Annotated in this window: 101 protein-coding genes, 2 tRNA genes and 3 rRNA genes (1 of these 106 only partly in view); 51 read left to right on the plus strand and 55 right to left on the minus strand. The window is 49.9% G+C overall.

The features are described 5' to 3' along the window. Positions 1-353: 353 nt before the first annotated feature. The 5 genes from AWQ22_RS07170 to rrf all read left to right on the plus strand — a co-directional run bounded on the left by AWQ22_RS07170 (position 354) and on the right by rrf (position 5,368). A 16S ribosomal RNA gene (locus tag AWQ22_RS07170) occupies positions 354-1,842 on the plus strand. 121 nt (positions 1,843-1,963) lie between these two features. After that, a tRNA-Ile gene (locus AWQ22_RS07175) sits at positions 1,964-2,037 on the plus strand. Between the two features lie 39 nt (positions 2,038-2,076). Then, positions 2,077-2,152: transfer RNA gene (locus AWQ22_RS07180), tRNA-Ala, on the plus strand. A 207-nt stretch (positions 2,153-2,359) separates the two neighbouring features. Then, a 23S ribosomal RNA gene (locus AWQ22_RS07185) occupies positions 2,360-5,171 on the plus strand. Positions 5,172-5,250: 79 nt separating this feature from the next. Continuing rightward, positions 5,251-5,368, plus strand: a 5S ribosomal RNA gene (rrf, locus tag AWQ22_RS07190). Together the 16S, 23S and 5S rRNA genes with 2 tRNA genes alongside form the textbook arrangement of a ribosomal RNA operon. Before the next feature lie 160 nt (positions 5,369-5,528). Here rrf and AWQ22_RS07195 read toward each other — a convergent pair. Continuing rightward, entirely contained in the window at positions 5,529-6,410 is an 882-nt protein-coding gene (locus AWQ22_RS07195; RefSeq protein ID WP_065710628.1) for a 4-hydroxybenzoate solanesyltransferase, read from the minus strand. Between the two features lie 92 nt (positions 6,411-6,502). Between AWQ22_RS07195 and AWQ22_RS07200 the strand changes: the two genes are divergently transcribed. The 4 genes from AWQ22_RS07200 to AWQ22_RS07215 all read left to right on the plus strand — a co-directional run bounded on the left by AWQ22_RS07200 (position 6,503) and on the right by AWQ22_RS07215 (position 10,569). Continuing rightward, a complete protein-coding gene (locus tag AWQ22_RS07200) occupies positions 6,503-8,143 on the plus strand; it encodes a Ppx/GppA phosphatase family protein (protein WP_065710629.1) in 1,641 nt (546 codons plus the stop codon). Between the two features lie 165 nt (positions 8,144-8,308). Continuing rightward, complete coding sequence (gene thrC / locus AWQ22_RS07205; RefSeq protein ID WP_065711667.1) at positions 8,309-9,418, plus strand: threonine synthase; 1,110 nt, start codon at positions 8,309-8,311, stop codon at positions 9,416-9,418. A gap of 87 nt (positions 9,419-9,505) precedes the next feature. Beyond that, positions 9,506-9,985, plus strand: coding sequence for a Mov34/MPN/PAD-1 family protein (locus tag AWQ22_RS07210; RefSeq protein WP_065710630.1), 480 nt, complete (start codon positions 9,506-9,508; stop codon positions 9,983-9,985). Between the two features lie 26 nt (positions 9,986-10,011). Further along, positions 10,012-10,569 (plus strand): CAP domain-containing protein, encoded by a 558-nt coding sequence (locus AWQ22_RS07215; protein ID WP_065710631.1) that lies wholly within the window; start codon positions 10,012-10,014, stop codon positions 10,567-10,569. Positions 10,570-10,587: 18 nt separating this feature from the next. Here the strand turns inward: AWQ22_RS07215 and nblS are convergent, their stop codons facing one another. Beyond that, positions 10,588-12,606, minus strand: a complete 2,019-nt coding sequence (gene nblS / locus AWQ22_RS07220; protein WP_012307019.1) for a two-component system sensor histidine kinase NblS — start codon at positions 12,604-12,606, stop codon at positions 10,588-10,590. Positions 12,607-12,676: 70 nt separating this feature from the next. After that, positions 12,677-13,942, minus strand: coding sequence for a phosphoribosylamine--glycine ligase (purD, locus tag AWQ22_RS07225; protein WP_065710632.1), 1,266 nt, complete (start codon positions 13,940-13,942; stop codon positions 12,677-12,679). Between the two features lie 218 nt (positions 13,943-14,160). On the opposite strand from purD, the gene AWQ22_RS07230 reads away from it, so the two are divergent. Further along, positions 14,161-15,045: a UPF0104 family protein gene (locus tag AWQ22_RS07230; RefSeq protein WP_232321529.1), complete on the plus strand. Its 885-nt coding sequence runs from the start codon at positions 14,161-14,163 to the stop codon at positions 15,043-15,045. On the opposite strand, the gene AWQ22_RS07235 is transcribed toward AWQ22_RS07230, so the two are convergent. The 5 genes from AWQ22_RS07235 to AWQ22_RS07255 all read right to left on the minus strand — a co-directional run bounded on the left by AWQ22_RS07235 (position 15,032) and on the right by AWQ22_RS07255 (position 21,083). Beyond that, positions 15,032-17,680, minus strand: coding sequence for a trans-splicing intein-formed DNA polymerase III subunit alpha N-terminal partner DnaE-N (locus AWQ22_RS07235; protein ID WP_065710634.1), 2,649 nt, complete (start codon positions 17,678-17,680; stop codon positions 15,032-15,034). The genes AWQ22_RS07230 and AWQ22_RS07235 overlap by 14 nt on opposite strands. Before the next feature lie 80 nt (positions 17,681-17,760). Further along, entirely contained in the window at positions 17,761-18,330 is a 570-nt protein-coding gene (locus AWQ22_RS07240; RefSeq protein WP_030007211.1) for a Uma2 family endonuclease, read from the minus strand. A gap of 53 nt (positions 18,331-18,383) precedes the next feature. Beyond that, the gene (locus tag AWQ22_RS07245; RefSeq protein ID WP_065710635.1) at positions 18,384-19,637 is read right to left on the minus strand and encodes a PQQ-dependent sugar dehydrogenase; all 1,254 of its coding nucleotides are present in this window, start codon (positions 19,635-19,637) and stop codon (positions 18,384-18,386) included. A gap of 42 nt (positions 19,638-19,679) precedes the next feature. After that, positions 19,680-20,309 carry a flavin prenyltransferase UbiX gene (locus tag AWQ22_RS07250; protein WP_012307025.1) on the minus strand — a complete coding sequence of 210 codons (630 nt, stop codon included), beginning with the start codon at positions 20,307-20,309 and terminating at the stop codon, positions 19,680-19,682. Positions 20,310-20,342: 33 nt separating this feature from the next. Continuing rightward, positions 20,343-21,083 carry a HEAT repeat domain-containing protein gene (locus AWQ22_RS07255; RefSeq protein ID WP_065710636.1) on the minus strand — a complete coding sequence of 247 codons (741 nt, stop codon included), beginning with the start codon at positions 21,081-21,083 and terminating at the stop codon, positions 20,343-20,345. Positions 21,084-21,258: 175 nt separating this feature from the next. Between AWQ22_RS07255 and AWQ22_RS07260 the strand changes: the two genes are divergently transcribed. Continuing rightward, complete coding sequence (locus AWQ22_RS07260) at positions 21,259-21,495, plus strand: NifU family protein (protein WP_012307027.1); 237 nt, start codon at positions 21,259-21,261, stop codon at positions 21,493-21,495. 78 nt (positions 21,496-21,573) lie between these two features. On the opposite strand, the gene ppc is transcribed toward AWQ22_RS07260, so the two are convergent. Together ppc and AWQ22_RS07270 are read right to left on the minus strand one after the other, a co-directional pair. Then, positions 21,574-24,561 (minus strand): phosphoenolpyruvate carboxylase, encoded by a 2,988-nt coding sequence (gene ppc / locus AWQ22_RS07265; RefSeq protein ID WP_062433898.1) that lies wholly within the window; start codon positions 24,559-24,561, stop codon positions 21,574-21,576. A gap of 146 nt (positions 24,562-24,707) precedes the next feature. Continuing rightward, positions 24,708-24,896, minus strand: coding sequence for a hypothetical protein (locus AWQ22_RS07270; protein ID WP_232321530.1), 189 nt, complete (start codon positions 24,894-24,896; stop codon positions 24,708-24,710). Positions 24,897-25,026: 130 nt separating this feature from the next. Here AWQ22_RS07270 and AWQ22_RS07275 point away from each other — a divergent pair, with 130 nt between their 5' ends. Beyond that, positions 25,027-27,798 (plus strand): hypothetical protein, encoded by a 2,772-nt coding sequence (locus AWQ22_RS07275; RefSeq protein WP_065710638.1) that lies wholly within the window; start codon positions 25,027-25,029, stop codon positions 27,796-27,798. A 16-nt stretch (positions 27,799-27,814) separates the two neighbouring features. Here AWQ22_RS07275 and cofG read toward each other — a convergent pair whose 3' ends face one another. Then, entirely contained in the window at positions 27,815-28,831 is a 1,017-nt protein-coding gene (cofG, locus tag AWQ22_RS07280; protein WP_065710639.1) for a 7,8-didemethyl-8-hydroxy-5-deazariboflavin synthase subunit CofG, read from the minus strand. Positions 28,832-28,944: 113 nt separating this feature from the next. Here cofG and psbA point away from each other — a divergent pair, with 113 nt between their 5' ends. Continuing rightward, on the plus strand, positions 28,945-30,027 hold the full coding sequence (psbA, locus tag AWQ22_RS07285; RefSeq protein WP_012307032.1) for a photosystem II q(b) protein: 1,083 nt from the start codon (positions 28,945-28,947) through the stop codon (positions 30,025-30,027). 175 nt (positions 30,028-30,202) lie between these two features. Here the strand turns inward: psbA and AWQ22_RS07290 are convergent, their stop codons facing one another. Continuing rightward, positions 30,203-30,508 carry a hypothetical protein gene (locus AWQ22_RS07290; RefSeq protein ID WP_065710640.1) on the minus strand — a complete coding sequence of 102 codons (306 nt, stop codon included), beginning with the start codon at positions 30,506-30,508 and terminating at the stop codon, positions 30,203-30,205. 102 nt (positions 30,509-30,610) lie between these two features. Here AWQ22_RS07290 and AWQ22_RS07295 point away from each other — a divergent pair, with 102 nt between their 5' ends. The 4 genes from AWQ22_RS07295 (at position 30,611) to murQ (ending at position 34,408) form a co-directional block, all read left to right on the plus strand. Beyond that, positions 30,611-31,207, plus strand: a complete 597-nt coding sequence (locus tag AWQ22_RS07295; RefSeq protein ID WP_065710641.1) for a hypothetical protein — start codon at positions 30,611-30,613, stop codon at positions 31,205-31,207. A gap of 228 nt (positions 31,208-31,435) precedes the next feature. Next, on the plus strand, positions 31,436-33,094 hold the full coding sequence (locus AWQ22_RS07300) for a CTP synthase (RefSeq protein ID WP_065710642.1): 1,659 nt from the start codon (positions 31,436-31,438) through the stop codon (positions 33,092-33,094). Between the two features lie 46 nt (positions 33,095-33,140). Next, on the plus strand, positions 33,141-33,455 hold the full coding sequence (locus AWQ22_RS07305; RefSeq protein WP_030007202.1) for a Dabb family protein: 315 nt from the start codon (positions 33,141-33,143) through the stop codon (positions 33,453-33,455). A gap of 47 nt (positions 33,456-33,502) precedes the next feature. Further along, the gene (murQ, locus tag AWQ22_RS07310; RefSeq protein WP_065710643.1) at positions 33,503-34,408 is read left to right on the plus strand and encodes an N-acetylmuramic acid 6-phosphate etherase; all 906 of its coding nucleotides are present in this window, start codon (positions 33,503-33,505) and stop codon (positions 34,406-34,408) included. Positions 34,409-34,415: 7 nt separating this feature from the next. Here murQ and AWQ22_RS07315 read toward each other — a convergent pair whose 3' ends face one another. Then, positions 34,416-35,309 (minus strand): glycosyltransferase family 2 protein, encoded by an 894-nt coding sequence (locus tag AWQ22_RS07315; RefSeq protein WP_232321531.1) that lies wholly within the window; start codon positions 35,307-35,309, stop codon positions 34,416-34,418. A gap of 44 nt (positions 35,310-35,353) precedes the next feature. On the opposite strand from AWQ22_RS07315, the gene AWQ22_RS07320 reads away from it, so the two are divergent. Both AWQ22_RS07320 and AWQ22_RS07325 read left to right on the plus strand, forming a co-directional pair. After that, complete coding sequence (locus AWQ22_RS07320) at positions 35,354-37,108, plus strand: hypothetical protein (protein WP_065710645.1); 1,755 nt, start codon at positions 35,354-35,356, stop codon at positions 37,106-37,108. 74 nt (positions 37,109-37,182) lie between these two features. After that, complete coding sequence (locus AWQ22_RS07325; RefSeq protein WP_065710646.1) at positions 37,183-38,661, plus strand: carotenoid oxygenase family protein; 1,479 nt, start codon at positions 37,183-37,185, stop codon at positions 38,659-38,661. Here AWQ22_RS07325 and AWQ22_RS07330 read toward each other — a convergent pair. Genes AWQ22_RS07330 through AWQ22_RS07340 form a run of 3 tightly spaced genes read right to left on the minus strand, consistent with a single transcriptional unit; the run spans position 38,658 to position 40,415 of the window. Then, positions 38,658-38,969, minus strand: a complete 312-nt coding sequence (locus AWQ22_RS07330; protein ID WP_065710647.1) for a DUF2499 domain-containing protein — start codon at positions 38,967-38,969, stop codon at positions 38,658-38,660. The two genes, AWQ22_RS07325 and AWQ22_RS07330, sit on opposite strands and share 4 nt — an antisense overlap. A 21-nt stretch (positions 38,970-38,990) precedes the next feature. Next, on the minus strand, positions 38,991-40,202 hold the full coding sequence (gene coaBC / locus AWQ22_RS07335) for a bifunctional phosphopantothenoylcysteine decarboxylase/phosphopantothenate--cysteine ligase CoaBC (protein ID WP_065710648.1): 1,212 nt from the start codon (positions 40,200-40,202) through the stop codon (positions 38,991-38,993). Continuing rightward, on the minus strand, positions 40,203-40,415 hold the full coding sequence (locus AWQ22_RS07340) for a DUF2555 domain-containing protein (protein WP_012307042.1): 213 nt from the start codon (positions 40,413-40,415) through the stop codon (positions 40,203-40,205). 171 nt (positions 40,416-40,586) lie between these two features. Between AWQ22_RS07340 and AWQ22_RS07345 the strand changes: the two genes are divergently transcribed. Next, positions 40,587-40,793 carry a hypothetical protein gene (locus tag AWQ22_RS07345; protein ID WP_012307043.1) on the plus strand — a complete coding sequence of 69 codons (207 nt, stop codon included), beginning with the start codon at positions 40,587-40,589 and terminating at the stop codon, positions 40,791-40,793. Between the two features lie 49 nt (positions 40,794-40,842). On the opposite strand, the gene AWQ22_RS07350 is transcribed toward AWQ22_RS07345, so the two are convergent. From AWQ22_RS07350 to AWQ22_RS07360, 3 genes are all read right to left on the minus strand, one after another. Beyond that, complete coding sequence (locus tag AWQ22_RS07350; RefSeq protein WP_065710649.1) at positions 40,843-41,304, minus strand: thiol-disulfide oxidoreductase DCC family protein; 462 nt, start codon at positions 41,302-41,304, stop codon at positions 40,843-40,845. A gap of 128 nt (positions 41,305-41,432) precedes the next feature. Then, complete coding sequence (locus AWQ22_RS07355; protein ID WP_065710650.1) at positions 41,433-42,773, minus strand: DUF2330 domain-containing protein; 1,341 nt, start codon at positions 42,771-42,773, stop codon at positions 41,433-41,435. Positions 42,774-42,781: 8 nt separating this feature from the next. Then, positions 42,782-43,666, minus strand: coding sequence for an RnfABCDGE type electron transport complex subunit D (locus AWQ22_RS07360; protein ID WP_065710651.1), 885 nt, complete (start codon positions 43,664-43,666; stop codon positions 42,782-42,784). Positions 43,667-43,919: 253 nt separating this feature from the next. Between AWQ22_RS07360 and AWQ22_RS07365 the strand changes: the two genes are divergently transcribed. The 5 genes from AWQ22_RS07365 to surE all read left to right on the plus strand — a co-directional run bounded on the left by AWQ22_RS07365 (position 43,920) and on the right by surE (position 48,256). Next, entirely contained in the window at positions 43,920-44,624 is a 705-nt protein-coding gene (locus AWQ22_RS07365) for an SIMPL domain-containing protein (RefSeq protein ID WP_065710652.1), read from the plus strand. A gap of 76 nt (positions 44,625-44,700) precedes the next feature. Next, entirely contained in the window at positions 44,701-45,924 is a 1,224-nt protein-coding gene (locus tag AWQ22_RS07370) for a DNA double-strand break repair nuclease NurA (protein ID WP_065710653.1), read from the plus strand. 204 nt (positions 45,925-46,128) lie between these two features. After that, positions 46,129-46,755, plus strand: a complete 627-nt coding sequence (gene lepB / locus AWQ22_RS07375) for a signal peptidase I (RefSeq protein WP_198166548.1) — start codon at positions 46,129-46,131, stop codon at positions 46,753-46,755. Between the two features lie 53 nt (positions 46,756-46,808). Next, positions 46,809-47,573 (plus strand): ABC transporter ATP-binding protein, encoded by a 765-nt coding sequence (locus AWQ22_RS07380; RefSeq protein WP_065710655.1) that lies wholly within the window; start codon positions 46,809-46,811, stop codon positions 47,571-47,573. Further along, positions 47,573-48,256 (plus strand): 5'/3'-nucleotidase SurE, encoded by a 684-nt coding sequence (gene surE / locus AWQ22_RS07385; RefSeq protein ID WP_065710656.1) that lies wholly within the window; start codon positions 47,573-47,575, stop codon positions 48,254-48,256. Before AWQ22_RS07380 ends, surE begins: the two co-directional genes overlap by 1 nt. Here the strand turns inward: surE and AWQ22_RS07390 are convergent. Genes AWQ22_RS07390 through AWQ22_RS07400 form a run of 3 tightly spaced genes read right to left on the minus strand, consistent with a single transcriptional unit; the run spans position 48,253 to position 49,940 of the window. Beyond that, positions 48,253-48,735, minus strand: a complete 483-nt coding sequence (locus tag AWQ22_RS07390; protein ID WP_065710657.1) for a DUF4112 domain-containing protein — start codon at positions 48,733-48,735, stop codon at positions 48,253-48,255. The two genes, surE and AWQ22_RS07390, sit on opposite strands and share 4 nt — an antisense overlap. Next, positions 48,732-49,268 carry a peptidase C15 gene (locus AWQ22_RS07395; RefSeq protein ID WP_065710658.1) on the minus strand — a complete coding sequence of 179 codons (537 nt, stop codon included), beginning with the start codon at positions 49,266-49,268 and terminating at the stop codon, positions 48,732-48,734. Before AWQ22_RS07395 ends, AWQ22_RS07390 begins: the two co-directional genes overlap by 4 nt. A 3-nt stretch (positions 49,269-49,271) precedes the next feature. Then, positions 49,272-49,940: a HEAT repeat domain-containing protein gene (locus AWQ22_RS07400; protein ID WP_065710659.1), complete on the minus strand. Its 669-nt coding sequence runs from the start codon at positions 49,938-49,940 to the stop codon at positions 49,272-49,274. A 65-nt stretch (positions 49,941-50,005) separates the two neighbouring features. On the opposite strand from AWQ22_RS07400, the gene AWQ22_RS07405 reads away from it, so the two are divergent. Beyond that, positions 50,006-50,596: a triacylglycerol lipase gene (locus AWQ22_RS07405; RefSeq protein ID WP_065710660.1), complete on the plus strand. Its 591-nt coding sequence runs from the start codon at positions 50,006-50,008 to the stop codon at positions 50,594-50,596. A 6-nt stretch (positions 50,597-50,602) separates the two neighbouring features. Here the strand turns inward: AWQ22_RS07405 and AWQ22_RS07410 are convergent, their stop codons facing one another. The 4 genes from AWQ22_RS07410 to AWQ22_RS07425 form a co-directional block, all read right to left on the minus strand. Continuing rightward, positions 50,603-51,619: a dihydroorotate dehydrogenase-like protein gene (locus AWQ22_RS07410; RefSeq protein ID WP_065710661.1), complete on the minus strand. Its 1,017-nt coding sequence runs from the start codon at positions 51,617-51,619 to the stop codon at positions 50,603-50,605. Positions 51,620-51,755: 136 nt separating this feature from the next. Next, a complete protein-coding gene (gene nifJ, locus AWQ22_RS07415; protein WP_065710662.1) occupies positions 51,756-55,292 on the minus strand; it encodes a pyruvate:ferredoxin (flavodoxin) oxidoreductase in 3,537 nt (1,178 codons plus the stop codon). 615 nt (positions 55,293-55,907) lie between these two features. Then, the gene (locus tag AWQ22_RS07420; RefSeq protein ID WP_065710663.1) at positions 55,908-56,150 is read right to left on the minus strand and encodes a hypothetical protein; all 243 of its coding nucleotides are present in this window, start codon (positions 56,148-56,150) and stop codon (positions 55,908-55,910) included. Positions 56,151-56,281: 131 nt separating this feature from the next. Then, a complete protein-coding gene (locus AWQ22_RS07425; RefSeq protein WP_065710664.1) occupies positions 56,282-56,671 on the minus strand; it encodes a hypothetical protein in 390 nt (129 codons plus the stop codon). A gap of 380 nt (positions 56,672-57,051) precedes the next feature. Between AWQ22_RS07425 and AWQ22_RS07430 the strand changes: the two genes are divergently transcribed. From AWQ22_RS07430 to AWQ22_RS07480, 11 genes are all read left to right on the plus strand, one after another. Further along, the gene (locus tag AWQ22_RS07430; protein ID WP_065710665.1) at positions 57,052-58,353 is read left to right on the plus strand and encodes a glycosyltransferase family protein; all 1,302 of its coding nucleotides are present in this window, start codon (positions 57,052-57,054) and stop codon (positions 58,351-58,353) included. A 36-nt stretch (positions 58,354-58,389) separates the two neighbouring features. Further along, entirely contained in the window at positions 58,390-59,631 is a 1,242-nt protein-coding gene (locus AWQ22_RS07435; protein WP_065710666.1) for a glycosyltransferase family 4 protein, read from the plus strand. After that, positions 59,628-60,794 carry a glycosyltransferase family 4 protein gene (locus AWQ22_RS07440; protein WP_065710667.1) on the plus strand — a complete coding sequence of 389 codons (1,167 nt, stop codon included), beginning with the start codon at positions 59,628-59,630 and terminating at the stop codon, positions 60,792-60,794. Before AWQ22_RS07435 ends, AWQ22_RS07440 begins: the two co-directional genes overlap by 4 nt. A gap of 6 nt (positions 60,795-60,800) precedes the next feature. Then, positions 60,801-62,633, plus strand: a complete 1,833-nt coding sequence (locus tag AWQ22_RS07445) for an ABC transporter ATP-binding protein (protein ID WP_065710668.1) — start codon at positions 60,801-60,803, stop codon at positions 62,631-62,633. 2 nt (positions 62,634-62,635) lie between these two features. After that, positions 62,636-63,628, plus strand: a complete 993-nt coding sequence (locus tag AWQ22_RS07450) for a phosphotransferase family protein (RefSeq protein WP_065710669.1) — start codon at positions 62,636-62,638, stop codon at positions 63,626-63,628. A 107-nt stretch (positions 63,629-63,735) separates the two neighbouring features. Further along, the gene (locus AWQ22_RS07455) at positions 63,736-64,098 is read left to right on the plus strand and encodes a hypothetical protein (protein ID WP_012307064.1); all 363 of its coding nucleotides are present in this window, start codon (positions 63,736-63,738) and stop codon (positions 64,096-64,098) included. After that, positions 64,098-65,609: a cell wall metabolism sensor histidine kinase WalK gene (locus tag AWQ22_RS07460; protein WP_065710670.1), complete on the plus strand. Its 1,512-nt coding sequence runs from the start codon at positions 64,098-64,100 to the stop codon at positions 65,607-65,609. The genes AWQ22_RS07455 and AWQ22_RS07460 overlap by 1 nt, the downstream gene beginning before the upstream one ends. Beyond that, positions 65,575-66,243: a response regulator transcription factor gene (locus AWQ22_RS07465; protein ID WP_065710671.1), complete on the plus strand. Its 669-nt coding sequence runs from the start codon at positions 65,575-65,577 to the stop codon at positions 66,241-66,243. The genes AWQ22_RS07460 and AWQ22_RS07465 overlap by 35 nt, the downstream gene beginning before the upstream one ends. 51 nt (positions 66,244-66,294) lie before the next feature. Next, positions 66,295-66,882 carry a leucyl/phenylalanyl-tRNA--protein transferase gene (aat, locus tag AWQ22_RS07470; protein WP_012307067.1) on the plus strand — a complete coding sequence of 196 codons (588 nt, stop codon included), beginning with the start codon at positions 66,295-66,297 and terminating at the stop codon, positions 66,880-66,882. 58 nt (positions 66,883-66,940) lie between these two features. Further along, positions 66,941-67,435 carry a salt stress protein, Slr1339 family gene (locus AWQ22_RS07475; protein ID WP_065710672.1) on the plus strand — a complete coding sequence of 165 codons (495 nt, stop codon included), beginning with the start codon at positions 66,941-66,943 and terminating at the stop codon, positions 67,433-67,435. 37 nt (positions 67,436-67,472) lie between these two features. Next, complete coding sequence (locus tag AWQ22_RS07480) at positions 67,473-68,582, plus strand: ABC transporter permease (protein ID WP_030007174.1); 1,110 nt, start codon at positions 67,473-67,475, stop codon at positions 68,580-68,582. A gap of 305 nt (positions 68,583-68,887) precedes the next feature. Here the strand turns inward: AWQ22_RS07480 and AWQ22_RS07485 are convergent, their stop codons facing one another. Beyond that, positions 68,888-69,631, minus strand: a complete 744-nt coding sequence (locus tag AWQ22_RS07485) for a hypothetical protein (RefSeq protein WP_065710673.1) — start codon at positions 69,629-69,631, stop codon at positions 68,888-68,890. Between the two features lie 145 nt (positions 69,632-69,776). Between AWQ22_RS07485 and AWQ22_RS07490 the strand changes: the two genes are divergently transcribed. Further along, the gene (locus tag AWQ22_RS07490; RefSeq protein ID WP_065710674.1) at positions 69,777-70,439 is read left to right on the plus strand and encodes a Crp/Fnr family transcriptional regulator; all 663 of its coding nucleotides are present in this window, start codon (positions 69,777-69,779) and stop codon (positions 70,437-70,439) included. 17 nt (positions 70,440-70,456) lie between these two features. Here the strand turns inward: AWQ22_RS07490 and opcA are convergent, their stop codons facing one another. From opcA to AWQ22_RS07510, 4 genes are all read right to left on the minus strand, one after another. Next, positions 70,457-71,794 carry a glucose-6-phosphate dehydrogenase assembly protein OpcA gene (gene opcA, locus AWQ22_RS07495; protein ID WP_065710675.1) on the minus strand — a complete coding sequence of 446 codons (1,338 nt, stop codon included), beginning with the start codon at positions 71,792-71,794 and terminating at the stop codon, positions 70,457-70,459. 118 nt (positions 71,795-71,912) lie between these two features. Beyond that, positions 71,913-73,442 (minus strand): glucose-6-phosphate dehydrogenase, encoded by a 1,530-nt coding sequence (gene zwf, locus AWQ22_RS07500; protein WP_065710676.1) that lies wholly within the window; start codon positions 73,440-73,442, stop codon positions 71,913-71,915. A 94-nt stretch (positions 73,443-73,536) separates the two neighbouring features. Beyond that, a complete protein-coding gene (gene tal, locus AWQ22_RS07505) occupies positions 73,537-74,682 on the minus strand; it encodes a transaldolase (protein ID WP_065710677.1) in 1,146 nt (381 codons plus the stop codon). Between the two features lie 437 nt (positions 74,683-75,119). Beyond that, positions 75,120-76,502 (minus strand): efflux RND transporter periplasmic adaptor subunit, encoded by a 1,383-nt coding sequence (locus AWQ22_RS07510; protein ID WP_065711668.1) that lies wholly within the window; start codon positions 76,500-76,502, stop codon positions 75,120-75,122. 176 nt (positions 76,503-76,678) lie between these two features. Here AWQ22_RS07510 and AWQ22_RS07515 point away from each other — a divergent pair, with 176 nt between their 5' ends. Further along, complete coding sequence (locus tag AWQ22_RS07515; protein ID WP_065710678.1) at positions 76,679-77,305, plus strand: DedA family protein; 627 nt, start codon at positions 76,679-76,681, stop codon at positions 77,303-77,305. Between the two features lie 109 nt (positions 77,306-77,414). On the opposite strand, the gene arsS is transcribed toward AWQ22_RS07515, so the two are convergent. Continuing rightward, on the minus strand, positions 77,415-78,413 hold the full coding sequence (arsS, locus tag AWQ22_RS07520; RefSeq protein ID WP_065711669.1) for an arsenosugar biosynthesis radical SAM (seleno)protein ArsS: 999 nt from the start codon (positions 78,411-78,413) through the stop codon (positions 77,415-77,417). Between the two features lie 40 nt (positions 78,414-78,453). Continuing rightward, a complete protein-coding gene (locus tag AWQ22_RS07525; protein ID WP_065711670.1) occupies positions 78,454-79,641 on the minus strand; it encodes a methyltransferase domain-containing protein in 1,188 nt (395 codons plus the stop codon). A 200-nt stretch (positions 79,642-79,841) separates the two neighbouring features. Between AWQ22_RS07525 and ribD the strand changes: the two genes are divergently transcribed. After that, the gene (gene ribD, locus AWQ22_RS07530; RefSeq protein ID WP_065710679.1) at positions 79,842-80,957 is read left to right on the plus strand and encodes a bifunctional diaminohydroxyphosphoribosylaminopyrimidine deaminase/5-amino-6-(5-phosphoribosylamino)uracil reductase RibD; all 1,116 of its coding nucleotides are present in this window, start codon (positions 79,842-79,844) and stop codon (positions 80,955-80,957) included. A gap of 16 nt (positions 80,958-80,973) precedes the next feature. On the opposite strand, the gene AWQ22_RS07535 is transcribed toward ribD, so the two are convergent. The 8 genes from AWQ22_RS07535 to AWQ22_RS07570 all read right to left on the minus strand — a co-directional run bounded on the left by AWQ22_RS07535 (position 80,974) and on the right by AWQ22_RS07570 (position 89,493). Then, complete coding sequence (locus AWQ22_RS07535; RefSeq protein ID WP_065710680.1) at positions 80,974-81,543, minus strand: Uma2 family endonuclease; 570 nt, start codon at positions 81,541-81,543, stop codon at positions 80,974-80,976. 93 nt (positions 81,544-81,636) lie between these two features. Next, positions 81,637-84,462, minus strand: coding sequence for an excinuclease ABC subunit UvrA (gene uvrA, locus AWQ22_RS07540; RefSeq protein WP_065710681.1), 2,826 nt, complete (start codon positions 84,460-84,462; stop codon positions 81,637-81,639). 205 nt (positions 84,463-84,667) lie between these two features. Continuing rightward, the gene (locus AWQ22_RS07545; RefSeq protein WP_012307083.1) at positions 84,668-85,273 is read right to left on the minus strand and encodes a fasciclin domain-containing protein; all 606 of its coding nucleotides are present in this window, start codon (positions 85,271-85,273) and stop codon (positions 84,668-84,670) included. Positions 85,274-85,513: 240 nt separating this feature from the next. Further along, the gene (locus AWQ22_RS07550; RefSeq protein WP_065710682.1) at positions 85,514-85,864 is read right to left on the minus strand and encodes a hypothetical protein; all 351 of its coding nucleotides are present in this window, start codon (positions 85,862-85,864) and stop codon (positions 85,514-85,516) included. 196 nt (positions 85,865-86,060) lie between these two features. Continuing rightward, a complete protein-coding gene (locus AWQ22_RS07555; protein ID WP_030007159.1) occupies positions 86,061-86,540 on the minus strand; it encodes a hypothetical protein in 480 nt (159 codons plus the stop codon). 112 nt (positions 86,541-86,652) lie between these two features. Next, positions 86,653-87,840 (minus strand): CapA family protein, encoded by a 1,188-nt coding sequence (locus AWQ22_RS07560; protein ID WP_232321314.1) that lies wholly within the window; start codon positions 87,838-87,840, stop codon positions 86,653-86,655. A gap of 157 nt (positions 87,841-87,997) precedes the next feature. Further along, positions 87,998-88,465 carry a hypothetical protein gene (locus AWQ22_RS07565; protein WP_062434026.1) on the minus strand — a complete coding sequence of 156 codons (468 nt, stop codon included), beginning with the start codon at positions 88,463-88,465 and terminating at the stop codon, positions 87,998-88,000. Positions 88,466-88,530: 65 nt separating this feature from the next. After that, positions 88,531-89,493 carry an aldo/keto reductase gene (locus tag AWQ22_RS07570; protein WP_065711672.1) on the minus strand — a complete coding sequence of 321 codons (963 nt, stop codon included), beginning with the start codon at positions 89,491-89,493 and terminating at the stop codon, positions 88,531-88,533. Between the two features lie 113 nt (positions 89,494-89,606). Between AWQ22_RS07570 and AWQ22_RS07575 the strand changes: the two genes are divergently transcribed. From AWQ22_RS07575 to AWQ22_RS07590, 4 genes are all read left to right on the plus strand, one after another. Continuing rightward, positions 89,607-92,129: a sigma 54-interacting transcriptional regulator gene (locus AWQ22_RS07575; protein ID WP_065710683.1), complete on the plus strand. Its 2,523-nt coding sequence runs from the start codon at positions 89,607-89,609 to the stop codon at positions 92,127-92,129. 214 nt (positions 92,130-92,343) lie between these two features. Next, the gene (locus AWQ22_RS07580) at positions 92,344-92,553 is read left to right on the plus strand and encodes a chlorophyll a/b-binding protein (RefSeq protein WP_012307090.1); all 210 of its coding nucleotides are present in this window, start codon (positions 92,344-92,346) and stop codon (positions 92,551-92,553) included. Positions 92,554-92,601: 48 nt separating this feature from the next. Beyond that, on the plus strand, positions 92,602-92,799 hold the full coding sequence (locus AWQ22_RS07585) for a hypothetical protein (protein WP_012307091.1): 198 nt from the start codon (positions 92,602-92,604) through the stop codon (positions 92,797-92,799). Positions 92,800-92,826: 27 nt separating this feature from the next. Next, positions 92,827-93,039, plus strand: coding sequence for a hypothetical protein (locus AWQ22_RS07590; protein WP_030007154.1), 213 nt, complete (start codon positions 92,827-92,829; stop codon positions 93,037-93,039). A 149-nt stretch (positions 93,040-93,188) separates the two neighbouring features. Here the strand turns inward: AWQ22_RS07590 and AWQ22_RS07595 are convergent, their stop codons facing one another. Continuing rightward, on the minus strand, positions 93,189-93,488 hold the full coding sequence (locus AWQ22_RS07595; RefSeq protein WP_030007153.1) for a hypothetical protein: 300 nt from the start codon (positions 93,486-93,488) through the stop codon (positions 93,189-93,191). 559 nt (positions 93,489-94,047) lie between these two features. Here AWQ22_RS07595 and AWQ22_RS07600 point away from each other — a divergent pair. Together AWQ22_RS07600 and AWQ22_RS07605 are read left to right on the plus strand one after the other, a co-directional pair. Next, positions 94,048-94,950, plus strand: coding sequence for a hypothetical protein (locus AWQ22_RS07600; protein ID WP_157094592.1), 903 nt, complete (start codon positions 94,048-94,050; stop codon positions 94,948-94,950). A gap of 63 nt (positions 94,951-95,013) precedes the next feature. Continuing rightward, positions 95,014-96,195: a DUF1176 domain-containing protein gene (locus AWQ22_RS07605; RefSeq protein WP_065710685.1), complete on the plus strand. Its 1,182-nt coding sequence runs from the start codon at positions 95,014-95,016 to the stop codon at positions 96,193-96,195. 8 nt (positions 96,196-96,203) lie between these two features. On the opposite strand, the gene AWQ22_RS07610 is transcribed toward AWQ22_RS07605, so the two are convergent. From AWQ22_RS07610 to AWQ22_RS07620, 3 genes are read right to left on the minus strand one after another with little or no spacing between them, the layout of a single operon-like run. Continuing rightward, positions 96,204-98,573, minus strand: a complete 2,370-nt coding sequence (locus tag AWQ22_RS07610) for an ABC transporter permease (RefSeq protein WP_065710686.1) — start codon at positions 98,571-98,573, stop codon at positions 96,204-96,206. Between the two features lie 2 nt (positions 98,574-98,575). Next, on the minus strand, positions 98,576-99,292 hold the full coding sequence (locus AWQ22_RS07615) for an ABC transporter ATP-binding protein (RefSeq protein WP_065710687.1): 717 nt from the start codon (positions 99,290-99,292) through the stop codon (positions 98,576-98,578). A gap of 13 nt (positions 99,293-99,305) precedes the next feature. Beyond that, positions 99,306-100,688: an efflux RND transporter periplasmic adaptor subunit gene (locus AWQ22_RS07620; RefSeq protein WP_065710688.1), complete on the minus strand. Its 1,383-nt coding sequence runs from the start codon at positions 100,686-100,688 to the stop codon at positions 99,306-99,308. Positions 100,689-101,155: 467 nt separating this feature from the next. Between AWQ22_RS07620 and AWQ22_RS07625 the strand changes: the two genes are divergently transcribed. Continuing rightward, positions 101,156-102,613 (plus strand): PPC domain-containing protein, encoded by a 1,458-nt coding sequence (locus AWQ22_RS07625; RefSeq protein WP_157094593.1) that lies wholly within the window; start codon positions 101,156-101,158, stop codon positions 102,611-102,613. A gap of 9 nt (positions 102,614-102,622) precedes the next feature. Here the strand turns inward: AWQ22_RS07625 and AWQ22_RS07630 are convergent, their stop codons facing one another. From AWQ22_RS07630 to AWQ22_RS07640, 3 genes are read right to left on the minus strand one after another with little or no spacing between them, the layout of a single operon-like run. Beyond that, complete coding sequence (locus AWQ22_RS07630; protein ID WP_065710690.1) at positions 102,623-103,540, minus strand: oxidoreductase; 918 nt, start codon at positions 103,538-103,540, stop codon at positions 102,623-102,625. Further along, positions 103,530-104,702, minus strand: a complete 1,173-nt coding sequence (locus tag AWQ22_RS07635; protein ID WP_065710691.1) for a hypothetical protein — start codon at positions 104,700-104,702, stop codon at positions 103,530-103,532. The genes AWQ22_RS07630 and AWQ22_RS07635 overlap by 11 nt, the downstream gene beginning before the upstream one ends. 34 nt (positions 104,703-104,736) lie before the next feature. Beyond that, a complete protein-coding gene (locus tag AWQ22_RS07640) occupies positions 104,737-105,210 on the minus strand; it encodes a cupin domain-containing protein (protein ID WP_084449040.1) in 474 nt (157 codons plus the stop codon). Positions 105,211-105,516: 306 nt separating this feature from the next. Between AWQ22_RS07640 and AWQ22_RS07645 the strand changes: the two genes are divergently transcribed. Continuing rightward, positions 105,517-105,867, plus strand: a complete 351-nt coding sequence (locus tag AWQ22_RS07645; RefSeq protein WP_065710693.1) for a hypothetical protein — start codon at positions 105,517-105,519, stop codon at positions 105,865-105,867. 162 nt (positions 105,868-106,029) lie between these two features. Here the strand turns inward: AWQ22_RS07645 and AWQ22_RS07650 are convergent, their stop codons facing one another. The 5 genes from AWQ22_RS07650 to AWQ22_RS16710 form a co-directional block, all read right to left on the minus strand. Beyond that, positions 106,030-106,392 (minus strand): hypothetical protein, encoded by a 363-nt coding sequence (locus tag AWQ22_RS07650; RefSeq protein WP_065710694.1) that lies wholly within the window; start codon positions 106,390-106,392, stop codon positions 106,030-106,032. 494 nt (positions 106,393-106,886) lie between these two features. Beyond that, positions 106,887-107,420 (minus strand): hypothetical protein, encoded by a 534-nt coding sequence (locus tag AWQ22_RS07655; protein WP_065710695.1) that lies wholly within the window; start codon positions 107,418-107,420, stop codon positions 106,887-106,889. Positions 107,421-107,504: 84 nt separating this feature from the next. Further along, a complete protein-coding gene (locus AWQ22_RS07660; protein ID WP_065711673.1) occupies positions 107,505-108,968 on the minus strand; it encodes a phosphoglucomutase/phosphomannomutase family protein in 1,464 nt (487 codons plus the stop codon). Positions 108,969-109,010: 42 nt separating this feature from the next. After that, the gene (locus AWQ22_RS07665) at positions 109,011-109,997 is read right to left on the minus strand and encodes a hypothetical protein (protein ID WP_065710696.1); all 987 of its coding nucleotides are present in this window, start codon (positions 109,995-109,997) and stop codon (positions 109,011-109,013) included. 30 nt (positions 109,998-110,027) lie between these two features. Then, positions 110,028-110,264 (minus strand): hypothetical protein, encoded by a 237-nt coding sequence (locus AWQ22_RS16710; RefSeq protein WP_157094594.1) that lies wholly within the window; start codon positions 110,262-110,264, stop codon positions 110,028-110,030. 76 nt (positions 110,265-110,340) lie between these two features. Here AWQ22_RS16710 and cysC point away from each other — a divergent pair, with 76 nt between their 5' ends. Beyond that, on the plus strand, positions 110,341-110,874 hold the full coding sequence (cysC, locus tag AWQ22_RS07670; RefSeq protein ID WP_065710697.1) for an adenylyl-sulfate kinase: 534 nt from the start codon (positions 110,341-110,343) through the stop codon (positions 110,872-110,874). A gap of 81 nt (positions 110,875-110,955) precedes the next feature. Here cysC and AWQ22_RS07675 read toward each other — a convergent pair whose 3' ends face one another. Both AWQ22_RS07675 and AWQ22_RS07680 read right to left on the minus strand, forming a co-directional pair. After that, a complete protein-coding gene (locus AWQ22_RS07675; protein WP_065710698.1) occupies positions 110,956-112,185 on the minus strand; it encodes a CCA tRNA nucleotidyltransferase in 1,230 nt (409 codons plus the stop codon). An 88-nt stretch (positions 112,186-112,273) separates the two neighbouring features. After that, entirely contained in the window at positions 112,274-113,527 is a 1,254-nt protein-coding gene (locus AWQ22_RS07680) for a transposase (RefSeq protein ID WP_232321315.1), read from the minus strand. Between the two features lie 288 nt (positions 113,528-113,815). Here AWQ22_RS07680 and AWQ22_RS07685 point away from each other — a divergent pair, with 288 nt between their 5' ends. Then, complete coding sequence (locus AWQ22_RS07685; RefSeq protein ID WP_065710699.1) at positions 113,816-114,712, plus strand: rhodanese-related sulfurtransferase; 897 nt, start codon at positions 113,816-113,818, stop codon at positions 114,710-114,712. 275 nt (positions 114,713-114,987) lie between these two features. Then, positions 114,988-115,343: the start of a phosphoadenosine phosphosulfate reductase gene (gene cysH / locus AWQ22_RS07690; protein ID WP_198166549.1), read on the plus strand. The gene runs 394 nt beyond the window's last position; the window shows 356 of its 750 coding nt (coding positions 1-356); the start codon lies at positions 114,988-114,990; the stop codon falls past the right edge of the window.

Consider the following 115,343-nt stretch of genomic DNA (forward strand, 5'->3'; position numbering starts at 1 on the left):
TAAAATTCTAAATTTTTCCAGCCGTCAAAACCCTTGCTCTGAGGGCATTCCAGGGATTTTTCATTCGAATACCGAAAAAAGATTAGAAAAAGGTGTTGACATCTCCGGGTTGTGTGGTTAATATAGTTAAGCGCGGTTGAGAGAGACGCACTGGACCGCCGCCCCGAACCGAGACAAAAGAATAGAATTTGAAAGTGACTATCCGCCCCCTTGTTTTAAACAAGATTATAACAAGTGAGCTGGTTGAGATTGAAACAATCGATACCAAGGAACTTAGTTAAGGATAAAGAGAGCCTTAAAAAACATCTCTTGCTAAAGACGAATGAAAATTCTAACGAATGAGTAAGGAATCTAATATGGAGAGTTTGATCCTGGCTCAGGATGAACGCTGGCGGTATGCCTAACACATGCAAGTCGAACGAAGCCTTCGGGCTTAGTGGCGGACGGGTGAGTAACGCGTGAGAATCTGCCTTCAGGACGGGGACAACAGTTGGAAACGACTGCTAATACCCGATATGCCGAGAGGTGAAATCTTTTTTGGCCTGAAGATGAGCTCGCGTCTGATTAGCTAGTTGGTGGTGTAAGGGACCACCAAGGCGACGATCAGTAGCTGGTCTGAGAGGATGAGCAGCCACACTGGGACTGAGACACGGCCCAGACTCCTACGGGAGGCAGCAGTGGGGAATTTTCCGCAATGGGCGAAAGCCTGACGGAGCAATACCGCGTGAGGGAGGAAGGTCTTTGGATTGTAAACCTCTTTTCTCAGGGAAGAATATTGACGGTACCTGAGGAATAAGCACCGGCTAACTCCGTGCCAGCAGCCGCGGTAATACGGAGGGTGCAAGCGTTATCCGGAATTATTGGGCGTAAAGAGTCCGTAGGTGGTCATGCAAGTCTGCTGTCAAAGCCCACAGCTTAACTGTGGATCGGCGGTGGAAACTGTGTGACTTGAGTACGGTAGGGGTAGAGGGAATTCCCAGTGTAGCGGTGAAATGCGTAGATATTGGGAAGAACACCGGTGGCGAAAGCGCTCTACTGGACCGTAACTGACACTGAGGGACGAAAGCTAAGGTAGCGAAAGGGATTAGATACCCCTGTAGTCTTAGCCGTAAACGATGGATACTAGGCGTTGTCTGTATCGACCCGGACAGTGCCGAAGCTAACGCGTTAAGTATCCCGCCTGGGGAGTACGCACGCAAGTGTGAAACTCAAAGGAATTGACGGGGGCCCGCACAAGCGGTGGAGTATGTGGTTTAATTCGATGCAACGCGAAGAACCTTACCAAGATTTGACATCCCGTGAATCTTGCAGAGATGCGAGAGTGCCTTCGGGAGCACGGAGACAGGTGGTGCATGGCTGTCGTCAGCTCGTGTCGTGAGATGTTGGGTTAAGTCCCGCAACGAGCGCAACCCTCGTCCTTAGTTGCCAGCATTAAGTTGGGCACTCTAGGGAGACTGCCGGGGACAACTCGGAGGAAGGTGGGGATGACGTCAAGTCATCATGCCCCTTACATTTTGGGCTACACACGTACTACAATGGTCGGGACAAAGGGCAGCAACCCCGCGAGGGCAAGCGAATCTCATCAAACCCGGCCTCAGTTCAGATTGCAGGCTGCAACTCGCCTGCATGAAGGAGGAATCGCTAGTAATCGCAGGTCAGCATACTGCGGTGAATCCGTTCCCGGGCCTTGTACACACCGCCCGTCACACCATGGAAGCTGGCAACGCCCGAAGTCGTTACTCTAACCGTTCGCGGAGGAGGGCGCCGAAGGCAGTGCTAGTGACTGGGGTGAAGTCGTAACAAGGTAGCCGTACCGGAAGGTGTGGCTGGATCACCTCCTTTTAGGGAGACCTAACCTACTGAAGTTTGAAAGCAATCAGCAAATAGAACGCAGTAAGGTCATCTCGAAGGTCGTGCGAGGGGGAGGAACGGGAGTCACTTTCAAATTTAGGTTCGTGGACATGGGCTATTAGCTCAGGTGGTTAGAGCGCACCCCTGATAAGGGTGAGGTCCCTGGTTCAAGTCCAGGATGGCCCACTTATCAACCGTTGATAATCATCAATTGTTGATACCAATGGGGGTATAGCTCAGTTGGTAGAGCGCCTGCTTTGCAAGCAGGATGTCAGCGGTTCGAGTCCGCTTACCTCCACCAAAACCACGAAATAATGAAACAATCTCAGCATCAACACCACAGTCTAAGAAAAAAGACGAAAGATGTTGTTGAATGCTGAAAGAGATTTCAGCAAAGCACCTTGAAAACTGCACAAAAAAATATTAGATAGTCGAAATAATAGCTAGGTAGGAAAGTACGAAAGTACAAACAATCCAAAAATAGCCAAGAGTCTGACCTCGAAAAAAAGGTCAAGCTACAAAGGGCTAACGGTGGATACCTAGGCACACAGAGGCGATGAAGGACGTGGTTACCGACGATATACTCCGGGGAGCTGGAAGCAAGCATTGAGCCGGAGGTTTCCGAATGGGGCAACCCTAAATACAGCCATCTGAATATATAGGATGGTATGAGCCAACTCAGCGAATTGAAACATCTTAGTAGCTGAAGGAAGAGAAAGAAAAATCGATTCCCTTAGTAGCGGCGAGCGAAGCGGGAAGAGCCTAAACCAACTGCTTAGGCGGTTGGGGTTGTGGGACAGTGATGTGGACTATAGAGGTTAGACGAAGTAGTTGAAAGCTACACCAAAGAAGGTGAAAGTCCTGTAGTCAAAAATCAAAGTAGCCTAACTGTATCCCGAGTAGGCCGGAGCACGTGAAATTCCGGTTGAATCAGCGAGGACCACCTCGTAAGGCTAAATACTACTGTGTGACCGATAGTGTAAAAGTACCGCGAGGGAAAGGTGAAAAGAACCCCGGGAGGGGAGTGAAATAGAACATGAAACCGTTAGCCTACAAGCAATGGGAGGACGATTTAACGTCTGACCGTGTGCCTGTTGAAGAATGAGCCGGCGACTTACAGGCTGTGGCAGGTTAAGGTGAAAAGCCGAAGCCAAAGTGAAAACGAGTCTGAAAAGGGCGTTAGTCACAGTTTGTAGACCCGAACCCGGGTGATCTAACCATGGCCAGGATGAAGCTTGGGTAATACCAAGTGGAGGTCCGAACCGACTTCTGTTGAAAAAGGAGCGGATGAGCTGTGGTTAGGGGTGAAATGCCAATCGAACCCGGAGCTAGCTGGTTCTCCCCGAAATGTGTTTAGGCGCAGCGGTTGGTTTCCTTGCATGGGGGTAAAGCACTGTTTCGCTGCGGGCTGCGAGAGCGGTACCAAAGTGAGACAAACTAAGAATACCATGTAAAATTCAGCCAGTAAGACGGTGGGGGATAAGCTTCATCGTCGAGAGGGAAACAGCCCAGACCGCCAGCTAAGGTCCCAAAATACTTGCTAAGTGATAAAGGAGGTGGGAGTGCATAGACAACCAGGAGGTTTGCCTAGAAGCAGCAATCCTTGAAAGAGTGCGTAATAGCTCACTGGTCAAGCGCTCCTGCGCCGAAAATGAACGGGGCTAAGCAAGTTACCGAAGCTGCGGACTCGAAAGAGTGGTAGGGGAGCGTTCTATATGGTGTGAAGCATTAGCGGTGAGCAGATGTGGACTGTATAGAAGTGAGAATGTCGGCTTAAGTAGCGAAAATATGTGTGAGAATCACATACCCCGAAACCCTAAGGGTTCCTCCGGAAGGCTCGTCCGCGGAGGGTTAGTCGGGACCTAAGGCGAGGCCGAAAGGCGTAGTCGATGGACATGAGGTTAATATTCCTCAACTCCTATGTGGGAGCATAACTATGACGCATGAAAGATAGCTACACCCTGAATGGATTGGGAGGAGACTACGGTCTCCGCGTAGTAAAGGATAGTGCCTAGAAAAGCTAGTTATGTGTTGAAAGCATAAGACCCGTACCCGAAACCGACACAGGTAGGGTGGTAGAGTATACCGAGGGGCGCGAGGTAACTCTCTCTAAGGAACTCGGCAAAATTGCTCCGTAACTTTGGGAGAAGGAGTGCCAGCGAGAGCTGGTCGCAGTGAAGAGGCCCAGGCGACTGTTTACCAAAAACACAGGTCTCTGCAAACTCGTAAGAGGACGTATAGGGGCTGACGCCTGCCCAGTGCCGGAAGGTTAAGGAAGTTGGTTAGCTTAGGCGAAGCTGACGACCGAAGCCCCGGTGAACGGCGGCCGTAACTATAACGGTCCTAAGGTAGCGAAATTCCTTGTCGGGTAAGTTCCGACCCGCACGAAAGGCGTAACGATCTGGGCACTGTCTCGGAGAGAGGCTCGGCGAAATAGGATTGTCTGTGAAGATACGGACTACCTGCACCTGGACAGAAAGACCCTATGAAGCTTTACTGTAGCTTGGTATTGGGTTCGGGCTTTGTTTGCGCAGGATAGGTGGGAGACGTTGAGATTACTCTTGTGGGAGTAATGGAGTCACTGGTGAGATACCACTCTAACAAGGCTAGAATTCTAACTTTAAACCGTGAAGCCGGTGAAAGGACAGTATCAGGTGGGCAGTTTGACTGGGGCGGTCGCCTCCTAAATGATAACGGAGGCGCACAAAGGTTCCCTCAGGCTGGTTGGAAATCAGCCATCGAGTGCAAAAGCAGAAGGGAGCTTGACTGCGAGACCTACAAGTCAAGCAGGGACGAAAGTCGGTTTTAGTGATCCGACGGCGCTGCGTGGAAGGGCCGTCGCTCAACGGATAAAAGTTACTCTAGGGATAACAGGCTGATCTCCCCCAAGAGTTCACATCGACGGGGAGGTTTGGCACCTCGATGTCGGCTCATCGCAACCTGGGGCTGAAGTAGGTCCCAAGGGTTGGGCTGTTCGCCCATTAAAGCGGTACGTGAGCTGGGTTCAGAACGTCGTGAGACAGTTCGGTCCATATCCGGTGCAGGCGTAAGAGCATTGAGAGGAGTCTTCCTTAGTACGAGAGGACCGGGAAGGACGCACCGCTGGTGTACCTGTTATCGTGCCAACGGTAAACGCAGGGTAGCCAAGTGCGGAGCGGATAACCGCTGAAAGCATCTAAGTGGGAAGCCCACCTCAAGATGAGTGCTCTCATGGAGTTAATCCAGTAAGGTCACGGGAAGAACACCCGTTAATAGGCATTAGGTGGAAGTGTGGCAACATATGGAGCCGAGATGTCCTAACAGACCGAGGGCTTGTCCTTAAACAGATGGTTAGACTAAGTATTTCGATGAACTAATAAGTATTTTGTGCAGTCTTGAGGGTGTGAGACCACACCACTGCTTGGTGTTTCTAGCATAGTGGAACCACACTGATTCCATCCCGAACTCAGATGTGAAACGCTATAGCGGCGACGATACCTGTGGGGTAGCCTACCGGGAAAATAGCTCAATGCCAAGCTTCTCTCTTTTATGAAAAACTGAATATCTTATTCTTCAACTTTATATTCTAATCAAAGCTCTCAATCTGAAAATTGAGGGCTTTATTTGTCGCGTAGAACTAGAGTGAAGCTGTCATGGTGGAAAGACAGCTTGTGATATTTTCTGAGTAACTGCGAGGTCTAAAAAATAAAGCTACTAATCATTCCACTGAGGAGAATAAAGCCAATCGTAACGTTCTCTTCGAAGAGTCGATTGTAGGCTTTGCGGGGAAGATTGGGTTTCCGAATTTTTAAGTATTGTTTAAACCAAAGACCGACAGCGATCGCCCAGGCGATACCGTAAATCAAAAGATTAATATTCAATGTTTTGCCTAGAATAGCAAGACAAGTCGCTGTTAAGACAAAGAAAATACCGACGGCTTCGGGGGCAAATTTACCAAAAAAAATAGCGCTAGAATTAATGCCAATTTTCAAATCATCATCCCGGTCGGAGAGAGCGTAGATGGTGTCAAAACCTAAAGTCCAGAAAACTGTTGCACCCCATAACAGCCAGGTTGCAGCAGTTAAATTTTGGGTCACAGCACTCCAACTAATGAGAACGGCAAAGCCCCAGGCGATCGCCAAAACAAGTTGCGGTACCGGGAAAAAACGTTTTGCTAGAGGATAAGCAATAATCACGGGCACTGCGGCGACGCATAACCAAAAACTAAGGGGATTCGTCCAGGGATTGAAATAAAACGCTAACCCAGCGGCACAGAGAAAAAAGGCGATCGCCGTAATAATTCCTACTTTGACCGTGAGAGCTTTAGAAGCGAGGGGGCGAACTTTTGTTCGTTCCACTTGGGGATCAATATCCCGGTCCCATAAATCATTCACAACGCAGCCCGCAGCACTGGTGGTAATTGCCCCAAGGATAATCACCAAGACCAGTTTCCAGTCAGGTCTGGCCTCAGCCGCTAAGAAGACGGCCCATAGGGCAGGAATGATTAGAATTAAGCGACCTGCCGGTTTATCCCAGCGTAATAAATAGATAATTTTTTTCCAGGTAGGCTCAGAAACCATAGATGTTCAACGAAGAGATGTCATAAAAAATCAGTAAATCGGAGGTAATCCTTAATAATAGAGAAGTCAGCAAAGATGACAGACATAAATCTATGGCTACTTCCGTCTATCAGCTTAAAACGAAATCCACTCAATTTGCGAATGTCACCCAAGGGGAAGACTGTACCCTAGCAGCGATTGATATCGGCACCAACTCAATTCATATGGTGATCGTCAAAATTCAACCCAGCCTGCCCGCATTTACAATTGTGGCCCGAGAAAAAGATACGGTGCGCCTCGGTCATCGCGATCGCCTCACGGGGAACCTGACGGAAGCCGCCATGGATCGTTCTTTAAATGCCCTCCGCCGTTGTCAGGATCTAGCGACGAGTTTTCAGGTAGATTCTTTAGTAGCGGTGGCAACCAGCGCCGTGCGAGAAGCCCCCAACGGTCGAGAATTTTTACAACGGATTGAAGCAGAACTAGGCCTAGAAGTTGATCTAATCTCCGGCCAAGAAGAAGCGCGCCGTATCTACCTCGGTGTTTTATCAGCCGTTGACTTTAACCAACAACCCCATGTCTTAATTGATATTGGGGGCGGTTCGACAGAAATTAGCCTGGTAGAAAGCCATGAAGCACGGTTTCTTAGCAGTACGAAAGTAGGAGCGGTGCGGTTAACCCAAGATTTTGTGAATACTGATCCGATTAGTAACCGAGAATTTGCGGCCCTACAAGCTTATATTCGGGGGATGTTAGAGCGTCCCATTGAAGAACTACAAGAACATCTTCTCCCGGAAGAACAGGTACAAATGATCGGTACCTCTGGCACCATTGAAACCTTGGCAGCAATGCACGCGATGGCTGATTTGGGAAGCGTGCCGAGTCCTCTTCATGGCTACACGTTCTCGCGTCAAGACTTGGGCAAATTGATCCAACAGATGCGGGAGCTTAATTGTCGGGAGCGCTCAAATTTACCAGGGATGTCCGATAAGCGCGCAGAAATTATCCTGGCAGGGGCAATCATCCTCCAAGAAGCGATGGATTTGTTGCAGCTGAAGAAAATTACCCTCTGTGAACGGGCGTTGCGGGAAGGGGTGATCGTCGACTGGATGCTTTCTCATGGTTTGATTGAAAGTCGCCTGCAATACCAAAGTTCGATTCGGGAACGGAGTGTGATGGCGATCGCCAAAAAATATCGCGTTGATTTGGTCGCCAGTAAACGCACTGCCGTATTTTCCCTGAGTCTCTTTGATCAGCTCCAGGGGGGGCTGCACCAATGGGACACCGAAGCGAGGGAAATGCTCTGGGCGGCGGCGATTCTCCATAACTGTGGCCTTTACATTAGCCATGCGGCCCACCATAAACATTCCTACTATCTGATTCGTAATGCAGAGCTCCTCGGTTTCAATGAGACCCAATTAGAAATCGTCGCGAACCTCGCCCGCTACCACCGCAAAAGCAAGCCGAAGAAAAAACACGAAAATTATCAAAATCTCATCCACAAAGAACACCGACAGATGGTGAGTGAGTTAAGTGCGATCATGCGGCTCGCAGTAGCCCTTGACCGACGCCAGGTGGGGGCGATCGCCGAAATTCAGTGTGACTTCGATGCGAAACAGCGTTTACTCACCCTCAAGCTGACCCCAACCCATAGGGATGATGCCTGCGAACTAGAGCTCTGGAGTTTAAACTATAACAAGGAGATCTTTGAAGAAGAATTTGCAGTGACCGTGGCCGCCCATCTATGCCCCTAAACTCTTAAAATAGTTAATCCACGTTAATCTTTTCTTAAAATCCCTGTACCAATGCGGCGGCGATCGCCCCTGTGACTAGCCCAGATAGCCCCTTACTGCTACCCTTTAGAGAAGATTTCGTTTGTTTGACTACACTTTCTAAACTTTAAGAGAACAATTGTGGTTCTGAGTACTCCTAAAGCCGATCCGACCTCTGCTCCCTTTCCGACCCACCATGCTGCTAAGTGGCCGGGTCTGATTAATGCGTATCGCCAATATCTCCCCGTAACCGATAGCACCCCCGTGGTGACCCTCTACGAAGGCAATACTCCCCTGATTCCCATTCCCAGTATTGCCGCAGAAATCGGTCGTGGGGTGCAAGTCTATGCTAAATATGACGGCCTAAATCCCACGGGGAGCTTTAAAGACCGGGGCATGACCATGGCAATTACCAAAGCCAAGGAAGCAGGGGCCGAAGCCGTAATTTGTGCGAGTACTGGGAACACATCTGCCGCTGCTGCTGCCTATGCTAGACGGGCAGGTCTACGGGCATTTGTCCTAATTCCCGATGGTTATGTGGCCCTAGGAAAATTAGCCCAGGCTTTGTTATACGGGGCTGAAGTGATCGCCATTGAAGGCAACTTTGATAACGCCCTCAGCATCGTGCGACAAATGTCGGAAAATTACCCTGTAACACTGGTCAATTCTGTGAATCCCTACCGGCTCCAGGGTCAAAAAACCGCAGCATTTGAAGTGGTCGATGCCCTCGGTGAAGCGCCAGATTGGCTTTGTATCCCCGTAGGCAATGCAGGGAATATCACGGCCTATTGGATGGGATTTTGTGAATACCATGAACTAAATAAAGCGACGAAGCTCCCCCGGATGATGGGCTTTCAAGCGTCTGGTGCGGCACCGTTTATCCAGGGAGGGCCTGTCCATAACCCGGAAACCCTGGCAACGGCAATTCGCATTGGTAACCCGGTAAACTGGGACAAAGCCCATGGGGTGCAAGCGGCTAGCCAAGGGTCTTTTAATGCAGTGACCGACGAAGAAATTATCGAGGCTTATCGCAAGCTTGGGGCTAACGAAGGCATTTTCTGTGAACCTGCCAGTGCCGCCTCGGTGGCCGGACTTTTGAAAGTCAAAGATCAAGTGCCAACAGGAGCAACTGTGGTCTGTGTCTTGACGGGTAATGGTTTGAAGGATCCCGATGCGGCGATCGCCCACAGTTTATCAAAAGGGCAAACCGGAATTCCTGCAAATATGGCAGCGGTGGCTAAGGCAATGGGATTCTAGGCTGTAATTCAATCACTTCAACAAAACTGCGCCTGAATCTGCTGAGGATTTGGGCGTTTTTTTCGGCAACGAAGTAACAAGGCCATCATGTTAAGCTTGACTCCTTCTCAAATCGAACAACTCATCACCCACGCCCAGACCTGCTATCCGGAGGAGTGTTGTGGTCTGTTACTGGGGCAAAATAAAATAGTCCGGGAAATCTGGCCGACAGAAAATACTTGGACGCTGGCGTTTAGCCAAGCAATGCCGGAATTGCTCCCCCAAAATCCCCAGTCCCAGTCGCGCCATGACCGCTTTGCGATCGCCCCTGCCACGATTTTGAAGGCACAGAAATACGCCCGCGCCCAAGACCTAGCGATCATCGGCATCTACCATTCTCACCCTGACCATGCCGCAATTCCCTCTGAATATGACCGGGCGATCGCCTGGGATATTTATTCTTACCTCATTCTCTCTGTCCACCAGCGGCGCGTCGCCGACTATCGCAGTTGGCAACTCGATGGCGATCGCCAATTTCAAGAAGAGCCGATCCAGATTCAGCATTTAGATTCTGAATTCTTACAATAGAGCTAACTTTCCCCAGAGGCTTTCCCATGAGACACCAGCGTTGGTCACGTTTTGTGGTTCCCATCTTGTTTTATTTCGGTGCCCGTTTCGTCTTTCAGCAGACAGAACGACCAACCATTTCCTCGACAGCGAATCAGCCGGTCGCCCAACAGGAACGACCCCTCACCCCCCAACCCGTCAAAAATCCCAATACTGAAACCATCGAACAGCAGATTCATACCCAAATCAACGCCTATCGAGTCAGTCTGGGCCTAGAACCTTTAACGTTGGACTACCGGATTACGAATGAGTCCCGCAAATACAGTGCCAAAATGGCCTCCGGCGAAGCTAGCTTTTCCCATGATGGTTTTGACGAACGGGCCGCTAGCCTTGAAAAACAAGCTTTAAAATATGCCACCGTTGCCGAAAATCTCGCGCTTCTCCAAGGCTATGATGACCTTGCCACCGTTGCCGTAGAAGGTTGGATCGACAGCCCTGGCCATCACAAAAATATTATTGGCGACTTCGATCTCACAGGCATTGGTGTCGTTAAAAATGAAGAAGGTGTCTACTATTTCACGCAGCTTTTCCTCAAGCGCCGCTGAACAATCCCGTTGGAGTGGCTAATTACTGCTGACTTCTATCGATTGATCCTGGACATGGTGCGGGTTGTCGAGCAACTGTAATTCCGGCGTCCCTTGGGCAACGTTCAGCTCAAACCAAAACGTGGTACCAATGCCCACTTCACTGATGAGGTGAATCCGACTATTGTGTTTATCAATAATATTTTTCACGATTGATAACCCAAGCCCCGTGCCTTCGAGGGTATGCACACGATTTTCCACCCGGAAGAAACGGTCAAAAATTGCCTCTTGATCCTCTGGGTCAATGCCAATCCCTGTATCTGAAATTTCAATGCGCACCCGCTCTGGATCGTGGGGAACAGGATAGGCTCTCACGCTGACACAACCCCCTGCTTGGGTGAATTTGAGTGCATTCCCCACGAGATTTGTCAGCACCTGTAACAACAAATCATAATGACCCAAAATCATCGGTAGATCAGTTGCTAACTCATGGGTCAGGGTGATTTCTTTATCCCGGGCGTTAAGTTGGTGGGTTCTCAGGGTTTGCTCAATGGGTTGGGAAATATCCACTTCATCAAGGCGATAAACACGGGAAGATTCAAGGCGCGATAAATCTAAAACATCATTCACTAGACGAGTGAGGCGATCTGTTTCATTATTGGCGGTTTCGAGGAAATCTTGCCGCTGCTGTTCTGTCAAATCATCCCCATATTCATGGAGGGTCTCAATAAAAGACTTGATGTTAAAGAGTGGGGTGCGCAATTCATGGGAAACGTTACTGATAAATTGGCTTTTGGCCTTATTGAGCTCCGCTTCTTTGGTGATGTCTTGGACGGTAATCGCAATGCCCCGCACATTGATTTTGCTCTTATCCAGCACTTCAGTCAGCAAAATCCGAATCGTTGTGGCTTCTGCCACATTGTCCACCATATCTTCGAGGGTAATTTTGAATTCATTCCCCCGAATAATTTCTTCGGCATTGCCTTGGACAGCATGGTGCTCAATCAGGAAGTCTGAATCTAGGTTTTCGCCAGCGGCAATCTGATGGAGCGGCCGGGTAATTTGGGTGGTGACAGAGGCGGGTAAGTGGTGCAGGACAGTGGTGCCAATGATTGATTTTTCGTCCCAGTGAAAAATCTTGCGGGCCGTTGGGTTGGCCAAAATAATTTTTAAGTCTGTGTCGAGGAGGATGGCGCCATCGGCAATGGTGGTGACGAGGGTTTCGAGCTTGGCTTTTTCAGAGGTGAGTTCTTCGATATTTTGCTCTTCGTAGCTAGCAAGCCGTTCGGCCATTTCGTTGAAGTTTACGATCAGTTCACCGAGTTCCCCGCCAAAGGGAAGATCGATCCGTTGCTCGAAATTTCCGGCGGCAATATTTTTCACGCCATCGAGGAGTTCTTTGATGGGGCGGGTAATGGTCAAGGCGTTAAAGACACCACCGAGGATGACCATGACCCAAATAAAGACAAACACGGCGAGGGTAACATCCCGCGTCAGATTAGAAGAAGCAACAACGGTGGCATTGGGATTGATGCCCACCACAAGAATGCCTAGGTATTCGTCATTTTGGTGGAGGGGTACGAAGACATCTGTAATTTCGCCGTTGGGGGTTAAATGTTGCTTGGCAACGGGGAAAAATCCGGCGGGATTGTAATCGTCTGGTGGGGTAATGCGCCGTTCGATGGTGAGGCTGTTTTGGACTTCGGCTTCGGAGTAGGGAATACCGTAGACAATTTTGCCGTTGGGGTCGGCATAGATGAGGTAGCGGACGTTTTCGGTGCTGTTGTAAAAGCGATTGGTGAAGAGGGCGAGGTCAGAAAGATTGTGGTCGGCGACAAGGGGCGCGACGTTTGCTGCCAGTAAAAGGCCCAGATCGCTGCCGAAACGGGTGTCATTCAGGCGGGCATCTTGCTGGATTGAGTTCACCGCCCAAAAGGTAAAACCACTCATCAGCAGGGACACGGCGAGGGTGGCTGCAGCCATCAGTTTGGTCTGCAATGTGAATTCTGACCACCAGCGGGAAAGGATATTGCGGAGTTTGGTGATGAGGGTTAGCAAGGTGTTTTCGGGGGTGAACTTACCAGATCAAGTTTGCTTTATTAAATACAATGTAACGTTTTGTTGCAAGTTACGCTTTTTTGAGGCGGTGTCCAATGTCGCGACGATAGTACATTCCTGGGAACTGAACCTTGGGAACGGCCTGGTAGACATTGGCGATCGCCTGCTCAAAACTGTGACCACGGCAAACAATGCCAAGGACACGACCCCCATTGGTGACGAGGGTATCTCCTTCTAATTTAGTCCCTGCATGGAAAACTGTCGCACCTAGAGCTTCAGCTGCTTGGATACCTGTGATAATCTTGCCCTTTTCATAGGCACCGGGATAGCCTGCCGCCGCCGCCACGACGCAAACTGCACTACCGTCATACCACTGCAAAGGAGGCAGTTCAGCCAGGGTTTGATTAATGCAGGCGAGCATAATCTCATCGAGGGGTGTTTCGAGGAGGGGTAAAACCGCCTGGGTTTCTGGATCGCCAAAGCGACAGTTAAATTCCAGCACCTTAACCTCGCCATCTGGTGCAACCATGAGACCTGCGTAGAGAATCCCCCGGTAATCAATGCCGCGATTTTGTAAAGTTTTGAGAGTGGCCTCCAGAACATCGGTTTGGACTTGGGCCATGATTTCGGTGGTGGCGATGGGCGTTGGGGCGTAAACCCCCATGCCCCCGGTATTTTCCCCGGTATCTCCTTCGCCAATTTGTTTGTGGTCTTGGGAGGGCAGCAAGGGGCGGATCGTCTTCCCATCGGTGAGGGCGAGGACAGAGACTTCCTGACCCACGAGAAATTCTTCGACGACCAAGGTTTTGTACCCTTCGGCCCAGAGGCGATCAACGGCGTTTAAGGCTTCTTCTAAGGTTTCCGCGACGATCACCCCTTTTCCAGCAGCGAGACTATCGGCTTTGACAACGATGGGGGCGCCTTGGGTTTTGATGTAGTCCTTTGCGGCTTGGGGATTGTTAAAAGTGCCAGCGGCGGCGGTGGGAACCCCTGCTTCGTTCATTAAGTCCTTGGCCCAAGCTTTACTGGCTTCAATGATTGCGCCATCTTTTTTCGGGCCGAATACGGGAATCTTGCGTTCTGAGAGAAAGTCAGCGAGGCCGAGGGAAAGGGGGACTTCTGGGCCGACGGCAACAAAGACAATGTCGTGGTCAGAGCAGGCTTGGGCAATCCCCGCAAAGTCATCCACAGCAATAGGTAGATTTTGGCAATTTTTTAACAGAGCGGTGCCGCCATTACCGGGAGTACAAACGACTTTCTGGACGTTGGGAGATTGGAGCAGTTTCCAGGCGATCGCATGCTCTCTGCCGCCGTTACCCACCACGAGTACATTCATTGTTACTAATTCAACCTTTGTTAATTGATCAATCTTTTATTCTATCGGAAGAGATTCCCCCATTGGAGGCTATGGTAAAGTTCTGGCAATGGTGAGGGCAGACAAAATGAACTTTGGCAAAATATTTTTGGGTTAGCCCAGTGATAGATCATAAAAGTGACCGTCAAAGATTTTTTAAAAAGCATTTTTTATCGGGCATAAGTCTCGTCATTTGTGCGGTGGCAGTGGGGGTGATTTGGCAGGAATTTCGACGTATTGATTGGCCCCTTGTCTGGGAAAATTTGAATCACCTTTCTGGAGCTCAGTTAGGACTAGCAAGCTTTTTTGTGGTGTGTAGTTATGGGGCGATCGCCAATTATGATCTTTTGGCATTTCGATATCTCCAAAAAACTTTAGATACCTATAAAATCGCCTTTACAGGGTTGATCACCTATGCCATTAGTCCAAACGTGGGTTTTGCGTTTCTGTCGGGGAGTATGTTGCGCTATCGCCTCTATCGTCAGTGGCAAGTGTCCCATTTAGAAATTGCTCAGGTTATTGCCTTTACCAATTTAAGTTTGTGGGTCGGGTTATTGCTCATTAGTGGCATTATTTTTACGATTTTTAAGTTTCCCCTACCAACGGGGATTCAATTGCCTTTTTTTGCAAAATCATTACAGGGATTTGGGATTCTTTGTTTAGGAATTAGTGCTTTATATGTGCTGGGTTCTTGGGTATTTAAAAAGCCATTGCAGTGGCGTAATTATCAGTTTAAATTTCCTTCATTAAAACTTTCTCTTCAGCAGGTTCTTGTATTTAGTTTGGATTGGGGATTTGCCGCTCTAGCACTGCATTCTCTGTTAGCGCCACCCTTCAATTATCCTGTTTTTTTCGGAGTTTATGTACTAGCGATGGTCGCCGGCTTAGTGAGTACAATTCCCGGTGGTTTGGGGATTTTCGAGACGGTGATTCTCTTTTTCTTGCAAGACACCCAGCCAGAGGAGGTCATTTTAGCCACCTTAATTGTTTTTCGGGGTCTGTACTATTTATTGCCCTTTGCGATCGCCGTTGCTGCTTTACTATTGTTTGAATATCGCCAAACCCGTAAACCTAAGCAGTTCTAGGTAGGGAATCTGGTACTGCCCAGGCAGCTAGGTCTAAATTTTGGGTAAAAATCTCGTCAATGGGTAGTAGTTCTCCCGTGGTGGTAAGGAATTTATGGTCTGGGGTCGCCCGAATCATTTGGCCATTTTCCAGTTCATATTCATACAAAAGGCGATCGCCTCTGTTGTGCCACTGTTCAATGGGTTGCGTGTAAATTAATCCTTGAGCGTCCACACTATAAACCTGGCAGAGCAATTCCTGTTCCACAATGGTCTGGATCGGCAGCACCCCATATTCCACCGTAACAACAGGTGTGTCCCCGGCGAGGCAATATTCCGCAAATTTCACCATCTGGTCGAACAAATCCCTGGCGATCGCCTCCGAAACCCCATTGGTCGCCGCCCCCTCCACGAACTTAGCTTCATGTTTTTTCATTTCGTCAATTTTCTTTTTCCCCATCGCCCGCCGCAGCAGATCCGCTTCCCCGAGGGAATAGCCCGCTAAATCCTGGGCCATTTTCATAATCTGTTCCTGGTAAACCAACACCCCATAGGTTTCATTCAAAATCGACTGCAAAAGCTCGTGTTGATATTCGATCTTTTCGACGCCGTGTTTGCGGTTAATAAAAATCGGAATTAAGCCCGCATCCAAGGGGCCAGGTCGATAAAGGGCAAGAACAGAGGAAATGTCCTCAATGCCAGAAGGGCGCAGATCCTGCACAATTTTTTTCATGCCGTCGGATTCCAGTTGGAAGATCCCCTCTAGATCCCCCCGACCAAACAGATCATGGGTTTTATCAATATCACCCGGTAACTTTTTCGCATGGCCTTTACTGATGATTTCTAGGGCCTTGCGTTCATCGAGGGGTAACTGATCGAGATCCAGTTCCACGTGGCGATATTCCTTGATCAAATCCGCCGCTTTTTTGATGGTAGTGAGATTTTTTAGGCCGAGAAAATCCATTTTCAGCAGCCCCATCGCCTCCACATCTTCCATGTAATATTGGGTGATCACCGCCCCTTCATTGTTACGCTGGAGCGGTACCGCTTCATCTAAAGGTGTTGAAGAAATCACCACCCCGGCGGCATGAACCCCAAAGGTTTTGTTCGTGCCCTCGATGCGGATCGCCATATCGACCCAGCGGCGTACTTGGGGATCAGTTTCGTAGCGACGCTTGAATTCTGGTTCTGGCGTATCGTCGGAGATCATCACCTTCAGCTTTGCCGGTTTGCCCCGGGCCACAGGGATCATTTTTGCCATCATGTCCGCTTCTCCGTAGGGAATATCCAGCACCCGCGCCACATCTTTGAGCACGGCCTTGGAGGTCATGCGGTTAAAAGTAATAATTTGTGCGACCCGGTCTTCACCATATTTTTCGGTGACATATTTGATCATTTCGTCCCGCCGCTCGATACAAAAATCCGTATCAACGTCCGGCATGGATTTTCGTTCGGGGTTGAGGAACCGCTCAAACAGCAGACTGTGGTGAATTGGGTCAATATTCGTAATGCCGAGGGAGTAGGCCACGAGGGAACCAGCCGCAGAACCCCGCCCTGGCCCGACGGGAATATCATTGTCCCTGGCATATTTCACGTAATCCCATACCACGAGGAAGTACGTGGAAAATCCCATCTGCTGCATCATTTGCAGTTCGTATTCGAGGCGTTCTTTGTAGGTGGGATCGACTTCGGCCTGGGTTTTGCATTTGAGTCGTTTGAGGAGTCCGTCCCAGGTGACTGCCTCGAGGTAACTGTCAGCGGTGTGTCCCTCGGGGACGGGGTAATCGGGAATGCGGGGTTCCCCTAGGATTTTGTAAGGTTCGACCTTGGCGGCAACTTCGAGGGTATTGGCGATCGCCTGGTCAATAATCCCTGGGTCGAGGTGATCCCGAAAGAGTTTACGCATCTCATCGGCGGATTTGAGATATTCGGTGCCGCTGTAGCGGAGGCGCTTATCTTCGGTGATTAATTTTGCGGTCTGGATACATAGGAGGGCATCGTGGGCTTCCACGTCGTAGCAAGAAATGAAGTGGGAGTCGTTGGTGGCGATGATTTTAATGTCGAGTTCCTGGGCAATTTTGACGATCTCCACATTGACGATGCGGTCTTCCTGGGAGCCATGGTCTTGGATTTCGAGGTAATAGTCATCGCCAAAAATATTTTTGTACCACTTCGCCACTTCCCGCGCCCGTTGATATTCGCCCTTGAGGATACATTGGGGCACTTCCCCACCGAGACAGGCACTGGTCATAATCAGCCCTTCGTGGTGTTGCTCAATGAGTTCTTTGTTAATGCAGGGGCGGGCGAAAATCCCTTTGCCTTGAAAGCCCTTGAGGTGCGAAATGGTGGTCAGTTTCACCAGATTTTTGTAGCCCTGGGTATTTTTCGCCAGAACGACCTGATGGTACTTCTTAAACCGTTGGGTTTTGTCTTCGATGTCGCCGTTGATCACGTACATTTCGTTGCCAATGATCGGCTTGATCCGCTTATTGCGACAGGTTTTGAGCAGTTCAATCGCCCCGTACATCACCCCATGATCCGTTAAGGCGATCGCCGGCATTTTCAGTTCTTCGGCCCGTTTAATGAGGGGTTTAATCTGGGAAGCGCCATCGAGCAAACTGTAATCACTGTGGATGTGGAGACCGACAAAAGACATGGCGAGGGGGCACTCTAGTAGGGGAAGTAGACCCTCATTTTAGGCGATCGCCTTTCACTATGACGGGGGAAATGCCGGGATTATTCTAGGGGAACATCACCATAGATTTCCTGGAGGGGAGCATTCAGATTTAGGGCTTCGATGTGGGCGATCGCCTCTAGACCTTTATAGGTTTGTAGAAGCCAGATATCAGCTTTTTGGCGACGAAAACATTCCACCAGGTATTGATCCACATTGATGAGGAGATACTCTTGCAGACTGGGAATTTCCCGGTAAAACTCGAACTTGCGCCCCCGATCAAAGGATTCTGTTGAGGGGGAAAGCACTTCTACAATCACCGTGGGGAATTGAATATAGCTGAGTTGTGGCTCGTCTCGCTGGTCACAGGTGACAACTAGATCTGGATAGAAAAAACGACGGCGATCGCCCACATTAACTTTCATATCCGAGATGTAAGTCCGACAGCCCGCAGCCCGGAGTCCATTTTTCAAGAGAATTAAGAGATTACTACTGATCAGATTATGATTGCCCGTGCCCCCAGCCATGGCGTAAATTTCACCATCGATATATTCATGCTTAATTTCGCTCGTTTGCTCAAGGGCTAAATATTCTTCTGGAGTGAGGGGTTGGTAGTCAGAAAGGGCAATCATGGCAAATCTCAGTCAGCGCACCATTCCATTGTGGCAAAAGAGTTGAGGGATGGTTATGAACCTTCACTCTGGGGCGCGAGGCGTAACAGTTGACCCGAATTTGCATCTGTCAAAACGTAGAGGTAACCGTCGGGGCCTTGGCGCACATCCCGCACCCGTTGGCCAATGGGAATCCGCGACTCGGCGATCACATTTCCCCGTTCATCAACTTCTAAGCGGCGAATATCCCGGGAAACCAGCCCCCCTGCAAATAAATCCCCTTGCCAATCTAAAAGGCGATCGCCTGTATAAATCGCTAACCCAGAGGGGGCGATCGAAGGTGTCCAAACCCGCTGGGGATCCGTAATTCCTGGGGCTGTCGTTGCGGGGGCCACGGGTCGTCCCGTCGCATATTCCGCACTAAAAGAAACCTTGGGCCAACCGTAATTGGCTTCTGCCTGGATCAGATTCACTTCATCACCGCCCCTAGAGCCATGTTCCGTCGCCCAAACCCGTTGAGTCATTGGGTCAAAGGCCAGTCCCTGAATATTGCGGTGGCCGTAGCTCCAAATTTCCGGTAAAGCGCCCGGCTCATCTACAAAGGGATTGTCATCAGGAATTGAGCCATCATCGTTAATGCGGACTACCTTCCCCAAATGGCTATCGAGGTTTTGGGCCTGGTTCCGGATAAACTCGCCATCCTGCTCTAGGGGCGGATTTCCACCATCACCAATGGAAATGAGTAAGGTTTGATCCGGGAGCCAAGTCAGCCGAGAACCGAAATGCTGTCCCCCTTGTTTGGTACGCGCCACCTGAAAAATCACTTCCCAATCCGTCAATTTTTCTCCGTCAAATTTAGCCCGGGCGACCCTTGTGCGGTTTGCATCCTGGGTGCCAAAGGCATAGGTGAAATAAACCCAATTGTTTTGTTCAAAGTCTGGGTGGAGAGCAACGTCCAATAAGCCCCCCTGCCTGGAAGCAAACAGTTGTTGGGCTTCAGCGGCGGAGACTTCTGCAACTCCGGCGATCGCCTCTGGTTCTAACACCCCATCCCGCACCAGGCGCAACCGTCCCGGCCGCTCTGTGATCAACATATCCCCATTGGGCAACCACGCAACCCCCCAGGGACGTTCCAAACCTTCAACAATTGGCGTCACTGTCACGGCATCCACCGCTAAATCCTCCGCCTGGGGACTCATGAGCATCGGCGTTGCTTCGGCTAGAGGTGAAGTTTCATCGGGCATCGAAGCAGATTGGGACGAACAACCCACCAGAGGCAAGGCACTCCACCATAGGGCCGTCAGTAGCAGCTTAAGTCGAGTGTTCATGGGTAATAGATACTCCGCGAGAAATATCCCTAGGGTAGATCATCACTCTGATTTTTGGCTGGCGGCCTCTTCCTTCCAACGCTTGAGGGGAACACAGTCAATCTCAAACTGATCCAAGGCCCTAGCAACAACAAAATCCACCAGATCATGAATCGTTTGCGGTTGGTGATACCAAGCCGGGATTGCTGGGACAATTTTTACGCCCACCTCAGCCAGTTGAGTCAAATTCCGCAAGTGAATCAAACTAAAAGGTGTTTCCCTGGGGACAACCACAACTTTACGACCTTCTTTAATAGAGACATCTGCCGCCCGTTCAAGGAGATCAGAGCTGAGGCCATTGGCAATTTTTGCAACGGTGCTCATACTACAAGGGATGACCAGCATTCCTTTTGTTCGGTAGGAACCACTGGCAATGCCTGCTCCTACATCACCCCAACGATGACAACGCAAAATGCCTTTTTCTGGAACCCCTGCCTGGTCACGCCAAAACTTAGCTTGGTGATCGGGATCAGCGGGCATAGTAATGCCATTTTCGGCTTGCCACACCATAAAGGATGCTTTTGAGGCGACGACATCCACTGTCAAGTTGGCTTCAAGCAAATATTTGAGCGTCCGCACCGCATAGATAAGCCCCGATGCACCACTGATACCTACCGTGAGGGGTCGATCCATAGAAAATTTTGACCGTAAGGTTTGTAAAGTTTTTTAAATCAAACCTTCAAATTCTAACGCTTCGATCATTTGCAGGCCATTGGGATCACCAATACGCAGCAGGGCAGCCCGGGCATCTTCTTTCACGCCGACATCTTCATCTTCAACGAGAGCTTCAATGAGGGCATCAACGGCGGTGGCATAGATCACATTGGAGGGCATTTCGCGACAAAGTTGCCCCAACGACCAAGCGCAGTTACTGCGGACGGCGGCCATTTTATCGCGGCGCAACCCCCGGATCAGGGGCGGAATTGCCCGGGAAATGTCTTCGTACTGGAGTTTAGCCACCTGGGCGAGGCTGCTGGCAGCCCATAAACGGACAGCCGAAATATCATTTTGGAGGGCATGGACTAATGGATCAACGGAGCGGCGATCGCCACAGTTCCCCAAGGCCCAAACAACCCCTTTGCGTACATAGCCATTCCAGTCTTGTGCAAGCACATCGATGAGAGCCGGTACCGCTGTTTCTGAGGCGTTACGACCAAGGGCATAGGCGGCACTGACACGGGTGAGGGGACAAACATCTCCCTGGAGCAGTCCAATGAGGGGATTTACCGCGCGCGCATCCCGGTGATCACAAAAATAGCGGGCAGCGATCATGCGTTGGTTTTTATCGGCAGCAGTAAGCATCTGGAGCATCGATTCTGCCGCCATTGCTCCGTCTGGGGTGCCTTCCTGAAGCGGCTGTTCACCCAAGGTTTCGTCAATTAGGTTAAGGTCGTTTGGACTTGGCATAATTAATTACCCTACTACCGTTGTTGTTCTAGGGGCAACTGTTGGGTGGGTAGCGGATCTCTCCGAGATCGCCAACATTATCGCCTCAAAGTCTACTGGAGAGCATTTTCTTTGCAAAGGAATAAAACGGAAACTTTATAATAGAAGGCGATCCCTTCGTTCACCAAAAAAAATTATGGCATTAGCACTCACGACCGAAAACGTCGAAGCAACCCTTGATGAATTGCGTCCTTACCTCAAAGCCGACGGCGGCAACGTTGAGTTGGTAGAGATTGATGGCCCCGTGGTTAAACTGCGTCTCCAGGGCGCTTGTGGGTCTTGCCCCAGTTCAACCATGACCCTACGAATGGGCATCGAACGGCGCTTACGGGAAAATATTCCGGAAATTGCAGAAGTAGAACAGGTTTTCTAAATCACTTTTCACTTTCTTTAGGGTTGTAGGGGTTTGCCATAGTGAACCCCTACTTTACGTTTACAGAGCTATTTGAGATCAACCCGTATTCCGCATTCCGGCGGCGATGCCATTGATGGTTAAAAGGGCACCCCGCAGGAGTTCTTCTTTGCTGTAGCGGAAGTGGACGATGCTGGCCTGGGTTTCTCTGGTGTATTGACGTAGCCGTTTGAGCAATGAGACTTGCAGGAAACCGAGGGGGACAATGGTGCCATTTCTCAGTTGGACAGAACGCTGGAGGGGGCGATCGCCATCGAGGAGGGCTTCATTTTCCGTAATTTCGAGGATTAGCCGCTTCGTGAGGTTGTATTCCTGGGAAATCTGCTCTAGAAGCTTTTCAAACCGGGGAATATCTTCTTTTTCTGCCAGTTCGTGGACATAGTGGCTCGCCATTTGTAAGTCCACCTTGGAAAGAGTCATCTCTACCTTCGAGATCACCATCCGGAAAAAGGGCCATTTACTGTAGAAATAGCGCATTAACTTCAGGTTCTCGACGGGGTCCTCCTCAAAAAAGCCCTGGAGCGCCGTACCCACACCATACCAAGCGGGCACGAGGAAACGGCTTTGGGTCCAGCTAAAGACCCAGGGAATCGCCCGGAGACTGCTCAAATCTTTATTGCCTTTTTTGCGGCGGGCCGGACGGGAACTGATTTGCAGTTGACTAATTTCCGGAATCGGCGTCACGGACATGAAAAAGTCGAGGAAGTCGGGTTCTTCGTAAATTAACGCCCGGTAAGCCGCCCGCGATCGCTGGGAGAGGTCTTCCATAATCCGGTTCCAGGGCTGAATATCATCAAAGCCACTGGCCAACAAACTCGATTGAATCACTGCCGTAGAAACGCTTTCGAGGTGATACAGAGCCAAGTCTGGGAGGGAATACTTTGAGGCTAGCACTTCCCCCTGCTCGGTGATTTTAATCCGGCCATTAATGGTATTCGGCGGTTGGGCTAAAATTGCGGCGTAGGCAGGGCCGCCGCCCCGACCAACGGAACCACCGCGACCATGGAAAATACGGAGGTCAATGCCGTAGGGATCGGCCACTTGCTGAAGATTTTTCTGGGCTTTGTGGATTTCCCAATTACTACTCAGGAAGCCGGAATCTTTGTTGCTGTCGGAATAGCCGAGCATAATTTCCTGGAGATTCGGCACCAGGCGATCGCCAAAGGTTTCATCACAGCGGCCATCGGCAGGGGGTTCATAGCCACCAGCCAAACAAGCGCGATAGAGGGGAATTTCAAATAACGCCTGCATAATTTCCGGGGCGTTACGCAGGTCGTCCACCGTCTCAAAGAGGGGGGCAATGCGGATGGTTGTCATCCCTGTGAGGGGGTCATATAAACCCGCTTCCTGGGCCAAGAGCAGCACCTCTAAGACATCACTGACTTCGTTGGTCATACTGATGATGTAGGTCTGACAAATGCCGATGCCAAATTCCTGCTGGAGACGGCGCAGCACCTGGAGCGTTTGGATCGTCTCGACGGTTCTTTCCGAAAAGTGCATTTCCTTCGGAATCAAGGGACGGCGGGTTTTAAGTTCCTGCACTAGCCAAGCGGTTTTTTCTGCGTCGCTTAGGTCATTGTAGGATTTGGGCAACACCCCTAGGTAGTCAACAATTTCGGCGATCGCATCGGAGTGGCGCGTTGATTCTTGGCGAAAATCAAGGCGAGTGAGCACAAAGCTAAAAATTTCTACCTGACAAATGAGTTTATCCAGGGCCGCACAGTTGATTTCTGTCTGTACCAGGCTTTCGCGGATCAGTTTTAGGTCAGCGAGAAACTCCTGGCCACAAATATAAACCTTGTCATCGGCCGCTTCTACTTTATTTTCCCAGGCGGGCATATTCGCTAGACGGCGGTTGCGTTCCAAGGTGTTTTCCAAGCGCCGCTTGATGTAGGCCAACTTGAGGCGGTAGGGTTCTTGGCGGTAACGAATAGCTAGGGTTTCGTAGATGTCGGGGAAAATATTTTGATCCTGCTCCAACGAATCCAGCAGATCCGGCAGCACATTACTCCAGTGCAGCGATAAGCTCAACACATCCGAGAGGGATTCCACCGAGGCGATGTAGCGTTCCAGCACCAAACCCCGTTGATAGCAGGCTGTCTTCCACGTAACGTCAGGAGTGACAGAAGGGTTGCCATCGCGATCGCCCCCAACCCAAGAGCCAAAATTGCAAAAATTGGTGGTCGGTACTTTAAGCGTCGGGAAAGAAGCTTTTAGGGCCTGTTGGAGCCGTACCGACAATTCGGGCAGGGTATCAAACAGAACTTCCTCAAAATAATGCAACGCATAATCCACCTCGTCCAACACCTGGGGTTTAAATTGGTGCAGCTCATCGGTGCGCCACCAGAGCCGAATTTCTTCGGTAAGTTGCTGCTGAATATTTTCAATTTCCCAAGAATCGCTTGTCCCCAAGCTTTTCAGCCCTTCTTCGGTTTGATCCAGTTGCCGTAGGATCCCCGCAATCCGCCGCTGCTTATTGCGAATCGTGTGGCGGACAATCTCCGTGGGGTGGGCCGTAAATACCAGTCGAATATCCAACTGATTGAGAAGACGCTGGATCGTCTGGGGCGGCATATTTTGGTGCTTGAGGTGGGGAAACAACCAATCAAAGGTGCCGGCTTGGGTGGGGGCAATTTCTGTGTGGACGCTGTTACCGTTGGCTTCGTTGGCATTGGCAGAAGCTAGATTACGACGAAATTGTTGTTGTTCGCGCTGTTCGTAATGTTGCTCGACGCTATTGATCAGCTGGAAATAGAGGGCAAAGGCCCGTGCTGCCCGGATCGCATCTTCTAGATCTAGGGTTTCGATCAGCTCCGAAATACTACTGGGGGAAAAATTGAGGCTTTGGCCATCGGCGGTTCGGGTTGCCCGGAGATGATTGAGCCGTTCGACGAGTTTTTGACCACATTCTTTCTGCAACACCGCCTGCCAAATGTCTTCAACCAGCGTGAGGCGTTGCCGGAGGAGAGATTGGGAAGTGGACAAAAGTTCAGCTTCGGCACTGGGGGGATGCATGACTTGGTTCATGGTACTTAGACGTTTGGGGCTAGGAAAATGGGCTGTCTGCTGTGAAAGAAGATCTTGATGATTGTAAGGGTTAAGGTTCGATCGGGGTAGTGCAGTGGAACACGGAACGGGCGATCGCCTTTGGGGGGTGGCGGTGGCGGTGCGGGCTAATCGGACGTCTCAACATCGGGAAAGGGTAAAGATGGTAGGCGATCGCCCCGAAAAATTTCTTCACTCCAAACCCCTGCCTGCGTTAGGGTCTGGGCGAAATCTTCACCCCAACGGTGGGTCAATAAATAGGCTGGGGCTAATAACCCAACCAGGAGATTAGAGGGCACAGGTAACTGAACTTTCATCGGGCTACAGACACGACAGGGCATCCTTATCCTACTAGTCTATTTATGGGAGAACAATTCTGGGGACTTTCGTTTATCTTAGGGGTGAATTGTCCCCACCCGGCCACCCTAAAAACGCTCCATTGTTACTGTGACAACTGCAACCTCCACGGATCTTCACTTTCATTTAGCGCCCTGGCTCCAGGATGCCATTCGCCTGGCGGTGCCCCTGGGGGGGTATCTGCGGTTGCGGGTGCGACTGCGGGGGAATACGCTCCACATCCTCTGCGAAACCAGTTGTCCCACGGAAAAAGAAGAGATTACCCAAGCCATTTTACGGAGAATGCGCCGTCAACCGCCCCCTGTGCAACTCCTAGCGCCGACCCCTGGAATCGCAATTCACCGTCTCATTGTCTATGGTCGCCTCCGCCAAGAGAAAAAAAGCCTCTGGTTAAGCCTAATTCCCCTGGGCCAGTCGTCCCCATCATCGAACCCGGAGACGTTCCAGCTCAATCGAAAAAATCAGGCCCGCCTCGGTTATCCCCAGGCGATCGCCCAATATTTAAGTCAAAATCTCAGTCAGTTGGGCATTAGTATTCGGGTTGAAACCCAGACCCTAGCGAATACAGCCCCCCACCAAGGGCAACAGCGTCTCTGGATTACCTGTGAATGTGACTACAGCCCGGACTATGGCTTACTGACAGAATCTCTGGTGCAGCGACTCCGGGAACTGGAAATCAAAGGTTTTCGCGATGGGGCAATCCGCTGTCAAATTCGTGGGGAAGAAAAGCCCGAATGGTTGCTATGGGTTGATCTGACGCCCCCCGATGTCATGTTGCGGCAGTGGGGCCAATGGGGAGATCCTGAGGCGATCGCCCAGATTTTGACCCAGGCATTCCAAGCTCACCCCCTCACCATTCGGGCGGCTGTAACCGATGCTGTGTTGTCCCTGGAGTGCATCCTGGCCCCCAATATTTCCCTAGCCCAGGCTCACATTCTCAAGACCATCCAAGACATTCTCGACGTCCTCGCACCCCAGGGGTTACAGCGCGCGCTAATCCGGGCGAAATCAGCTCCCCACAATGAAGAACTCTGGCGCAGTGAATGGTCGTTGCCGGGGGATCAGCCAGGGGCACACCATGATTCTCCCGGACAGTTGGCCCAACAGGGGGATTTGGAGGCGTGGCGGTTTTTGCTCCAACGTTGCCTGAATCCTGATCTGACGAGACGTTTAGCCACTGGCGGCATCCACATCACCCTCCGCCAAAAGGATGACACCCTCTACATCATGACGGAGGCGATCTCCTGTCCACCCCAAATGGCAACGCTCAAGGCGATCGCCACTCTTTTTCGGCATTTAGAACCCCATCCCTTTAGTCGTCTAAAGGTCTATGGCCGCCGTTCGGGCCAAAGCAAAGCCCTCTGGCAACAATCATTAAAATTCAACACCATTACCCCAGCCAGGACATCACCACAGACGCCAACGGAAACCGCCCTTCCCCCCGTCGAAACTGACCCCAGTCTTTCTCCCCTAGAACGCTTCAACCAAGGTGCCCGTAATCTCCTCCAGCGTAGTCGCCTCTGGCAGCCAATACCGGATAATTGTGGTCTGGTTTTACACCAGGGTGAATCCGAGCGAAGCATCTTTTCCCCGCAGCGGCGGTGGCGAGTGGCTTGCCTGTGGTTGCTGGGCGGCATTTTAGTCACGGCCCAAACCGATTGGTTGGCTGGCCAATGGCTCCGGCGGGATCTGGTTCAACCTCAATCTGTGTCCATGTCCCAAACCGATCCGGCAACCCGCTCAGAAGTCTTAGATGCCCAGCTTCCAGTCACCAATTGGCAAACCACGGCCCCAAAGGCGATCGCCCCTCCCCTCACTAGCCCCTATCCTTCTTTTGATAATACGCTCTTAGACGAAAAACTCGCCCTCTACCAGGAGCGCATCGCTAAAAATGGTGTACCTGACGTTCTCATTATTGGTAGTTCCCGTGCGCTGCGTGGCCTCGATCCCCTGGCCCTGCAAATGGCTCTCACCGAAAAAGGCCATCCGCCCCTTGATATTTTTAATTTCGGGATTAATGGTGCCACTGTCCAGATCTTTGATCTACTGCTGCGGCAAATTCTCCCTCCGGAGCAACTGCCCCAGTTAATTATCCTTGCCGACGGAGCCCGTGCTTTTAATAGCGGTCGGCAGGATTTGACTTACGAACTGATGACCCGTTCCCCAGGTTTCCAAGCCCTTGAAGCAGGTACATTTTCCCAACTGTTGTCTCAAGATCTCCCCAAACATCAGACAATCACTTCTGTTGTTCCTGATCTAGAACAAATCACCACCCAATGGCTGAGAACAATCTCCCAGGTCTATGATCAGCGACAATTTTTCAAAGAACGCTTTTTTGACGAAACCCTAGCGCCATTCCACACCTGGGTGTCTACAGCAGAGGCAGCATCCCCAATGACTTCTACTGAGTCAGGGCAGCAGTTTAATTTAGATGGTTTTTTGCCCCTCGACCGTCGCTTCATTCCAGAAACTTACTACCAAAATCACACCCAGGTCACGGGAAATTATGACGGGGATTATGCGGCGTTTAATCTCCGGGGAACGCAACATGAAACCTTCCTGGAGTTGTTAGACCATTTCGAGTCTCACCAAATTCACTTGGTCTTCTTGAATCAGCCCCTGACGGATTACTACCTCGATCCGGTACGTCTGGATTATGAACGGCAGTTTCGCCAGTATTTTCGCCAATTGGCTAACCGAGAGAACCTTGATTTTGTTGATTTTGTCCACCAACAAGCCTGGCAAAGCCGTTATGAATGGTTTTCGGATCCGAGCCATCTCAATCAGTTTGGTGCGGCGCAAGTGGCCCAAGGACTAGCTAAAGTTTCGACGATTCCCTGGCCACAACGTACTTCAGACTAATTTTCTTCTGATTTTTTCAGGACAAGGCTTCGGTCTCTGTTAATGCTCGACGATGGCGCTCAACGACCTGTTTCACCTGGGAAGCTAGCCATCCATCATAGGCCGGATAAACGGCGAGCCGGGGTTGTAATTGCCAGCCTTGATTCGCGAGCAGGAGTTGCAATTGATCGAGGTGGAGATGGGAATAGTCGGGGTTGACTTCATCTTTGGGGACAATACCGCCGAGATCCCTCGCCCCAGCCTGGAGACAACCTAAAAGCCATTGGGGATCGGCCACAAGATTAGGGGGAATTTGAATCGTGATCTCCGGTGGCAAAATGTCACGGGCCAATTGAATGACTTCTGGGAGTTGCTCAGGCAAAAAGGCTTCACCTAAATAGTCCTGGGTTTGCCCGGGGCGGTGGGGCTGCAAAATCACCTCTTGGATATGGCCATATTGTTCGTGAACAAAGGCGATCGCCTCTAATGTATCCCGCCAATCCTGGGGCGTTTCACCGATTCCCAACAGCAGCCCTGTTGTAAATGGGATTTTCAATTCTCCGGCTAGAACCAATTGTTGTAGGCGCACCTGGGGATCTTTACTGGGGGCGCGACGATGGACGGGGAGATCCGGACGCATTTGTTCTAACATCAGCCCCATGGAACCATTTACATCCCTTAACAATTCCATTTCAGTACGACTCAGGGGGCCAGCATTGGTGTGGGGAATAAAATCATAATCTAAGGCCAACTGACACAAATCATAGATGAGCTGGATCAAAGGCGATCGCCGCCCTGAAGCCGGATGCACCTCTCCACTCAAAATCAAAATTTCTCGGACACCTTGCCCCCGGAGATTTTCTAGATGAGCTTGGGCCGCCACTAGGGTCAACCAATGATCCTGACCTGGGTCAACGCGAAAATTGCAATATGAACAGCGATTGAAACATTCGTAAGTTGGCACCAAGGTGAAAGCTGGACTGTAGGTAACAACAGCGTTTGCCTGGTTACTGCCGCCGCCTACCGGGCGATCAACCCTTGACAGATCCAGCATGGCCCCTCCGCAAATCAAAACATTTCCTTAAAACACTTTACAAAAAGCAATAGTTTCATTAATATAGCTACTAAGGTTAAGCACCTTGATAATTTCATAGCAATCATAACGATATGACTACTACACTACAACAGCGCGGAAGCGCTTCCTTGTGGGAGAAGTTCTGTCAGTGGATCACCAGCACCGAGAACCGCATCTATGTCGGTTGGTTCGGCGTCCTGATGATTCCTACCCTTCTCACTGCTACTACCTGCTTCATCATTGCGTTCATCGCAGCTCCCCCCGTTGACATCGACGGTATCCGTGAGCCCGTCGCAGGTTCTCTTCTCTACGGTAACAACATCGTCTCTGGCGCAGTTGTACCTTCTTCTAACGCAATTGGTCTCCACTTCTACCCCATCTGGGAAGCTGCTTCTCTAGATGAGTGGTTGTACAACGGTGGCCCTTACCAGTTGGTAATTTTCCACTTCCTCATTGGTGTTTTCTGCTACATGGGCCGTGAGTGGGAACTTTCTTACCGCCTTGGTATGCGTCCCTGGATCTGTGTTGCATTCTCTGCTCCCGTAGCAGCAGCAACTGCAGTATTCCTCATCTACCCCATCGGTCAAGGTTCCTTCTCTGATGGTATGCCTTTGGGTATTTCTGGTACGTTCAACTTCATGATCGTATTCCAGGCAGAGCACAACATCCTGATGCACCCCTTCCACATGCTTGGTGTGGCTGGTGTATTTGGTGGTTCTTTGTTCTCCGCAATGCACGGTTCTCTCGTAACCTCTTCTTTGGTACGTGAGACCACTGAAACCGAATCTCAGAACTACGGTTACAAGTTCGGTCAAGAGGAAGAAACTTACAACATCGTTGCAGCCCACGGCTACTTCGGTCGTTTGATCTTCCAATATGCATCTTTCAACAACAGCCGTTCCTTGCACTTCTTCTTGGGTGCATGGCCTGTAGTCGGTATCTGGTTCACTGCTCTTGGTGTATCTACCATGGCATTCAACCTGAACGGTTTCAACTTCAACCAGTCCATCCTTGACTCTCAAGGTCGTGTGATTAACACCTGGGCGGACATTCTGAACCGTGCGAACCTCGGTTTTGAAGTAATGCACGAGCGTAACGCTCACAACTTCCCCTTAGACTTAGCAGCTGGCGAGCAAGCACCTGTGGCTCTGCAAGCACCTGCAATCAACGGTTAATAACTGTTTGAGTCTTCGGGCTTAGTTGAAAAAAAGATGATTGCTTTGACAGTAAAACTGAATAAGTAATGATTGGCGAAGGCCCCTACCAGAGATGGTAGGGGTTTTTGCTTGCTTGCTTTTTTTTGGGAAAATTACTTTCTGTCGATATCTTCAGCTAAGGAAAATTGGGATTTTAGCTAGATGCTGCTGAGCAAATATTCTCATCATTCACGTTTGTAATGGCTGAGGCATCAAACTCGCCACCACTGAATTCTCCCTCTAGCGTTAGCTCGTCGCCGACTGAGATGTTCTGTCTGGTATTGTCGCCACATACGCTCCAAGAATCGACTCGGATGCTGCGATTGCCTGTGTTGAGACTAAACCCATCTTCCCAGACCCGTTCCACAGTTCCTGTTAGAACACCATTGTCCATCTGAGTAGCGCCCGTACAAGCAACCAAACCCATTAAAACCAGGGGAGTCTTAACCGATAGTTTCATGAAAATTCTTCCACTCGGTAATATAAATGCTTCTATTTTAGGTTTTATAAAATCGAAATTTCGCTATAACTATGGGGGTATGCATGAAAAAACCTAATAATAATGAGCAATATTTATGATCTTTCAGTTTTTTTAGAACCCCAAGAAAAAATTCTCTGGCAAGGCATGCCCCAGGCGGCCGGATCATCGCCCTGGAGTCTGAAAATCATTCAAGCTTTTGGCTATTTTGGTTTATTTGCGTTTGGCTTCTTTTTATTAATTGGGCTGGCAAATTGGGATGAACTAGGGGAAGCACTCGGCATTTGGCTTACTTTTTTGGGATTAAGCTTGGCGATCGCCTTTGCTTTTCTCATTGTCATGCCAAAAGTTGTTCGTTCTTCCCTCAAGGCGACGAATTACATTGTGACCCCAACTCACGCCGTCATTGTGCAGCATCTATGGCAAACCCAAATTAGTCGGATTCCGGTACCAGAAAACGAAGAAATCGTGATTTATCGCGACCAAAATTTCCATACGGTGCGGTTTTATCATTACGATAATCGGGCTGCAAATCCGGAGAATCGCGTTTACCGTGTTTATCAATTTGAGCGACTCACCCCGACCGATGCTGCCACTGCCGCAAAGGTACTAGAAACAATTCGCGGTCAAGCGGGGCCTGATGCTCAACCCGTATTTTCGAGCCGTCCCAAGCCTACCTAAAAACTGCCAGAATAAACTTGTTTTGTTGAGTTAAAAGCCAACTAGGATTGTTCGATTTAGGCGATCGCCCAGATATTTTCTGGGTAAGTTACACCGATTTTCACGAAAGAAAATACAATACAACTCAACATGGGTTCAGCCTTTGCCAGTAAATTTCCTCTGTCTATCGAAAGGAGTATGGCAAAATGAACAGGTTAAAAACATTGTGAACGGAACGGGTATCGGTTAATGGCTAAATTTATCTTTGTCACCGGTGGTGTGGTCTCCAGCATCGGGAAAGGCATTGTGGCGGCAAGTTTGGGGCGTTTACTCAAGTCCCGTGACTATTCGGTGTCGATCCTGAAGCTCGATCCCTACATTAACGTCGATCCTGGTACCATGAGCCCGTTCCAACATGGGGAAGTTTTTGTCACCGAGGATGGTGCAGAAACAGACCTCGACCTCGGCCATTACGAACGATTTACCGATACCTCCATGTCTCGCCTTAATAGCGTGACCACTGGTTCCATTTACCAAGCGGTGATTAATAAAGAGCGACGGGGCGATTATCAAGGGGGGACGGTTCAAGTCATTCCCCACATTACCAACGAGATTAAAGAACGAATTTTTCGCGTGGCGGAGAATACGAATCCTGATTTTGTAATCACAGAAATTGGCGGTACCGTCGGCGATATTGAATCTTTACCGTTCCTAGAAGCGATTCGTCAGTTCCGCAAAGAGGCTGGCCGGGACAATGTTTTGTACATGCACGTAACCTTGATCCCCTGGATTCCGTCGGCGGGGGAAATGAAAACCAAGCCCACCCAACATTCTGTGAAAGAATTGCGCTCTATCGGGATTCAGCCGGATGTGCTGGTGTGCCGTTGCGATCGCCCTTTACCCCAGGGACAACGGGAAAAAATTTCGGAGTTCTGTAATGTCCCCGAAGAACAGGTGATCACCTCCCAGGATGCCAGCAGTATTTACGAGGTACCGTTGATGTTAGAACGGGAAGGCTTGGCAGAACAAACCCTGAAACTGCTACGGATGGAACCCAGGCAACCGAATTTGGCGCAGTGGCAAAATCTCATTGAACGGATGAAGCGCCCCAGCCGCCACATGGATATCGCCATTGTCGGTAAATATGTCCAGCTCAATGATGCTTATTTATCCGTGGTAGAATCCCTCGGCCATGCGGCGATCGCCAATGACATGGACATCAAACTCCATTGGGTTAACGCTGAGGATATCGAAAAACACGGCGCGTCCATGTATCTTGCGGAAATGGCGGGGATCGTCGTTCCCGGAGGATTTGGTTTACGGGGCGTTGATGGAAAAGTAGCGGCCATTGAATACGCCCGGCTCAATCAAATCCCGTTCCTGGGCCTTTGTCTTGGGATGCAATCTTCAGTGATTGAATGGGCCCGTAACGTTGCCAAATTAGAGGATGCCCACAGCGCCGAATTTAACCCCGAAGCGAAAAACCCCGTGATTAATCTTTTGCCAGAACAGCGGGATGTGGTGGATCTTGGTGGCACTATGCGCCTGGGTTTATATCCCTGTCGGCTCACCCCTGACACCCTAACCTATCAACTCTATGGCCAAGAGGTGATCTACGAGCGTCATCGTCACCGCTACGAATTCAACAATGCCTACCGGAGTTTGTTCTTAGAAACGGGCTATCAGGTGAGTGGCACTTCCCCCGATGGTCGCTTGGTAGAAATTATTGAATATGCTGACCATCCGTTCTTTATTGCGACCCAGTTCCACCCCGAATTTCAATCTCGTCCGAACCATCCCCACCCCCTCTTTTTCGGGTTTATTCAAGCGGCGGGAAACCACAAGTCCCAACCGATTTCTGATGAGCTAGATAACCAGAGTACGGAGATGTCCGTTTCTCTGTCCTAGGGTGAAGCACCTGTAATAAATTGACTTGATCACAACGACAAAAACCATGGCAAATTCCGTACATCATATTGTTCTGTTTGAATTGGCAGCAGCAACTGGGACTGCTGAAACCCAAACGATTATTGAAGATGGCCTGACTCTCTTGGGGGCAATCCCTGGGGTTTTGAAAGTTGATCTGGGGTTAAAGGCCAGGGCAGATCGGGATGTCCACATTAAGGATTATCAATTGGCTTTGTATGTGCAGTTAGAAAGCAATGCAGCCCTTGATACCTATGGGCCTCACCCCAACCACCAAGAATTTCTCAAGCGACATAAGAGCAAATGGACGAAAGTTCAGGTGGTTGATTTCTTCGGACAGTAGATGGTTAACTTTGTTTATTTATCATGCGTTAGTGCGAGGGCAATTCCTTGAATTCCTATGAGAGTCGCGGCCATTTACTTACCGAACAGGTCAACCCCCAGAGTCAAAATTTAGATCAAATGTCGGCTTTGGAATTGGTCGATCTCTTTAACCAAGAGGATCAAAAAACCCTGGAGGCGATCGCCAATGCCCGCGAAGCCCTTGCCCAGGCCATCGAGATCACCAGCGACGCTTTGATGCACGGTGGCCGATTATTTTATGTGGGGGCCGGCACCAGTGGTCGCCTTGGTGTTTTAGATGCTGCGGAATGTCCGCCGACCTTTTGTACACCCCCCGAACTCGTCCAAGGCATTATTGCCGGAGGGGCCGGAGCTCTCGTGCGCAGTTCAGAAGACCTCGAAGACCGGGCCGAAGATGGTAAAAAGGCGATCGCCCAACGACAGATCACCGAATTAGATGTCGTTGTCGGTATTACTGCGGGGGGAACCACTCCCTATGTCCAAGGTGCCCTGATTGCCGCCCAACAGCGGGGCGCCAAAACTATTTTCATCAGTTGCGTTCCGGCCGAGCAAGTGCCCTTTGCTGCTGATGTTGATATTCGTCTACTGACTGGCCCCGAAATTCTGGCAGGCTCGACCCGTCTTAAGGCTGGAACTGTCACCAAAATGGCCTTAAATATTCTCTCGACTAGCGTCATGGTTAAGCTCGGTAAAGTTTACGGTAACCGCATGATTGATGTTGCCGTCACGAACCATAAACTCCATGACCGAGCGCTCCGCATCCTTCAAGACCTAACAGATTTAAGCCGTGAGGAAGCGGCCATCCTTCTAGAAAAATCCCAGCGTCGCGTCAAAATAGCATTATTAATGCATTGGAAAAATGTAGATGCCTCAGAAGCAGAGCATTTATTAAAAGTCCATCAAGGCAGTCTCCGAACAGCGTTAAAGTCATAAACTTATTTTATAAGCGCTTATCTAACATATCTGCCAGTAAAGAAAAAACCGCAAGTTGAGTTGCTGCAACAAAGAGAATCAAAGTAGATTCTGTCAAGTCTTTTCTAAGTATATCCTGAGCAAGGGAGATTAAAAAACCCAGAAAAAAAAGACTAGCAATCGGTACAAATATTCTAATTGGCGCAAAATAAATTCCTGTTCTTAGAATTAATTTAAAAAAACGCAGCGTGTCTTGAACGGGCTTTATTTTGCTTTTTCCAACTCGATGAAAGTAGTTTATTGGTTCATAGTGAACAATATAATTATTGGTCAGCATTGCTAATGTAATAGTTGTTGTAAAACTAAAAGTATCAGGTAAAATATGGATGAATTCCTGAGCAATTTCTTTACGAAAGACTCGCATGCCACTATTAAGATCTGGAATCTTTTGTTTGGCGATCCACTCAGCAAAACCAACTAAAAAGAATTTTGGAATCTTGCGGATGTTAGAGTAATTAACATTTTTCCCCGTGCGAGAGCCAACCACCATATCAAACCTATCGCTCATTCCTAAACTGATCAGATCTAGCAATCGCTCATTCGGATAAGTCCCATCAGCATCAGTAATTGCAATCAAATCATATTGAGCATGGATAATGCCTGTTTTAAGGGCTGCACCATAGCCTCGATTTGTCGGATGTTTTAAAAGACGAATTCCCGGTTGCTCTTCTAAAATTTTTGCAGTATTGTCAATGGAACCATCATCAACCACAATAATTTCGTAGACTTGTTCTACTTGGGAAAAAATTGTCTTTAATTGCTCCAATGTTTCGGCGATCGCCCCTTCTTCATTATAGACAGGGATAATAATCGAAACCCCTGGAGACGGAGATTGTGGCATGGGCTCAGGTACTACTGCCATCACAGAATAAGTCTAAAGTTAATTGTTTATTTTGCTAATTATAAATGAGTTTAAACCTGTTAGATCGAGTCAGTCAATTTTTATTGACTTGCTCAAAAAAAGTATGTGATCGTACTACTCTATTCTGGCTTCTATTCGCACTATTTCTTGGCCTTCTATATCCAATTTTAGCCCTGACTAAAATTTCCGGAGAGCTTTACTGGATACAAGATGATGCTCGACAACATATTTTTTGGATGGCGAGATTTTCAGATCCAGAATTATTTTCCGATGATTTAATTGCGGATTATTACAACTCAATTTCTCCAGCCGGCGTATCCTTTTTTTATTATTGTCTTGCTAAATTGGGTGTTGACCCTGATTTCTTATCTAAAATAGTACCTTCATTACTCAGTCCTCTGACAGTATTTTTAAGTTTTATTCTTTGCTTAGAAATATTACCAATTCCCTTTGCTGCTTTTCTGTCTAGTACAGTTCTGATACAAAATCTCTGGCTTCAAGACGGACTAACTTCCGGAACTGCGAAAGCTTTTTTGATTCCTATTTTTTTATTATTTCTTTGGGCAGTAATACGTAAGTCTTTTTTCTGGACAATAGGATCAATAGTTTTTCTAGGATTGTTTTATGGATCTTTTGTGTTAGTTGCAGCAGGAGTCTTAGTCTGTCAATACTTTACTCTAAATCAAGGAAAACTTCGGCTTAACTACAATCGTCGTGATAAAAATTTAGCAATTTCTGGATTGCTAGTTGCCTTTGTCGTGTTATTGCCCCACATCTTTAGTAATTCTGACTTCGAACCTGTGATCTCCCTTACTCAAGCAAAACAATTGCCAGAATTTGAACCAGGAGGAAGAGCAAGTTTTTTTCAAACTAACTGGTGGGATTACCTTTTCAATGGTGGTCGTACAGGGATTCGTCTTACTGCGGCATTACGACCTGATTTAGTCTATATTTCTTTATTATTGCCGATTATTTTTTTATATAAAAAACATTTTCCTTTAACTCAAGACATTCGCCGATTGTTTGTGTTGAACCAACTACTAATTAGCGGATTTGTCCTATACACATTGGCTCATTTATTCCTATTTAAACTTTATTTGCCTAGTCGTTATAGTTTGCATAGTTTGCGTTTTAGTTTAACCATTCTTTGTGGTCTGACTTTGGTGATTTTATTGGATAAGCTAGTTCGTTTATGTCGAGAAAGATCTTTAAGAACTGTGCGGCTAGTCTTTCTGGTATTTGCTTTGTTTTCTATTGCTTTTTCTTTACTTGTTGATCCATTAACTGATAAAGACTTTCCTAGTACTGGATATATCACTGGAAAATATCATAATTTATATCAATTTTTACAACAAACTCCAAAAGATACCCTGGTTGCTTCTTTTGCCGATGAGGCCAGCAACATACCATCTTTCTCGCAACGGAGTGTATTCGTAGCGGCAGAATATGGCATCCCTTACCATGTAGGATATTATGACCAGTTTCGTCAACGTACTCAGGATTTAATTACAGCCCATTACAATATTGATCCCACAGTACTGCAGAGATTTATTCATGATTCAAAAATTGATTTATGGTTGATTGATTCTGATGTTTTTAGCGTCAAATTCTTAGAAGCAAATCGATGGTTTAACCATTTCCAACCTCAAGCCAGCAATGCCATTCATCAAGTTAAGTTAAATAAAGAGGCGATCGCTCTGTGGCAAGTCCAAAAACAATGCACCATCTTTACTGATCAAGATATAAATGTAGTAAGCTCGGACTGCATCCTAGACTGGATTTCTAAAGAGCTAAACTAGCCTTACCTGCATTATTTGATCAGTGTTAGACTTAGAATGAACTTAATAAAAGTTAATAAAACCTGTTCTAGGGTATGACTTCCATCTTTCCAAACAAAACGAAATCTTACAATCAAGCCGCGTGGCAAAAAGGCTATGAATCCCAGCGACAGGAACTTGCCTATGAAGTCACAGATATTGACGGCGAGATCCCTGTCGAATTGATGGGAACCTTGTTTCGTAACGGGCCTGGGCTCTTAGACATTGGTGGCATGCCGATTAAGCATCCTTTCGATGGCGATGGAATGGTCTGCTCAGTCAGCTTTCAGGAAGGGCGGGCCTATTTCCAGAATCGTTTTGTACAGACAGCAGGGTTTGTGGCGGAACAAGAAGCTGGTCGGCCCGTTTATCGAGGCGTATTTGGGACGCAAAAACCGGGGGGCATTTTCAATAATATATTTGACTTGCGGTTGAAAAATATCGCAAACACAAATGTGATCTATTGGGGAAAAAAACTGTTAGCCCTCTGGGAAGCGGCGGAACCCCACAGTTTAAATCCTGAAAATTTGGAAACGCGCGGCCTGGATTATTTAGGGGAAACGCTCAAGCCTGGGGATAGTTTCTCGGCCCATCCACGTATTGATCCGGCGAGTATTTGGGATGGGGGCGAACCTTGCTTAGTCAATTTTGCCGTAAAACCAGGTCTCCCGACGCGCTTGGTGATCTATGAAATTAGTCCGGTAGGCAAATTACTGCGCTATCGAGAACATGAAGCTAAAGGCTTTGCATTTATCCATGATTTCGTGATTACGCCCAATTACGTCATTTTTTTCCAAGCGTCGGTGAAGTTTAATCCTTTGCCCTATGTTTTGGGGTTTAAGGGAGCTGGTGAATGCGTGAAATTCGAGGCGAATAAACCGACACAGATGATTGTGATTCCGAGGGATCCAGCGCGGAATGATGTGCAAACCCTAGAGGCAGAAGCCGGGTTTGTCTTCCACCATGCCAATGCCTTTGAGCGGGACAAGCAAATTATCGTCGATTCGGTTTGTTATCAGTCAATTCCCCAGGTGCAGGCGGATGTGAACTATAAAAATGTTGATTTTGATGCGCTAGATCCAGGGCAGTTATGGCGCTTTACTCTGGATTTAGAGACAAAAAAAGTGACGCGAGAACTATTGGCTACCCGCTGTTGTGAATTCCCGGTGGTGCATCCAGAGCATGTGGGACGGGACTATCGTTATGCCTACATCGGGGCGACCCATGCCAAAACAGGCAATGCACCATTGCAGGCGGTGTGGAAGGTGGATCACCAAGGGGAGGATTCTCAAGTTTATTCCTTTGCACCAGACGAATTTACGGGGGAGCCGATTTTTGTACCCCGTCCAGGAGCTACGGCAGAAGACGAAGGCTGGGTTCTCTTGATGGTCTATGATTCGGCTCAGCATCGCTCGGATGTGGTGATTTTTGATGCGCAAAATTTTGCTCAACCTTTGGCAACCCTACATTTAAAGCAGCATATTCCCTATGGCCTGCATGGCAGTTGGACGCCGGAAGTGTTTGTGAATTTCTAGTCAGCGGATTCTTTGGGGTCAGGCGATCGCCAAATCCACCAGGCCCCTAAACACAGGGTGCAGTTACCCACGAGAGTGAGGGCGGCTTGGATCGTGACGAGCCATTCGAGGCTGGGCGCATTGTCGAAAAAGTGCCAAGTGCAGGCACACATCGCGCTAACGAGGGACGGCAACATTCCCCAGGCGAGGGCTGACCAGCTTTTGTCTTGGGTTAGGTTGCCGTAGGTTTGGATCAGCCAAATAGCCAAAATCCACTCTAAAACGCTAGAGATGTGGACAATCCAAGTGGAAAAGGAAAGGGCATTCATCGCAGGGGCAGAAATTTTTGTTTAAAGTTGCTTGATAAAGTCTAGTAGATGATGGGCGATCGCCCCCTTGCTGGCCTGGGGAATTGTCGCCTTGCGACCCTCTTTATCGAGGAAAATCAGTTGATTGGTTTCACTGGCAAAACCAGAATTGGCTTGATCAATGGCATTGGCGGCGATCGCATCGAGATTTTTCCGTTGCAGTTTAGCGAGGGCTGGGGCAGTAATTTCTCCCGTTTGGGCCGCAAAACCGATCAGTTTTTGGTTGGGGCGCTTGCTTTGACCCAGTTGAGCGGCAATGTCAGGAATTTCTTCGAGGGCAAGGCTTTGGGGCAGTTCGGCTTTAGCGAGCTTGTAGTCGTAATTGACTGTAGGCCGCATATCGCCGACCGCTGCACACAGAATGAGCCAATCGAATTGCTCTGCCTGGGACAACATTGCCCTTTCCATTTCGGCGGCGCTAGTAACGGAAAAACGATTGATGTTTGGTAAATTTTCCAGCAAACGGCTTTCGATTGGCCCGTGGACGAGGGTGACAGTCGCCCCCCGGTAGGCCGCTGCCTCGGCGATCGCCAAACCCATTTTTCCCGTCGAAGGATTACCAATAAAGCGCACGGGGTCAAAATGCTCTCTGGTTCCTCCGGCGCTGACGAGAATTTTTTTGCCTGCGAGATCCGCTCGGCCTCGACTGTGGATCAGTGCTTGAACCACTCTAATAATCTGTACGGGTTCTGCCATGCGTCCTTTGCCTTGGCGATCGCAGGCCAACAACCCACTATTTGGGTCGAGGATGTGATAGCGCTGATCCTGTTGGAGTCGACGCCAATTGGACTGCACCGAGAGCTGTTGCCACATGTCCGTATTCATCGCCGGGGCAACTAAAACTGGGCAAGTGGAGGCCAAAATAATATTCGTCAGCAGCGTATCGGCCAACCCTAAACTCACTTTCGCGAGGGTATTCGCCGTTAGGGGGGCTAGCAAAATTAAATCTGCCCATTCTCCCAGGTCAATATGCACCGGTCGGGGGCGGTGGCTATCCCAAAAATCTTCGTCTGTATAGGCTGGGTGACGGCTGAGGGTGGCGACCGTGAGGGGCGTAATAAAACGTTGGGCCGAATCTGTCAGAACAACTCGCACCTCTGCCCCTGCCTGAAACAGTTGGGAAATGACTTCACAAACTTTGTAAGCCGCAATGCCCCCACTAATGCCGACGACAATCTTTTTTTCGTTGAGCATTTACGATTCGTCGTAGGCTTCGATGTCCAAGAGGTGCCAGTAGGGTTCGACTAATTCTTGTCGTTGAAAGGCGATCGCCCGCAACAAATGCCAATCCTGGAGGGCTTCAAAGGGAGTCCCATAATCGTCCTGTTCTAATCGTGCGGCGAGTTGAGCCACATCCGTTTCGTCCATGTGGGCGATTTCCTGGGGGGTTTTTGTTAAGACTGTCATAATAAGACCTCCCTGACGCTGCACGTTCTTTTAGGTTTTGTTCATTCTTTATTCTACTCTTAGAAATCCCCAAAACAATGGCCTGTCACCGTTCTTATTGTCGGCTTGATTTGTCGAGTAAACTAGACGTATCTTAAGGGGAGATTCTGTTCCCCAAGGAGTCAGCCTCCCATGTTAATTGAACCCAGCGTGTTGCGAGCTGCCCAGCAGATCTATAACCAATATGTTGCTGTTCATCCCGTGCGCTCCCAATATGTCACTGGGGTTTCGGTAAATCCCAAAACACTCCAGGGATTTGTCAGCTTTCGTGAACGGTCTATTCTCTTGCCCAGGGAAGTTTTCGTACCTGTCGAACAGCTGATGAGCTACGATGTCTGACGCTAAAAATTAGGCATTTACTTAGGGAACTGCCTTTAGAGAAAGAGTTTTAAGTGTCCGTTACTGACGTTTCGAGACGACAGCGATCGCCAGCACCACAGGCTTGTCGTTCTTCTCGGTTTTGGATCAAAGTGATTAAATCGGGACGGCCCGTCAGTTGGAGACGATATTTCGCCCAGATGCCATAAACCCAATCGGCCAGTTGTCCAATGCCAGGAAGTTTAGTGATGCCATAGACCCAGCCCATCCCCAGAACTTCGTAAACATACCGAAAAACCGCCACATTTTGAAGCACTGTCCCGTCGGGTAACACCCCATGGATCCGCTCCATCGCTGCCCGGAAAGTCACACCACCATGGCGACTAGGGTCGTAATCGTCGGCTGCCACATCCACGAAGCAAATTAACCCACGGCCATTATCCTTGCGCCGCAGAAAGTTAACCTCCCGCAGACAAAGGGGACATTGACCGTCATAGAGCAATTTAATTTTCCAGGATGGAGCGGAGGACATGGTGCAATTTTCGGGTAAAAGATTCAATCTATATTGTAAAGATTTTTTGCGGGTGCCTGGGGAATCACCAAAAGGGCGTTTTTAAGGCTGTGTTCTGTTGGCGATCGCCCCAGTCTTTCACTCTCCAATTACCAAATAGAATCCCACCAAGCCTCGTCCGTCGGCGTTGGGCCATTGGTTTCGATAAAGTCAACCTTGCGGCGAATGTCTGCTGGCTCCCAACCTGTCAACTTTGCCAGGGTTTGTACCGCCGCTTCCTGGCGTTGGTAGGTTTGACGTCGGTAATCCTGGGCGGCACTACAAGTCATTTCCCCGCGATAGGGATGACGAATCACATAGCGTCCTTGGAAAAATTGACGATTGGCCGTTTCTTGGAAGCGCAGATCTTCTGGGAACTCGTCGCGGCCATAGCGCACATGGAGTCTAGTGATAAATACCCTGGGTAAATATTGATCTTCATCCCAAAAAACTCCGGCCTGTTTAAGCTCTGCCTTCGTTAAATTAGGCGCAGAACAGGGATCACAACTGCTCATATCCCAGGCATATTCCAAGAAAATATCATCCCGGCCCTGACGCTGGTAATCTTGCTCAAACATGGTGGTATAAAAATCCCCAAACTCTGCTTCGACAAATTCAGGAATTTCCACATTCGAGGGAATTTTTACGGTGCGATAGTTGGTCACTTCCGCCTGGCCTTTAGGAGAAAGGATATAGACAATGAGATCCTGGGCTTGTTGGGCGTTCATCATCCCTAGGCGAATCGGCAACATATACTTCGGAGACTCAAAAGCCATCATCAGGGGACGCAATTGATTCACGCCGCTCCGGTCAAATTCTTCGAGGTTCACCTTGGCCACAAAAAACTTCAGCTTGTTGCGGATATAGGGCCGCAGTAACTCACTGGCCCCCTGGGGCAATTGGTAATCGTTTTGGCGTAACCAGGTTTCCAATCCATCGGATTCTTTGGCGCTGAGAATGAGGATGTCGTATTCGCCGACGCTAAATTGTTCCTCAATGGTGACCCCTAGATCGGCTGCTGTTTCGCGCATGGATTCTGCGGCCATGGGCATCGGTGGCGCCGCATTTTGTAGGAACCCAATGCCATCATCAAACATCCGCACAGCACAGGGATTTTCATCGAAATATTCCACCAGCCGGGGGGCGCTAAAGTCATCGAGGCGTTTGATAATACTTGCTTCGCCCACATGAACCTGTTCTTCTTTAAGAACGACGGGGACGGGCACCACCAGGGCAAAATCTGAGACTTCCCCTTCATAGTCGTTGGCCATGGTGAGTACGGTGCGATCGCCATCCCGGGCAATGATCACCTGGGATGCTTGGTTATAGAGATCGGTATCGGCCTTGGCGACATAGAAACCACAGAAGGCCCAGGCGGGTTGGGTCAGTAGTAGTAAACCAATGCAGGCAATGGCGAGGCCGCGCAAATATTGCAGGATCGTTTTAAACATGATTTTCCTTAGATAACGGGGCGAGTTTGTAGGGTCAAAGAAGAATCGTCAATAGGGGCTTTCACCTGAGCTTTTTCTTGCCACTGGAACCGGGGCGATCGCCAAATTTTATCGATCACAATGGTGCTGGGAGCCAGACAGAATAATGCCCAGAAAATTGCCGTCGAAGTATAGAGGCCATGTTGCAAAACAAAGGTGAGCAGGGCGATACTAATGGCCCAAAAAATTCGTCCTTGTTTCCCATTGGGGATCGAGCGCGGATCGGTCAGCATAAAAAATGCAAAGAGCAGCAACGAACCGCTGGTGAGCTGATGGGCAACCACATCCCAACTCCAGCCCAACCAGAAGTTACGGAGAATCTCCAAACCGCCATAACTCCCTAGAAAAGCAATCGACGTATCCCAGCGACCAACTCGGTTGAGCACAAGGCCAGCCGCACTAAAAAATAGCAATAGATACCACCAATCAGTGCCCCATTGACCGGGAGAAACCCAAGCCCCATCTGTCCACAGGAGGGCCATGATAATGCCAAAATTGGCGGGATTGAAAAAATGTTTTTCTTGATAACGGAATAAAAATTTACTGGCGATCGCCCCGACCGCTGCCCCCACTAAAACAAGGGGATGATTTACCCGCAGGAGCAGGGAAAGGCCCAATCCGGTAATCGCCGCACTCCGCGCCCCGGAAATAAGTAGCGGTGGCCATTGTAGAGGAGTTTCTTGTCGGCAACGGTAGGCTTGCCAAGCACTGAGGCTCCATTGGGTCAAAATACAGGTGGCGATCGCCAGCAAAACCCAGGTTAAATTTAACGTCCAGTCTCGCGTGTAAACTCCTAGCAGGAGAAACGTCGTCAGAATTGCAATTTGATAATCACGGGCATCACTGAAGGGCATTGAAAATCCTCCCTGACTAAGCAAGAAATAAGTTGCCTAAAGTATGAAAGACAAGTCCAGGGATGACGAAAAGGTTTCTTTTTTTGTAACAGAAAACCTTGAGACTTGTAGCAGTCGTAAACTAGAGTCAAGGCAGGATTCCAGGGGCTGTTTAATATTAAAAAATGTGAATTTAATTGACTAATAAATTTCTAGAGCGTCAAACACAATTGTCCCTGTGATCTTGCACCTGTGTGTAGGAGTATGAAAAAAAATGCAACTGAAAAAACTGTTTGTGCCACTGTTGGCGGGAATGTTGTTCTTGGGGGGAACCTCCGGGGCGATCGCCGAAGAACTATTGCGCACGATCACTGTCACGGGGCGCGGCGAAGAAGCCATTGCCACGAGTCTTTCTGAAGTACGCCTTGGGGTCGAGGTGCGGGGGGCAACGGCAACCCAAGTCCAGGCAGATATCGCCAAGCGCAGTAACCAAGTGGTGGATTTTCTCAAGTCCAAAAATGTCGCCAAGCTCACCACCACGGGCATTAATCTCCAGCCGGAATATGATTACAACAATGGAGATCGCCGCCTCATCGGTTACTTGGCCACCAATACAGTGAGCTTTGAGGTGCCCACCGCCCAAGCCGGGAGCCTAATGGATGAAGCTGTCAAAGCCGGAGCAACCCGCATTGATGGAATTTCCTTCCGAGCCACCGAAGCCGCCCTCGCTGAAGCAGAAAAAACCGCCCTCGCTGAAGCCGCCCAGGATGCGCGCACCCAGGCCCAAACTGTCCTCAGTGCCTTGGGTTTGAGTCCCCAAGAAATTGTCCAAATCCAGGTCAATGGGGCGACGCCGCCAACCCCCATTTTTAAAACCATGGATACGGCACGAATCGCCTTCGAAAGTGCAGCGCCTTCTCCGGTAGAAGGGGGTGAACAGACGGTGAATGCTTCCGTAACCCTGACGATCCGTTACTAACACCCTACTTTTTGGGCTAAATTACGCTTAAATCTAGGGGCGATCGCCTTGTGGAATAGGGGCGAAACTTGAGGGAATGTTAGATCTAATCAAACTTGCGGGACAACTGCCAGACATGGGGGCGCACCTCCAGGAACAGGCTGCCACGGGACGAGAACGAATCGAGCGGGGAATTTCTCTGCTCCGAGAAGCCCAGGCGGATTTCCAGACCCTCCAGGCCCACCAAAGTACCTGGGGCGATCGCCTCATTTTTAACCATGGCATTCCCCTCGAACCTCTGGAGACTCGCGTTCCCATTTCGCCCCCTTCCCAAGCCCACACGGTTTTTGCCACGGATGGCTCCCAGATTGCCCCGTCCCACCATGAAATTGCCTATTGTTATTTGATTAATATTGGTCGGGTGATGCTCCACTACGGCCAAAGCTTGCACCCATTGCTCGATCATCTGCCGGAGATTTTCTATCGTAGTGAAGATCTGTACACCTCCCGCAAGTGGGGCATCCGCACCGATGAATGGCTCGGTTATCGCCGCACCGCCTCCGAAGCTGAAGTGCTCGCCGAGATGGCCTGTAGGTGGGTATTGCCCCCTGGTGCCCACGGCCATATTCCCAATGTGGCGATGGTGGACGGCTCTCTGGTCTATTGGTTTTTAGAAAATTTGCCCGCCGAAGCCCGCCAACAAATTCTCGAACCCCTCCTGGGAGCCTGGCAACAACTCCGGGAAACCCGCATTCCGCTGATTGGTTACATTAGTTCCACCCGCAGTGTAGAGGCGGTTCATTTCCTGCGACTCCAGGCTTGCCCCCACGACAAACCCGATTGTCAAAGCCATTGCCTCGACGGCGAAACCAAGGAACGTAAAGCAGAATTTCGCGAAACTCTTCCCTGCCAAACCATTGAACCGTTGCGGGATAGCACTCTTTTTGAGCAACTGTTGCAACCGGGCGATCGCAGTGGTCTTTGGCTCAGTCAGGCGCGCATCTTAAATCATTATCCAGAAACCGATCAGGTTTGTTTTTGTTATCTCCATGTGGGAACAGAGGTGGCGCGGATCGAGATGCCCCGCTGGGTCGCGGCAGATCCTCAACTCCTCGATCAAACCCTAGGCATTGTCCTCGGCCAAGTGCAAAAGGGGTTTGGGTATCCCGTGGCGATCGCCGAAGCCCACAATCAAGCTGTGATCCGGGGTGGCGATCGCGCCCGATTTTTTGCGCTCCTCGAACAACAACTCCTCAAAGCAGGGTTAACCAACGTAGGTGTCTCTTACAAAGAAACTCGCAAGCGGGGTTCCGTGGCTTAAAGAGCATGCTCTCCCCCCACAAAGACTTTTCAGGAGAATTCTGAAACTCCCCTAAGCCAGTCCCAATCCCCCATCGGAGAGCATACAATAAACAAGCATCAGCACTTTTTCCGAGGCAGGCACAATTGTCGTCACCATCACGTCGTGCATTCTGCCGCACTATTTTTCTTTTAGTCACTTCTGCGCGAACCGATAATGCCCGAAATGCCCAAAAACTCTCAATTTCCCGTTGAACCGACCCAGAAACCCAGTGGCACGGAGCAACAGCACGAAGAAAACCCCTGGGTAGAGACCATCAAGACCCTTGTGACCGCTGGTATTTTGGCCATTGGGATCCGCACTTTCGTCGCCGAGGCCCGCTACATTCCCTCCGAGTCGATGCTGCCGACCCTAGAAGTGAACGATCGCCTAATCATCGAAAAAATTAGCTATCACTTCAAAAATCCCCAACGGGGCGATGTGGTGGTCTTTAACCCGACAGAAATTCTCCAGCAGCAAAACTATCGAGATGCTTTTATTAAACGGGTGATCGGGATTCCCGGGGATACCGTACAAGTCAGCGGCGGCACCGTTTTTATCAATGGGGAAGCCCTCGAAGAAGACTACATCAACGAAGCCCCAGAATATGACTACGGCCCCGTGACGATTCCAGAAGATCACTACCTCGTCCTTGGCGATAACCGCAACAATAGCTATGACTCCCACTATTGGGGTTTTGTCCCCCGTGAAAAGCTTGTGGGGAAAGCCTTTATTCGTTTTTGGCCCTTTAATCGCGTGGGCATCCTCAACGAAGAGCCGCAATTTGCCGACGAAGAACCGATTACACCCTAGCGTCCCATCCCAGAGACCGCTAGGATATAGGGCGACTCCCTATCCCGGCAACCATGAGTGAACCATCCCCTCTGCTGCAAGCATCAGGTCTCCATAAAAGTTTCGGTGGCATCCGTGCGGTGCAAAATGCTTCGATTACGGTGCCCCGTGGACAGATTACGGGTTTGATTGGCCCCAATGGGGCGGGCAAAACGACGTTGTTTAATTTGCTCTCGAATTTTATTACGCCGGATCGGGGGACAGTTATTTTTAACGGCCAGGAAGTGCAGCATTTACCGTCCCATCAGATTGCGGCACGGGGTTTTGTGCGTACCTTCCAAGTGGCGCGGGTGTTATCACGCTTATCGGTACTAGACAATATGTTGCTGGCAGCCCAACAGCAAGCGGGGGAAAACTTCCTGTGGGTGTGGCAACAGGGGAAAATTCGTCGCCAAGAAAAGGCAAATCGGGAAAAGGCGATCGCCATCTTAGAATCCGTCGGTCTAGGGGAAAAAGCCCAGGATTACGCTGGTGCCCTGTCGGGGGGGCAACGCAAACTCCTGGAAATGGCCAGGGCATTGATGAGCGATCCCCAGTTAATTTTGTTGGATGAGCCTGCGGCGGGCGTGAATCCCACTTTGATCAACCAAATTTGTGAACACATTGTCCGCTGGAACCAACAGGGAATTTCCTTTTTGATCATTGAGCACAATATGGATGTGATCATGTCCTTGTGTAACCACATCTGGGTATTGGCAGAGGGGAGCAATTTGGCGGACGGAACCCCCGAAGATATCCAGTGTAATGAACAAGTTTTAGAGGCTTATTTGGGATCGTAATGCGCGTTTTATTAACGAATGACGACGGGATTGATGCCCCTGGGATTGCAACCTTACAAAAGGCGATCGCTCCCCATGCGAGAGAAGTAGTGACGGTGGCCCCCCAAACACAGATGTCGGAATGTGGCCATCGGTTTACGGTTTATGCGCCGATTCCGGTGGAGCAACGGACGAAAAATGCCTATGCGGTGGCAGGTACGCCAGCGGATTGTACGCGCTTGGGGCTAACGCAGTTTGCGGCAGATGTTGATTGGGTGCTGTCGGGGGTAAATGCAGGGGGAAACCTCGGCGTGGATATTTACACTTCAGGGACGGTGGCGGCAGTGCGGGAAGCGACGATCCTCGGCAAGCGGGCGATCGCTTTTTCCCATTTCATCCAGCGGCCTTTAGAAATCGATTGGGATCTTGTCACCCACTGGACGGGAAAACTTTTAGCGCAATTATTGACCCAGGAACTGCCGGAAAAGCATTTTTGGAATGTGAATTTTCCCCATTTAACGGCAGACTCTGACCCGGAAATTATTTTCTGTGAGCGCAGCACTGACCCGATGCAAGTGCGCTATGAAGCGCGGGATCAACAGTTCCATTATGTCGGCTCCTACCCTGAGCGCCCCCGGGCCGCTGGTACCGATGTGGATGTTTGTTTTTCAGGAAATATTGCCGTAACCCAAATTTCGATCTAGAAAAGGGCATTAAACACGAGCTTCAGCAGCCATAGGGTCAACAAACCGCCCAAAAGGATCACCAAGGCGATCGCCCCTAAAATTAAAATCAGGGGACGCCAATCAATGGAGACATTGTCGAGGTCAGTCTGGTCGGGCAAATCCTGTTCTAAAAGCTTTAAATTCGCCTCGTTGGCTTTCCAGGCCACATCAAAGAGATCGCCGGCCACGGGCACCGTCCCAACAACGCTATCCACAAGAAGATTGAGGGCCATTTTGACGAGGGTATCCTGTTTTGCTCCCAGTTTGGCCGCCTCGAAAATCACATAGCCAGAGAGAATTAAACTCAGGTAATCCCCCACCGCTGGCACCAAGCCGATAATTGGATCGAGGCCGATTTTGTACTTTGTCCCCGGAATGGCGATCGCACTGTCGAGCAGCTTACTCAGGGTGCGGATGCGTTTTAACGTCTTCGGGTTCGGGGTTTTGGTGGCAGTCATGGGTCAATGGGGAAAGCCAGAACATTGTGCAGCAGCCAGTGGAGCATGGTTTCAACGTCCCGCAGGATTAAGGGTCGATTGGCCGCCGTGAGCAGAGGCACATGGAGAAATAAGGCCCGTGCTTGAGATTGCTGCCACTGGAGATGCTTTAACACTTGAAAATATAGCCCTTCGCAGACAAATTTACCGGCATCGTCGCTAATCTCCGTAAATTCTAGGGGAGTCGTGAGAGCCTGCAGATCCAAGCGCGTTTGTAACTGCTGCCCCTGATAAAAAGCTTGGGATTCTATCGTGAGGCGATCGCGTTTTTCGGCCATGCCACAGCAGAGCACCAGATCCGGCTGATAAGCGGCAATGGCTTGAATCGTTTTTGCAGAGGCGATCGCCGTTTCCACAGGCAGATGGTGCAGAAATAAAAAATCCGCAAAGGCCAGTCGCCTCGCCTTAAGCTGACAGAGCAGATCATCCGAGGCATTGGAAGTGTGATGTTCTAGCCAGGGTTGAAAGGAGGTGAGTAAAATTTTGCCGCGCACGCGTTACGAATTACTAAGTCTGTCGAGGCTATATTGGGCTGCTTCTCGCACCTGGGGATGATCATCTTTGGCGAGGAACTTAACCGCCGCAAGACTCTTTTCACAAGGAAGTGCGCCTAGGGCTTCTGCGAGCCGTTGTCGTACTAGCCAATTGTCTGAGGAAACAAAGGTGACGAGGCGATCCACGGTTTCTACGGCACCAATTTCTCCCAGGGCGGCGATCGCCGCTTGTTCTAAAATGGCTTCCCCACTATCGAGGGCTTGAACTAGGGCATCCTTCGCTTCCGGACGACCAAGATTCCCTAACGAAACCGCCGCACTAAAACGTACTAACCAAGAGGTATCTTCATAAAAAGCCCGCAGCAGTGGTTTTAAAGCCCGCTCATCCTGGAGATACCCTAAAGCACCCGCTGCATCAGCCCGAATACCATAATCGCCGTCAGTTTCTAGGAGTTTAATCAAAATTGGATAGGACTCTTCTGTCTGCTTAATCCCCAGGGCAAAAACCGCCATCGAGCGAATTTGCAGCACCTCATCATCTAATACTTTTTTAATGAGGGGCATCGCTTCTAGGGGGGCTACATCCCGCAATTGGGCCAGGGCAATCATGCGATCCTTGGAGTTTTCACTTTCGAGTTGTTGGGAAAGTGTCGCTAAGCTGGGGTGAGACATAACCAAATTTTGTAAAAGTTCTTAATAAAATTGTAATCAAGATTCTCAGAATTTTTCAATAAACCATGACCCACCCCCTTAATCCGGTGTTGTTGATCCACGGCTTTTTAGACCGCCATACAGTGTTTACAACCTTGACTCGGTACCTTGGTCAGCAAGGTTGGGAAATTCATGCCCTTGATTTACAACCCAATGATGGCCGCCAGGCACTGCCCGTTTTAGCCAGCCAAATTGAAACCTATGTCCACCAACATTTTGGCGCGACCCAGCGGTTTGATCTCGTGGGATTTAGTATGGGGGGAATTGTGACCCGCTACTATTTACAACGGCTCGGCGGCAATCAACGGGTAGAACGTTATGTGAGTATTTCGGCCCCCAATAATGGCACGTTATCAGCCTATGGTTTGCCCTTTCCGGGGATTCGTCAGATGCGCCCGGATAGTGACTTGCTTCAGGATTTGAACCGTGATGTGGCCACTGCCCTAGAACCTGTAAAAGTCACTTGGCTATGGACTCCCTTTGATCTCATGATTCTCCCCGCCGAGAGTACGAAGCTCCCCATTGGCACAGGCGTGCAGTTGCCCGTACCTTTACATCCTTGGATGTTATCTGACCCCCGTGCCCTCAAGGCGATCGCCAAGGCATTGCAGCGATAGCAAACCTCAAAGCGTATGTCGTTCTGGTTGGTAGGATTGAATCGCCCGCATATACTGCGCCCGTTCAAAGGCACTTTCATCGGGACAATTAATCTGGCTCATGCTACCCCGCAATTGCTCAAGGGATAGATATTCATGTTCTTCGAGCCATTGCACCATTTCTGTTTCAATGGTTTCAATGTGATGAATACCATGGCGTAATAAAGTCGCCACTAAAGCCGTCACCTTTGCCCCCGCCATTAACATTTTGATCGCATCGGTGCCCCGTTGAATGCCACTGGTCGCCGCAAAATCCACATCCAAGCGGCCATAGAGCATCGCAATCCAGCGCATCGGCAGACGCATATCCAAGGGGCTACTCAGAATTAAATTCGGGGTGACTTCGAGGTTTTCGATATCAATATCCGGCTGATAAAAACGGTTAAATAAAACTAAGCCACTCGCCCCATTATCAACTAGCCGTTTCGCTATATTTGCCATGTTGCTAAAGAACGGACTCAGCTTTACGGCAACGGGAATATTTAAATTTTCTCGCACTGTCCGCACAATTTGAATATATTCATACTCCACTTCTGAACCGTTTTTATTCATATCCGTCGGGACATAATAAATGTTCAATTCAATGGCATCGGCGCCGGCTTGTTCCATCAGTTTGGCGGTGTGTTCCCATTCCCCTTGGTGGGAACCGTTGAGGCTGGCAATGATCGGCATTCTAACCATTGATTTAGCTGTCTGAATGTGTTCTAAATAGGCTTCTACACCCACATGAAAAACATCAGAAGCATTCTCTGGGAAATAATTTAAGGCTTCGGCAAAGGAGTCTGTGCCGTAGGTGAAGTGATGGTGCAATTCGAGTTTTTCTTTACGAATTTGTTCTTCAAAAAGGGAATGTAAAACGACGGCTCCGGCTCCGGCATCCTCCATCAGTCGAATGTTGTCGATATCCTCGGTCAGGGGGGCAGCAGCTCCGACAATTAATGGCGATCGCAGGGTCAGACCTAAATACTGTGTTGTTAAATCCATGATATTTCTCTGGTGTTTTTGATGATCTTGATCCCCCTAAATCCCCCTTACATAAGGGGGGCTTTAATTCAATTCCTTTTGCTTGCCTCCCTTAGGAAGGGAGGTGCCGAAGGCGGAGGGATCTCTTTGCAGGGGATCAAGTTTCGTCGCGTTTGGCAAGGTATTCGTACATCCGCCAACGGGTATCGACATCGCTCTGGGCTTGTTTGAGCAGTTCCTTCGCCGCTTGGGGTTTGGTCATGGTGAGCATTTTGAAGCGATTTTCTTTGTACATGGAGCTTTCGACGCTGCCTTTGGGGGTACGGCTATCGAGTTGGAGGGGGTTTTTGCCCTCTGTTTTGAGGTCGGGGTTATAGCGGTACAACAACCAACGCCCGCTTTCGACGAGTTCTTTTTGGTGACTCATGGCGGTTTGCATATTAATGCCGTGGGCGATGCAGTGGCTGTAGGCGATGATCAGGGAGGGGCCTTCGTAGGCTTCGGCTTCAAGGAAGGCTTTCAGGGTGTGTTCGTCTCTGGCGCCCATTGCCACCGATGCGACGTACACATTGCCGTAGGTCATGGCGATTAAGCCGAGGTCTTTTTTCGGGGCGGGTTTCCCACCGGCTGCAAATTTGGCAACGGCGGCGCGGGGGGTCGCTTTGGAGGATTGTCCGCCAGTATTGGAATAAACCTCGGTGTCCATCACGAGAATATTGATATTTTTCCCGCTGGCGATCGCATGATCGAGACCACCGAAACCAATGTCATAGGCCCAACCGTCCCCACCGACGATCCAGACGGATTTTTTCACGAGGTAATCGGCGAGGGACGCTAACTGTTTCGCGTCGGGGGAATTGAGGGTTGCGAGTTTATTTTTCAGTTCCCGCACCCGTTGCCGTTGTTCCCAAATGTCGGCTTCATCAGCTTGGCGGGCATTTAACAATTCACCGACAAAACTATCACCGAGTTCACCGCTTAAGCGTTGTAATAATTCCGCCGCAAATTGGGCTTGTTTATCGATAGAAAGGCGGAAGCCTAAACCGAATTCGGCGTTATCTTCAAAGAGGGAATTTGACCAAGCGATGCCCTGTCCTTCGGCATTGGTGGTGTAGGGGGTTGTCGGTAAGTTGCCGCCATAGATGGAGGAGCAACCCGTCGCATTGGCAATCACTGTGCGATCGCCAAACAGTTGGGAAACCAATTTAATGTAGGGGGTTTCACCACAGCCGGCGCAAGCACCAGAAAATTCAAAGAGCGGCTCCTGCAATTGTTGTTCGCGGATTTGATTGAGTTTTAATTCGCGCCGTTCCGGTAAAGGCAAACTGAGGAAGTAATCCCAATTCGTTCTTTCCTGTTCCCGTAGGGGCAATTGTTCCACCATATTGATCGCTTTCTTGGCGGGTTGCGCCTTGTTTTTCGCGGGACAAACATCCACACAAACGCCACAGCCGGTACAGTCTTCCGGAGCCACCTGAATCGTGAATTTCTGCCCTGAAAAATTCTTGTCTTTCGCATCAATGGATTTAAAACTTTCCGGCGCATTTCCTAACAGATTGGGTTCATAAACTTTGGCGCGGATCGTCGCGTGGGGACAGACCATCACACATTTACCGCACTGAATACAAACCTCTGGATCCCACTCTGGAATGAATTGGGCGACGTTGCGTTTTTCCCATTTCGAGGTTCCAGTCGGATAGGTTCCATCGCAGGGCAGACAACTCACCGGTAGGCGATCGCCTTCTTTGATCAGCATCGGCGCTTGGACATTGCGCATAAAGTCGGGCGCATTGGGAGACACCGCTGGCGGTTTACGAATGGGACTATTTGCCTCGCCCACGTTCACCTCAAACAAATTCGCCAAGGTGTTATCCACCGCCTGAATATTCATGGTGACCACATCCGCGCCTTTCTTGCCGTAGGTCTTCTGGATATATTCCTTAATTTTGGCGATCGCCTCCTCTTTTGGCAGGACACCAGAGAGAGCAAAGAAACAGGTTTGCATCACCGTATTAATTCTTCCGCCCATGCCACTTTCCCGGGCCACCTTATTCGCATTAATCACATAGAATTTTAAATTTTTGCGAACAATTTGTTCCTGCACCTCAAGGGGCAATTGATCCCACACTTGATCCGGAGCATAGGGACTATTTAAAAGAAAAATTGAACCATCCTTTGCACCACTCAGCACATCTAATTTTTCGAGGAATAACCATTGGTGACAGCCCACAAAATTCGCCTGATTAATTAAATAGGTGGAGCGAATTAAATTGGGGCCAAAGCGCAGATGGGAAACCGTCACTGCCCCTGATTTTTTCGAGTCATAGACGAAATAACCTTGGGCGTAATTACCCGTTTCTTCGCCAATAATTTTGATCGAATTTTTATTCGCGCCCACTGTTCCATCGGAACCTAAGCCATAAAACATCGCCCGTACCACGCTATCCGGCTCACTAGAGAAACTCGGATCATAGGCAAGGGAAGTGTGGCTAACATCATCATTAATGCCAACGGTGAAGTGATTCTTTGGTTTGACTTGATTTAATTCATCAAAAATCCCCTTTACCATCGCCGGGTTAAACTCTTTAGAAGACAAACCATAACGTCCCCCGACAACTTTTGGTATTGTGCCTTCCCAAGCTTCCATCAACGCCGACACCACATCTAAATAGAGCGGTTCACCATTTGCACCGGGTTCCTTCGTGCGGTCTAAAACCGCAATTTTTTCAACAGATTTTGGTAGCACAGCAATTAACACAGCAGAATCAAAAGGACGATATAAACGCACTTTTAAAACGCCAACTTTTTCCCCTTGGGCATTGAGGTAATCCACCGTTTCATGGACGGTTTCACAACCGGAACCCATCAGCATAATCACCCGTGTCGCATCCGGCGCGCCCACATATTCAAATAATTTGTAAGCGCGTCCCGTCAGTGCCCCAAAGCGATCCATCATTTCCTGCACAATGGCGCTGCATTTGTCATAGAACGGATTCACCGATTCCCGCGCTTGGAAAAAGACATCGGGGTTTTGGGCTGTGCCGCGCACCACTGGATGCTCGGGGGTTAAGGCTCTGGCGCGGTGGGCAAAGACATCTTCATCGTCGATCAAATCCCGTAAAACCGATTCATCGAGTAATTCAATTTTTTGAGTTTCGTGGGAGGTGCGGAACCCATCAAAAAAGTGGATGAAGGGCACACGGGCTTTCATCGTCGCCGCTTGGGCAATCAACGCCATATCGTGGGCTTCCTGCACCGAGGCGGAGGATAGCAAAGCAAATCCCGTCCCCCGCACAGCCATCACATCGGAGTGATCGCCAAAAATGGAGAGGGCTTGGGCAGCAACAGAACGGGCGGCAACATGGATCACCGCTGAGGTGAGTTCCCCCGCAATTTTGTAGAGGTTGGGGATCATTAATAGTAGCCCTTGGGAAGCGGTGAAGGTTGTCGTTAAAGAACCCGTTTGCAGTGCGCCGTGGACGGCTCCGGCGGCTCCTCCTTCACTCTGCATTTCGATGATGCTGGGCACGGTTCCCCAGAGATTTGGCTGTCCTTGGGAGGCCCAGGCATCGGCCCATTCACCCATCGGTGAAGCGGGGGTGATGGGATAAATGGCAATGACTTCGTTTAGTTTGTAGGCAACTTTGGCGACGGCTTCATTCGCATCGAGGGTGGCAATTGTGTTAGTAGCCATAATCTCAAAATTCTAATATTTTGCTGGTGACTGGGTGGAAATCGTGGGTGATGATCTGTTTTGTGAGTCGAGGCAGTGGAAAAAGTGATTGATGTTGGCTATTTTTTGAGCCTGATACTTTGTTGACTTTAACAACAAAATACTTGCTAAAAGTTATAAGAAAAAATAGAATTTGATTGGTCTGATCCGGAAAATCAAGGAAATATTTACACTTCTAATTTTAGAGACATTTCTTGCTGTCTTGGGTTGTTCTGCTGTAGAAAATGATAAAAATCAGTGAAGGTTTAAATTTCGTTGAAATCCTAGGGGAAGCTAAATAAGAAAAGTTATTTTTTACTTTTTTTTGTAACGATCTTGGGCATGGTTTAGGTGCCAACTTTTTTAGTAGAGATTGATTATGACACCTTCGGCAATAGAAGAAAAACTGTCGGTGGTTGGCCAAGAAGCTGGGCCTATTGCCAGCATAAAAATCTCGTCGGTTTAGCGATCGCCCACGAGAATTCAAAAAATTAAAGAATTACCTAGGAAAATTGGCCTTTGACTGAAGTTTTCGCGCGTAAACCCCAACCTTTCGCCTATACCTAGTCAGTCTAGAAGATTGTAGAGATTTCAATCTCAACGTCCATTTGGTTGGTTAAAGCAAAGGACTAAAACACAAGTAATAATCAAACCAAGAAGGAGAACTATTACAGAAATATCTGTGGAAGTATCCCAATTAGAGTCTTTTTCGATGTTGGGAGGACGTACAGGATAGACTGGATAAGCAGCAAAAACACTAATCAATCCAGAATCTTTTGGAATTTCCCAAAATGCTAGATTATTGCCAGCAGGAAAGATATAAGAGTGATTAGTAACCATAAAGCTGTACTTTGAGACGAAGAAATGGTTATTGCCGAGGATAAAGAGGTCTTGGCAAGGAGTAAGTAGATCGCCACTAAGGAAAACGGTTTAGTTCATGCTCATCGCTGTGGCGATCGCCCTCTTGATCTTTAGCAGGTAGAAACGGAGATATCTCCCGATGAGAAATAGGCGCAGTCACCATCGGAGACATAGGAACCGTAGCCCCCAGCCCCACCAGTGCTGTAGTAGGAATCATAGCCGCTAGAATTATTCCCATAGCTGCTGTCGTAATTATTACTGCCAGCGCCGAGGTAACCTTGCACCGTGTAATCGCCTGCATAGCCCCACGCACCAGTGTAGTAATCCAGCCAGTAACTCCCCGCAGGAATCGAGCCGCCAGCCAGATACTCAAGGATCATCAAATCTTCGCCCTGGATATATTCGCCATTGACATAGACCTGGGCTTTTACGGGTATCGAGGCACCCGCGAGCAGGAGGAGAGAAGACAAGACCGTCAGAGAAACTTTTTTCAGAAACATGGAACAAACCTCCCGTGAGGGAAAACTAGAAAAGTTAGAGACTGAAGCATTCTGGAACGATTAGGTCAGGTTGCTGGGGATAAGTAGTGGCCACAAAATTTTACTGATGCAGTTTGTCTAAATTTTTGACGCTCACCCTGGATTTATTATCTACTGATGTTTGAATTTTTCAGTGGTCTTTAACCTTACATTTCCCCCAAGCTGCCGTAATCCTCAGTGTAAATAAGCCATAGAGAAACTTTATTATCTAGGCTTTTTCCATGAAGGTTTTCTCATGGAATCTTCACTAGGGGTTTAGGGAAGCGGGTCAAGATATCCATAATCGTCAAGAATCTGGCGAGCAGTGTCGAGGTCAGATCCCAAAGGAGAGGTCTTTGCCCATGGAACCCGCCCAACGACAACGGAATGTTCAATGGCGATCGCCCCAGGGGATCTCTAGCCCAACCTCTGTTTCTGGGAAACGAGCCCCCCGATCTAGGCCGCCAGCCCCCCGTCACCGCATCGTGCTATATTCCCACGACACCATGGGCTTGGGTCACAAACGGCGTAATGTGTTGATTGCGCAGACCCTACAACGATCAGCTTTGCCCCTAGATATTTTGCTCATTAGTGGCATGGGCGATGGCAATGAAGGGCTTGCTACTGCGGGGATCGATTGTTTAAGTTTGCCAGCCTTGAAAAAAGGCCGGGATGGTTCCTATCGGGCACGTCATTTAGCTTTGCCTTTACGGGACATCATTGGGTTGCGATCGCAGCTAATTTTAAAAGCTGTTCAACAATTTCAACCGGATGTTTTCATCGTCGATAATGTCCCCAGGGGGGCAGAACGGGAACTAGACCCCAGCCTGGAATACATCCATAAGCAGCCCAAGATGCGCTGTGTTTTGGGGCTAAGGGATGTGTTGGACGACCCGGCAGCGGTGCGGCGGGATTGGCAACGGGCAGATAACGAAACGGCCATTCGTCGCTACTATGATGCGGTGTGGATTTACGGCGATCCCCAGGTTTACGATCTGCGGCGGGAATATGATTTTTCCCCAGAGGTGGTCGCAAAAATGCTGCCCCTCGGTTATTTCAATCAATGTGATCGCCTCCAGTATTTAGGGCAACCCTGGCAAGAAACCTTAAAAGCATGGGATTTACCAGCCCGGTTCGTCCTCGGTGCGGTGGGTGGCGGCCAAGATGGGGAGACCCTGGCGATCGCCTTTGCCCAAATTCCCTTCACCGCCGAGAATCCGGGGGTGCTACTCACGGGGCCTTTTATGCCGGAGTCCGTGCGCCAAACCCTAGGGGCGATCGCCCAACATAATCCCCACCTGACGATCCTTCCCTACTGTCCCGAACCGACGATTCTCATGGCCGCCGCCGAACGGGTGATTGCCATGGGCGGCTACAATACCGCCTGTGAAATTCTTTCCTTCCAGAAACCCGCTTTGATTATTCCCCGTATAAAACCCCGCCAGGAACAATGGCTGCGGGCGACCCGTTTAAAACAATTGGGTCTGGTGGACGTGCTCCATCCCCACCAGGTTAATCCTCAGAATCTAGTGGCTTGGCTCCGTTGTGATCCAAAATCCCCCAAGTGCAGTGCTGGTCTTAATCTCCAGGCCACCGAACAATTGCCCCTCCTTTTAGCTCAGATGCTCAAGACTTCTAGCGGTTTTACTGCCCAAGCTTCCTAGTCCATCACCTTATTTCCATTATTTGTTCAATGTGCCATGGCCATTGCCTACGTTGTTAAACGCTATCCCCGCTATTCAGAAACCTTTATCGTCAATGAAATTCTCGCCCACGAAGCAGCGGGTTTAGACATCAAAATTTTTGCCCTGCGGCCCCCGGTGGATAGTCATTTCCAAGACAAAATTGCCAGGGTCAAAGCCCCCGTCACCTACATTCAAAAACCTAGCCAAGGGCGATCGCACCCCGATTTATTGGGGCAAAATCCCACCGCAGCCAGTTACCTCTGGGCAGAAATCCAAGCTACCGCCACCCTGATCCCTGACCTCTGGAAAAAATTAGCCTACGCCGCCGGAGAACGTTCCAGTGTTCTGTATCAAGCCCTCTGGCTCGCCCAAGCCGTCCGCCACCAGGGGATCACCCATCTCCATGCCCATTTTGCTAGCGTCGCCACCAGTGTTACCCGGTTAGCCGCCCACTTTGCGGAAGTACCCTACAGTTTTACGGCCCACGCAAAAGATATTTTCCACGAGAGCGTTGATCCAGCCGATTTCGACCGCAAACTCCAAGATGCCTGCGCTGTGGTGACTGTCAGCGACTATAACCGTGCCTATTTACAACAGCAGTATGGGGAAGTTGCAACTAAGGTCAAACGCATTTACAACGGCATGGATTTAACGGAACTTCCCTACCAACCTCCTTTAGAAAATCCACAGCCACCGTTAATTGTGTCAGTGTCGCGCCTCGTGGAAAAGAAGGGCTTGACCTATCTGATCGCCGCCTGTGATCTGCTGCGCCGTTGGGGTTGCGAGTTTCACTGTCACATCGTGGGGAGTGGCCCCCTAGAAACGACATTGCGATCGCAAATTGCCCAACACCAGCTAGAGCCTTGGGTGGAGGTCATTGGCCCCAAACCCCAGGGAGAAGTGTTTCAGCTTCTAAAACAGGCGACAGTTTTTGCGGCTCCCTATGTCATCGGGAAAGACGGTAATCGAGACGGTTTACCTACAGTTTTGTTAGAGGCGATCGCCTTGGGGACTCCCTGCGTGGCGACGGATGTCACAGGAATTCCTGAAATTATTGCTCACCAGAAAACGGGGTTGCTGGTGGCCCAAAATGATCCAGAACAACTCGCCAAAGCCCTCCAAATTCTTTTAAACCAAGCAGATTTACTGCACCACTTCACCCAGGCAGCCCGCCAGCGTTTAGAACAAGCCTTTAATCTCCAGCGCAATGCGGCCCAACTCCGCCAACTGTTCCACCAAGGGGAGGCCCAACGATGAAAATTGCCTATGTCTGCGCCGATCCAGGCATTCCGGTCTTTGGCTGTAAAGGGGCCTCGATCCATGTGCAAGAGATGATCCGTGCCTTTCAGAACCAGGGGGCAACGGTAACGCTATTTGCCGCGAGGCTTGGAGGTGAACCGCCTGCAGACTTGGCCGATTTACCCGTTTACTGCTTGCCCAAAGTTCCCAAAGGAGATCTGGCAAGCCGTGAGCAGGGACTCTTTCAACAAAATCAGACGTTGCAAAATTTATTAACCCAGGCGGCCCCCTACAATCTCGTCTATGAACGTTATTCCCTCTGGAGCCAGGCGGGGATGACCTCTGCGCGAAACTGGCAGATTCCCGGCATTTTAGAAGTGAATGCGCCCCTAATTGAAGAACAGGCCACCCACCGGGGTTTAATTGACCGGGATTTAGCGTTGCAGGTCGCAGCGACAGCCTTTGGGAAAGCAACAGCTTTAATCGCCGTGTCCGAGGGGGTGAAGGCCTATTTACAGCAATGGGTGCCGGGCGATCGCCTTTTTGTGCTGCCCAATGGCGTGAATCCAGACCGATTTTCGGAGGTTTTCAAGCCGTCCGCCGCAAAGCCGTTTACGGTGGGTTTTGTGGGTTCCCTCAAGCCTTGGCATGGCCTAGATTGCCTCATTGAAGCCTTTGCTCAACTGCGACAAACTGTCCCGGAAGCGCGTTTGTTGATCGTCGGCGATGGCCCCCAACGGCAAGCCCTTGAACAGGCGATCGCCCAGCGCAAGTTAACGGCCCAGGTGCAATGGACAGGGGCTGTGGCTCCAGAGGCAGTTCCGCACTGGTTAAGCCAGATGAGCGTGGCTGTGGCCCCCTATCCCGCCAGTGAAAATTTTTATTTTTCCCCCCTCAAGGTGGTGGAATACATGGCAGCAGGCTTGCCTGTGGTGGCGAGTCACATCGGTCAACTGCTGGACATTATTGACGATGGGGTGACGGGGATTTTGTATCCACCAGGGGAAGTAACAGCCCTGGCCCAGGCCCTCGAATATCTCTGGCGATCGCCCCAGTACCGGGAACAGTTAGGTCTGGCTGCCCGTGGTTTCGTGCTTAAACACCATACCTGGGATCACATTGCCACCCAAATTTTGGCGATCGCCAAAGCCTCATTTTTTAACGTTGAGGTTAAAAGTTAGAAAAATATGCACCGTGCCTCCCCCATGACCCAAGCTGTCCCTGGCCTCTGGGCTGTAATCACCACCTTTTGGCCCCAAATTCGTGTCCAGTGGCGACTCTTGCTAGTGGCGATGGTGACTTTACTGGCGGATGTGGGGTTACGGCTATTGGAACCCTGGCCCCTCAAGCTGCTCATTGATGGGGTGCTGATTCCCGCTCAAACCCAACCGACCCTGGCTTTTTTCGGTTTTACAAATCTCGATCCCGCCTGGCTATTAGTTTTAATTGCGGCTGGAGTCATTGTGGTTGCTGTGAGTCGGGCGATCGCCACCTATTGGAATACCGTTAGTTTGGCGATCGTCGGTAGTCGCGTCATGGCCCAGGTGCGGGATCAACTGTACAGTCATCTGCAACGGCTTTCCCTGCGCTACCACTACCAAGCCCGCAGCGGCGATCTAATTATCCGCGTCAGTAGCGATGCAAATCGTCTCCAGGAAATTTTGCTCACGGCGGCGTTGCCCCTGGTGGTTAGCCTGTTAACCCTGGGGGGAATGCTTGGGATCATGGCCTGGCTTGACTTAAAACTCACCCTCTTATCCCTCGTGACTTTTCCGCTGTTTTGGTTTGCTGCCAGCCGTTTAAGTGCCAAAATTCGCCGTGCTTCCCTCACCCAACGCCACCGGGAAGGGGCCGTCGCCGCCACCGCCGCCGAATCCCTCGCCGCGATTAAACTGGTGCAAGCCCTTTCCCTAGAGCAAGCCTTTGCGGATCTTTTTAGTCGCCAGAACCAACAGAGCCTCCAGGAAAGCATTGAAACCAAACGATTGGCCGCAAACCTGGAGCGGGTGGTGGATGTGTTGATTGCCCTGGGAACAGCCTTGGTGATGGGCTACGGGGCACATCTGGTGATCGAAGATGCCCTCACGCCAGGAACAGTTTTGGTGTTTTTAACCTATCTGCGCAACGCCTACAAACCCGTGCAGAATTTTGCGAAATACACAGGCCGTCTAGCAAAGGCGGCGGCATCAGGGGAACGGATTTTAAATATTTTGGCGGAAACCCCCGATATTCAAGACAAACCAGGGGCGATCGTCGCGCCGTCTCTCCGGGGGGTGATTGAATTTAAAAATGTCTCCTTTGGCTATCATCCCGACCAAGGAATTCTTAAGGGGCTAAATTTAACGGTGCAACCCGGCGAAAAAATTGCCCTCGTTGGTGCTTCCGGCAGTGGAAAATCGACCTTTCTCAGTTTGTTGTTGCGCCTCTATGACCCAACAGCGGGGAAAATTCTGATTGATGATCAGGATCTGCGGGATTATCAACTGACGAGCCTCCGGAACCAAATGGCGGTGGTGCTGCAGGAGAGTTTACTGTTTGCGGCAACGATCCGGGAAAATATCGCCTATGGCATCGAGAACGCAACGATGGCCAAGATCGAAGCGGCGGCCCGTTTAGCCAATGCCCATGACTTTATCTTGCAACTGCCCCAGGGCTACGACACGGTGGTGGGGGAACGGGGCACAACCCTTTCTGGTGGGCAACGGCAACGGTTGGCGATCGCCAGGGCCGCGATGCGACAAACCCCCATTTTGATCCTGGATGAACCCACCAGCGGCTTGGATAAAGTCAATGAACAGTTGGTTTTTGAAGCCCTAGAACGGTTAGCGGAAAATCGCACCACCTTTCTCGTCACCCATAATCTCCAGTTGGCGATCGCCGCCGACCAAATCCTTTACCTCGATCAGGGGCAAATCCGAGAACAGGGCACCCACGCCGAATTACTGGCTCGTCAGGGCGTCTATGCCGACCTTTTCCAACGGCAAACCCTCGCAACCGTCACCAAATCCTTGGGGCGTTAACCATGGCAGAAATTTCCTCTGATCCAAAAATGCCCTGGCTACCGTTTGTCCTCGATCCCCAGTTAGCCCAGCCGCATTTCACTACCATTTTTCCCACTGTGCGGAGGGTGATCAAGGCCGAACTGCTACGCCATAAAATCGGACGCCGGGCCTTGATTGCCTACCACCTGGAAACCGACGCAGGGGAACAGATTATTCTTGGCAAAATTCGCGCCAAGGGCACAGATCACAAAAGTTATGGCTACCAGCGAACGTTATGGGAAAACGGCTTCCACGGGGATAGTGAAGATGGCTTATCGGTGCCAGAACCCCTCGGTATTGTTGAACCCTGGCGGATGTGGCTGCAGCGGTGGGTGCCTGGTCAACCCGCAACCCATTTATTGATCACCCAGCCAGATTTACCCGAAAAAATTGCTGCCCTTGCCCACAAAATTCATACCTATTCCGTACCCACCCCAAAGACCCATACCATTGCTGACGAATTACAGATCTTAGGCGATCGCCTCCGGGATTTTGCCCACCAACAACCCCAATGGCAAACACAAATTCAGCACTTTATTGCCCAGAGTGAACGGCTAGGACAAAGCTTAGAACAGCATCCCCGCCCCTCAACAACAATTCACCGGGATTTTTACCCTGACCAAATTTTGGTAGATGGCGATCGCCTCTGGTTGGTGGATCTCGACCTCTATTGTCAGGGAGATCCCGCCGTTGATCTGGGGAATTTCATCGCCCACATGACCGAGCAGAGCCTCCGCACCTGGGGTGATCCCAATGCCATGGTCAGTCAGGAACACGCTTTAAAGGCCGCTTTTTTAGCAAAACAACCCCCAGAAAGCTCCCATCTCAGTCAGGCTATTGATGTCTACGCTAATCTTACTCTCCTGCGGCATATTGCCATTAGTTGGCGTATTCCAGAGCGTCGCCCGAATATTCCCACCCTGATCGAACTCTGTGGCGATCGCCTTGCCGAACAACTGCAACAGGTTAGATGAGAAACTTCTCATGGAATTTTCAATGTTGTTTCATTGCTCTAGGTCATCCTTAGAATTGAAGCAATCTGCCCGACAATCCCTATCCTTTAAAAGTTAGCTATTTTCCCATGGGTCAGTATCAGCATTATTTACAATCCCCATTTTGCCGACTGGGACTGGGCGTGGCCTTTGCCATGGGGGTTTTCGGACTCTTCCCCGTGCTCGCCCAAGCGACCCAATGTAAAGGAAGTTTAGGGGCGATCGCCATTGGGGATCTCGAAGTCCCTTCCGGAGCCACCTGCATTCTCCGGCAAACTACCGTACGGGGTGATGTCGTCGTCCAACCTAGGGGAACCCTCATTGCCAATGGCGCAGTGATTCAAGGTAATATTTGGGCAAAACAAGCCCTGAGTCTTAATCTCAATGCCGCGACCCAAGTGGCCGGTATTATTGAACGCCCCCTACCCCAACGCTCCCTATTCCAGCGTTAATGGTCGTCTTTTCCCCCAAACAATGGCTTAAACTGCTGCGAATCCATTTTCTCTCGGTTCGGGGTCGCGTTTTTTTCTGGTATTTGCTGTTGTTATCGGGGTTCCTGGCCATTTCCTTTCCCCTGATGTTGCACTTGGTATTTAGCAACATTAACCAGCGGGTGAGAAATGATCTCAAGGAAGATGTGTATTTGTTTGAGGGGTTACTTAACAATGACCCCCAAGTGAAACAACGGCTTGCCCTCCGAGAAACCGAGATTTTGCCCCTCTCTACCCCGGCGGATTTGATTTCTTTGTTTAATCTGTATCTGGCCCGTCGGGTACCGGAGGACGACACTTTTATCGTTGGCGTGATTGCCGAGGAATTTTATCGCTCTAGCCCCGAAGCACTACCGCCGACCCTCCAGGCAGATTCTTCTCTTCTGCAACGCTTGGCCCAGGTAAACCGCTGGGAAGAGGGAGTTGATCCGCGTCCCAATTCGGAAACGGGGGACATTTTGTATGTGGCGCTCCCCATCGAAAATGGGGCAGGGGATATTCTGGGGCGCTTTATTGCTGTCCATGCTGTGGCGGGGGAACACAATGAAACTCTCACGTCTTTAAAAATTGTTTTTGCGACGTTGATCGGGGTTTTTTGTTTGTCCATTGCGGTGAGTGCCGTGATTGCAGGGCGGGTTTTAGCGCCCCTAACTTTAATTTTGAAAACGGCAACAAGCATTAATGAATCCAACCTGACGCGGCGGATTCCCATTACCACCCAGGGGGAATTGGCCAATTTAGCCCAGGCTTTTAACTCGATGCTAGACCGACTGGAAACGGCCTTTGAAAATCAGCGGCAGTTTCTCAATGATGTGGGCCATGAACTGCGTACGCCGATCACGATTATTCGGGGTCATTTGGAACTGATGGCGATCGCCAATCTTCCCTTCGAAGAACAAAAAACGGTGGAATTGGTTGTAGATGAACTAGATCGCATGGGCCGACTGGTGCAGGAGTTGATCCTGTTGGCGAAGTTGGAGCGGCCTAATTTTTTGCATTATGAACCGATTGACTTAGAGTCGTTTTTAGAAGAGCTCTACACGAAAATTACGGCTTTAACGCCTAGTCCTCGCCAATGGCAACGGCAGGGAATGGTGACGGGTATTCTCTGGGGCGATCGCCAACGTCTCACCCAAGCACTGATTAACCTCGCCCAAAACGCTGTTCAACACACCCAACCCCATGACGAAATTTGCCTAGGGGTCACTCGCACCGGGAAAAATTTACAATTTTGGTTACAAGATAGTGGGCAGGGAATTGCCGCCGCTGACCAAACACGGATTTTTGAACGGTTTGCCCGGGGCCGCCAAGTACGGGGCACAGAAGGCTCAGGCCTGGGGTTAGCCATCGTTAAACAGGTGGCGATCGCCCATGGCGGCAGCATTACCGTCGAAAGCGAACTCAACAAAGGCAGTACATTTACCCTGACGATTCCCTATGACCCAGATTCTGATTATCGAAGACGAACCTAGAATCGCTGCCTTCCTCGAAAAGGGGTTTAAGAGCGAAGGCTTTACGGTGACCATCGCCAGCACCGCCAAAGAAGCCCTAGACTGGGCCTTGCAATATCCCTTTGCCCTGTTGATCTTAGATTTAGGCTTGCCCGATGCCGATGGTTTAGAGGTGCTCCATGATCTTCGCGGTCAGGGGGTTACGGCCCCAATTATTATCCTCACGGCCCGCGACGACCTCGACGACAAAGTAACTGGCTTAAACCTTGGTGCCGACGATTACTTGGGTAAACCGTTTAGTTTTAAAGAACTCCTGGCCCGTGTCCAAGCGCGGTTACGCACCTTTACCCCAAGGGCGACCCCGGAACCGATGTGTCTGAAAACCCAGACGTTGGAGCTAGATCTCAAGGCGCGGCGGGTCAGGCAAGGGGATGTTTGGTTAGAGTTGCCCACCCGTGAATTTATCCTATTAGAAACGTTGCTCCGCCATCCCGACCAAGTCCTCAGTCGTCAGCAGCTCTTGGATCAGGTGTGGGGCTATGATTACGATCCAGGCTCGAATATCGTCGATGTGTACATTGGCTATCTCCGTAAAAAGTTGGGCAGTGATCTCATCGAGACGGTGCGGGGCATTGGTTATCGCCTCAAGACCTAAATGTCAGGGCGATCGCCTGGTACAGTTGAAAAATTCCGTCGTGGGCAATGTATGATCAGCCGTTTTAATCTGCCAGCAATTTTAGAAGGATATTCCCAGGGCTATTTTCTGATGGCGGATGAGCAACAGCATTTGGGTTGGTATTCGAGTCGGCAACGGACTTTGATTCCCCTAGATGGTCGGTTTCGTTATCCCAAATCCCTGAGGCGATCGCTCAATCAACAGATTTTTACCCCCAAAATTAACCAAGCCTTTGAGGCGGTGTGTGCCGGCTGTGCCAACCGGGATGTGACCTGGATTTCGCCGGAATTGCTAGACATTTATCGGGCGTTGCACCGGGCGGGGTGGGCCCACAGTTTTGAAACCTGGCGGGGGGATCAATTAGCTGGGGGGATTTTAGGCATCGCCATTGGTGGGGCCTTTATCGGGGAGTCGATGTTTTTTCAAATTCCCAATGGTTCAAAGGTGGCAATGGTTCTTTTGGTCGAACATCTGCGGCGGCAAGGCTTTATTCTGTTTGATGCCCAGTTGCAAAATCCGCACCTAGAGCGATTTGGTTCCTACGTTATTGATAATCAGGATTATCGACGGTTGTTGGCCCAGGCAGTGCGTTTGCGGTGTCAGTTTGCACCGGATTAAAGAAGGGGAAAGATCTTTTTATAATTAAGGTGAGATTTCTTCGGCAATGGATTGAACGATGGCTTCCCTTGATGATTTGCTACGGGATTTAGAAAATCAACATCGCGCGGCAGCACCACAGCCACCGGACAATGGCCTGGATCAAACCCTAGCGGCCCTCCAGCAGGAATACCAAGCCCGCCCGCAGCCGACTGGGGAAAAGTCATCCCAGGGCGATCGCCTTTCGTCCATGTTGCAGGCCCTCGAACAGGAAACGACCGCCAACAAACTCAAAGATTGTGAAAAAAATCACCGTCTGTACCAAGACATTAACCAACTAATCGCCGAACAGCAAAAGCAAGCCCAGCAGCCCCTCCCGGAAACAGACCTCAAGGCGATCGCCGCCGCTGAAAAGCAAAAACAGGCCCAGGCTAAATATTGGCGTACCAAAGCCGAAACTTGGCTTAAGCAACTAGATCCCCTCTCCAATGAAGGGCTCTGGTTTATGGACTTTGCCGAGGGCTATGACTCCCAGTTTGCCGCCGCGATCGAGTATCTGCAGGCATTAGAATGAGGGGACACAATTATTTTTGGCAACCCTGGCAGTAACTATGGATTGGTGGCGCAAACTTCGAAATAATACCCTGGCGCGTTTGGGCGCAATTATCCTGATCACCTTTTATGTCCTCGTCATTGGTGCTGACTTTTTTGCCCCCTATGACCCCTATGTGTCCCAGGCCGATGGCTCTTTGATGCCGCCCACAGCGATCCACTGGCGCAATGGCACCCCCCATGTTTATCCCACCAGCCAGGGGCCGACGGATCTCGACACGGGCGATCGCCAACTGATTGTTGATACCGATAACCCCCAACCGCTGCGCCTCTTTGTGAAAGGCGATCCTTACCAACTGTTCCAGATCAAATTGCCCGTGCCCCCGACCTTCGAGGAAAAAATTATCTTTCCGGGCATCCGGGGCGATCGCCATTTATTTGGGGTGGTCGGCGAGGCCCGCTTTAATCTCCTCGGCACCGACGAACAGGGGCGCGATCAATTTAGCCGCTTACTCCATGGGGGCCGCATTAGCCTGTTCATTGGCCTGGTGGGGATTGTTATTTCCTTTCCCTTGGGGATGCTCATCGGTGGCATTTCTGGCTATTTTGGCGGCTGGATCGATGCGGTCTTGATGCGCTTTGTGGAAGTGTTGATGACCATTCCGGGGATTTATCTCCTCGTTTCCCTGGCGGCAATTCTGCCCGCGAGTTTAACCAGTGCCCAGCGATTCCTCTTGATCGTATTGATTACCTCGTTCATTAGCTGGTCTGGCCTGGCGCGGGTGATCCGGGGTCAAGTGCTCTCGATTAAAAACCAAGAATTTGTTCAGGCGGCCCAAGCAACGGGGGGGCGATCACTCTACATCATCACCAAACATATCCTGCCCCAAACGGCGAGCTATGCGATTATCTCCGCAACCCTCGCCGTACCAGGATTTATCATTGCCGAATCGGTATTGAGCTTGATTGGCCTCGGCATTCAACAGCCCGACCCCAGTTGGGGCAATCTACTCTCTTTGAGTACCAATGCGTCTATTTTGGTCTTGCAACCCTGGCTAGTGTGGTCACCCGCAATTTTGATTATCGTGACGGTGCTGGCCTTTAACCTGCTCGGTGACGGGCTACGGGATGCCCTCGATCCGAAGAGCCTTCAAAACCGCCAAGACTGAACCCTGTTGCGACTAGCCGCTAGGGTGTGTTGATTTAAGAAAACTAAAGACTATTGTGAATCCTGGGGTGATTGTTCGTGGCGATGTAACCCTGGGATATTTTTGTGTTGGGCACAGAAAAAAGACCGGCGACTTTCCGTGTTTCGTCTCGGTCTTCTTTCTGGTTCGCTCCTCACACACCTGTAAGTGTAGACCATCTTTTCTCAAACTGCCATGTTTTTTTCAAGTTTTGTGTCGAAAATTTTAAATAGACCAATCAAAAAAAGCGTGAAAGCTAACGTCACACTGCCTTTGAGTCTTGTGAATTAATTTTCTAATTGTGGGAGATAATGGGCTAAAAATTGGGCGAGATAGGCAAACCACTGCCAATAATGATGGCCTTGGGTGGGATTTTCACGGAGAAAATAAAATAGAGGGCAACGGCGCTGTACTTCCCAGAGAGTTTGTTCGAGGGCGGCAAAAAAGTGAGGTTTGGGTGAGCGATGGAAACTCCCTAGGGCGCAACGGGCGATCGCCTCTAGGAGAGCTTGCTCCCAGGCGGGCAAAAGAGTTTTTTCAAAATTCCATTGGGGCGTATCAGTGGTGTAGTCAGTGGCGAGGCAACTGAGGTCTTGGAAGCGTTGCTGTAGGTAATGACAAGAGAATAAAAGATCTGAGGGCAACTGAGGGAAAATCAGATTTTCTCGCTGTAATATTTGATCTAGCCAGCGGCCGATCTCCGTCGGCATCAAAAAAAATTCTAACCAACCCTGGGGGGTGGCGATCGCCTCATAGGTGAATACCGCCGTTGCAGTTCGGTGTTTTGAATCTGATTGCGGCGTTGGGGCAGTGAGCCGAGCGAGATATGCCTGGGCAATGGTCTGGGGAGGCTGGTGGCTGTGGGCGGCCAATTTTAAGGCGATCGCCGACCGAAAACCGATGCTTTGCCGTTGGAAACAGAGCTGGAGCGGAATTTCACTGGCGTTGGCAAGATCTTCCGCCTGGGCGAGGTGTACGCGAAGATCGTTGGTTAAATTGCCATCCTGGGTTATGACTGAAATGGACGCCATTGCAGCTTGCCTGGACTAGGAGGATCTTTTAGGATGATAGAGCTTTCCGCAGCTTTTGCCCGTATTAATGGCCCCTAAAACTGACCCAAGATCAGCTCACTCATATTCACTCTTTTTTTGCGTATTTTTGTGTATCTATTAAGTAATGTCTCAGTTCTTTGCCCTTGACGAAATTAAGCCCCACTCGCCTTTAATCACAGAGTTTTTGCAAGAATGGGCGATCGCCCACTGTCGGAGTCGGACGTTTTTCCAGGAAGAAACCATTCCCACCCGACCCGGTTTGCTCTACTTTGTCACGAAAGGATTTGTGCGCCTTGAAAGTCGTCTCCGGCATTTCCAACCTTCCCTTTCCCTAGATGGGCAGCCGGTAATTTTGGCGTTTATTGGGGCCGATCAACCCATTGATATCTACCGCAGTTCGATGATCTCGTTCCAGGCGATCGCCCAGGTGGATCAAACAGAAGTCTTTTGGCTCTACTGGGAAGATCTCGACCAGTGGCCCACCCTAAAAAACAACGTATTACAAGCGCTCCGGCACCAGCAGCAACACCAGCGCCTAGAGCAGACCCTCCTGTGCCAACGTAAAACTATTGATCGGCTGTGGCTATACCTAGAAATGTTGGGGCGGACCCACGGCAACCCTTCCCCGGAAGGAATGATGATTCCATTTCCCCTCACCAGCAAGCAATTGTCTGAGGTTCTGGGGGCCACTCAGGTAACGGTCAATCGCCTCCTCAAACAACTCATGCAAGCGGATAAAATTCAACTCACCCAGGCGGATCGGTTTCAGGTTCGCCTCAGCCACTGACCATAAAATTGGAAGGGTTAAAGGGCGAGGATTTGACGCACCTGTTCCATGGTTTCGGTGTAGAGAACATCTTTGCCCCAGCGTTGGAGCTGTTGCCCCAGGAGATGCTCGGTTGCTTGATCGGCCAAGGGGGTGACCTGTTCAATGCGGCAGGATTGCGCACCACCACCCGATTCCATGTGCATACAGCCAGAGGTTTCTGAACAAATCACGGTGCAACAATCGGCATCAAGGTTATTGGAGGTGAGTTTGAGGCTCACGAGATCGCCGACGATATCCCCCACATCGGCCATGGGTAGACCTACTAGTTCAGCCGTAATTGCTTTTTTGTGGCGATCGCCAAAACGAATGCGGTGAATCTCATAATCCCCTGATTCCCGTTCGATGTCTGTCGGATTCCAGCCGAGGCGACTGGCGAGCCAGCCTAAAAACAAAATCGCTTGGGTGGCATTCCCTTTTTCGTAGTTGAGGGTCACATGGTCTACATCCCAGATGGCTTCCCGTCGTTCTGGGGGGTCAAAGGCAGCGGCGGTTAACTCTTGCCAAGCTGCTAAACGACTCCAATTGAGATCGGCGGTGTTGGTGCCCTGCTGCAACAGTTCGCACACAACCTTGAGATCCGCTTCGGCATCCCGGAAGCCACTGGAATCGAGGATGAGGGTATCTGCTTCGGCCATCAACCGTTGAAAAAGGCCATAGTTGCTATCTGGCACTGCCTTCCACCAGATGAATTTTGGCAAATCCCGCACCATCAAAGCTGTAATTAGGCCCCCAATGCGCTCTAGGGCTGCCGCTGTGCCACTCAGGGTAATGTACTCGCAACAAACAAGGGTGCTACCGCCCCGTTTATTAATCGGACAATAGGCCGAGACCTGGGCGGAAACGCCTTCATCTTCACCGGTGGTGGGACAAAGGGTAATGATTCGACAGGGATTCGCAGCGGCGATCGCATCAGCAACCCCAGAACTACTCAGATCGGCTGAATAGGTCAACGGTTGACAGCCTTGGTCCTGACTCTGGCACTCCCACATTTCCCGGAGCTTCGCAAGTAATTCCGGTGAAATCTTACCGGTTTCCTCAAAACCATAGGCTTTTTGGGCAGCGCGAATCGCCGCCACCGTGCGCGAACCAGCGATCCCATCAATTGGCCCCGAATAAAATCCTAAACTTGCCAACAATGCTTGGGAATCGTCCGGCTCATAGACCAAAAAACTAAAGGTGGTGGCCCGGGTGGCACTCATGCCCTCATCGGAGCGGTAATTTTGCCAGAGTTGTGCCAGTTCCGCTTCAATCTCCTCAATCGAGACATCCTTCGGAGCTTGCAAAGAAACAAGGGGTGCTGAAATAGTCATAATTTTTCCAGAGATTGCTTAGAGAGTTTTTTGCAAAATTTGCGTGCGAAAAGAATTAAGAAATCAAAAATAAACAAACACTGAGAGCCGATATTTGTTCCCTAAAATTGGAAATTCGCCTCTACAACCGACGCCAACGGCGACCATCCCGATTAATCAAAAATTCCGCTTCTGTCGGTTCCCAAGTCCCCGCCTCATATTGGGGCACATTGCTAGGATCCGCTGGCCCATCCCACGCCGCTAGAGCTGGTGTCACCACGCGCCAAGCCTCCTCCACCTCATCGGCCCGGGTAAAGAGAGTTTGATCACCGACCATACAATCCAAAAGCAGTCGGGTGTAAGCATCCTGGGTAGCCATGGCAAAGGATGTTCCATAGCTAAAATCCATATCCACGCTGCGGGTTCTAATATCTGCGCCGGGCATCTTGGCCTCAAAGCGTAGGGAAATGCCCTCATTGGGTTGAATCCGCAGGGCCAGGGTATTGGGATTCGCCTGTTTTGCTGCCGATGGGAAGATCGCCAGGGGCACCTGCTTAAATTGAATCGCAATTTCTGAAACTTTCTTGGGCAAACGCTTACCGGTACGCAGATAGAAAGGTACCCCTTGCCAGCGCCAATTATCTACCATAAATTTCATCGCCACATAGGTGGGCGTCGTTGATTCGGGATTGACGCCGGATTCTTCCCGGTAACCGGGAATGGGTTTGCCTTTCATCCAACCTGCTTTGTATTGTCCTCGAATCGCTGATTTATCAAGATTATGGATATCGGCGAGGTGGGTAGCCTGTAATACCTTGGTTTTTTCGCTGCGAATACTGTCGGCATTTAGAGCATTGGGCGCTTCCATCGCCGTTAAACAAAACAGTTGCATCAGGTGATTTTGCAACATATCCCGCAGGGCGCCGGAGGTTTCGTAATAACCTGCACGATCTTCGACACCCACCGTCTCGGCGACGGTAATTTGCACGTGATCGACGTAATGGCGATTCCAGAGGGGTTCAAAGATGGCGTTGGCAAAGCGAAAGACCAACAGGTTTTGGACAGTTTCTTTACCGAGGTAGTGGTCGATGCGATAAACCTGTTCTTCGCGGCAGACATTTTTAACGACATTATTTAAAACTTGGGCGGAACTGAGATCTTTGCCAAAAGGTTTCTCAATGACGAGGCGGTGCTTGAGGGGATCATTGAGCATCCCAGCCGCCCCCAGATTTTTGATGCCAGGCGGGAAAAATTTCGGAGAGACCGCAAGGTAAAAGACACGATTACCCCTGGTACCTCGTTTTTGATCGAGTTCGTCTAAAAAGGTTTTAAGTTTCTGGTAACTGTCGGGGTCGTCCATATTGCCGGAACAATAAAAAAGCCCTTCGGCAAAGTTGTTCCAGAGGTCTTCGCTGCCGATGCCGTCGGAAAATTCCTCAATGCCCTGGCGCATTTGTTCGCGGAAGTAATCGTGGCTCCAGTCCCGCCGAGCGACACCGACGATGGTGATCTCCGGTGGCAATAAATTATCTTTTTTGAGGGCGTAGAGGGAGGGAACGAGTTTACGCTGGGTGAGATCGCCGGAAGCACCAAAGATAACGATGATCAGGGGGTCTGGGGTGCGTTCTTGGCGGAGTCCGACTCTGAGGGGATTTTCTTGTAAGGCAACCATAGGGCTGGGTTTGAAGGAGCAATGGGGTAATCAGAAAGGGATTTTTGACATCTCCCTAAAATCCCCTATGGAGGAGACTTTAGGGGGGGGTTGGTTAGACAGTGGCCAATTGTTTGACTTTGGTTTCGAGGGAGTCCATGAGGGATTCGAAGGGCTTGATGAATTTTTCGATCCCTTCTTCGAGGAGTTCGGCCATTACAGCGTCAAGATCGATCGCCACATCTGCGTCACCGAGGGCGGCAATGATTTGTTTGGCTTGGGCGACGTTGGCAGTAATGCGGTTGGCGGGGTCGCAGTGGTCGGCACAGGCTTCGATGGTGTCGGGGGGCAGGGTATTGACGGTGTCAGCGCCGACGAGTTCATCGACATACATCACGTCACTGTAGTCAGGATTTTTCGTGCCGGTGCTGGCCCAGAGGAGTCGTTGGGGTTTCGCGCCTTTTGCGGCGAGGGCTTGCCAACGGTCGCTACTGAAAATCTCAAGGTAATGTTGGTAGGCAATTTTCGCGTTGGCGATCGCCACTTTTCCTTTAAGACCGATCAGCTTGCTGGCGACATCTTCGTTGACCCCGGATTTAATTTTGGCATCGAGTTGATTGTCGATGTTGACGTCAATGCGGCTGAGGAAAAAGCTGGCAACGGAGGCAATGTTGCTGATATCTTCCCCGGCAGCGGCGCGTTTTTCGAGTCCTTCGATGTAGGCCCAAGCGGTGTCGATGTAGGCTTGTACAGAAAATAGCAGGGTGACGTTGACGTTAATCCCTTCGGCGATCGCCTTGGTGACGGCGGGCAAGCCTTCGGGGGTACCGGGGATTTTGATCATTACGTTGGGACGACCAATTTCCTTGAAATAGCGGCGGGCTTCTTTGATCGTGCTTTCGGTGTCTTTGGCAATGTTGGGGGGAACTTCGATGCTCACATAGCCATCGAGGGCGTCGGTTTTTTCGTAGACCCCCGCAAAAATATCGCAGGCGTTACCGATATCCTCAAACACAATGGATTCGTAGATTTCGAGGGTGGATTTTCCGGCCGCAATGCCCTGCTTGATCGCCTCGTCGTAAATTTCGTTGCCGGCGATCGCCTTTTCAAAAATTGCTGGATTAGAGGTAATCCCATGGATCCCCCGACTGTCGATCAATTGTGCCAATTCCCCAGAGGTGATTAAATCCCGACTGAGGTTATCCATCCAGATACTTTGACCATAGTCTTCAATATCAATAATCGGGTTTGCGGTAGCCATAGGTCATTACTCCTTTTGTGTGCGGCGATCGCCCCCAAGCAGTGGGTATTAATGTTTTGACACAGTGCGTGGGGGCACTACTCTCAACTTACAAGATCTTTTTAAAAGTGGCCGGGGATTGTTGAGGAAGTTTTCACTTTTTGAAAAAAATCTTGACCTGATTTGTGAGGATTACCTCACCTCAAGGGCCGGGGTCTGGATTACCGGGACGAAAGAATTATTTTAAAGGCTGTTTTTAAACAGGTTAAATTTTCCCTAAAGCGCTGCTTTGCTCAGTGTTGTGACCATAGAAAAGCTCTTTTTGGCGGCTAATCTCTCCCAACCCTTGGCATTTCTTAAACAAATATAAAATTACGTCTCCAGTGAAAATTTTTCTTTAGAAAAAAACATTAAAACTTAAGATTTCACCACCTTGATTTTCGCTAGCTAAAAAATGCCTATTGGAAGGGTTGGATCTCGATGGCGTCCCCGTCTTTAAGATAGGGGGCTCCTTTTACCACCAGGCGATCGCCCGCTTGCAACCCCCCTAACACTTCGATCTGGTCATTGTCTAAAAGCTCCCCAAGTTGGACAGTTACGGCGGTAACAGTGTCGTCCGCATTCACCCGGAAAACCGTTGCTTGCTCGCCATCCTGGGGAATCACAGCCTCCGTGGGCACCCCTAAACCCTGGGCCTGGGCCAGAATGATATTGCCCCGCAAAAACATCCCTGGCTTGAGGTCTGTCCCTGGGGGCAAACTAATTTTTAGGGTCGCCTGGCGGGATTGTCGGTCAACGGTGGGGACAATCTCTTGGATCTGCCCCGTGAGCTGAAGATTGGGATCGCGATCGCTGGTAATTTCAACGGTTTGACCAATTTCGACCTGATTCAGTTGGGTTTCGGGAATGTTTGCTTCGAGTTCTAATTGCCCTGCTTCTAAAAGATTAAATAACGGCTCATTGGCGGTACTGAGATCACCGAGTTGGGCGAATTTTTCGAGGATTTTACCGGAGCGCGGTGCCCGGACTTGGGTCTCCCGCAACCGGGTGGTCACTAGGCTAACCTGGGCCTGGGCCTGTTGTAGTTGGGCTTCTGCCTGGGCCAGGGTTTCGAGGCGGGGGCCACGGCGCAATTCTTGCAAGCGTTGTTCGGCTTCCCGTAATGTGGCCTGATTTTGACTGACACTGGCGGCGGCACCATCGCGACGGGTGCGGGTCTCATCGAGGGTATCGGCGGCGATCGCCCCAGCTTCAAATAATTCTTGGTTCCGTTGTAGGCGTTGTTCGCTCAGTTGGAGATCTGCTTGGCTCCGACCCAGGGCAGCCCTGGCTTGGTTCACTTGTTCCTGGGCACGGGCAAGTTCTTCGGAGCGGGCTCCGGCTCTGAGTTCGGCGAGGCGGGCTTGGGCTTGGGCGACCTGGGCTTGGGCTTGACGGAGTTCTGCCTGGAGGGTGGCATTATCCAATTGGGCCAGCAGTTGACCGGCTTGGACATTGTCCCCTTCATCCACCAGGAGATTAGTAATCTGGAGACCCGAACGGGCTGCCGTAACCGCCACAATCTCAGCAGGGGTAACGGTGCCCACAATTGCCATGGTTTTGGCGATCGCCTGGGGTTCGAGGGTCAAGGTCGTGACAGCTCGCCCAGGGGCTTGATTGGGATTTGTCGTTGGGGCGGATGAGGTTTCTTCCGGTTGGGAGCTGGAAAATTGCCCCCCCACATAGGTGGCGATCGCCCCGATCAAAATTCCGACCACCAAACCAAGCCAGGGTAGCCGCTTCGATTGAGAGGCGATCGCTGGATTATCAGTCGGATCCGGTTTCGGGGCGAGTTGGGTCACGATGGGATATTTGTAATATTGCTTAATAATTATCTTAAAAAATTTTGGGCTGATTTGGTGGCTTTCGCCAGAAGTCCCTGGCAACTTGGGTGACAACCTACCCCGAAAGTTACAGCTACGGCCCCCGTCCGCCGAAAAGGAGTGTCAAAATATAAACATTGTCTTAAATTTTCTCCATGACCCTTGAGTTGATTTCCCTAGAAACCCTGCAAACCCTCGTCACAGAATATGGCTATTGGTCTGTTTTTATCGGCATCGGCCTGGAAAATATGGGCATCCCCCTCCCCGGAGAAGCGTTAACCCTGCTGGGGGGCTTTTTTGCCGGGAGTGGCGAGCTGCAATACCGCTGGGTTTTGTGTGGGGCGATCGCCGGATCATTCATCGGCAATAATATCGGCTACCTAGCAGGGAAGTGGGGTGGGTTGCCGTTGCTCCAGAAAGTGGCCCATTTTTTTAAAATTAGTGACGAAAAGCTCGCCGAAACTAAACAAAAGTTTTTAGAAAATGCCCCTAAAGCTGTTTTTATTGGTCGGTTTATCACCTTTTTTCGGATTTTTGCCGCTCCCTTCGCCGGCATTGTGGGGATGGCCTGGCCGATCTTTCTGCTGTGCAATTTAGCGGGGGCGATCGCCTGGGGAACAGTGACGGTGACACTCCCCTATTTTCTCGGACGCATTATGCCCCTGGCGGATGTGTTGCGGTTCATGGCGAAATTCGGTCTCCTTGTTTTTGCCCTCGTCGCGGCCTGGATTATTGTTCCCCTGTGGTTGGAGTATCACCCCCGCAACCAACCAGAAAAATAAGCCGCGATAAGCAAGTTTTCGCGTTTACCCCAGCAAGCCGCAATCTGACCGGATTAATTAGCAGAAAAATTGCGCGCTAGTCACCCCTAATGATTCAGTGGATAGTCTCTTAGCTCAACGCACCACCACAACTCGAGCCACTTCCCGCTGTGCAACCATAGCAATAGGGTTTCGTCGCCACCGTTTCAATGATATCTAAAGATTCTGCCTCTAGGAGGTGCCGCACCGTTACCGGTTGGCCGTCGGGAGTGCGGGCTGGTAGAGCTTCCATCTGGTTAAAATCACAATCGAAAATATTGCCTTCATAATCCACAGAAAGCTGACTACGACACATGAGATTAGGCACTGTCGTCCCGTTGTGATGTGCCGCCAAAAAGCTGAGATAGGGTTTATAGAGCGCATGGGCCTGGAGATAATTTTTTACGCGGCCAATGGGTAAATTTGTGATCGTAAACAGGTGATTAAACTGAATTTGAAAATGGCGTGCTAAATAAGCTTTGTAATCCTGCTCTAGGTTCGCTTGATTGGGCGTGAGGGAAAAGTCTTGGTTCCGGGGCACGGGCGGATTGTAAACCAAATCCAAGACTAGGGCGGGATCTCGGCCATAACCCAAGGCATTTAATCGTTGTAGGGCCGCAATACAATCTTGGTACACTCCCGCACCCCGTTGGCGATCGACGTTATCTTCTAAATAACAGGGCAGGGACGCGACTACCCGGACCTGATTTTCCGCAAAATAGGCGGGTAAATCTTCGTACCCAGGCACGAAAAAAATGGTTAGGTTTGAGCGCACAATCACATCTTTCTCTGTTTCCCGTGCTGCAGCCACCAGTTGCCTAAACCCATCGTGCATTTCCGGCGCTCCCCCCGTGAGATCCACCGTTTGAATTTGGGGGAAGGTGCGAATTAGTTGGATCAATTGGGCACAAATCTCTGGGCTGAGTGCCTCGGTACGCTTCGGGCCGGCCTCAACGTGGCAATGGGTGCAGGCGAGGTTACATTTTTTGCCGAGGTTAATTTGGAGAGTGCTGATGGGGGTTTTGCTTAGGGGTTGACCCAAGGTTTTCTGAAAAGCTGGGATTGCAGTTTGGGTTGGGGTTTGAACCATGGTGATTGGGATAACAGAACAGGGATGAGTTTTGAGCAATTTAGCAACAACTTTCAGTGCGACAACAGGCGTCGTCTTCGGTCAGTTGGGTGAGCTGGTAATCTGCGCCCTTGGTCTCCTGGGGATCACGGCGGGCCTCTGGGTGACAGTTAAATGGGGCAGCTGTTTCCAGAGGAATTGCTTGGTAGGGGGCAACGGGGATAAATTGCCCAGCATAGGGGCCATCGGGATTCGTCAGGCGCTGAAAGGTTTGATCACAAACGGCCATTCTTTCACCTCGAAAATAGGTGCGACCCGCATCATCTTGGATCTGCTTCCAGGGGCCTTTGTAAATGACGGCTTGGTGCCGTTCGCGACCAATTGCTTTTTTGCCTTTATAGGCCCGGACGGTCATAGAGCGAAATTCGATGCCATCAATGGTCTGCCAGGGTTCAGCCCCGTAATTAAGGATTTCAACGCTAGAAAAACCCGCCGCCTCAAACATTTGCAAAAATTCGGCTTCCAGAAAAGCGCCAGCAATGCAACCACTCCATAACTCTGGATCATTGAGGATTTTTTCGGTGGGTGGCTCATCACAGATGATATCCGAGATGACGGCGCGGCCCCCTTTTTTCAGAACCCGGTGGATTTCTTGGAATAGTTGTTGTTTATCACTGGGTTTGACGAGGTTTAAAACACAGTTGGAGATCACGAGGTCAATGCTCTCGTCGGCAATTAGGGGGGACTCTGCCCGGAGGCGATCGCCTTCTGTTTCATAGCGGGCAATATCTTCTAGGGTGGTAATAGGATGTGCCTGGAGCCAAGCCTGGAGCAGATCAAGGGGAAGTCTGAGGTCTTGGATTTTCCCTTTGACAAATTTGGTATTCTGGAAGCTAATTTTCGTGGCGATCGCCCCTTGATATTTGCGGGCGAGATTTAACATCACATCATTAAAATCAACGCCAATCACCTTCCCTGTCGGCCCCACTTTTTGGACCACCATGTAGCAATTTTTGCCAGCTCCACACCCCAGATCAAGGACGGTATCCCCTGGGATTGCATAGCGAGTCGGATCACCACAACCGTAATCCTTCGTCAAAATTTCATCGGGAATCACATCCAGATAATGGACATCCTGGTATTCCGTCGGGCAACAGAGACTGGGTTCGTGGGTCTGGGCTCCCGCTTGGTAGCGACTGAGAACCGCATTCTCCACATCGTAAGTCGGTGTAATACTTTGTTCGGGCATTGGTGAGTTTCGACCCCAGATCAGCGCGTATGTGTTGATCATCATATCGATGATTTATGAAAATCACCTGAGTCAATGGCGCAAATACAGCTAAATCACCTGAATTTCTCCACCATCGGTTAACCTTTGACCCTATGTTTGCCCCTCGGTTCTTGCCTACAATGGGAAAGAATTTTTAAGTTTAAATGTTGCCTTCCCCCATGACCTCAAACGCTGCCCCCGTTGGAACTGACTTTGATCGTGCCATGATGCAACGCTGTATTACGTTAGCAAAGCAGGCAGCCGGAAAAACCGCCCCAAACCCAATGGTGGGCGCTGTGGTCGTTCAAGATCAAAACATTATTGGTGAAGGATTTCATCCAGGGGCAGGTCAACCTCATGCAGAGGTGTTTGCACTCCGGGAGGCAGGGGCAGCCGCCCAAGGAGCAACGCTCTATGTCAGCCTAGAACCCTGTAATCACCACGGTAGAACGCCCCCCTGTAGTCAAGCTGTGGTCAAAGCGGGCATCTCTAAGGTCGTAGTCGGCATGGTCGATCCAAATCCTTTAGTGGCGGGGGGCGGTTTAAAAACCCTCACGGATGCGGGCATCGAAGTCGTCACGGGTGTCGAAGAGGCTGCTTGTCGAGAGTTAAATGCAGGTTTTATTTGGCGGATGTTGCATCAGCGTCCCCTTGGTATTTTGAAATATGCCATGACCCTCGATGGAAAAATTGCCACGACCACGGGCCACAGTGCTTGGATTACTCACCAGGAAACCCGCAACCAGGTCTATGACCTCCGTTCCCAGTGTGATGCGGTGGTTGTCGGGGGCAATACAGTACGCCTTGATAATCCCTATTTAACGACCCACGGTACCGCTGACCATAATCCTTTGCGCATTGTTGTGAGCCAAACTTTAACCCTGCCCCGCGATCGCCATTTGTGGGATGTGACCGCTGCCCCGACGGTGGTTTTGACCCAGGCCACAGCGAATCCAGAAATGCAGGCTTTCCTCCAGCAACGGCGCGTGGAAGTGGTACACCTCGATCCGGTTTCCCCTGAAGGCGTGATGCAATATCTCTATGATCGGGGTTGTTTGCAGGTGTTGTGGGAATGCGGCGGCACCCTCGCGGCGGCGGCGATCGCCTCTGGCAGTATCCAAAAGGTGATGGCTTTTATCGCCCCGAAAATTATTGGTGGCCAAGGGGCACCGACGCCCGTGGGGAATTTGGGTTTGACGCTCATGGACGAGGCGATCGCCCTCGAAAATGTCCAGCTTCAATCCATCGGCCACGATTTTCTGTTAACTGGTGATCTCCCCAATTTGAAGGAATAATTTGTCGCACTAGGCTTCAGATGAGGCGTAACCAGGAAAATAGCTCTGTGGCGGTGAGTTGCCAAGGGGCGATCGCTGGCAAAACGGGAAGCGGATCATCCTGTTCTTTAAATTCAGCAAGTTTATCGGGGTAAAAAATGGTAACTGAGTAGTCCTCTGGGGCAATGAGCCAACCGAGTTTTGTCCCCTGTTGCAAAGAGAAAAGAATTTTTTCGATGACTCTGGGGGGATTTTGTTCTGGAGAGAGAATTTCAATCACCCAATCTGGGGCAACAGAAAACCGATTTTGGATTTCGCCATTTTCGTCTACAGGAATATTGGCCCACTCGAACACCGCAATATCAGGTACAAGGGAGCGATCGCCGAAGGTACAACGTAATTCAGGAAAAGCATAGGCTAATTTTTCAGGCTGTCCAACGCGATTAATTTCCGCCACTAAACGACCTTGCAATGTACTGTGCTTTCCTTGGGGCATCGGTTTTTGATGAATTTTCCCGTTGATATATTCGCTTGCTGGTTTGGTTTCAGGTAACTCCAAAAATTCAGCTAGGGAAGATTCCTGGGAAACTGCTGTGACCATCGCCATTACAACTGCTCCTGTTCACTATGAAACCATTTTAGACTTCATTCTCAGTGCGTTAGTGTCAATGGTATCGACAAAAAAGGCGATCGCCGTTTATTATTTCTTCGTTAATAGCGGTTTGAGGAATTTACCTGTGTAGGATTCTTTGACTTTAATTAAATCCTCTGGTGTACCCGTCGCAATAATCTCGCCGCCGCGATCGCCACCCTCTGGCCCCAGATCAATCAACCAATCACTACAGCGAATCACATCCAAATTATGCTCAATCACCAGCACCGAATTTCCTTTATCCACCAGCCGTTGCAACACATTTAACAGGTGATGCACATCGTAAAACGATAAACCCGTCGTCGGTTCATCAATTAGATAAAGGGTTTTACCCGTTGCCCGCCGCGACAATTCTGAAGCCAGTTTCACCCGTTGTGCTTCTCCACCGGAGAGGGTCGGTGCTGGTTGTCCCAAACGAATATAACCCAAACCCACATCCACCAAAGTTTGCAAGCGATTTGCCGCCGTCGTAATGTTTTCAAAAACTTCCAAGGCTTCCTCCACCGTCATATTCAACACATCCGAAATGGAATAGCCCTTAAATTTCACCTGAAGCGTTTCACGGTTATAGCGTGCCCCCTTGCACACCTCACATTGCACATAGACATCCGGCAAGAAATTCATCTCAATCACATTCACCCCTTGACCACCACAAGCCTCACACCGTCCCCCTTTCACGTTGAACGAAAACCGACCTTTTTTATACCCTCTCGTTTTCGCCTCTACCGTCTCCGCAAATAAATTCCGAATCGGGTCGAAAATACCCGTGTAGGTCGCTGGATTGGAACGGGGGGTTCTGCCGATGGGAGATTGGTCAATGACGATCACCTTATCGATGGATTTTAAGCCTTTGACATCGCCCAACTCCTTCGGAAAAGGTACATTTCGATTCAAGCTATGTTGTAACGCTGGATAGAGCAGTTCATTCATCAGGGTCGATTTACCGGAACCGGAAACCCCCGTCACTGACACCAATTTGCCGAGGGGAATTTCTACGGTGATATTTTTGAGATTATTTTTCGTGCAATTTTCGAGGCGTAATCTGCCGCCGTTGCCTTCCCGTCGCTCTGGGGGCGTGGCGATTGCCCGTCTGCCGGACAGATAAGCGCTGGTGAGGGATTTTTTGTTCTTCAGAAACTTGTCAAAGCTGCCCTGAAAGATGATTTCGCCGCCATGGACACCCGCTTTTGGCCCAATATCAACGATGTGATCGGCGGTGCGGATCGTGTCCTCGTCATGTTCGACCACAATTAAAGTATTGCCGAGATCCCGCAATTTTTTGAGGGTTTGTAACAGTCGCTCATTGTCCCGCTGGTGCAGGCCGATACTGGGTTCGTCGAGTACATACAACACCCCCGTTAGCCCTGCGCCGATCTGGGTGGCAAGGCGGATGCGCTGGGCTTCACCACCGGAGAGGGTCATCGCCGCCCGATCAAGGGTGAGGTAATCTAAACCAACATCCAGCAGGAATTGTAACCGTGCCCGAATTTCCTTTAGGGCTAATTCCCCGATCAATTTTTGGCGATCGCTTAACTGTAAATTTTCGACCCGTTCGAGACAGTCCCGAATGGCAACGCTGGTCAATTCGTCGATATTGTATTGTCCTAAACGGACAGATAATGCTTCTGGTTTAAGGCGTTTTCCGTGGCAAACTTCACAGGGTTGATTAATTAAATATTTTTCCAATTTATCTTTGATCGCATCGGAATTTGTATCTTCATAATTGCGTTCTAATAGTTTTAAAATTCCCGAATAATGACGATAGTAACCTTTGCCGCCCCCATAGCGGGATTCCTCCTCAAACCAAATCGGTTCTTCGGTGCCATGTAGCAAAATTTCTTGGTGTTCTTTTTTTAGTTTTTCCCAAGGCGTTTGGATCTCAAAACCGAAGTTTTGCCCAAGGTTATACAGCAACGATAAATAATAGGTATTTTCCTTTTCCGACCAAGGGGCGATCGCCGCATAGAGGGGTTGTTTTGGGTCAGGAATGACGAGATCAGGAGAAAAACGGCGATGACTGCCTAACCCATGGCAAGCGGGACAAGCGCCATAGGGGGAGTTGAAAGAAAACAAACGGGGGGATAACTCTTCCATTACTGCGCCATGTTCAGGGCAAGCAAAATTTTCGGAAAAAATAATCTGTTCACCTGTCTCGATTAAATCAACAATTGCTGTTCCTTCGGAGTGTTTTAAACAGGTACTCAAAGAGTCCACTAAACGCTCCTGAATCCCCTCTTTTTTCACCAGACGATCCACCACAATTTCAATGGTATGGTAGTGATTTTTATTGAGAGAAATATTGTCACTGAGTTCGCGGGTTTCGCCATTAATTCTCACCCTTGCAAACCCTTCGGCGGCAATACTAGAAAGGGTCTTTTTATGGGTTCCCTTTTGGTGGCGCACAATCGGTGCAAGCAATTGAAATTTCGTTCGATCCGGCAATGTCAACACCCGATCACACATCTCATCGATGGTCTGAGGCGCAATCGGGCGATCGCAGTGGGGACAGTGGGGTTCACCCGCCCGCCCGAAGAGTAACCGCAGATAATCGGCAATTTCCGTGACCGTGCCGACGGTGGAGCGGGGGTTATGGGAGGTGGATTTTTGGTCAATGGAGATCGCCGGACTTAAACCTTCAATCGCGTCCACATCGGGCTTGTCCAACTGCCCCAAAAACTGCCGGGCGTAAGCACTAAGGGATTCCACATAACGGCGCTGTCCCTCCGCAAAAATCGTGTCAAACGCCAAGGATGATTTTCCCGAACCCGACACCCCCGTAAACACAATCAACTGGTTACGCGGCAAATCGAGATCCACATTTTTTAGGTTGTGCTGTCTTGCGCCACGGATGCGGATTTGGTCGGATTTGCTCATGGGGGGCGATCGCCAATTTCGAGAAAAGTGCCTAAACATTATAAATAGACCTGTCGAGAATTTCAGAACCCTTTCCAGGCCAGATCCTCAGCGGCAAAACCACAGTTGGGTTTTAAATGAGTCAAAAAGAAAACCACAGCCCGATGCCGTGGTTTCACAGATAACCTAAATAGTTGTGGCGTTAAATCCCTTTGCTGAGATCAACCTAGAGATTCTCGCTAGTTTCACTAGATGTTTCCAATTCTGCCATTAATGCAGGGGGCACAATCACGGTATCGATCACATGGACAACGCCATTGCTAGCTTCGATATCTGCCATAACAACATTTGCATTGTTGACTTTCACGCCATCATCGAGGGAGATCACCACATCACTACCTTCAACGGTGGTGACAGCCCCAGCACTGAGATCAGTGGACATGACATTACCGCTGACCACGTGGTAGGTCAAAATTTGAGTGAGGATTTCCTTATTTTCAGGGAGTAAAAGGCTTTCGAGCACGCCATCGGGCAGGGCTGCAAAAGCATCATTGGTGGGAGCAAAAACAGTAAAAGGGCCTTCGCCAGCAAGGGTCTCGGCGAGGTCAGCCGCAGAAACTGCCGCCACAAGGGTCGAAAAAGCATCGTTGCTAGCAGCAATGTCCACAATGGTCGGTGCTGTCATTGCCGCTGCGGGTGCAGGCGCTTCGGCTTCGGTCATGGGCTTGGTTTTGTCTCCGTAGCTGCCATAGTCCCCTGCTTGGGCAACGGTACTAAAGCCAAGGGTGCTACCAAGGGCTAGACTGAGGGCGAGGGTTTTTGTAAAACGCATAGATACTTCCTGTCTGTGAGCGAACAATAAAGTTGTTTCTTTTCGTAGTGTTTTGTAAAGCAAACTTTACAATCCTCCTCACTGTAGCAAGTATTTTTCGTTTTGGCAGGAATTGTCTGGAAAGGTCTATTTATCGGGAAATGGCGGAACTTTCTGGGGGAAACGACAGTCTAAGAACAGCTATTTTTGAAATTTGTTGGCGATACCACAGGCCACAAAGCTTAGAGCAGACTTGACTTTTTAAGAAAGAACACGCAGGGGATAAATCGTCCACATTTGTCCCGTAACCGTGGGGAGATGAATTTTAAAATTACGGCCAGCGGTTGCCAGTTTGGTCACAACTGCAAACAAATCGTTCACAAAGGGAGAGACATGGCGGAGGCGATCGCAACCACTTTGTACCAACTTTAAACACCAGTGGCGCAGCATATCATACAAAACTTCGAGGCCAATGTAGATGGCGACTTGCTGGAGTTGACTAAGGTTGAGGGTCAGGGGCGAAAGGCAATAAAGCCAGCATAAGAAACCAAAGATTGCGAAGGTAAGGGCGAGTTTGAGGGAGTGGTGACGGAGAAAAGTAGTGATAATCATCGGACTGGCCTGCTCTGTTGTGGTACTGCTTGATAGTTGCCACGTCCCAGAACAGATGCAGTATTTTATTTATCTACTCACCGCAAAAGCCCCCTAACAGATTAGCCATGTTAGGGAGAAGATTGTGCTGGCAGGTTTTGACCAAGGCAATGATGTGCTTTGTTCCATCACACCACCACCTTGGCGATCGCCTTTTTTAAAAAGAGAAGAGAGAGCTCTGGTTTTGGAAACTGTTCTGGAAGCTGCTGTTGCTAACGTTGTTGCCGAAACCAATTCCCGCACCTGTTTGGCTTGCACCCACCTGGGCAACACTGGCATTATTGCCAAACCCAAAGGCATCGGATTGGAGCTGGGTGCTGGATTGACCGAGGTTGTTATTGACATTGTTGAAAAAGCCATCAGCCACGGCAGTCTGGGAACCGACAATCGTTGACTGGGAACCGTTGTTACCACCACTAAAGAAACCGCTTTGGTTTTGGAAATTCGATTGGCCCATGGTGTTAGAAGTAGAGTTGCCGACGCCAACAGCGGCACTGGTCTGTTCAGAAATCATTGTGCTGCTAGAAACATTATCGGCTTTAGCGGGTTGAGCGATACTTAGGACACCGAGGGCAAGGAAAGCACCAGCGGCAGCAAGTTTGAGGGACTGGGGGCGGGAGAAAGCGAAAGTAGTCATGGGTCAGTTACCTGTTGATTGATTGTTGTGTGTTGCCAGGTGATAGTGACCGAAAATTTTGCTTATGCAGTTTTTGAGCGCAACTTTTTTGAAAATTCTTCACCATCAAGGGTTACAGCGTTCTTGGTAAAAGCTGGCCATCTGCTTGAATCGTTAAAGGCGTCTCCGGAAAATCCCGCTGGGTCAACTGTTGCATTCGCTTAATCGCTGTCCCCGTGGCATCGTAAAACGGAAATCCCTGACCGTTGAGGCGCACAGGATGAAGTTTCCCCTTTAGAAAACGCCCCTCACTACTCATCGAAACCTCTAAAATGACGCTTTCGGCGAGGGTACTGGCCACTGACAGAGCACCATCGGCGACAAAATTACCGAGGGAATAGGCGATCAAACGACCCTGGTAAAGTTCTACTGCCCGGAGCACATGGGGGCCATGGCCAACAATTAAATCTGCTCCGGCATCAATCAGAGTCCTGGAAAATTTGTGGAGGTCGCCACGGTTTTCCCCAAACAACCATTCCGTACCAGGCCGGACGCGATTTGCCCCCGTACCTTCGGCACCAGCATGGACAGAGATAACGATAATATCGGCTTTGGCATCGGCTTCCTTGACTAGAGCGACAGCAGCATCTAGGCCTTGAACCGTATTGTGATATTGGTAAGTGCTAAAACCGATGAGGGCGACGGTGAGGTCTTTGTGTTGGTGGTAATGGATTTGGTTTTTAACGCCAATGGGGGCAATGCCAGTGTCTGTAAGAGTCGTTTGGGTATCTTGAAAGCCTGTTTGTCCGTAGTCGAAGGTGTGGTTATTTGCAATACTGAGGGCTTGGAACCCTGCATCCTTGAGGAGATTGGCGTAGCTAGGGGCCGTCCGAAAAGCAAAGACATTGGGGCGACTGATATCTTTTGCGGCGTAGGGATGATTGGTAAGGGTGGTTTCTAGGTTGCCGATAAGGAGGTCGCTCCAACCGAGCTGGCCTTCGACCCCGGCAAACATTTGCATTTTCTGTTCGACTTGGGGCGTTTTCGAGTAGCGAGTCCCTGGGGCCATATCCCCAACGGCCTTGAGGGTGACGACGGTCGTTTTTGTTTGGGGGACGGGGGCGATCGCCTTGGCCGCATCAGTGGCAATTGTGGCGAGGGTGCTGTTGCTAATGGCGACGGAAGTGCTGATAAAAGAGACTTGTTGGCGTTGATAATGCCTAAATCCGAGGATGCCAAGGGAAGTGATAATTGTTAGGCTACCTAAACCCCAGGGCAACCAACGGCGCAGGGAAACAGTAGACAAAGGAAACTGTGCCATAGCAACGGACGCAAAAGTACCGCTTTATCGTACTGGATTTTTGGTGCTTCGATGTTTAGGAGACACAGAAAATAAATCACCGGTGGCGATCGCCTTTTTTTTGCCCTGATTCTTAACTCTTATTATTGGCGAACTTTTAGGGCCGTTAAAAGTTTATTTACCAGCGGGTGTCGAGGTAGATATTTTGGTCGTTGTGGTAGGTGGGCCGTTGCCAGGGGTTGCGCTGCCAATAGGTGCTGAATTGGGGTGATGAACTAGGCTCTTTTTTCCAAGGCTGTTGCCAATAGGGTTCATATTGCCAAGGGCGACTTTTCTTGCTTTTGAAAGTATTACTAAAAGAATAAGTATGGTGGCTAGTCGGCCGTCGGTAGTGGGCTGGTTTCCAGGGGCGATCGCCTGGTCGTCGATAGGCGCTAGACCCAGGGTAGCTATGGTAATAGGGCGAGCGGGAGTAGTAGGAATTGCCGTTGATAAAGGTATTGGGGCCAAAGGTCTGGATACTGTATTGATTGCCTCGACCATCTTGGCAGGTGGTATAAAAATCGCTAATCCGAAGACAGGTTCCCTGGGCCGCGACGGGGATCGCCAGACAGGAAATCCCCAGGGCCAAAATTAAAGCTTTCATTGGGTTGATGCAGAGCGCTGAAACTTGCCTTCAGTATAGCCAACGGAATTTGAATTTCTTGGTGCTTACCAGTTCCATAGGAGCGGATTTTCGTCTAAAGGATCAGTCACGGTTTGCCCGATATGGTCAATGGCTTCGAGATCTTTAGCCGTTAACTCGACATCGATGGCCTGGGCATTGGCGATCGCCTGTTGGGCATTGCGCGCGCCGACGATGGCATTGGTTTGGGGCTGCCGAATCAGCCAGGCGATCGCCAGTTGAGCTAAGGTGCAATTTTTTGTCGTGGCGATCGGTTTCAGGAGTCCGAGGGCCGTTTGTACCCGTTGATAATTTTCTGGGTCAGCATAGAGACGGTTGTGGGAGCGGTGATCCCCCGCCGCAAACTGGTGATCGGGGCCAAATTTCCCCGTGAGCAGACCCTGGGCCAAGGAAGAGTAGGCGAGGATCGAAATCTGCTGGGCCGCACAAAAAGGTTGAATCTCCCGTTCAATGGCTCGCCAGAATAAAGAATAGGGCGGTTGAATGCTATCGATTTGGCCGTGTTCCATGGCTTCCTGGAGTTGCGCCAAGGAAAAATTAGACACACCAATGGCGCGAATTTTGCCCTGTTCTTTCAATTGGTTCAGGGCGGCCATGGTTTCACCGATGGGCACCAGGTCAGAATTCCACGTTCCCGCTGGCCAGTGGATTTGATACAGATCGATGTAGTCTGTCTGGAGTCTGTTGAGGGAATTTTCGCAGGCGGTGATCACCTGGTCGTGGTGGAGGTGATTGGCAAAGACTTTCGTTAATAGGGTCACTTGATCCCGTTGGGGGGCGATCGCCTCGGCGACCCGATGTTCAGAATCCCCATCGCCATAAATTTCAGCGGTATCGATGGTCGTAATGCCTGCATCTACGGCGGCACGGATCCCGGCCACAATTTCTTGGTCGTCAATATCCGCCCAATTGCGCTTGCCCGCTTGCCAAGTACCGAGAATAATCGGGGTGATTTGAACGGCACTTTGGCCTAGTTGTCTTGTTTTCATAAGCTCGTTTTTCTGGCGGGTCATTGGTTCCACTGTAGCTTGTTCCGCTGGGGAATTAATCTACTCCGTCAGATTCGATAAGCTGGGGGAGCAAGGGTTGGAGGAAAATAAACATGACCATCCAGGAACGTTTGATTTGGTTGCAGGAACGCACCAGTCTCGGTTGTCTGTCGCTGGAAACCCTAGGGGCGATCGCCACGGCACTCCAAAGACAGACCCTCCCTCCCCAACAGGCCCTCAGCGAGATCGACCAACATCCCCAAGGTTTGTATATCCTGATTTCCGGGGAGGTGATCAGCCACAAAAGCGTGGCTGCACCAGAGACCAACCCCCTAACCAGAGGCAGTACGATCAATCTGCGGCCTTTACTCCTTAATGAAGCTTCCCAAGAGGCGATCGCCACCGTCACCGACACAGAAGTGTGGTTTATGCCGCGCCAACAGTGGCAAGACCTAATCCAAAACTATCCTGAAATTACCCAGGCCTTTTCCCAGGATCTCGCCCAGGAGCTGGCAGAAGTCGCCCAAGCTCTCCAACAGGAACAGCAACAGCAGGAAATTTTGCGCCCCTACCTCGTCACCAAAGCGAAACGGGGGGTTGTGGGGAAAAGTCGCTACGCTAAACGCCTGCGGCAACAAATTCGTGAGGCGGGTACTCATGATCGATCCATTTACATTTTTGGGGAACCGGGTTTAGAAAAAGATAATTTAGCCGCCCTGATCCACTACGGTTCGCCCCGACGCCGACAGCCGATTATTAAAATCGATTGCAGCATTCTCCAAAAAAGTGGCGCTGAACTCTTTGGCCGCACCGATGGCAAAAAAGGTCTCTTGGCATGGCTGGGAAAAGGTACCCTAATCCTCAACAAAATTGAAGAATTGCCCCCGGAACTGATCGATAAAGTCGCCACGTTAATCGAAACCCAGACCTATACCCCCATCAGTCGCCCCGGTGATCCAGAACCTGTCCCCCAACAAACGGCGGCAAAATTGGTGGCGATCGCCGAACGACAACTCCCCGCCGTGGCCCGCCATTTTTCCGAAACGATCAAGGTGCCGCCGCTGCGGGTGCGCAAAGCAGATCTCGCGGCCCAGGTAGAATATTACACCAGCTTATTTTGCCGGGCGAAGGGCCTCGATAAACCGACCCTCACCCCCGAAGCCCTCCGTCGCCTCCAGTCCTACGACTTCCCGAACAATATCCGCGAACTGCAAAACCTGGTAGAACGAGCCATTGTTCAATCAGATCAAGGGTCAATACTCACCGAAGAAATTTTTTGGTCAGCCCAGGGGAAACAAAAACGCTTTCGCCTCAATTTACTCAATGCCTACCCTGCCTTCCGCCGCTTTCTCCGGAGTGCTTGGTGGCCCGACCGCATTAACTATGGTTTTACGGCGATCGCCTTTCCATTAATTATTGCTGTTCTATTTCTCGCCCCCCAAACCCGCGACCAAAATTTTGCGCTGAATTTCTTTTGGGCTTGGTGGTGGCCCCTGGTGCTCCTCGCCTTTCCCTTTGTCGGTCGTCTTTGGTGTGCCGTTTGTCCGTTTATGATCTACGGGGAAATTACCCAGAAAATCACCACCGAACTCCTAAAGCGCGACCTCAAACCCTGGCCCCGTCAGCAGGCAGAAAAATGGGGCGGTTGGTTTCTCTTTGGCTTATTTGCCCTGATTTTCCTCTGGGAAGAACTGTGGGATTTACAAAATACGGCTTATCTCTCGGCTTGGTTGCTGATTATTATTACTGCCGGGGCGATGATCTGCTCGGCGATCTTTGAGCGGCGGTTTTGGTGTCGCTATCTTTGTCCCATCGGCGGCATGAATGGCCTCTTTGCAAAACTGTCGATGACAGAACTACGGGCGCAACAGGGCACTTGTTCGGCGGAATGTAGCACCTATCAATGTTATAAAGGCGGCCCCCAAAAGGGTGAAGGCTTAGAAACGGCGGGCTGTCCCCTCTATTCCCACCCGGCCCAACTAGAGGACAACCGCGATTGTGTACTGTGCATGACCTGTCTTAAGGCTTGCCCCCATCGATCGGTAGCGGTAAATCTACGCCCCCCAGCCATTGAACTGTGGACAACCCACCGCCCCCGCACCTATGAAGTTGCCCTTTTACTGTTGCTGCTGGGGGGAATCTTTCTCCATCGGCTGCCAGAAATTAATCAAGTCCTGGGTTTAAATTTAGACCTCAGTCAATTTTGGCCCCACCTGGGATTGGCGATCGCCGCCTTGGGAGTACCCGCTGGAGTAGTCCTATTAACAGGGGCTGTGGTGCAATTTTTAAACTCTCCCCCCAAGGCAAAACCCTTTTTACAATTGGCCTATGGTTATCTGCCCTTGGTTTTGGGGGGGAGCCTCGCCCATTATCTCCGTCTCGGTTTAGGGGAAGCTGGTCAAATTTTACCCGTAACCATGGCCACCTTCGGTCTCCAGGGCAGCACCTTGCCGATTGTTGTCGCCCATCCTGCCGTGATTGCCTTTCTCCAGGGTTCAACTCTAATCTTTGCAACGCTCTGTACTTTTGTGCTCACGAAAAAAATGAGTAAACAATCCTGGCGATCGCTGTTGCCCCAGTACCTAACAAGTCTTGGTCTCGCCTGGGCGATGGCTCAGATCATTGTCGGTTTGTAACAGAGTTTTGTTACAAAACCCCAGGGCTTAACATCGTTTTTTCAACCGTTATTGCTCTACCCCGATCCCCTGAAAGGATTGGGGTTACTGCTGTTTGGGGTGAATAAGGGGACAGAAAATTGCATTGCAGAAAAATATTTTTCAGTCAATAGCTTGCAATATTTGTTTACATTCTGTTATATTTATTCATGTAAGCAAGCACGAGGTTCCCCCAATGGCTACTGGTTATACTTCCAACGAATTCGGTCAACTCAACAGCTTTGCAATCGAGCCTGAAGTCTACGTTGATACAGAACATACCGCCGGCTGGACAGCCTACGCCGAAAAGTTAAATGGCCGCCTGGCAATGATTGGTTTTGTGGCGCTCATCGCAACGGAATTGATTGGTGGCGATACCCTGATCAATCTCTTGTTCCAACTCTAATTTTTTAGTTTTTTCCCAGTTATTTGTCGTTTTACGAGGCTAGTTGCAATGTTTGGTTCCCTGGTTATCTTGATTCGCAAAGTCATGGGTACAGCCCGTTTTAACAAAACCCGTGGTAAGGTCATTGGTCTTCATTGCAAGACAATCACCAACTTTTGCAACACCGTCGGCCTCGACGCAAAAACGCGACAAAATCTAATTCGCCTCGCGAAATCCAATGGCCACCGCCTAGGTTTCATGGCCTAACCTCCGTTGCATTCTTAGGTACTCACTATGTCCCGTCAACCGATCACCAAAAAACAAACCCCAGCTTCTCAAAATGCGGGTATTGTTGCGATTCTCTTTTTCCTAGCTGGTGCGCCTCACATCTACAGTTTTCTCAAACGACGTTCCCAGCAGGGGGCAAGTCTTGGGGCCTTAGGGATGAAGATCTTAGGGTTGCTCGGGACGGGTACCATCGGGGCGATCGCCGTGAATGCCCTCTAGGGTTATCTATAGTTTTCTACAAGTTTGTCCAAGTTTTATTCTCCTCTACACGAGCAATCGTGATCATCAACTCTAAAACTCCGGTGGGATGGGGTTTTAGGGTTTTTTTATGGGAGAGATTAAAAGGCGTTCTCAATGAATATGGAGAGTTATGCCTTGAACTGGGCGATCGCCTTTTGCACCGCACTTTGAAACTCATGCCATGACTTCTGACATCCTTCTGCGAGTTCTTGCCAAGCATTATCTGTACTGTGTTTCAGGTGATTGACCTGTTCTTGCAACTTAACTTTCTGGGATTCGAGGGCGGCAATGTTCGCCTCAAAAGCAGATCTCGCTTCCGCCTTCGCAAGATTAGCTTGGAGCTTTAATTCATCGATATTGCGAGAGGCTTCGTCAATTTGCTGGTGCAGTTGGGTGACTAGCTCGTCTTTATTGCTGGGTAAATTCATCGTTTTCTCCTCTTGTTCGACTGCGCTTCAATTGTTGATCAAGGCCGGGTAAACAAAGTCCGCTTATTTGCTGAAATTTGTTACGTCGTGGTCAGATAGCATTGTGCAGATCGCTCCACACTAAATCAAGTATAGAAAAAATATTGAAGTTTTTGGTTGTTCTGAGCCAAATTTTCATGTCAGGCTGATTCGTTTTAAATATGACTCCAGGAAGTGCGCCAGGTCTGCATTTTTTCTAGGGGTTAATTGTGTAGTTGCAGGGGAGAAATTCATAAAAAATCGATAAATTTAGGTTAACAACTTGTCATCGAAGTCTTCAATGCGCCAGAAAATGGTCTTAAAAAATCTTAATCTTGTCTTTTGGATTTTTGTAGGCAATTGCCTTGCGGCTTTCGAATTTATGTCACAAAAAATGTAACCATCGTTGAGGCCAGAAAAATCCTGTTTAAGCTGGGGGCATTAGTAAACGAGAAAAACTTTTTTGGCTTGGGATCGTCGGTGTAGATAAATCTCCGAATTTTAAATCTGTTGAAGTCAGAAGGTTATCGGCAAAGGTGTGATGATGAACAAAAAATTAGTTGGCAATTGTTTAATGATCGCTGGGGCGATCGCCCTTGGGGGAATTGGCATTTCACGACAGCTACCACCGGCCACCAGCCAAGGGGTTTGTCGGAATACGAATGATTTAAGCGCCGTTGATGCAACCCGTATTGTTAAGTTCGAGCAATTTGGTATCCAACTGGAAATTCCCCGAAATTTTCGGACGATGCTCCGCAATGATGGCAGCATTTCAATCCTCAGGCCAGGAGATTTTAACTTGATTCGTTGCCTTACCCAAGGAACCCCTGTGCTAGGGACAGATGCGATTTATCCCCAGACCCTCCGGCGGCAACCCAACCCCCAAAATTTAACCCTCCAAGAATTTGCCCAGGGGCGCACCGTGGGGCCAAATCCGAAGCTCAGTCGGGCATCAATTAATGGCATTGATGTGGTTTTTGCAGAGATTCAAAGCCAGTTTGATGTGGCCTATGGTTGGTACGAAGCGCCGGATGTGCCGGGGATCGTTGAGGTGCAAAGCGTGAACAAGGCGTCTTTGGTGAATTTATTTGATCAGGCGACGTTATTGGCCCAGGTGAGCGAGCCACTTTTACTGGCGAATAACCAGGGGGCAGCCCAGGATCCGCTCATGGTGGCTTTGGCAACGGCAAAAGGCCTTGGTTACACTCCAGAGAGTTTTCGGGTCAGCATCGACCGACAAAACGATACGGTGGAAAACCCCCAACGCTCTACGGTGACGATCACCCAAGAAGGTCTGTTGGATGATTCGGTGCGGGGGCAACGGTTTACGATTTCCCTCAATAAAAATGCCAATGGCACCTGGACGGTCAGCGATCGCCAAGTGACCTGGCGCTGTCAACCGGGTCGGGGTTCCCAGACCTATTCAGCGCAACTCTGTCTCTAGCGTTTTTTTTGGCTGGAATGTTTGACTGAAATTTAAAGTGATTACCCAGGAGCCCTGCCCACCATGCAAAAATTTTACTATTACACCCTCCCCGCCACGGCCTTTGTTTTTAGTACGATCGCCGCCTATCAGTTTTTTGGGAACCGCACCACCGCCAGTATTCAGCCCTCGCCGTCCCAACCGGGTTTTGGTGCTGTTTTAAAACAGACCCCAACTGAACCTGAGCCGAGTCTTCCTACCCCAGAGCCGGGGATCACCCCACCAATCCCCGTGGCGATCGCCCGCACGGTGACCGGATCAGAAAAAGCCAGTATTTTTCAGCGGGTGGTGGATCAGCAAGCCAGCCTTGGTCTCTGCCTGGACAACGATAATTTGGCTGCGAATCTCGATGATGCGGCGGTGTATCAACAGGGCGAAGATCAATATTTGGTGAGTGTGCTGTGCTTTATGGCGGCCTACCAAGGGGCCTATGAATTTGTTTACGTTGACGGTGAAACCATCACCCATTCCCGCTTGGCCCTCGCTGGTTTTCCCACCTTTGACCCAGAAACCAGCGTTCTCAGCAATGGCTATAAATTTAACGGCGCAGGGACTTGCCTAGAGGACTCGGAATATTATTGGGATGGCTATAGCCTGCGACTTATCTCTGCTAGTTTGATCGATGGCGTCCCCAATGGCTGTGCAGATCTCGGTGTGCGATCGCCCAGTGCAGATTATCTAATTACCGCCGAGGGGGTTGGGCCTGCCCGTCTAGGAATGACTTTTAGGGAGTTCAAAGCTCAACTTCCCGAAGCGGCCACCTTGGAAGCCGTGCCTTTGGGGGTTGATCTGCCCACCGGCTGGCAAGTAAATCTCTACGGTGCAGCCCAGTTTGTGGTGGCCTTTGATGGGGACAGTGGTGACAATCTTCCCAGCGACCAGGACAAAATTATTCGGATTATGGTGGACAATCCCAGTTACCGTACCGCTGCAGGGGTTGGCCCTGGCACTCCCCTATCCGAGGCGATCGCCGCCTATGGCCCTGCAACCCTCAGCTACAGCACAGAAAATGAAAGTCGAGAATTGATTCAATTTGCCGATTCCCCTTTCAGCACTGACCAAACATCCTGGCTCTTCTTCCGCTCGAATCAATGGACCCTAAGCGATTACGCAGGTATTTATCCTGATCGCCAAGACAGCTATCAAACGACCACCCAATACGAAGACCATGCCGCCATCGGCTCCATTTGGCTGACCCAATATTGATCAAAAGATTACTCTTGAATTTTTAAGACGGTCACTAAATTCAGGGCCTGAAGCTGGGAATAAATGAGCAGATTGGAGATGAGAGACGTGACAATGACGATCAAAGCCGTCAGCCCATAGATACCGGAATTTAGGGTTAACGGTAGACGATAAAGCTCCGTATTGTAAGCTTGCACCAGTAGCCAGAGCAGCAGCACCCCCAGCCCCAAACCCAAGGGAACGGCGATGAATGTGAGCAGAGTTTGTTCCCCCAGGAGGATAAAAGCAATTTCGGTTTGGGTAAATCCCATCACCCTCAGAGTGGCTAACTCGTGGTTTCTTTCGGACAGGGCAAGGCGCGCTGAATTGTAAACCACACTGAAAGTGATAATGCAGGCAAACAGGACAATAATGCCAGTCATAATCTGGAGGCTTTCGCCGCTAATGGCTTGGAAACTTTCTAACAGAGCTTCCCGAAACGCAATTCCTTCAATGGCTGGTAGTTGTTTTAAGGCTTGGTAAAGTTGTTCTTTCACGTGGGAGTCAATGAGAACATAGGCCCCGGAAATAACTTGCCCTTCACCCAGCATTTGATTCAGCGCTGCTAAATTCATGTAGGCCGATAGGCCAATCGGTTCATCCACTAAGCCCATCACCCAGGTTTGTGTTTGTTGGCGTTTCCCCTCAAGGACTTCGACTCCGAGGCGATCGCCGGGTTGAATATGGAGGATTTCCCCCAACTTTGTGCCCAAGACGAGGCCCCCTGGCGGTAAAGATACAGGTTGCAGTTGACGGTTAACGAGTTGTCGTAATTCCCCTTGGGGTTCGAGGCCGGTAATCGCCAGGCGATATTGATAGTGGCCGTGGCGTAACCGCACTGGCACCGACCGAAAAACCTCTGTCTTGAGAATGCCTGGTAAATGACGTAGGTGATAGCGGCTGCGGTAGGGCAACAGTTGATTAAACGTTAAGGTCATGTCTTCGCGCTGCACGATTTGGAATTGGATATCCATCAGAGCCGTCATGGATCCTTGCAGGCCAAACCCCGTTAGTAAAATAGCCACAGCCACAGCAATGCCGAGGATTGATAAGCTAGCGCGGAGGGGACGACGTTCGAGATTGCGGAGAATAATCCGTCCGGCTGGCGAAAAAAACCGTTGTAAGCCCAATCTTTCGACTATGGTGGCGCGAAATGTCACGGGTTGTTTGGGTCGCATGCCCTCGGCTGGGGGCAAGAGAATCGCTTCCCGTACCGCCATCAATCCGCCAATACAGGCCGCACCACCACTAATAAGCAAAGCGGTGATGATAAGCAGGGCACTGGCCTCGTAACGCAGGAAGGGAAAATGGAAAAAGTCTGCGTATAGTTGGGTTAAACCTTGTCCGAGCCAAAGTCCGCAGGATAATCCCAAAACAGCACCACCACTAAAAACCAGCAACATGAATTTGAGGTAATGCCAGCCCACTTGGACATTGGTATAGCCAAAGGCCTTGAGCACGGCAATTTGTCCCCTTTGGATGGCAATCAGGCGGGAGATTAAAATATGCAGCAAAAAAGCGGCGATCGCCAAAAAGATTGTCGGTAGGATCGTGGCAGAGACTTCTAAACTCTGAATCTCATCGCTCACAATCCGGTGGGAGAACTGATCCCGGCGACCATAGGCCCCCAAGCCACCATAGCCTTCGAGGAGGTGATCTAACTGGGTAATCACGGCCCGTTCATTGGCCCCAGGAGTCAACGTGAGCACCACGCTATTAAAAGCACCATCAAGGCCAAAAGCATGACTTAAGGCGGTTTCGTTGGCCCAGAGAATGCCAAAACGTTTGTCGTCTGGGTAAATATTTCCCCCGGAAACCGCATAGATATATTCAGGGCTGAGGGCAATGCCCGTGACCCGGAGGTTTTGCCAGCGACCATTGAGAATTGCCCCCAGGCGATCGCCCACTTGGATCTGATTGGCTTTGGCAAAGGCCTCACTGATGAGCACTTCCTCTGGTTGTTGAGGATCGGGAAAAGTGCCTGGACTGCGCAAAAACAAACCATTGAGCATCCCCTCGCGTTTAGGAGGCAGGGAAATTAACCGCGCTGTGGCCGGTTCTAAGAGTCCTGGTACATTGAGGGTGATATCAGCGACAATTCGGGTTTGTACTTCCTGAACTGCGTTGATGGCGGCAATTTGCGATTGTAGGTTTTGGGGCGCACGCTTCAGTTCCGCAAACACTTCCCCAAACCGATAGCGTTCATAGTAGGCCATCTGGGTCAGCACCAGGGAATGGTAAGCACTGAGCATCATCACAAAACAAGCAATGCCACAGGCCACCACGAGGGCGATCGCCAAAAGTTGACCCCACTGGGCCTGTAGGTCTCGCCATAACTTTCGATCCAGCGGTGCAACCATCCCTACCACTCCAAAAGCAATGGTGATTGTTTAATCGCGTTCGTTTCGATGGCGACAATTTCCCCACTACGCATCCGCAAGACCCGGTCGGCCATGGCCGCAATCCCGGCATTATGGGTAATTACGGCGACGGTGGTGCCCAGGTCTCGATTAATCTGTTCGAGCACTTGCAGCACCCGTTTCCCGGTTTGAAAATCTAAGGCTCCCGTCGGTTCATCGCAGAGCAAAACCTCCGGTTGTTTGGCGATCGCCCGGGCGATCGCGACCCGTTGTTGCTCGCCCCCCGATAGTTGAGCCGGGAAATGATCGAGGCGATTCTCTAAACCCACTAAGGTCAAAGCCTCCGTTGGTGCCATGGCATGGGCCACCAGATCCGTTACGAGGGCCACGTTTTCGGCGGCGGTCAGACTTGGGATCAAATTATAAAATTGGAACACAAAGCCCACATGGTTGCGGCGGTAACGGGTGAGTTGCGCTTCATTAGCGGTGGTGAGACTTTGGCCCCGAAAAAAAATTTCGCCCGTACTCGGAATATCTAAACCCCCCAAAATATTTAGCAAGGTTGATTTGCCGCTCCCCGAAGCGCCCAACAGCACGACAAATTCCCCCTCGTATAATTCTAAATCGATATTTTTTAGGGCTTGTACGGCCACATCGCCGATGTAATAGGTCTTGGAAAGGTGTTGAATCCAAAAAAGAACAATGGGTGAGTCGGTCATAATTATTGCCCCCCTAGTTTGTCGGCGCTGCACGGTCTGCTTGGGGCTGTACTCGACGCCCAGTTTGAATATCTCCAGAGGGATAAAGGATCACTTGATCATTGGCAGCTAAACCGCTTTTGACTTGGGCATTTTGTTCCGTTTTGTGGCCAATCTCCACCGCCACCGCTTGGGCCTGTCCCGCTTCCATGAGAAACACACACCATTGCTCATCGCAGCGAAATAGGGCGCTAAGGGGCACCTGCAATACATCTTCGGCTTGCCAAACCACGATCTGAGTTTCGACCCGATATTGATCGCCCAGGTTGGCGGGAATGTCATCGAGGCTAACCACCACATTCACCCGTTGTTCTTCGACGCCGAGGGCCGACACTTTTGTAAAAGCCGCTGGTTCAAGGCGTTTCACTTGGCCCGTCAAAGGGCGATCGCCACCCCATTGGTCGATGATGACGGGATTTCCGGGTTGAATCTGGGTCGCTTCACTAGAGAGTACATCCACCATCACCGCTAAATTTTGTAGATCTCCAAGCTCTAGCAGGGGCTGTCCCGCCTCCAGATATTGGTAATTTTTTTGGTAGAGACGCAGCACTTGACCACTGATGGGCGCTTTGATCGCGGTGCGTTGGACTTGGTCGGTGCGGTTGGCAAGCTCTGCCTCTAAACTGCGAATTTGGGCATCATAAACTTCGAGCAAATAATCTGGATCCTGTTGGGCGGCCCGCAGTTCATCCCGTGCGGCGATCGCCTCTTGCAGATTCGCCTGGGCTTGGTTCAGTCTTTGTTGCGCCACTTCTGAATTTTGGGCGATCGCCTTGGTATTCAGTGCCAATGTTTCCAGCGCTTGTTTCGAGATGGCCCCATTGCGGTAGAGAAATTCCCCCCGTTGTTGTTCCTGTTGCGCTTGGATGAAACGAATTCTCAATTCCGTGGCGATCGCCTGATCTGCTCCAATTTCCGCTTCAACCGCCTTGATCTTGGCTTCTGCTTGGGTCAAACTTTCTGTCTTCGGTCGGAGGGTGGCAACGCCTGTTTTTTCGGCTTGGAGGGCATTGATTTGGGCCAAGATTGCCGACACATCATTATCAAATTCGAGGGGATCAATCTGGACGATTATTTGATCCTGACTCACCGGATCACCGACCTCAAGATCCAGCCGGGGCACATAACCTGCAACGGAGGTAGACACCAGGTAGCGCTCCTCAAGGTAGGTCTGTCCTTCCTCAATGACCATCACTTGCAAAGGCCCCGGTTTAATGGTCACCACTTCTACCAGAATCGGTTTTGGGCGGAAGAGGACAACACAAATTCCAGCAACGGCGATAATCCCCAAACCATACAGCCATGGTTTGAGCTGAAGGTCTAAAACTTTTGAGGATGTGACAGCGTTTGTGGCCACGACGCAATGAAACCGATGGAGTCAGGTTATAAGTCTGGGAGCCTACTTCCATGGTAGCCATTGCCACTTACATCAGCCCGGGATAGTAATGTTTCGCTAAATCATACTGCGATCAATTATTTGGCGATCGCCTGATTCTGAGCCGGATTCTCTTTGCAAAACCTGAGGACGACAATCATTGCTGCTCCCTAGTAAAACCCTATTGGCTTTAATTTAAAATTATCAACACAAGTTAATATTTATTGACCAAAAAATTAAACTCTAAAGTAAAGTCTAAAACATTACCTATGGCCCTGAAATTCCTTTGATACAATGAAAATAAGGAGAGATCTAGAAAAAAAGCAACAATTCAATTGTTAAAGTCGCAACGAATTTAGCCAGTGATCAAATAGATTGACTATTCCTAAAAAAAGCCTTTTTCTAAATCTCAAAGCAATGTCCCCATTCTCAGCACAGGGGGAAGGCAAATGAAGATTCAACAGGTTGCTAATTTTAGTAGTCGGACTGTTTTTCTCGGAGTCCTACTGATGTTCCAAGGGGCGACCCTCACCGCAGCCAACCCCTTCGATAATCTCGAAAATCGCTGTTTTGATGAAGTTTGTGACCAGTACAACTGTCGCCTTGTGGAAGTTCCCTGTAGTCAGTCCGGCTCCCAAAATACGTCCCAGGAAGATGGCGGTGATGTGGCCCTTTCCTGTGGGAACTATGGTTTACCGTTTCAGGGGCCTTTAGAATGGACGCCATACCAAGAAGCTCTCAATGATGGCCCCCAAAACCCTGGGCCTGTGTACGTCATTTTTTCAATGATCACCTCAGAAATGCGGCCTAACTGGACTCAAAATAATGGGATCTGGGAAGTTACTGGCCCCTTTGATCTCAGGGCGGGCAAGGGTTATCTGCTAGAATTTGGCCCCCAAACGCGCCAAATGCGGATGATCGAAGGCCCGCTGCCCTACTATGTCGAAGGAACTGCCAGTTGGGTACAGGTGCGAAACACCGACACGTTCCGCAACAGCTACGCCTATTGCATCGTTTCAGCAAATAAATATAACAGCGCCACCCAGTCATCTACACCGAGCCAGACCCAAACAGGTGCAAATTCAAGGCAATGGCGAGGCACCTTAACGAGGAATAGTCGGGTTTTTGATGATGGGACATTTTACAATGCGCATCTATTTACGGGGCAAGCCGGAGATACGATTCAAATTACCCTTGAAACCCAAGCTTTTGATGGATTGTTGATTTTGGTTGATCCCCAAGGAGAAGCAATCGCACAAATTGATGACAACTGGAAAGGCGAAAAGGAAACATTAGTCATTAAACTACCCGATACGGGGGAATATACCATCGTTGTTAATAGCTATGAAGCCGGCGAAACAGGGGACTATCTTCTCAGTCTCAATCAAAATAATTCCGCTGCCCAAGCACCAACAGCCTCCCCAGAAGTGGCCCTTCAAGAAGTAACTCTTTTTGATAACAATAATATTTATGGTGTTCGTAATAGCCCAAGCGGTGCCACACAGTTTTCTTTACCGAATGCGGCACTGTTGACCTATTTCATGAACTACCATTGGAACGATGCCCGGGGTCAAGCTCCTGGAACAATGTGGCTGACCCATCAGGACGGCACCACCTATGGCCCCTGGCAAGCAACGACACAACCGGGTCAAGGGGGCGTGCCCAATGCCTATTGGATTGTGCGCCCGAATGTCACCTTAAAAGCAGGCAACTATACCATTGGCGACAGTCATCCGAGCAGTTGGGCGAATAATCAACAATCGGGATTTAAGGGTATGTCTCTGCTCAAAGGCGTTTCGCTCGGTAGTGCCAATGGTTCTACTGGGAATGCTGGGAACGGCACAATCGATTGCAGTCAACTGGAAGGACTAGACCGCATTTTATGCGAGCATGACCCACGGAACTGATCATCGTCGTTAGTCTGGGATCGTCAATGGACAGTTGATCAGCGTTTCAGAAGTCTCCCATAATTGCTTGGCGATCGCCTCGTCTTTGGCTTGGTCTGATTTCTCAACGCGTCCTGGTTTGCCGGACATCTCCCCAAAGCCCTGGGGGCCAAAATAGTCGCCTCCGGTTGCCGTGGGTTCGAGGGCGGCCATCAGGGTGGGTAATGCGCCTTGTTCGACGGAATTTGCGAAGAAAGGCACAAAAATCAAACGGATTAGGCCCGCTAAAAATGCCGGAATGTAGCGGCCAAGTTCCGTGGGGGCGATGCCTGGGTGAGCCGCCACCGAGAGAATGTTTTTATTTTTTGCTGCTAGCCGCCGTTGCAACTCCACCGCAAACAGTAAGCAAGCCAACTTGCTCTGGCCATAGGCCGCTGTTGCCGAATAGTCTTGCTCGGACTGTAGATCTTGAAAATTAATTTTGCCGAATTTATGGGCGTTGCTACTGAGCGAAACAACCCGTGATTCTGCGGTGTCGGGCATCAGATCAATTAAGAGCGCCGTTAAGAGGAAATGGCCTAAATAATTCACACAAAACTGACTTTCAAAACCATCTACCGTTTGGCTATAGGGAGGGAACATAATGCCCGCATTGTTGATGAGGAGATTTAAAGTTTGATGCCGTTGACGGTAGGCTGTCGCAAATTCTTTAACAGAGGCTAATTGACTCAGATCTAACGCCATTGTCTCCACGTTAGCGTCGGGGATCTGCTGACGGATCTCAGTTGCGGCCGCTGCTGCTTTGTCCATGTCCCGACAGGCCAAAATCACATGACAGCCTGTTTTTGCCAAACCGATGGCTGTTTCAAAGCCAAGCCCTGTATTTGCGCCGGTAACGATGGCTTTTTTGCCTTGTTGTGAAGGCAGGCTATCGAGCTTAAAGGTCATTCAAAAATATCTCCATTAAATTTTGCTGGAACGGCACTGGTTCAAAGTCGATTGTAACGGGTTGAATTGCTGGGGGGTGGGCATCGAAACGGGTGTGGGGTGAAAAATTCACCAGGCGATCGCAGCTCATAATCCCCTGGTCGGCTGCCCTTAACACCGGGTCTGGGTGATAAGTCTGCAAAAAATCCATCAAGGTCGTTTCTAGCTCAGTCTGTAAAACCTCTTGGTGCCAGAGGGCGTGGTTCAAAAAAGGCACTAATAATGCCAGCAAATCCCGCGTGACCACCACGGCCATCTTGGTCTCATCCTTTAGGCAAGCAAAACTTTTGATCAATTGACCGTCTGTTCCTATTTCACAGCCCGTTTGACCCCGGTCCCACACCTGATCATCGATTAATAACGACCCACCACCAAAATCTTCCTCAAAGGGAAAATGGGTGTGGACACAGCCCACCGAATAGCCAGAAGGTTCATGGCGGCCAAAGTAGGCAAAGCGATAACTACAAATATCTTCGATGAGCCATGTGTCCGGGTGTCTTTGGGTATGGGCCTTAGAAAAAGAGTCTTGCAGAGTATGGAGGGCGGCCCCGATAAATTTGAGACCCGTCATTTTTCGGTGTCGCTGCTCGAAACTTTCGGAGTCTGGCGGCGGAGACAATGGCCCGGCCATGGAAGCAACGCCATGGATAATGGTGTCTTTGATGAAATTATGGGATAACCCACAGGATTCATGGGCGCTGACGGATTCTTCTTGGGCGTTCCCCAGATAATTTCGCGTGAAGTTTGTAATTTGGGAGCGATTGTCATCGTGGCGAATCATGCCCGCTAATAATTCATCCCGTTCCGCTTCAGATAGAACTTCCCAATCTTCTGGCCCGACTAAAATTTGCATCAACTGCTCGGCAAAGGGACGATCTAGCCCCGGAAAATCCACCAGGGTATTGCCATTAAATAAAGGATGGGCTTGACGATCAATGGAGCCGACGGGCGTGCCATAGAAGTTGCGCGTTAGGGGATCGGGGCTTGTTTGTAATTGTTCAAGGGCAAAAAGGGTGAGGTATTCGTGGCCGGGAATTAAGTGGGTCATAAAGGCTGCGGCTTTGGTCCCCTGGGCAAGCCAGACTAGCACCAGACCCCCAATGAATCGATTCAATAATTTCATTATCTCAAGCTATTTTTGCCCCTGGATGGAGAACTTATTCTTCACTTTCTACTAGGATACGCTCTGGCTCTCCTTTTACATGCACCCGAAAGACAATAGCTCGCCCACCTTCTGGGCCTCCTTGGGGAGCGTGCTGGGCATAGGGCGGGATCACATAGGTATCGCCTGCTACAAGAATTTGGTTGGGTTTTCCGGTTTCGATATGAATCACAGAGCCTTCGAGCAGATAGATAAATTCTTCACCGGGATGGTAATGGAGGGGCAAGCTTCCCCCCGGCGGAATAATCACGTCTGAGATAATCACTTCGAGGTTTTCTGCCATGCTCACCGGTGCCCGTAACATTGTATTTGGCCCCGGTGGTAAATCTACACCAGTGCTTTGTTGGGCAATCTCAGATGGATGGGAGAAATGTTCAGGGGGATGGGCTTTGACTAGAGCTTGCTGGGTGAGCACACTGGCGATCGCCAAGGCAAAACCGGCACAAACTTTTCCACGAATTGTCGCCATCGAATTTTTCTCCCAAGCATTAGGACTTATGGCCAAAGGATAGAAGAAAAAACTTTTCCCAGTAGCAAACTGCAACAACAATTTAACGTTGAGTTGCAAAGCGCCCAGAAACAGACGCCCCATTAGTGCTTTTCCTGTCGGTTATGATCGAAACAGACCCACACCAGATATCATCAAGCAGTTCTTTTCACTTGACGGCTCCCTTGAAGCCACTTGTCGCTGGGTCATACTGCATCGGGATTAATACGCCGCAACTAATCCCCAGTATCGACTGTTTTACAACTGAATAAAAAGAGGTAGCCTCTGATGAAAACACTCACTTTCCTAATGATTCCGGCAATGGCCTTGTCCTTAATGCCGCAGTCTGCTTTAGCCTGGAACGCTTATCATCTCTATAACAAAGATGGGAGAGATATCTGGGCCATTGAATGCGCAGACGGCACACTCCACAGCTATGCAGGCAGCTCCAGTGGCCTCGGCACCGTGGGGCCAGCCCTTTGTGAGGATCATGGCGGCATTGCCAATCCTGGTGGTGACCCACAACCAGTCCCCGCAACAGTTCACGAAGTAGATTCTTCCTTGGGTGATCCAAAACCAGAACCGACTACCCCCAATTCCCGACTCCAAACCTTTGAAAACTGGCACTTTACACCATAATCAATAGGACATTTCTGAAGTTTTTTTAACTCAACTATCCACCTTCTCATCATGCGTGGATAGTCTGTTTTTTAGAGGGCAATTCACCATTTCAAAGATATATCAACCATAAAAAACCGCCCTCAAGGGACGGCGCTTTTTTATTACCTAGATGACCGAACTCTATCTAAGCCGAGGCGGAATATTTTGTCGGGTATCTGCACTCTGAACAGGATTAGCACACTCAGGATTTGGATTATTCAAACAAAGATGGTTTTCAGACAAATGACGATGCTTGCCTGGCCCATGTTGTTCTGCGGCTTGTTCCCTGTCTAAGGCATGCATTTGCCCTCCCATACCCATTGTCAGAGCTTCCATGGTGAAAGCACATTGTGGACTGGGATTGTTTACACAAACATAACCAGCAGGCTGCATATACAGGAGTTTCCCCTTTGCCTCTTTTGTCCGTGACATCTCGTTAGCTTGTGCCATATTTCCCAAAAGAACAAAAATACTAGCGCCGACAAATAAGAACATTTTATTCATGTCAATTCTCCTTTATTTGTACTCGAACCAATAAGCTGCATCTAAAAAAAATGCATTGCATAAAGAGTAATCAAGTCAATTAATTTTGGAGACGCAGCAAAGTATGGACGTAACAAGCTACCTTCGTTTTTTCTTTCACTTAACTTCAGAATACAGATTAGTTCAAAGATTAAGTGAGATCCCCAAAAACGAAATATTAATTTTTTAACTGTACCAAGGGACTGGCCTTTGCATACATTCATTTTACAGGCTAAATTTCAAAAAAAAGAGAATCCAATATTAAAAAAAAAAGTAATTTTTTGTTGAATTAATAAGTCTTGAATAAAGTTTTGGTTAGATATCTGAGCCATAGCATCTTTAGGTATATAAATAAAATACTTTATAGCTATGTAAAATAAGCGGTTTTTTAACTTTAAGTAATGATGATCTAACCTCTTGTGGAGATGATCGTCGTCATTGAGATGAGAAACGTGGCGATCGCCTTAGAAAGGGTCCTAGGTAGAACAGGTCGCATAGAAATCGCGGAGCCAAAGTTTAACGGCTTGGCCCACGGAACCTCGGGACGCATCACGGGGAGGGTTAGCTGGTTGGCTAGGATCAGGATTGGCAAGGCTAGAAACGACATTGGCGATCGCCCAACCATTGTTCGTAGGGGTTAGAAACAACCAATAGTAGTTTTCAAAGCTGATTTTTTGACTGTTGTTGTATTGGGTTTCTAAGGTGGTGAAAAAAATCTGCTCCGTAGTATCAGGCACCGTAGGCGTATATTGACGATTTTTGAGGGGTAGAGGAGTTAAATTTCCTGGACTGGCGATGACAATATAACTAAAACTATCTTCAGTACGGTCTAAATTACGCGCCCGTTGAATGACCCGATTACCATAGCTGGGTAAATCTCCCAGGAGTTGGGGCACAATTTCTGTTAAGGGGGCGTTGCACTGGGGTTGGGCGATCGCCTTCGTGGAGCAGATCCCGAAACTGCCGCAAATTAATGTGAAATAAATGGCGAAGGAGCGATTGAACATCATATTTTCAGTAGTGCGAAGGCGTTAGCTCGGCAGTGAACCCAGACAGAGCAGGGAGAAATATTTCATCTTCCCTGTCTGTTTAGTCTAACCTTCGGCTTGGTCGGCAGCCTCAGCCCAGGTTTTCGCCCAGGTCAGGATTTCTTGTACGGCTTCAGGATTGGCCGCTTCACTATATAACCGCAGTACAGGCTCGGTACCACTGAAGCGAATCAGCAACCAACTTTGATCAGCAAGGCGGAATTTATAGCCATCTTTGGGGTCGCTGTGAATTACGTCATGGTTGGCGATCGCCTTGGGGGGATTTGTCGCGAGGATTTTTAATAGGCGATCGCGACTGGAAAAGTCCCGCAAATGTAAATCAATGCGGTCATAGGCGCCATAAAAATTAGCTTTGGTTTGCAGAGAATGGTAAATCTCGCCGAGGTCTTGATCAAAAATGGCGATCGCCTCTAGGAGATACAATGCCGCCAGCAGCGCATCCCGTTCGGGAATGTGGTGGCCGTAGCCAATGCCGCCGGATTCTTCGCCACCAAGAAGCACCTGGGTCTGTTGCATTCGTTCGGCAATGTATTTGTAGCCGATGGGTGTTTCAAAGACTGGCAAACCGTAGTATTCGCTCAAACGGGGGATTAAATCAGAGCCGCTGACGGTTTTTACCACTTCCCCTTGATATTGGCGATTTTGGGACAAATGGGCCAGCAAAATTGGGATTAGCTTTTGGGAACTGAAAAACTCACCATCCCCAGCCACAGCAGCAATGCGATCGCCATCACCATCAAAGACAAATCCCACCTGAATTGCCTCTGAATCTTGATTATGGGCGGCGCGAATGGTGCGTTGCAGTTGAGACAAATGTTTTTCTAAAGGCTCTGGTGGGCGGCCGCCAAACAAAGGATCTGGTTCACAATGGATTTCTTGGATCGCCGCATTGAGCAGTTGGGTCAAACCGCCCGCCGCTGCGCCATACATTACATCGGCAAAGACCTGGAGACGACCAGCGGCGATCGCCTGGCGAATTTTTTCTAAATCAACCAGTTGCTGTAGTCCGGCGCAATAGTCCTGCCACGGATCGAAATAATCTAAACTGCCCGTCGTTGAATGTTGAGGATCAATCCCGGCTTCCAGTCGCGCTTCAATCTGAGCCGTAATTTCTTCGGAAACCGAGCCGCCAAAAGCCCCTTTCACTTTTAATCCTAAATAACCCGCTGGATTATGGCTGGCCGTTAAGGCGATCGCCCCTAGAGCCTTGTGGTGGTGGGCGGCATAGCTCAGGGCCGGGGTTGGCGCAAAACTATTGGCTAGAAGTACGTGAAATCCTTCCCCCTGGATCGCTTCGGCGGCGGCGAGGGCAAATTCGTCTGCGAGAAACCGCCGATCATAGCCGACGATTATCGTGTTATCAATGGCTTGTTCTGCGAAATTTTCTTTTAAAACATGGGCTGTGGCGATCGCCACCCGTTGTACCCGTTCAAAGGTGAAATTCGCCGCAATAATGCCACGCCAACCGTCTGTGCCGAACCGAATCGGCTGTTGATTCCCAAACGCCAACACAATCTCTGCCTCAAAAACTTAAAAACGTCCTTTAGCAGTTTAATTGCTGGGGAAGTCTTGACCAACATAAACAGTGCGCGTCTGACCAGCCCGCTCCAGGATGACTTGGTTACTCTGGGCACCAATCAGCTTCCAACTGCCACTGCCCAACTCTTCACCGAGACGGAACCGTTGGGTGGTGCCATTGATTTTGAATAAAGCTTCGGAGCGATCGCCCGCTTCTAAAACCCCCACGAGGCTATACATCGTCTTTGGCGCTGTGGGGGGCGCAGGTACATCGTTGACGGTTGGGGTCACCGCACGGGGTGCAGGGGGCGGCACGATGGCTAAGGGATCTGAATTTTGTTTTGGTGGCGGTGGGGGGGCGATCGCCACGGGGGGTTCCACACTGGGCGGTGGTGGTAAGAGGGCTAAACCCTGGGATAAGTTTGCACTGCCATTGGTGCCCGCATTCGGTGGATAGACCGGAATATAAATGCGTTCAATGACCTGTGGCCCGGAATTTGCTTCTGATGCTGGTGCTTCTGTATCTGCTTGGCGGTCAATATTGTCGAGCGCTCGCTGAATATAGTTCGCAAATTCTGTCCCCGGCTCTGGGCTTTCTGGGGGGACTGTCTCCGTCGCCGGAGGGGTAGAACGACTGAGGAATTGCGGCATTTTTAACTGATCATTCGCCGCTAACCACAGAATACCGCCCACCAAAGAAGCACAGGAGCAGATAAATAGAAGTCGCTCTGTGTAATAGCCCCAGCCTCGTTTGACCACCAATTCTGCGTCGATCTCTTCTGGTGGAAAGGGGGGTTCCTCTGGCGGAGGCCCCATGAGGTCTCCCTGGGTGACTAATACCGATTGCATTGGTCTGATTTCTGGCTCTGGCGATCGCCTAAAAGATTGGGGCGGCTGGCGATCGCCTAAGAGCTGATCGATATCCGCAAACACATCATCCATGAGACGGTTAGCCTCTGCTTCAGCAGACCAAGAATCAGATTCTAGGGAATCCAAGGAAGTTGTGCGCAGTTCGTTCATATCACCAAGAGGGGGGCAGAAAAATTGCTTTTAATTGTAATCAGGATCTCGCCACCTAACCGTGCCGAAATTAGCGATCAGCCCATGGTGCAGCGTCGAGATTGATGCCACATGCTCAAGATGTGGAAATATCTCTACAATCCTAATGCCCTTTGGCCAGGACGCAACCCCAAGCTTGCTTTTTTTCACAATTAACAGACGCGGGACTTTAACAGCAACAAAAGACAATCCTGAAAAAAGCGGCTGATCTGGTTCAGAACGCGCCACAGTGGGGAGATAAATTTCAAAAAAACCCTTCTCCCATTAAACTGTTTATGTTTTGTTTCTGAGGGAAAAAAGTCACATGGAGCATCGTGGCGTCACAGTTTGGTTCACCGGTCTAAGTGGTGCAGGGAAAACCACCATTAGCCATGCCCTAGCGGAACGTTTAAAAGCGGCTGGCTGTAAGTTAGAAATTCTGGATGGCGACATTGTCCGGACAAATCTCACCAAGGGCCTAGGCTTTAGCAAAAAAGACCGCGATGAAAATATTCGTCGGATTGGCTTTGTTTCCCATCTGCTCACCCGTAATGGTGTGATTGTCTTTGTTTCTGCCATTTCTCCTTACCGGGAAATTCGCGAAGAAGTGCGGCAACGAATTGGTGATTTCGTCGAGATTTTCGTCAATGCCCCCCTCGAAGAATGTGAACGACGAGACGTTAAAGGTCTTTATCAACGGGCAAGAGCGGGTGAAATTAAAGGTTTTACCGGGATTGACGATCCCTATGAAGCCCCCACCAATCCTGAAGTGGAGTGCCGCACTGACCTTGAAGAACTCGAAGAAAGTATCGAAAAAGTGATGGCGAAGCTCACTGAACTGGGCTACATCACCCCTTAATTTTGATTGCCGTCCCACAATTTCATAATCTAAAGGTGCAGTCCAGAATGATGCTTGGCTGCATTTTTTTGTGTTTCGTGGCTAGTGCAGTTGCGATCGCCCCCACTCGATCGCTTCGGCTTTGGTGTGAATTTTTCCTTCGACATGGGCCACTTGAATTTCGGTGAGTAGATGACCGATTTGGGGACTGGGGGAAAGGTGCAATTCACGGATGAGATCCTTCCCTGATAAAAGCGAAACCGGATGGGCGACGGGATCGTGGGCGGTGAAATACCGTTGCAGTAATGGCGCTAACGAGGCACTGCTGAGGCCAAAACTCCGGGCAACCAGGGCAAGGATCGGAAAAGTACCCTTAACCGTTTGGAAGAAAAAGTATTGTTCCCGCAGGCTCAGGGGTTGTGCTTGGCTGGCCAACAGTTGGGGGAGCATCTCGATGACGGTGCTGACGGTGCGTAGTTCGTACCGGGGATATTTCAAGCGGGCGATCGCCTGTTGGGCTTTTTCGGGATCGCTGCCCACCAAACAGGCCAATTTCCCCAGGGCGAGCCAAGCTGTCTCCGTGGCAAATTCGGGGTAGACTGCGGCGAATTCCTGACCAATGGCCGTTAACCGTTGCATGCGGTCTAAGCTCGTCTGATCCGCTGCGGGCAACCAATGGGCCAACAAGCCATCCTGGAAGGCCAACTCTAGCCAGCGATCGCCTTGTGGGTGGTGCAACAAATAGTTCAACTCATGCTGAATTCGTTCCGCTGCAATATTTTTAATTAAAGGGGCCAATTCCCGGATTTGTGCCCTGGTGGCCGCATCTAAGGTAAAGCCCAACTGCGCCGCCTGGCGATAGGCCCGCAATAACCGCAGGGGGTCGTCGGCCAAATTTTCCGGCGTCACCATCCGCAACACCTTATTTTCCAAATCAGCGAGGCCATTGAGGGGATCGACTAAGCAATCAGAACGGATATGGTAGGCGATCGCATTTACGCAATAATCCCGCCGCCGCAAATCCCGCTCTAGGCTGTCCCCTTCCTGTTGGGCAAAATCCAACGTTCCCTGCCGGAAGACCACCCGGGCAATTTGGCGCATCTCATCGAGTACCACAAAACCCGCTTGATATTTTTTTGCAATGGCACGGGCCGTTTCCACTGCCTTTTTGGGAACGACGAAATCAAAATCAATATAATCACTTTGGCGCTGCAAGAGGGCATCCCGCACGGCACCGCCCACCAAGCAAGCCTCCGCTGGCAATTCCGCCACAGAAAATGGCAAAAGGCGTAAAAATTCAGCTAAACGCTCCTTGGGAGAGTCCAAAACCATCAATGACGAAACCCGATTAGAATAAGCACGATTAATGAGAATATCATTCCCCCTCCGATTATGGGTGGGGAAAATGAACTACTCCAGTCTAAGAGGCATGGAGTTTCCGTCGTTTCATCGTCCCAAGTTGCCTCATGCTTCCACAATCAGTAGTTCTTGGCGGCTCCGCGACTAAAGAGGCCAGTTCCTGACCCCTTGCCCAGGCTAAATTGACCTGAGCAGCATTGATATCTCTATCTTCTACATGGCCACATTTCGGGTTTGAGCAAATATGTACCCTATTCGCCAATGTCTTTGGCGTTAACTCCCAACATTTAGCGCAACGCTGTGAGGGCTTTAGTTTCCGGGTAGGAGACTCTACATAGAATCCACCCGCCTCTGCCAGCTTGTATTCCAGCATTGAACCAATCATGCCGAAGCCAACCGAGAGAATGGAGCGGTTAAGCCCTGTTTTTTGAGCTTTCCGTTTGCTGCCTTTTTTGGCTTTGCGGGTCATGTTTTTGACGTTTAACTGCTCACCTGCAACTAGGCTATTACCGCTGACTATGTTGCTTGTGATTTGATGCAACCAATCTTCGCGCTGACGGGTAATTTTGCGTTGCCGCATTGACACTTGTCGTCTCGCTTTCCGCCACCGCCGCGATGCTTTAACTCGCTTATTTCGGTTTGGTGCACGCTTCCGTCTGAGTTGCTTGGATGCTTGCTTTACGGCAATCTCACCGACTTTGATAAAGTCAGGCTTTGATATTTGCTCCCCTGTAGAAAGGGTAATCGCTTCCTTGCAACCCAAATCAATGCCAACAGACCCACCCTCGGTTTCCCGCTTGGGTTCACATTTGACGGTGATTGAGGCATACCATTTCCCCTGACGGCAAAATATCGTACAGGTTGTTGGTTTCCCCCAGGTACGCGCTTTTCCTCTCATCGGCATTCTGCCTAAGTTGCTTAACTTGAGGAAGCCATGCTCACCGTCTGTTTCTACCTGCCAACCTGCTCCACAAGGATATGTCCACCCCGAATATCTCCGAGATGCCTTGAACTTTGGATATCCCCCCAATCCCTTGAAAAATCGGTTGAACGCAAAGTCCACTCGCTTTAACGTTGCCTGCAACGCATGGGAACCTAGTTCCTTAAACTCTGGCCACACTTTCTTGAACTCCGGCAGACTATTTTGCTGCTCAAAGTAATCGACTGCATGGTGGAACTTTTGGTACTGGGTTTTTCGATTGGCAATTGCTGCGTTGTACAAACTGCAATGTAAACGCCGCCAATAATGCAGCTTCTTTTCCTGCTGGCGATTTGGGTAGATTTTGTAAGTGACGCGGCGTGTTAGCATGCTCATACTGTAATGCAAACGTCATTATATGACTACCAAAAACCTAAATGTCCGAATTAGTGATCGCGAATGGCAACTGTTGGAGCAATACTGCAAAAAACATCAAAGAAGCAAGACTGACGTAATCAGGGAATTTATTCGTTCTCTAAGTTCGCATTGATAGACTGTTTCCGCTACACTTCAACAGTCGCGCTATCCTTCCCCACCCTAAGAAGATAGAGACTGCCGCACTTTAGTTCAAAAGCGCAAAAACACAGGCTAAAATAGGGTCTGCTGTTTGAGGGCACCGACCAAATGAAAGACTTTGTTGTCATCACCTTTTATAAATTTTTCGACTTTCCTGACTACAAAGAACGGCAACAACCTATTTTTAACTTTGCCGACGAACAAAACATCATTGGCACTATTCTGTTGGCCCACGAAGGCATCAATGCCACCATTGCAGGGACCCAAACAGCCCTCGATGCCATGGTGAACTTTCTGCATCAAGATCCTCGCCTCGCAGATCTCACCTACAAAGTTTCGACGGCCCCCAAGCAGCCCTTTAAACGTCTCAAGGTCAAACTCAAACAAGAAATTGTCACCCTAGGCCAGCCGAACGTTGATCCAAACAATACCGTCGGCACCTACATTGACCCCAAGGATTGGAATGACTTGATCCAAAATCCCGATGTGACCCTCGTGGATACCCGCAATGATTATGAAGTGGGCATCGGTACGTTTAAAGGGGCCATTAACCCCAATACCAAATCCTTCCGCGAATTTCCCGATTATGTCGCCGAAAATCTAGACCCCCAGAAAAATGCGAAGGTGGCGATGTTTTGCACAGGGGGGATTCGTTGTGAAAAGGCAACTTCCTACCTTTTAAACCAAGGGTTTCAGGAGGTTTACCATCTCAAGGGCGGTATTTTAAAATATCTCGAAGAAATCCCCGTCGAAGAAAGCCTCTGGGAAGGGGAATGCTTTGTGTTTGATGAGCGGGTCACGGTCAAACATGGTCTAGAAACGGGTCACTATGAACTGTGCTATGCCTGTGGCCATCCCATTGATGCTGAGGATAAAACGTCGGTGGATTATGAGATTGGCGTGTCTTGTCCCTACTGTATTGAAGCTCTGACCCCGGAACGGCGATCGCGCTTTGAGGCAAAATGGCAACAACGGCAACAGATGAAAGCCTGCCAAGCCAGTTAGATCGTCAGGGAATCCACAGCAGAATTGGGGAACTTCTCGACTACAATGGGGCTAATTCTTTGCCAGCATTCATGACGTAACGACATTACCGCGTTGATTTTTGGTAATTCCCAAAGGATCGAATCTTTGGCGATCGCCCCTAATCAACCGCACCATTTACTAAATCACCCTTACTTACCCGTAAAAGTATGCCACAACTGCATCTTTCCCACCTCGACCCCCGCGCGCAAACCGCCAACCCCCAAGCACAATCAATGCCAATGGGAGATGTTCAAATGGGTGGGATGATGCCAGATCTTGATTTAGCGACCGTTAACGAAAAACTCAGCGAAGCTAATGCCGTTGAAGTCGTCCAGTGGGCGTCCCAGACCTTTCCCGAAGGGCTGATCATGAGCACCAGTTTCGGGATTCAGTCGGCGGTAATGCTCCACCTCGTCACCCAGGTCATCCCTGATATTCCCGTCGTTTGGATTGACACTGGCTATCTCCCAGAGGCCACCTATCGCTTTGCTGAAGAATTAGGCGATCGCCTCAACCTCAACCTCAAAGTCTATCAGTCCCCCCTCAGTCCCGCGCGCATGGAAGCCCTCTACGGCAAACTGTGGGAACAGGACAATATTGAAGCCTTTAA

The organism is Picosynechococcus sp. PCC 7117 (assembly GCF_001693275.1).
In the GTDB taxonomy this organism is placed as follows: Bacteria; Cyanobacteriota; Cyanobacteriia; order Cyanobacteriales; family MRBY01; genus MRBY01.

Excerpts from the sequence above, each read along its gene's own strand:
- zwf (WP_065710676.1), bottom strand. The coding sequence starts at position 73,442 with ATGGTTGCCTTACAAGAAAATCCCCTCAGAGTCGGACTCCGCCAAGAA.
- AWQ22_RS07595 (WP_030007153.1), bottom strand. The coding sequence starts at position 93,488 with ATGAATTTACCCAGCAATAAAGACGAGCTAGTCACCCAACTGCACCAG.
- AWQ22_RS07640 (WP_084449040.1), bottom strand. The coding sequence starts at position 105,210 with ATGGCGACAATTCGTGGAAAAGTTTGTGCCGGTTTTGCCTTGGCGATC.
- AWQ22_RS07650 (WP_065710694.1), bottom strand. The coding sequence starts at position 106,392 with ATGAATAAAATGTTCTTATTTGTCGGCGCTAGTATTTTTGTTCTTTTG.
- AWQ22_RS07365 (WP_065710652.1), top strand. The coding sequence starts at position 43,920 with ATGCAACTGAAAAAACTGTTTGTGCCACTGTTGGCGGGAATGTTGTTC.
- AWQ22_RS07200 (WP_065710629.1), top strand. The coding sequence starts at position 6,503 with ATGGCTACTTCCGTCTATCAGCTTAAAACGAAATCCACTCAATTTGCG.
- AWQ22_RS07615 (WP_065710687.1), bottom strand. The coding sequence starts at position 99,292 with ATGACCGACTCACCCATTGTTCTTTTTTGGATTCAACACCTTTCCAAG.
- AWQ22_RS07515 (WP_065710678.1), top strand. The coding sequence starts at position 76,679 with ATGACCCTTGAGTTGATTTCCCTAGAAACCCTGCAAACCCTCGTCACA.
- AWQ22_RS07665 (WP_065710696.1), bottom strand. The coding sequence starts at position 109,997 with ATGAACGAACTGCGCACAACTTCCTTGGATTCCCTAGAATCTGATTCT.
- AWQ22_RS07485 (WP_065710673.1), bottom strand. The coding sequence starts at position 69,631 with ATGGCGTCCATTTCAGTCATAACCCAGGATGGCAATTTAACCAACGAT.
- AWQ22_RS07410 (WP_065710661.1), bottom strand. The coding sequence starts at position 51,619 with ATGGATTTAACAACACAGTATTTAGGTCTGACCCTGCGATCGCCATTA.
- AWQ22_RS07475 (WP_065710672.1), top strand. The coding sequence starts at position 66,941 with ATGGCTTCCCTTGATGATTTGCTACGGGATTTAGAAAATCAACATCGC.
- AWQ22_RS07390 (WP_065710657.1), bottom strand. The coding sequence starts at position 48,735 with ATGACTGCCACCAAAACCCCGAACCCGAAGACGTTAAAACGCATCCGC.
- AWQ22_RS07625 (WP_157094593.1), top strand. The coding sequence starts at position 101,156 with ATGAAGATTCAACAGGTTGCTAATTTTAGTAGTCGGACTGTTTTTCTC.
- AWQ22_RS07580 (WP_012307090.1), top strand. The coding sequence starts at position 92,344 with ATGGCTACTGGTTATACTTCCAACGAATTCGGTCAACTCAACAGCTTT.
- AWQ22_RS07455 (WP_012307064.1), top strand. The coding sequence starts at position 63,736 with ATGGGTCAGTATCAGCATTATTTACAATCCCCATTTTGCCGACTGGGA.
- AWQ22_RS07435 (WP_065710666.1), top strand. The coding sequence starts at position 58,390 with ATGGCCATTGCCTACGTTGTTAAACGCTATCCCCGCTATTCAGAAACC.
- AWQ22_RS07320 (WP_065710645.1), top strand. The coding sequence starts at position 35,354 with ATGAGTTTAAACCTGTTAGATCGAGTCAGTCAATTTTTATTGACTTGC.
- AWQ22_RS07680 (WP_232321315.1), bottom strand. The coding sequence starts at position 113,527 with ATGAGCATGCTAACACGCCGCGTCACTTACAAAATCTACCCAAATCGC.
- lepB (WP_198166548.1), top strand. The coding sequence starts at position 46,129 with ATGCCCAAAAACTCTCAATTTCCCGTTGAACCGACCCAGAAACCCAGT.
- AWQ22_RS07490 (WP_065710674.1), top strand. The coding sequence starts at position 69,777 with ATGTCTCAGTTCTTTGCCCTTGACGAAATTAAGCCCCACTCGCCTTTA.
- AWQ22_RS07345 (WP_012307043.1), top strand. The coding sequence starts at position 40,587 with ATGTTAATTGAACCCAGCGTGTTGCGAGCTGCCCAGCAGATCTATAAC.
- AWQ22_RS07325 (WP_065710646.1), top strand. The coding sequence starts at position 37,183 with ATGACTTCCATCTTTCCAAACAAAACGAAATCTTACAATCAAGCCGCG.
- AWQ22_RS07420 (WP_065710663.1), bottom strand. The coding sequence starts at position 56,150 with ATGGTTACTAATCACTCTTATATCTTTCCTGCTGGCAATAATCTAGCA.
- AWQ22_RS07315 (WP_232321531.1), bottom strand. The coding sequence starts at position 35,309 with ATGGCAGTAGTACCTGAGCCCATGCCACAATCTCCGTCTCCAGGGGTT.
- purD (WP_065710632.1), bottom strand. The coding sequence starts at position 13,942 with ATGAATGTACTCGTGGTGGGTAACGGCGGCAGAGAGCATGCGATCGCC.
- AWQ22_RS07195 (WP_065710628.1), bottom strand. The coding sequence starts at position 6,410 with ATGGTTTCTGAGCCTACCTGGAAAAAAATTATCTATTTATTACGCTGG.
- AWQ22_RS07235 (WP_065710634.1), bottom strand. The coding sequence starts at position 17,680 with ATGTCTTTTGTCGGTCTCCACATCCACAGTGATTACAGTTTGCTCGAT.
- AWQ22_RS07465 (WP_065710671.1), top strand. The coding sequence starts at position 65,575 with ATGACCCAGATTCTGATTATCGAAGACGAACCTAGAATCGCTGCCTTC.
- aat (WP_012307067.1), top strand. The coding sequence starts at position 66,295 with ATGATCAGCCGTTTTAATCTGCCAGCAATTTTAGAAGGATATTCCCAG.
- AWQ22_RS07570 (WP_065711672.1), bottom strand. The coding sequence starts at position 89,493 with ATGAAAACAAGACAACTAGGCCAAAGTGCCGTTCAAATCACCCCGATT.
- AWQ22_RS07340 (WP_012307042.1), bottom strand. The coding sequence starts at position 40,415 with ATGACAGTCTTAACAAAAACCCCCCAGGAAATCGCCCACATGGACGAA.
- AWQ22_RS07575 (WP_065710683.1), top strand. The coding sequence starts at position 89,607 with ATGACCATCCAGGAACGTTTGATTTGGTTGCAGGAACGCACCAGTCTC.
- arsS (WP_065711669.1), bottom strand. The coding sequence starts at position 78,413 with ATGGTTCAAACCCCAACCCAAACTGCAATCCCAGCTTTTCAGAAAACC.
- psbA (WP_012307032.1), top strand. The coding sequence starts at position 28,945 with ATGACTACTACACTACAACAGCGCGGAAGCGCTTCCTTGTGGGAGAAG.
- AWQ22_RS07550 (WP_065710682.1), bottom strand. The coding sequence starts at position 85,864 with ATGATTATCACTACTTTTCTCCGTCACCACTCCCTCAAACTCGCCCTT.
- AWQ22_RS07355 (WP_065710650.1), bottom strand. The coding sequence starts at position 42,773 with ATGTTTAAAACGATCCTGCAATATTTGCGCGGCCTCGCCATTGCCTGC.
- AWQ22_RS07380 (WP_065710655.1), top strand. The coding sequence starts at position 46,809 with ATGAGTGAACCATCCCCTCTGCTGCAAGCATCAGGTCTCCATAAAAGT.
- AWQ22_RS07210 (WP_065710630.1), top strand. The coding sequence starts at position 9,506 with ATGTTAAGCTTGACTCCTTCTCAAATCGAACAACTCATCACCCACGCC.
- AWQ22_RS07675 (WP_065710698.1), bottom strand. The coding sequence starts at position 112,185 with ATGGTTTTGGACTCTCCCAAGGAGCGTTTAGCTGAATTTTTACGCCTT.
- AWQ22_RS07245 (WP_065710635.1), bottom strand. The coding sequence starts at position 19,637 with ATGAACACTCGACTTAAGCTGCTACTGACGGCCCTATGGTGGAGTGCC.
- AWQ22_RS07645 (WP_065710693.1), top strand. The coding sequence starts at position 105,517 with ATGAAAACACTCACTTTCCTAATGATTCCGGCAATGGCCTTGTCCTTA.
- cofG (WP_065710639.1), bottom strand. The coding sequence starts at position 28,831 with ATGCTGGATCTGTCAAGGGTTGATCGCCCGGTAGGCGGCGGCAGTAAC.
- AWQ22_RS07405 (WP_065710660.1), top strand. The coding sequence starts at position 50,006 with ATGACCCACCCCCTTAATCCGGTGTTGTTGATCCACGGCTTTTTAGAC.
- AWQ22_RS07240 (WP_030007211.1), bottom strand. The coding sequence starts at position 18,330 with ATGATTGCCCTTTCTGACTACCAACCCCTCACTCCAGAAGAATATTTA.
- AWQ22_RS07305 (WP_030007202.1), top strand. The coding sequence starts at position 33,141 with ATGGCAAATTCCGTACATCATATTGTTCTGTTTGAATTGGCAGCAGCA.
- AWQ22_RS07255 (WP_065710636.1), bottom strand. The coding sequence starts at position 21,083 with ATGCCAAGTCCAAACGACCTTAACCTAATTGACGAAACCTTGGGTGAA.
- AWQ22_RS07655 (WP_065710695.1), bottom strand. The coding sequence starts at position 107,420 with ATGATGTTCAATCGCTCCTTCGCCATTTATTTCACATTAATTTGCGGC.
- AWQ22_RS07545 (WP_012307083.1), bottom strand. The coding sequence starts at position 85,273 with ATGCGTTTTACAAAAACCCTCGCCCTCAGTCTAGCCCTTGGTAGCACC.
- AWQ22_RS07630 (WP_065710690.1), bottom strand. The coding sequence starts at position 103,540 with ATGACCTTTAAGCTCGATAGCCTGCCTTCACAACAAGGCAAAAAAGCC.
- AWQ22_RS07215 (WP_065710631.1), top strand. The coding sequence starts at position 10,012 with ATGAGACACCAGCGTTGGTCACGTTTTGTGGTTCCCATCTTGTTTTAT.
- coaBC (WP_065710648.1), bottom strand. The coding sequence starts at position 40,202 with ATGCTCAACGAAAAAAAGATTGTCGTCGGCATTAGTGGGGGCATTGCG.
- AWQ22_RS07565 (WP_062434026.1), bottom strand. The coding sequence starts at position 88,465 with ATGAAAGCTTTAATTTTGGCCCTGGGGATTTCCTGTCTGGCGATCCCC.
- ppc (WP_062433898.1), bottom strand. The coding sequence starts at position 24,561 with ATGAACCAAGTCATGCATCCCCCCAGTGCCGAAGCTGAACTTTTGTCC.
- AWQ22_RS07270 (WP_232321530.1), bottom strand. The coding sequence starts at position 24,896 with ATGAAAGTTCAGTTACCTGTGCCCTCTAATCTCCTGGTTGGGTTATTA.
- AWQ22_RS07350 (WP_065710649.1), bottom strand. The coding sequence starts at position 41,304 with ATGTCCTCCGCTCCATCCTGGAAAATTAAATTGCTCTATGACGGTCAA.
- AWQ22_RS07460 (WP_065710670.1), top strand. The coding sequence starts at position 64,098 with ATGGTCGTCTTTTCCCCCAAACAATGGCTTAAACTGCTGCGAATCCAT.
- AWQ22_RS07250 (WP_012307025.1), bottom strand. The coding sequence starts at position 20,309 with ATGGATCGACCCCTCACGGTAGGTATCAGTGGTGCATCGGGGCTTATC.
- AWQ22_RS07450 (WP_065710669.1), top strand. The coding sequence starts at position 62,636 with ATGGCAGAAATTTCCTCTGATCCAAAAATGCCCTGGCTACCGTTTGTC.
- AWQ22_RS07685 (WP_065710699.1), top strand. The coding sequence starts at position 113,816 with ATGAAAGACTTTGTTGTCATCACCTTTTATAAATTTTTCGACTTTCCT.
- AWQ22_RS07430 (WP_065710665.1), top strand. The coding sequence starts at position 57,052 with ATGGAACCCGCCCAACGACAACGGAATGTTCAATGGCGATCGCCCCAG.
- nifJ (WP_065710662.1), bottom strand. The coding sequence starts at position 55,292 with ATGGCTACTAACACAATTGCCACCCTCGATGCGAATGAAGCCGTCGCC.
- AWQ22_RS07290 (WP_065710640.1), bottom strand. The coding sequence starts at position 30,508 with ATGAAACTATCGGTTAAGACTCCCCTGGTTTTAATGGGTTTGGTTGCT.
- AWQ22_RS07610 (WP_065710686.1), bottom strand. The coding sequence starts at position 98,573 with ATGGTTGCACCGCTGGATCGAAAGTTATGGCGAGACCTACAGGCCCAG.
- AWQ22_RS07360 (WP_065710651.1), bottom strand. The coding sequence starts at position 43,666 with ATGCCCTTCAGTGATGCCCGTGATTATCAAATTGCAATTCTGACGACG.
- AWQ22_RS07445 (WP_065710668.1), top strand. The coding sequence starts at position 60,801 with ATGCACCGTGCCTCCCCCATGACCCAAGCTGTCCCTGGCCTCTGGGCT.
- surE (WP_065710656.1), top strand. The coding sequence starts at position 47,573 with ATGCGCGTTTTATTAACGAATGACGACGGGATTGATGCCCCTGGGATT.
- AWQ22_RS07535 (WP_065710680.1), bottom strand. The coding sequence starts at position 81,543 with ATGGCGATGGTCACAGCAGTTTCCCAGGAATCTTCCCTAGCTGAATTT.
- uvrA (WP_065710681.1), bottom strand. The coding sequence starts at position 84,462 with ATGAGCAAATCCGACCAAATCCGCATCCGTGGCGCAAGACAGCACAAC.
- AWQ22_RS07590 (WP_030007154.1), top strand. The coding sequence starts at position 92,827 with ATGTCCCGTCAACCGATCACCAAAAAACAAACCCCAGCTTCTCAAAAT.
- AWQ22_RS07295 (WP_065710641.1), top strand. The coding sequence starts at position 30,611 with ATGAGCAATATTTATGATCTTTCAGTTTTTTTAGAACCCCAAGAAAAA.
- AWQ22_RS07425 (WP_065710664.1), bottom strand. The coding sequence starts at position 56,671 with ATGTTTCTGAAAAAAGTTTCTCTGACGGTCTTGTCTTCTCTCCTCCTG.
- AWQ22_RS07260 (WP_012307027.1), top strand. The coding sequence starts at position 21,259 with ATGGCATTAGCACTCACGACCGAAAACGTCGAAGCAACCCTTGATGAA.
- AWQ22_RS07370 (WP_065710653.1), top strand. The coding sequence starts at position 44,701 with ATGTTAGATCTAATCAAACTTGCGGGACAACTGCCAGACATGGGGGCG.
- AWQ22_RS07635 (WP_065710691.1), bottom strand. The coding sequence starts at position 104,702 with ATGAAATTATTGAATCGATTCATTGGGGGTCTGGTGCTAGTCTGGCTT.
- ribD (WP_065710679.1), top strand. The coding sequence starts at position 79,842 with ATGACCTCAAACGCTGCCCCCGTTGGAACTGACTTTGATCGTGCCATG.
- tal (WP_065710677.1), bottom strand. The coding sequence starts at position 74,682 with ATGGCTACCGCAAACCCGATTATTGATATTGAAGACTATGGTCAAAGT.
- AWQ22_RS07330 (WP_065710647.1), bottom strand. The coding sequence starts at position 38,969 with ATGAATGCCCTTTCCTTTTCCACTTGGATTGTCCACATCTCTAGCGTT.
- AWQ22_RS07605 (WP_065710685.1), top strand. The coding sequence starts at position 95,014 with ATGCAAAAATTTTACTATTACACCCTCCCCGCCACGGCCTTTGTTTTT.
- AWQ22_RS07480 (WP_030007174.1), top strand. The coding sequence starts at position 67,473 with ATGGATTGGTGGCGCAAACTTCGAAATAATACCCTGGCGCGTTTGGGC.
- AWQ22_RS07300 (WP_065710642.1), top strand. The coding sequence starts at position 31,436 with ATGGCTAAATTTATCTTTGTCACCGGTGGTGTGGTCTCCAGCATCGGG.
- AWQ22_RS07585 (WP_012307091.1), top strand. The coding sequence starts at position 92,602 with ATGTTTGGTTCCCTGGTTATCTTGATTCGCAAAGTCATGGGTACAGCC.
- AWQ22_RS07600 (WP_157094592.1), top strand. The coding sequence starts at position 94,048 with ATGATGAACAAAAAATTAGTTGGCAATTGTTTAATGATCGCTGGGGCG.
- AWQ22_RS07560 (WP_232321314.1), bottom strand. The coding sequence starts at position 87,840 with ATGGCACAGTTTCCTTTGTCTACTGTTTCCCTGCGCCGTTGGTTGCCC.
- AWQ22_RS07555 (WP_030007159.1), bottom strand. The coding sequence starts at position 86,540 with ATGACTACTTTCGCTTTCTCCCGCCCCCAGTCCCTCAAACTTGCTGCC.
- AWQ22_RS07525 (WP_065711670.1), bottom strand. The coding sequence starts at position 79,641 with ATGCCCGAACAAAGTATTACACCGACTTACGATGTGGAGAATGCGGTT.
- cysC (WP_065710697.1), top strand. The coding sequence starts at position 110,341 with ATGGAGCATCGTGGCGTCACAGTTTGGTTCACCGGTCTAAGTGGTGCA.
- AWQ22_RS07440 (WP_065710667.1), top strand. The coding sequence starts at position 59,628 with ATGAAAATTGCCTATGTCTGCGCCGATCCAGGCATTCCGGTCTTTGGC.
- AWQ22_RS07400 (WP_065710659.1), bottom strand. The coding sequence starts at position 49,940 with ATGTCTCACCCCAGCTTAGCGACACTTTCCCAACAACTCGAAAGTGAA.